The organism is Gordonia sihwensis, assembly GCF_029632925.1.
In the GTDB taxonomy this organism is placed as follows: Bacteria; Actinomycetota; Actinomycetes; order Mycobacteriales; family Mycobacteriaceae; genus Gordonia; species Gordonia sihwensis.
Genome location: NZ_CP121248.1, coordinates 1086757 through 1199835, shown reverse-complemented (window position 1 = coordinate 1199835; position 113079 = coordinate 1086757). Strand labels below are relative to the sequence as shown.

The window sequence follows — 113079 nt, the reverse complement described above, 5'->3', positions numbered from 1 at the left end:
GACGTGTGCCGTCCATGCCGAGAATGCTGCAGCCGGGTAACCGCGGGCCGGGTAAGAACCCCGAGGTCGCAACGCCCCCGGTCCCCGTGGCTCGCGCGATCGTCGACTGCGGCGTCTACGTCGACGGCATCCGGCAGCCCACCCCGCCCGACATCCGCTCGGCTCTCGCATTCGTGCGGACCACCGGAAGCGGCTTCGTGTGGCTCGGTCTGCACGCACCGGACGAGCGGCAGATGAACGACGTCGCCGAGACCTTCGGGCTGCACCCGCTGATGGTCGAGGACGCCGTCCACGCCCACCAGCGTCCCAAGCTCGAGACCTACGACGACACCCTGTTCCTCGTTCTGCGGACCGTCAAGTACATCGACCACGACGACGACGAGGTCGCCAACGACATCGTCGAGACCGGCGAGATCATGGTGCTCGCCGGACGGGACTTCGTCATCACCGTCCGCCACGGGGAACACACACATCTCGCGGGCGTACGCGCGCGCCTCGAGCAGACACCCGAGCATCTGCGGCTCGGCCCCGCGACTGTCGTCCACGCGATCGCCGACCGGGTGGTCGACTCCTATCTGAGGGTCGTGCGCGAGATGGAGGCGGACGTCGACGGGCTCGAAGAGCGCGTCTTCGCGGCGTCGTCACGGGATCTCGACATCGACGTGGTCTACCTGTTCAAACGCGAGGTGCTGGAGCTGCGCCGCGCGGTGCAGCCGCTGGCGGTGCCGCTCTCACTGCTGTCGGGCAGCTCCGGCACACTCGAATCGGCGGCGCTCACCCCGCACGACACCGAGATCCAACGGCACTTCCGCGACGTCGCAGACCATCTGACCACGGCGAACGACCTGGTCGTCGAGTACGACGAGCGTCTGACGGCACTGCTGAACGCCGCCGCGACCAAGGTCAGCACCCAGATGAACACCGACATGCGGAAGATCTCGGCGTGGGCCGCCATCGCCGCGGTCCCCACCGCGGCGGCGGGGATCTACGGGATGAACTTCGACTTCATGCCCGAACTCCACTACCGGTACAGCTACCCGCTGCTGCTGCTCACTCTGTTCGCGGTGTGCTTCACCCTGTGGCGGATCTTTCACCGCTCCCACTGGCTGTGAGCGCCGCTACGGCGACACCGCGGCCCGGCCGGGGTCGGTCACATCCGTGCCGGCCTCAGCCCACGCCGCGCGCAGCTCATCGGCGCCCTTGACCCGCACCCATGCCGCTTCGTTCGCGGTGATCGGCACCGCACGCAGGAAACGCACCGGATCGGCGGGGTCGTCGAGCGGCAGATCGGCGAACCGGTCGTCGCCGGTGAGGAGGAAGGCCGAGCAGATCGCCCCGGCCCACAGCGGCTCCTGCAGGTCGATCAGCGAGTCCTCCGCCAGGATCAGCCCTTCGACGGCGGGCGCCGCGGCGAGCATGGCCAGCGACTTGTGCAGTCCTTGCAGCGGCATGCTCGCGCGCAGGGTCACCGTCACCTCGGCTCGCGGTCCGCGGACCGGGTCGGGAGCGAAGTCGGCCGGATCGTGCATCGGGTGGCGTGCGCACCCCACCGTCACGTAGACCACTCGGTCGCCGTCGGCGAACCGCAGCACGTCGATCGGTTCGACGCCGAGAAAGGTGACCGACGCCCGCTGCGGCTCGCTGCCGACGGCGGCGGACACGTGGGCGATCACCCGATCGCTGACAGAACTCACCCCACCAGTTAAACACCGGTGGGGTGAGTCGGATCGGTGCGGGGCCGTGCCCGGCGCACGGCCTCAGCGCAGGCTGACGCCGCTCGCGGTGTCGAAGACGTGCATCCGTGCCGGGTTCAGCGCCAGGGTGAGCGTCTCGCCCCTGCGGGCCTGGGTGTAGGGCGACAGCCGGGCCACCTTCTGCCCGCCCGCGGTGGTGGAACCGAGGTCCTCGGCCAGCTTCGAGAGCACCTGCGTCGCCGAGTCGGGCGCCTGCCAGCCGAAGTACACGTACTTGTCCGACCCCATCGACTCCACGAGGTCGACCGTGATCGGAAAGCTGAGGAAGCCGGCCAACTCGGCCTCGTGCGTCAGCGCCGCGTCCACCAGGTGCTCCGGCCGGATGCCCAGCAGCACCTCGCCGTTGCTGTCGGCCTGGCGCGCACGGCCGGCGATCTCGTTGTAGTCGGGGAACTCGATGTGGCCGATGGCGGTGTCCGCGCCGGTCGCGGTCAGCCTGCCCGGGAGGAAGTTCATGGCCGGCGAGCCGATGAATCCGGCCACGAACAGGTTGGCCGGGCGGTCGTAGAGCTCCTGCGGCGCGCCGACCTGCTGGACGTAGCCCGCGCGCATCACCACGACGCGGTCGCCGAGCGTCATGGCCTCGGTCTGGTCGTGGGTCACGTACACGGTCGTCGTCCCCAACCGGGCCTGCAGCGAGGCGATCTCGGTACGCATCTGGACACGCAGCTTCGCGTCGAGGTTCGACAGCGGCTCGTCCATCAGGAACGCATTGGGCGTGCGGACGATGGCCCGACCCATCGCGACGCGCTGACGCTGACCGCCCGACAGGTTGGCGGGCTTGCGGTCGAGGTACTCGGTGAGGTCGAGCATCGCGGCGGCCTCGTCGACGCGGCGGGCGATCTCGGCCTTGTCCATCTTCGCGAGGCTGAGCGGGAAGGCGATGTTCTGACGCACCGACATATGCGGGTACAGCGCGTAGCTCTGGAAGACCATCGCGATGTCCCGGTCCTTCGGAGCCACCTCGTTCATCCGCTTGCCGCCGATGCGCAACTCACCGGACGTGATGTCCTCGAGACCGGCGATCATGTTCAGCGTCGTCGACTTGCCGCAGCCCGACGGTCCCACCAGGATGACGAACTCGCCTTCGGCGATGTTCAGGTTCACCCCGTGCACGGCGATCGAGCCGTCCGGGTACTGCTTGGAGACGTTCTCCAGAACGATGTCGGCCATGGGTTATCCCTTCACCGCGCCGGAGGTGAGGCCGGCGACGATACGACGTTGGAAGAAGAGCACGAAGATGATGATCGGAATGGTGATGACGACGGCCGCTGCGGCGATGGCCCCGGTGGGCTCCTCGAACTGACTGCTGCCCGTGAACTGCGAGATCGCGACGGGCGCCGTCTCCGCATTCTCGGTGGAGGTCAGCGACAACGCCAGAAGCAGGTCGTTCCACGCGAAGATGAAGACCAGGATCGCGGCGGTCACCACGCCCGGCGCCGCCAGCGGGACGATCACGCGGCGGAACGCCTGAGCCGGCGTGGCTCCGTCCATCTGCGCGGCCTTCTCCAGGTCCCATGGGATCTCCCGGAAGAACGCCGAGAGAGTGTAGATCGCCAGCGGCAGCGCGAAGGCCACGTAGGGCAGGATCAGACCGAGCCACGTGTCGAACAGGCCGAGCCGGCGTTCGATGTTGAACAGCGGCGTCACCAGTGAGATCTGCGGGAACATCGCGATCAGCAGGGCCGCTCCGATGAGCAGCTTCTTCCCGCGGAACTCGAGCCGCGCGACCGCGTAGGCGGCCATGGTTCCCAGCAGCACGGCGATCACCGTGGTGATCAGGCCGATGCCGATCGAGTTGATCAGCGCCGACGTGAACAGGCTGGTGTCGAAGATTCCCTTGTAGTTGTCGAAGGTCCACTGCTTCGGGATGAAGCTGCCGTCGGTCACACTGCCGGTCGGCTTGAACGACAGGCTGATGATCCACCACAGCGGGATGATCGCGTAGAGGACCACCAGAACATTGGCGACGGTCCAGCCGACTTTACGGCGAATGCTCGCATCCATCGGTGGTCACCTCCCCTCGTCGTCGGAGCCGGGGGCGGCGGTGCCGAACCCCTTGATGAACACGAAAGCGATGATGGCGACGCACAGGAAGATCAGGATGCTGATCGCCGAGCCGACACCGAGATTGAAGGCCTTGAAGAGGTTGTCGTAGCCGAGCATCGACACCGACCCTGTGCCGTTGGAGCCGGCCGTCAGGACGTAGATGTTGTCGAAGATGCGGAACGCGTCCAGCGTGCGGAAGAGCAGCGCGACGAGGATCGCCGGCTTCATCAGCGGCAGGATGATGCGGAAGAGCCGGGTCCACGCGCCCGCGCCGTCGAGTTGGGCGGCCTTGAGGAGGTCGTCCGGCACCAACGCCAGCCCGGCGAGCAGCAACAGCGCCATGAACGGCGTCGTCTTCCACACCTCGGCCAGGATGATGATGAACAGCGACGGCCACTGCTGGGTGAGCGGCGCGGAGCCGTCCGGGAGCAGGTTGGCCAGGTAGCCGGTGCCCGGCGTCCACGCGTAGTACCAGGAGAACGCCGCGGCGACCGTCACGATGCCGTACGGGATGAGGACCACGGTGCGGACCACGCCCCGGCCGAACAGGGTCCGGTGCATGACGAGGGCGATCGCCATGCCCAGCACCAGTTCGATCAGCACCGACACCAGGGTGATGAACACGGTCACGCCCAGCGCCGACCACCAGTAGCCGTCCGAGAGGACGGTGCCGTAGTTCGACAGGCCGATGAACTTCTGCTCGTCCGGCGCGGTCAGCGTCGCCTTGTTGAGCGAGAGCCAGAAGGCGTAGACGATCGGGTAACCGGTCACCAGCGCCATGACGATCGCGGCGGGTGCGATGAGCCAGTACGCCAGACGTCGCTCCGACGACTTGCGTCCAGTCGCCTTCGGCGCCAGGGGCGCCGGCTGCGCCGGAGTGGGACCGGTGTCGAGGATCTCAGACATCGAACCTCCGTTCATTCCAGGCCCGGCGGGAGTCGCTCCGGCGGCAGCCGCGGCCATCGCGGTCTCGGGCACGGCCTGCGGCATCGGTGGGGGCGGCGGTGGCGGGGCGGGTTCATCGGGTCGGGGTGCGGCGGCCTCCGGCGGCACCCATACGTCGGAGTGCACCGGCTCGGCGCCGTCGCGGGAGTGCTGACCGTGCCCGTCCCCCGAGACGCCGTCCCCGTCACGGGGTTCCGGCGACCGCTGGTCGTCGTGCTTGTCGTCGCTCACGGGATGATCCCCTCGCCGTCGATGGCCTTCTGGACCTGCTCGGTGAGCTTGTCGACCATCTGTGCGGGATCCCAGGCGCCCACCGGCGCGAGGGTGGCGGTCACGAGCGTCGAGATCGCCTGATACTGCGGCGACGCCGGCCGCGGCGCCGAGTGCTCGGATTCGAGCTGTGTGCGGATCACGTCGCCCATCGGATACGCGAGCTTGAAGTCCTTGTCGTCGTAGATCGACGCGATGGTCGGCGGCGTTCCACCCGATATCGCGTACACCTTCTGCGCCTTCTCGCTGGTCATGCACTTCGCCGCCTCGAAGGCGAGCTCCGGCTGCCGGGAAGTGGACGCAACGGCCAGGTTCAGCCCGCCGGGCGTCGACTTCGCGGTCTTGCCGGGGAAGACACCCGGGTAGAGCGCGAAGTCGAAGTGCTTACGCATCTTGGCGTTGATCGGAGCGAGCTGCGCGTCTGTCGGCGGATTGTCCTCGTCGGTGAGCAGAGTCTTGTACGGCGAGAGAACGTCCTGGAGGAAGGCGACGTCGCCGGTCGCACCGTTGGTGCGCGCCGAAGCCCACACGAACGGCCAGTTGATCTCGAACGCCGCCTTGCCCGTCTCCATCCCGAGCCGGGCGGTGCCCTCGTCGGACTGGGTGATCGACGGGTCGTGCCCCGGCGCCGTGGCCACCGCCTTCATCACCTCGAGCGCCTTCAGCGTCGCCGCCCGGTGCTCCGGGGTGTCGCTGAGGGTCACCTTGGACGCGTCGTTCGGATCGAGCACCGAACCACCGGCGCTGGCGAGCAGCGAGTTGAACCAGACCATCAGGCCCTCGTACTGCTTGGCCTGGACCATGATCCAGCTCGGTCCGCCGGCCTTCTTGATGGCCTGCGTATCGCTGAGCATCTCATCCCAGGTCGCCGGCGCCCGCCGGCTGCCGAGCGTGTCCTTCATCAGGTCGGGCCGGTACCAGAGCAACTGGGTGTTGGTCCAGATCGGCATCGCGTACATGCGTTTGGCCGCGTCGTCGGGCCGCTGCCACATCGCTGTGGCCACCGGGCCGCCGAGATTGGTCTTCTCGATCTCGGCCGCGGTGTCGTCCGGGACCGGCACGAGCCAGCCGGCGTTCGCGAACTCCGCGGTCCACACGACGTCCATGCCCATCAGATCCAGGGTGTGGTCGTTTCCGGCCAGCCGCCTGGCCAACTGCAGTCGCTGATCGTCGGCGCTCTTGGGCAGGACGTTGGCCTGCAGCTTGTACCGCCCGCCCGACTCCTCGGTACAGGTCTGCGCGAACTGCTTGATGTAATCGAAGCCGTCGGCCGGCGCATAGATGTTCAGAACACCCTGCTCGTAGCCCGTGGAGCAACCGGCCAGCATCGGCGCGGCGACCGCCGCCGCCACCGCCACTGCCGACAGCCGCCTGGCCAGAGATCGTCCCCTCGGCGCGGATCTACCCTTGCTCATCTCGCTGCCAGCCTCCTGCCTGTCGGCCTCGTCTAAGAATCAGCTGTGAAAGCTGATGCGGGCCTTAGGTTATCCCACGACAGGTGACATAGCGCACACGATGGCACATCGGCGCGCCCGAGACGGCGGAGGAGCGGTCAGAGAGCCAGTTTGGCGAGCATGTCGCGCGCTTGTTCCGCGGTGCGCGGATCGCACAGCACGTCGTACCGTCCGGCGACCAGCTGCATGGTGGAGGTGAAGTCACGCTGGCCGCGGGTGGCCGCGTACGGGATGGCGGCGCTGATCAGCCCGAATACCATGCCGGCGAGCACGCCGAAGAGGATCGGCGTCCACGACGTCCCGACCACCAGTGAGACGAGTGCGCCGAAGAACAGGCCCAGCCAGGCGCCGGACCCGATGCCTCCCGCGATCACCTTGCCCCAGGTGAGTCGTCCGAGGACCTTCTCGACCTGCATCAGGTCGACGCCGACGATCGTCAGATTATCGACCTGGAATTCGTTGTCGGACAAGTAGTCCACCGCACGCTGGGCCTGCGCGTAGGTGTCGTAGGACCCTACCGGCCAGCCCTTCGGCGGCGTCGGCAGTCCCGGCATCGGTCGCATTGGGTTCGTCACTTCGGCTCCTGAGCTCGGCTCACTTTAGGCTTGACGTATGACGCCCGCCCTCAAGGTCTTCGTCGCCAGACTAGTCGGCCTCGCCGTTCTCGGCCCTGATGGTGAATCAATCGGTCGGGTCCGGGACGTCGTGATCTCCATGCACATGCCGGGCAAACAGCCGCGCGCGCTCGGGCTCGCCGTCGAACTCACTACGCGCAGACGCATTTTCGTGCCGATGCTGCGTGTGACGAGCATCGAGCCCGACGCCGTCACCCTGACCACCGGACACGTGAATCTGCGACGCTTGCGGGTGCGCCCGAACGAGGCGTTGGCGGTGGGTCAGATCCTCGACACCCGGGTCCGCACCGACGATCCGGACTACCCCGAACTGCACGATGTGGACCTGACGGTGGTGGATCTGGCGATCGAGCAGAACCGCAGCCGCGACTGGATGGTCAGCCGCGTGGCGCTGCGCACCACCCGCAAGGGCCTGCGCAGGCGCGGCGAGACGATCGTCGTGCAGTGGCGCCACGTCCGCGGCATGAACCGTCTGGAACTCTCTCGCCCGGGACAGGGCGTGGAGATGGCCCTGGCGCAGTTCGAGGACATGCGTGCGCCCGACGTCGCCAACGCGCTTCGCGAACTGCCGGTGAAGCGGCGCGACGAGATCGCCGCGGCGCTCGACAACGAGCGTCTCGCGGACGTGCTGCAGGAGATGCCCACCGACGATCAGACCGCGATCCTCGGCAGCATGGAGCCCGACCGCGCCGCCGACGTCCTCGAAGCGATGGACCCCGACGACGTCGCCGACCTGATGGGTGAACTGCCCCAGGCCGAGGCCGAGGCGTTCCTGTCCCGGATGGACCCGGAGGACTCCGAATCCGTCCGGCGGCTGCTGCTACACTCCCCCGACACCGCCGGCGGCGTCATGACGCCGGAACCCCTGATCGTCACCGCGAACGCGACGGTGTCCGAGGCGCTGGCCCGGGTGCGCGACCCGGACGTGAACTCGGCGGCCGCGAGCATGGTCTTCGTCGTCCGCCCGCCGACCAACACCCCCACCGGGAAGTTCCTCGGCGCGGTGCACACGCAGGCACTGCTCCGAGAGCCGCCGGCCAATCTGGTGGGCGGCATCCTCGACAAGGAGATGCCGCGACTGCTCCCCGACGACTCGCTGGAGAAGATGACCCGGTTCTTCGCCACCTACAATCTGGTCTGCGCACCGGTGATCGACGAAGCCGATCACCTCCTCGGCGCCGTCGTCGTCGACGACCTCCTCGATGCCCTGCTCCCGCGCGACTGGCGCGAGACCGACCCCGAAGGGACCGCTCCATGAGTCCTTCCGGACGCCATCTCGACACTCCGAGCCCTCGTCGCAGCCGGTTCAACGTCAATCTCGACTCCGACGTGGTGGGCGTGTACTCCGAGCGGATCGCCCGCTTCCTCGGCACCGGCCGGTACCTGCTGATCCAGACCGTGATCGTGGTGATCTGGGTGCTTCTCAACGTGGGCCTGTTCGCCTTCGAATGGGATCCGTACCCGTTCATCCTCCTCAATCTGGCCTTCTCCACTCAGGCCGCGTACGCCGCGCCGCTGATCCTGCTGGCACAGAACCGCCAGGAGAACCGGGACCGTGTCTCGCTCGAAGAGGACCGCGCCCGCGCCGCCCAGACCAAGGACGACACCGAGTTCCTGGCCCGTGAACTCGCCGCCGTGCGGCTCGCGGTCGGCGATACCGTCACCCGCGACTATCTGCGCCGCGAACTCGACGATCTGGTCGACGAACTGGTGGAACGAATTTCGGCACGCGCGGGCAAGGGTGAAGAACCGGATCCGACATGACCGGAGGAAACGCTGCATGTATGCTGGCTCACAGTCGTCGGGGGGATGATCGCAGACTCCCCCTGATTCGACGTGAACGACACGCCGAATGCAGTGAGAGTCGATGAGGACCAATGGGATGACTTTCTGGCGCAGCCGCCCGAACCGGATTCACGTGCCGCGCCGCGGCCTGGCGGTCGGGACCACCGCCGCCGCACTCGGCGCGCTGGTGCTCGGCGGAACGGTGTCGAGTGTCGCGGCCGATCCGGTGTCCTCGGTCCAGCCGGGACCCTCGATCGATCTCGCGGGCGCCCAGAGCGCGGTGGCCGCCCGCGCGGTCGCGGAGACCGTGCCCTCCGGCAGCAGCCAACTCGTCGGATTCGCTCCCCCGGCCGACCCCACGGCCGCCGGCGGCGGCGACCCGCAGTTCCGGCTCGCCGCCGACCTTCCCGCAGGTCCCCTCGGCATTCCCGGGATGGTCCTCAAGGCGTACAAGCTCGCCGCCACCCGGGTGGCCGCCGAGTCGCCGCAGTGCAAGCTGCCCTGGTTCCTCCTCGCCGGCATCGGACGCATCGAGTCCGGCCACGCGGGCAACGGGAACGTCGACGCGTACGGCAACACCCTGACCAAGATCCGCGGCCCGGTACTCGACGGCTCGCTCGCCGGAAACGCCGTCATCCACGACTCCGACGGCGGCAGGCTCGACGGCGACGGCGGGCACGACCGCGCGATGGGTCCGATGCAGTTCATCCCGAGCACGTGGGCGGCCTGGGGCGCCGACGCCAACGGCGACGGCAAGGCCGACCCGGACAACATCTTCGACGCCACCTATTCGGCCGGACGCTACCTGTGCGCCGGTTTCACCGACATCATGGCCGGCCAGAACAAGGTGAACGCGGTCCTGCGCTACAACCACTCGATGGCCTATGTGAACAACGTGCTCGCATGGGCGGCCGCGTACTCGACCGGCGTGATGCCGACCACGCCCATCCCGGAGATGTCGGCGACTCCGGACGACAAGGACAAAGACAAGAAGGACAAGGACCGCGACAAGAAGAACGGGGACCGCGACAAGAAGCCCGGCGAGTCCACCCGGCCGTCCACCCCGAAATCGTCCACGCCGCCGACTAAGCCGTCACCGAGCAAGCCTCCGCAGGCCTGCCTCGGCATCATCTGCCTGCCGCCCGGCATCGGTCCGGCCCCGGCGCCCGCCCCCAAGCCCTCGCCCAAGAAGCCGGCGCCGGCTCCCGCCGGCCCGGCGAAGACCGCCGACCGCTGAGGCGAGAAGCCGAGTCCGTCTCGGCAGCGATATGGTTGAGGTGTGACCACCCCCGCCACACCCACTGAGTCCGCCGTCCGTTCCGCACTGAGCAAAGTGATGGACCCGGAGATCGGCAAGCCGATCACCGACCTCGGCATGGTCAAGTCCGTCGCGGTCGCCGCCGACGGCAGTGTCGACGTCGGGGTGTACCTGACCACGGCGGGCTGCCCGATGCGCACCAAGATCTCCGACAACGTCGAGACGGCCGTCGCCGATGTGCCCGGTGTGGGCGCCGTGCGCGTCGAACTGGACGTGATGGACGACGAACAGCGCACCGAACTCCGCAAGAAGCTGCGCGGCGACCGTGCCGAGCCGGAGATCCCGTTCGCCAAGCCGGGCAATCTCACCAGGGTGTACGCGATCGCCTCCGGCAAGGGCGGTGTAGGCAAGTCGAGTGTCACCGTGAACCTGGCGACCGCACTCGCCGACCGCGGTCTGTCCGTCGGCGTCCTGGACGCCGACATCTACGGTCACAGTGTTCCGCGCATGCTCGGCAGCGACGCGAAGCCCACCCAGGTGGAGTCGATGATCATGCCGCCGCAGAGCCACGGCGTGAAGTTCATCTCGATCGGCCAGTTCACCGACGGCAACACGCCGGTCACGTGGCGCGGCCCCATGCTCCACCGGGCGCTGCAGCAGTTCCTCGCCGACGTCTACTGGGGCGATCTGGACGTTCTGCTCCTGGATCTGCCGCCGGGCACGGGCGATGTCGCGATCTCGATCGCCCAGCTCATTCCGGGTGCGGAGATCCTGGTGGTGACCACCCCGCAGCAGGCCGCCGCAGAGGTCGCCGAACGCGCGGGCGCGATCGCCCTGCAGACTCGGCAGAAGATCCTCGGCGTGGTCGAGAACATGTCCTGGATGCAGCTCCCGGACGGCACGCGGATGGAGCCCTTCGGCTCGGGCGGCGGCGAGTTGGTGGCGCAGCGGCTCACCCGTGCCGTGGGATCTCCCGTCGAACTGCTCGGGCAGGTCCCGCTGGAACAGGAACTCCGCGAAGGCGGCGACGTGGGCACTCCCGTGGTGCTCTCGGCACCCGAATCCGCCTCCGGCTCGGCGCTGCGCGCCATCGCCGACAAGCTGGCCGTCCGCCGGCGCGGGCTCGCCGGCATGAGCCTCGGAATCGACACCACCCGGCACTGACCCGCCGGGCCCGACCGGTCCGGCTAGGTCGCGTCCCAGTCGGTCACGTCGTACTTGCGGGCCGGAGGTGCGGGCGGCTGCGGCGATTCGCGCGGCACCTGCCGCTCCCCATCCGGCTTCGCCGGCGGCCGACTCACGTCGAGGGTCTCACGCACCGACTTGCCCAGATCGTCGATCGTCGACGAGTCACCGTCGAAGATGTGCTTGGTGACGATGCTCTTCGGGCTCACCTGGCGGAGTTCGTTGAGCTGAGTGAGCGGCTCACGGAGTTGATCGAAATCGGGCCCGAGTTCGTCGCGCAGCTGCGAACTCGCCCCCGTCGCATAGTCGCGCACCTTGCGTACCGCGCCCATCGCCCAGCTGACCGCGCCCGGCAGACGTTCGGGGCCGAGGATGATGAGCGCTGCGGCCAACAGAATGAGGAGTTCACCCCAACCGACACTGCTGAACATGATTCCTCGCCGCTCTCTGGACTGGTCCGACGCTTCCGGCGCTAATCGCTGACCGGGGTGAGCTCGCCGTCGAAGTATCGACCGTCGCGCCAATACGTGAACTTCACCTGCTCACCGATTTTCGACGTCCGCACCGCGACGGTCAACTCGTCCGCGCTCTCGATCGGGCGCCCGTTGAACTTGGTGATCACGTCGCCCTCGCGCAGACCGGCCTGGGCCGCCGGACTGCCCCCGGCGACGTCCTTGATCTGCGCACCGAAGATGCGGTCGTTACGGACGGTGGCGGCGGTGATGCCGACCGACGGGTGCTTCACCTTTCCGTCCGCGATCAGGGTGTTCGCGATCGGGATGACCTCGTTGATCGGAATCGCGAAGCCGAGACCGATGGACCCGCCGCCGGTCATCGCGCCGGCCGTGTTGACGCCGATCACCTGGCCGTCGTCGTTGAGCAGCGGCCCGCCCGAGTTGCCCGGGTTGATGGCCGCATCGGTCTGGATGGCGTTGATCACAGCGTCGGTATCGGAGTCGGCGTCCGGCCTCAGCGGCACCGGCCGATCGAGTGCGCTGATGATGCCGCTGGTGACCGTCTTGTCCAGCCCGAGCGGCGAACCGAAGGCGATCACCTCCTGACCGATCTGAAGGTCGGCGGAGTCGCCGAGCTTGGAGACCGTCAGATTCGCGACGTCGTCCACTTTGATGACGGCCAGATCGGTCTTCACGTCACGTCCGACGAGCCGCGCGGGCACGCGCTGACGATCGGAGAAGACGACTTCGAGCTTGGCTTTGGAGTCATTGGCGGCCTTGGAGATCACGTGGTTGTTCGTGACGATGTACCCGGCCTTGTCGACGATGAATCCCGAACCCGAGCCGCCGTCGACCGCGGTGCGGACCTCGATGGTGACCACCGATCGCTGAACGGCCTTGGCGACCCGCTCCACATCGGTGCCGCCGGTCGCGGAGTCGGGGCTGTCGCCCTCGAGGTGAACGGTGTCGGCGTGCAGCGGCGTGACGACCTCTGCGGTCCATCGTCCGACGAGCCCGCCGAAGAGTCCGACGAGGAGTGCGAGCAGTCCGAGAGTCGCCAGAGCCCACCAGTGCACCCGGCCGCCGAACAGCAGGTCGCGTATCCCCAGTAGCGGCCCCTTCTCCCTCGGCGACGACTCCGGGTCGACGCCGACAGCCGGTGCGGACAGGTGCGCGGCGCTGTCGGGATCGCGCCACGGATCCGGTTCCGGCACGTCGTCCGTGGCGGGCTGGGCGTACGGGTCGCGCTGCAGTGTCTGGGTCTCGCCCTCGGGCCGGCCGAAGGCCTCCGCGAGGACCGGATCGGGCGGTGCGATCGTGGGCTGTGGGCGCTCCGCCGGTGATGCCTCGGGAGCGAACGAGCCGTCGACACCCTCCGGCCTGCCGAAGGTGGCGGCGAGGTCTGACGCCGGTTCGTTCGCGGGCAGCACCGGATCGGTCGGCCGGTCGTCGGACGAAGCAGAGCTGTCGGTCACGAGTCAGCGGCCCCAGCGGTTGGTGCGCCGATCCCTGCGGAAGTCGATCTCCTGAGTCGGGATCTGGCTGAGCTGCGCGCGGAGCGAGTCGGGCACGCTGAGGTCGGTCTGGCAGGTCTGCAGCATCGACCGCGCACGCGCCTGCGCGGCGACCTCGCGCGAGCAGTCGGGGCAGAGCGCCAGATGAGCGTCGGCACGCGCCGACGCCTGACGCGTGAGTTCGTCGTCGACGTAGGCGACGACCGCCTCGGGATTCAGATGCTCGGTGGACGCGAATCCGGTCGGGCGCCGGTATTCGGGGTTCGGTGCGATCGACGTCGGAAACGGCGACCACCGACTCCCGCGTGAACGTCCTGTCTGGCCCAGACCCACCGGCGTCACCCCTCTCCTCAGATGCACTCGAACTCGATTCAGAGCCACGGTCCAGCGTAGCCGACAGAACCGGAGAGGGTCGCGGAGGTCACTCTGCGGCCGCGACCGAGCGGCTGTCGGTGTGGCCGCGAGCCGCCAGGTACTGGCGGATGCCCTGGCGTCCGCGGTGGATCCGGCTGCGGACGGTGCCCATCTTGACCCCGAGCGTGGCGCCGACCTCCTCGTACGAGAGTCCCTCGATGTCGCAGAGGACCACGGCGGCGCGGAACTCCGGCGCCAGCGAGTCGAGGGCCGCCTGCAGATCGGGATCGAGGTTGGCGTCGGCGAAGGCCTGCTGCGGGTCCGGGGTGTCGGTGGGGATCCGGTCGTAGTCCTGCTCCAGCGCCTCCATACGGATCTTGGCGCGGCGTCGGACCATGTCGAGGAACAGATTCGTCGTGATGCGGTGCAGCCAGCCCTCGAAGGTGCCGGGCTTGTAGTTGGTCAGCGACCGGAACACCCGGATGAAGGTCTCCTGGGTGAGGTCCTCGGCGTCGTGCTGATTTCCGGAGAGGCGGTACGCCAGCCGGTACACCCGGTCCGCGTGCTCTGACACCAACTCGTCCCACGAGGGCATCAGATCTCGATCGCCGGTCGCGTCGAAGCCCGCGGTTCCGCGGAACGCTCCGGTGGTGGTGTCGGGGTCTGCCTTGCCGATCATCGGGACGGTCATCGTGTAGGTGCCAGTTCCTTTCCTCGCTCCGGGCCTGTCAGGGCTATTCTCCCCGATCAACGCGCCCGGCGCGATCGATATTCCGGACCATTGCGCTCTACCCTGTCGCACCTGAATGTGGTGCCCCTATAACTGTCCTGAGGGTTTGATAAGGAAGACCGGGCCCGCAGACGGCGTGCCCGCAACCGCAGGTCAACGACCGTATGGCACCCTCGATGTCATGAGTGACACAGCGGCCGCGGCCGCAAGCCTGAGCGAGTACGCCGAAGCCGCGATCATCGAGGACGAGGCCCTGATCGAAGCCCGCATGCGCGCCGAGGAGCTCGGCGCCACGGCGATCTCCCCCGCCACCGGAGCGCTGCTGTCGCTGCTGGCCCGGGTCGCCGGGTCGACGCACGTGGTCGAGATCGGCACCGGAGTCGGTGTCAGCGGGCTCTGGCTGCTGGCGGGCATGCCCGAGAACGGTGTCCTGACCACGATCGATCCCGAGCCCGAGCATCACCGGGCCGCCCGCGAGACCTTCGCCGACGCGCACATCGGTCCCGGCCGCACCCGGCTCATCAACGGCGCGCCGACCGACGTGCTCACCCGGCTCGCCGACGAGACATACGATCTCGTCTTCGTCGACGGAGCACCGCTGAGCTATCCCCTGTTCGTCACCGAGGCGATCCGCATTCTCCGGCCGGGCGGACTGGTCGTCGTGAACAACGCCTCGGCCGACGGCACGATCGCCGACCGTGAGGCCGACGATCCGCGGACCCTGGCCGCGCGCGAGGCGGCGTCGATCATCGCCGAGGACGACCGGCTGCTGCCCGCTGTGATTCCGGTGGGAACGGGTCTGCTCGCTGCCGCCAAGGCCTGAGCGGCCGGCCGATCGCGCTCGGGATCACACGTCGGTCGAGAACCGGATTCCGCTCTCGGGGATCTGCACTCCCGGCCATACGCGCGCGCCGCGCAGCAGCTCGCATCGGGCGCCGACCTGTGCACCGTCGCCGATGACGGTGTCGCGCACCAGCGCATGCGCGCCGACGGTGGCGCCGAACCCGACGATGCTGCGCTCGACCACCGCGCCCGCCTCCACCGACGCGCCGTCGAAGATCACCGCGCCGTCCAGCCGCGCCCCCGACCCGACCCGCGCACCGCGGCCGACGACGGTGCCGCCGATCAGCACGGCGTCGGACGCCACGTCGGCGCCGTCGAGCGAGAGCGACTCCCCGCAGGGCTTCGCCAGCGCGGGCGACGGCGCGATGCCGCGGACCAGGTCCGCCGAACCGCGGACGAAGTCCTCGGGAGTCCCCATGTCGCGCCAGTAGGCGTCGTCGACGTGCGCCTGAATGTGCCGTCCCTGCGCGAGCAGCGACGGGAACACCTCGCGCTCCACCGACACCGGCCGACCGGCCGGGATCTCGCCGATCACCTTGCGGTCGAAGACGTAGGTGCCCGCGTTGATCTGATTGGTCGGCGGATCCTGAGTCTTCTCCAGGAACGCCGTGACCCGCCCGTCGGCGTCGGTCGGCACGCAGCCGAAGGCGCGCGGATCACCGACCCGGACCAGGTGCAGGGTCACTTCGGCACCCGAGCGCTCGTGCGTCGACAGCACGTCGCGGATGTCGGTGCCGCCGAGGACGTCGCCGTTGAACACGAGCACCGTGTCGGCGGTCAGCTCGTCGTAGACGTTGCGGATGCCGCCGCCGGTGCCCAGCGGTTCGCGCTCCGTGACGTAGGTCAGATTCAGGCCCAGATCGGAACCGTCGCCGTAGTGGTCGGAGAAGACGTGCGCCTGGTAGGAGGTGCCGAGGACCACGTCGGTGATCCCCGCCTCCCGGATCCGCGACAGCAGGTGAGTCAGAAACGGGGTCCCCGCAGTCGGGAGCATCGGCTTGGGCGCCGACAGGGTCAGCGGCCGCAGCCGCGTGCCCTTTCCTCCGACGAGGATCAGTGCCTGAACTGATGAGGTCACAGAGTTTCCTTCCTTGTCCACACTCGTGTCGCGGCTGTTCACGCGGGCCCTCCCGTACGGCGCTGTTCACGCAGGGCCGCGGCGACCGCGATCTTCGACCGCACCGCCAGCCCGGCCCGCAACGCCAGGCGGATCGGCGCGCGCAACGGGCCGGGATTCCGGTCGGCGGTGAAACGATAGGCGCTCGCATGGTGAGCCGGAATCATCTTCTCCGGATGTCTGCTGACCGAATGGCTCTTCGCGTGCATCACCGACACCGACGGCACGAAGACGTTCAGCCACCCCGACCGGCCCAGCCGGTCGCCGAGGTCGACGTCCTCCATGAACATGAAGTAGCGCGAGTCGAAGCCGCCGATGGCGTCGAAGGCCGTGCGCCGCAGGAGCAGACACGAGCCCGAGAGCCAGCCGACCGGCCGTTCGGTGAGGTCGGCGTCGTCGTTGCGGTACGCAGCCGTCCAGGGGTTCGACTTCCAGACCGCGCCGAGCACCGCGTGGCCGGTGCCCGAGATCAGATCGGGTACGCGGCGCGCGGACGGGTACACGGTGCCGTCGGGCTCGGTGATCAGCGGCCCCAGACTCGCGGCCCGCGGCCAGCGGCGCGCCGCCTCGAGCAGTCCGTCGATCGCGCCCTCCGACCATTCGACATCGGGGTTGGCCACCACCACGAACTCGACGTCCTCGTCTATCTGCGCGACTCCCCGGTTCACGGCGCCGCCGTAGCCGATGTTTCCGCCGGTGTGCACCAGGGTGACGTTGTCGTGGTCGGCCGCCGCCTGTTCCGGTGCGCCGTCGGTGGACCCGTTGTCGGCGATGATCACTTCGGGCGTCTCACGCGATGCGCGCGTCAGCGTGCGAAGGAAGTTGTGGAGGTAGTCGCCCGAGGAATAGGTCACGGTCACGACGGCGAAGCTGGCAGTCACGCGCTCAGACTAACCGAGCGTCCGGGTGCGGACCGCGATCGCATCGTGCAGGGCGAGCGTCCACTTCCGCAGCGGTGTGAGACCCGCGGCAGCCCAACTCGCGCCGGAGAGCGCCGAGTACGCGGGCCGCGGCGCGGGGCGCGGGAACTCTGCGGTGGTGCACGCCTGGACCCGGGCCGGGTCGGCACCGAGCTCGACGAACACGGCGCGGGCCAGATCGCACCAACTGGCCGTTCCGGCGTTGGTGGCGTGCAGAGTCGCGCCGTCGCGCAGATTCGGCCCGTCGCACCGTTCGGCGAGTTCCCACAGGCCGGCCGCGAGATCGCGCGCGTAGGTGGGCGATCCCACTTGATCGTCTACCACCCGCAAAGTGTCGCGCTCGGCCTCCAGTCGGGCCATCGTCGCGACGAAGTCGCTGTCCGCGGACCCGCCGGTGAACACCCACGCGGTGCGCACGACGATCGTCCGCGGATCGGCCTCGCGCGCGGCGCGTTCGCCGGCGAGCTTGGTGGCGCCGTACACCGTCGGCGGCTCACCGGAGACGTCACCGGGTTCGAAGGGTCGCGGTGCGTCGCCGGAGCCCGCGTCGTCGCGGGCGAAGACGTAGTCGGTGGACAGATGGATGAGTCGCGCCCCCGACGCGCCGGTGACGGCCGCCAGATGGGCCGGACCGAGTGCATTCACCGCGTGCGCCGCCTCGCAGTCGGTCTCGGCGGCGTCCACGGCGGTGTACGCCGCGGTGTTGATCACCACATCGCCTCGCGCAAGGCCACCGAACGCGTCGCGAACCGATCGCTCGTCGCGCACATCGACATCGGACGAGGTCAGCATGACCGCTTCCCGGCCGCCGCGCGTCGACGCGAGCGCCGATCCCACCTGCCCGGAGGCGCCGACGATGTACACCCGATTCGAACCCATGAGTGACCATCCTGGTGCATCCGGACCTCCGCCGGGAGCTCACGGTCGCGGGCAGTGCTGCAGATCACCGGGCCCGGCACCGGCTGCGCCTCCCCGGCAACGGCTCTCCCGATCAGTATTCTTGCGGAAGACCAGCAGCCGAGACGACCGGAAGGGACATCGCGACAGGTGGAGTCACGACGCGACGGCTCGGCAGAGCCCGAGGACACCGACGCCGGCGCCGTTTCCGGCGGCCGTGCCGGGGAGCCCTCGACGCGGCGGTCCGTGCCGACGCGCACGGGTGCGGGCACCCGGTCCCGCCGGACCTCCGAGGAGATCCACACGCGGCCCCGCCGACGCCCCCGCAGCACCGACCCCCGCAGCAAGACGGACCGGGCCGCGCGCCACGGCGCCCGGACGCGCACGCGGCCCTCCGGTCCACCGCCGGGCAGCTTCCGCGCCGCCCTCAAACTCTGGACGACCCGCCCGATCGCCGGGATCGCACCGAAGAACATCGGCCGGGCACTGATCGCCCTCGTCACCGTGATGACACTGGTCGTCACGGGGCTGGGCTGGGCGAAAGTGCGCAGCCTCAACGGGGCCGTCACGCTGCTGGGAGACCTCGGCCTCGGCGGCGGTGACGACGGCGCCATCGACATCCTCCTCGTCGGCACCGACTCCCGAGTGGATGCGAAGGGCAACCCGCTCTCGGAGCAGGAGCTCAAATGGCTGCGGGTGGGCGGCGACGTCAGCACCAGCACCGACACCATCGTCCTGGTGCGCATCCCGACCGACGGGTCCAAGGCCACCGCCATCTCGATCCCCCGCGATGCGTACGTCGACGTCCCCGGGATCGGCATGAGCAAGATCAACGCCGCCTACGGCGCCACCAAGGAGGGCGTCCGCGAGCGCGAGGTGGAGCAGGGCACCAGCGAGGAGCAGGCAGAGAAGGACGGGACCAAGGCCGGGCGCAAGGCCCTGATCGATTCCGTCGCGAATCTGACCGGCATCACCGTCGACCACTACGCGGAGGTGGGACTGCTGGGATTCGCGCTGCTCACCGATGCCGTCGGCGGAGTGGACGTGTGTCTCAAGAATGCGGTCGACGAGCCCTTCTCGGGCGCCAAGTTCCGCGCCGGCCGGCAGACGCTGAACGGTCCGAAGGCGCTCAGCTTCGTCCGGCAGCGCCACGATCTCCCTCGCGGCGACTTGGACCGGATCACGCGACAGCAGGTGTACATGGCTTCGCTGGCGCAGAAGATCCTCTCGACGCAGACACTGACCAACGCGGGCAAACTCCAGGAGTTGCAGGATGCCGTGTCGCGCTCGGTGATGATCGACGACGGCTGGGACGTCCTCTCGTTCGCAGAGAATCTGAAGGACCTCACCGGCGGCAACGTGAAGTTCACGACGATCCCGATCGAAGACGATCAGGCCTGGAGCGATGACGGGACGCAGAGCGTGTTGAAGGTCGACCCGCAGGCGGTCCACGCCTTCGTCGACCGGCAGCTCGGCCGCACATCGAAGGCCGGATCGGAGAATCCCCGCTCGGACTACACCGTCGACGTGGTGAACGCGGGCACCGTGGACGGTCTGGCGTCCAACGTGATGCGGCTGCTGAGCGGCCTCGGCTACCAGCAGGGCGCCACGTCGAGCAAACCGATGAACGAATTCGATTCGCTGATCTTCGCCGATTCGAAGGACAACGAGGGCGCCAAGCAACTGGTGAAGGACCTCAAGGCGGGCCCCATCGAGATCCGCGAGGACTCGTCGCTCCCCGAGGACAAGCTCCGGCTGGTGCTGACGAACACCTACAACTACGGTCTCGGTGCGGTCTCCGACACCGGCGGCGACAGCGGTTCGGACTCGGGGTCGTCGTCGGCGCCGTCGTCCAAGCGCCCGTCCCCGGTCATCAAGGCCGACGGCGACGGACCGGTCTGCGTCAACTAGCTCCGGCGGTCGCCGGAGCCGGACACGATAAGCGAGGACACTCGATGAGCCACGACACCGTCACGGGCGCGATCTTCGCGGCCGTGCCCGACCATGCGCGGCCGATGCTGACCTACTACAACGAGTCGACCGGCGAGCGCACCGAGCTCTCCGGTGCGACGCTGGGCAACTGGGCCGCCAAGATCGCGAACTACCTGCGGGACGGGCTGGGCCTGGCGCCCGGCGACCGCGTGCGGGTGGATCTGCCGGAACACTGGCAGACCGCGGCCGTTCTGCTCGGTGCGTGGTGGGCGGGCGTCGCCGTCGACCTGAGCGACGACGCGGCCGACGACCGCGCGACCTTCACCTCGCGGGAGCGGGTCGACGAGCACGACACCGACGAGGTGATCGCGGTTCCCCTGGATCCGTTCGCCATGGGCGTGCGCGACCTCCCGGTCGGCGTCGAGGACTTCGGCGAGTCGGTGCGCGCGCACGGTGACCAGTTCGTCCCGGCGGGTTCCGGGCGGGACGCCGTCGACGAGGTGACGGTGGCGCAGGTGCTCTCGGCCGCCGACGGCGGGCTCGATCCGGCCGACCGACTGCTCAGCACCCGCGGATGGCGCACTGTGACCGACGTCGTCGCGAACCTCGCCGCTCCGCTGTTGTCCGGGGCGTCTCTCGTCGTCGTCGCGGGGGGCGTCGAGGACTCCCGTCTGCGGGCGATCGCCGAGACCGAGAAGGCGACCGTCGTCCGGACCTGACCGAGACGAATGCGCGGGCCGACCGCCACCCGCTGACCTCTCGGTCGGGACGGCGGCCGGCCCGCGCATTCGACGGTCCGGCCGGGTTCAGCCGCGCAGCAGCGCGCGGCTCATGACGACGCGCTGGATCTGGTTGGTGCCCTCGTAGATCTGGGTGATCTTGGCATCGCGCATCATGCGCTCGACCGGGAAGTCGGTGGTGTATCCCGCACCGCCGAAGAGCTGAACGGCGTCGGTCGTGACCTCCATCGCGACATCCGACGCCAGGCACTTGGACGCCGAGCTGATGAAGCCGAGGTTGCCCTCGCCGCGCTCGGCACGAGCGGCGGCGGTGTAGACCATCAGGCGCGCGGCCTCCACCTTCATCGCCATGTCGGCGAGCATGAACTCGACGCCCTGGAACTGGCTGATGGTCTTGCCGAACTGCTTGCGGTCCTTGACGTACGCGATGGCCGCGTCGAGGGCGCCCTGCGCCACGCCGACGGCCTGCGCGCCGATGGTGGGACGGGTGTGATCCAGGGTGGCCAGAGCGGTCTTGAAGCCGGTGCCCTCGTCGCCGATGATCCGGTCGGAGGGGATGGTGCAGTTCTCGAAGTACAGCTCCGCGGTGGGGCTGCCCTTGATTCCGAGCTTGTGCTCCAGCGGGCCCACCGTGAAGCCGGGGTCGTCCTTGTGGACCATGAACGCGGAGATGCCGTTGGCGCCCTTCTCCGGGTCGGTGACCGCCATGACGGTGTACCAGGTGGACTTGCCGCCGTTGGTGATCCAGCACTTGGAGCCGTTGAGCACCCAGCTGTCGCCGTCCTTGCGGGCGCGCGTCTTCATCGAGGCGGCGTCCGATCCGGCCTCGCGCTCCGACAGTGCGTACGACGCCATGGCCTCACCCGAGGCGATCGACGGCAGCACCTTGGCCTTGAGCTCGTCCGAGCCCGACAGGATCAGGCCCATGGTGCCGAGCTTGTTGACCGCGGGGATCAGCGACGCCGAGACGTCCACGCGCGCAACCTCTTCGATCACGATGCAGGCCGCGACCGAGTCCGCACCCTGCCCGTCGAACTGCTCGGGAACGTGCACCGCGTTGAAGCCGCTGGCCACGAGTGCGGCGCGCGCCTCCTCCGGGAAGCGAGCCTTCTCGTCGACGTCCTTGGCGTGCGGTGCGATCTCCTTCTCGGCGAGCGCGCGGATGGCCTCGCGCAGCGCCTGGTGCTCCTCCGGGAGCTGGAAGAGGTCGAAATCGGGGTTCCCGAACTTGCCCATCGTTTCTCCTTAAACCGGCGCTACGAGCCCTGTCACTCAGTGCCGTGATCGTCTTCTCGATAAGTGCATCACGGCACTGGGTGCCGCGTCAATCGCCTCCGCACCGCCTCCGCGACCTCATCGGGCGTGGTCCCGGCCGGAAAGCTGACCACCGCGACCTCGGGAGCGGAGGCCGACGACGGATCGGCGTACTCACCGACCACGCCGTAGATCGCGAGCAACTCCCGCCGCAGGGTCTCGGCGGTGGCGTTCTCGTCGCCGCGGACCATCGACCGCAACAGATAGTTGTGGGCGCCGGTCACGGCGGCGGCGAAGGCCACGATCCGCACCCGCGGCACATCCGGCAGAGCGCGGCGGAGGAACTCCTCGAACTTGCGCTGATAGCGGTAGGTGGTGACCAGCTCCCGGTCGCGCAAGGCAGGCACCCGCGCCACCACCTGATAGCGCCGGACCGCGAGATCGCGGAGCGTCGCGAAGTGCGCGAAGACGAGCTCGGCCGCGGCACACACCGCCCACCAGGGATCGGTGCCCGCCTCTTCCTCGCCTCGCAGCAAGTCGGTGACCTGTTCGAGCAGGGACTCGTGGTCGGCGAAGATGAGGTCCTCTTTGGACCGGAACTGCCGGAACAGGGTCCGGCGCGACACGCCGGCGGCGGCGGCGACCTCGTCGACCGGTGTGGCTTCGTAGCCGCGTTCGGAGAACAGGCGGATCGATTCCGCCACCACGTGCGCGGCGAACTCCGCGGGATCGGTGTGCACCTGGTCGGTCGTCGCCATGCCGACATTATCGCGCAGATCCCCTCGCCTCATGCCTCGGCCTCGCCGACCGCTCGTCGATACGGCAAGCTGGAGAACATGAAGGTTCCGCATGCCGTGGCGCTCGTCAACAAGTACGTGACCAATCCGATCCAAGGACTGTGGGCGGGACGGATCGCACCGTGGGCGATCGTCGAACACGTCGGGCGCAAGTCGAACCGCCGCTACCGCACGCCGGTCCTGGCCTTCGTCGACGCCGGCCGCATCAGCATCGCACTGAACTACGGCGCCGACTCCGACTGGGTCAAGAACGTGCTCGCCGCCGGCGAGTTCACGCTCGTCCGCAGCGGTAGGGAGCTGAAGGTGGCCGGCGTGCGGGTGATCCCGTCCGACTCCCCCGACGTCGTGAAGTCCGCTCGGATTCCGGCCAAGCTGTCCGAATCAGTGCTCTACGGCCGCCTCGTCGAAGCATGACCGACGCACTCGACGGCTTCGACCGCGCAGAGTTCACCGACGACGGCGTCACCCACCGGTACTACCGCCGCGGATCGGGCCCGGCGGTGATCGTGATCCCCGAGATCCCCGGCATCACACCGAAGGTCGCCGCCTTCGCCCGCCGGGTCAGCGACGCGGGCTGCACGGTGTACGTCCCCTCGCTGTTCGGCGTCGACGGTGCCGATCCGTTCCCCGGCGGTGTGACCGGACCGGCCCGGACCGGTGCGCTGATGGCCCGAGCGCTCGGCCGGGTATGCGTCAGCCGGGAGTTCACCGTCTTCGCCACGGGGCGGTCGTCGCCGGTGGTGTCCTGGCTGCGTGCCCTCGCGCGACGGGCCCACGCCGAGTGCGGCGGCCCCGGCGTGGGCGCCGTCGGCATGTGCGTCACCGGCGGCTTCGCACTCGCGATGGCGGTCGACGACACCATGCTGGCGCCCGTGCTGTCGCAGCCCTCGCTGCCGGTGGGCCTCACGCCCGCACGGCGCAGGACCATCGACATCTCGCCCGGCGATCTGGAGACCGTGAAGGTCCGCTGCGCGCGGGGACTGCAGGTGATGGGTGCCCGGTTCGAGGGCGACCGGCTGGTCCCGGGCAGCCGCTTCGATTTTCTGCGAGAACAGCTCGGCGACGCCTTCATCGGTGTCGACCTGCCCGACGACGCCGCTGCCCCGGACGCGTTGATTCCGCCGCACTCGGTGCTCACCGAGCACCTGATCGACCAACCCGGACAGCCGACGCACGACACGCTCGAGGCGGTCATCGCGTTCTTCCGCCGGAAGCTGGAGGTCGAATGACGGGCACCGTCGATCTGACGCCGCTCGACGATCCGTTCACCTGCGCACTGACCGGGCGGCAGGAGCGGTTCGCCCGGCGGCGCGGCCGCATCAATGCGTTCGAGCCGGAGGTCTCGGTGTTCTTCGGTCATCCGCGCGAGATGACCGACGCCGACTGGGTCGACATGGCGGCGCTGGCCGGACCCGGGAACACCGTCGGCCTACGCGACTGCCGGACCCCGGCGCCCCCGGGTTGGCGGCACGTCGAGACCTTCGATCTGGTGCAGTACTCCGGTGAGGACACCGAACGGCGCCCCGACCCGGAACTCGTCCGGCTCGGCCCGCCGGACGTGGCCGAGATGACCGAGCTGGTGACACTGACCAAGCCCGGGCCCTTTCTCCCGCGCACCGTCGAGATGGGCGTCTACCTCGGCTACCGGGACGGCGACGGCCGGCTGCTCGCCATGGCGGGTCAGCGGCTGCGGCTTCCCGGCTGGGTGGAGATCAGCGCGGTGTGCACCCATCCGGAGGCACGCGGACGCGGACTGGCACGCAGACTCGTCGCCGCGGTGGCTCAGGTCATCGTCGACGACGGCGACCTGCCCTTTCTGCACACGACGGCGGAGAATCCGGCGCGCAGCCTGTACGAGGCGATGGGATTCGTCCTGCGCAGCGAGGTGAGCCTGGAGATCGTCCGGGTTCCGGAAGGAGAGTGAATGATGTTCGATCTCGGTCTGCTCGGCGTTCCGATCGCGGGCGCTCCGATGGCCGGAGGCACGTCGACGCCCGAACTCACCGCAGCCGTCTCCGGCGCGGGTGGTCTCGGCTTCTACGGTGGCGCCTATCTCACGCCCGAACGACTCCGTGAGGACATCCGCGCGATCGCCGCGCTGACCGATGCGCCGTTCGGCGTCAATCTGTTCGTGCCCGAGGAGATCCCGTTCGACGAAGCGGCCTTCGCCGAGTACCGCGACCGGCTCGCCCCGCTCGCCGAGCGGCTGGGCGCACCGCTGCCCGAGCACGTTCCGTTCACCGACGACCACTTCGACGCCAAGGTCCAGGTGCTGATCGACGAGCGCGTGCCCGTCGCCTCGTTCACCTTCGGTTGTCCCGACGCCGCCACGGTGGCACGACTGCACGCCGCGGAGGTCTTCGTGGTCGGGACCGTCACCTGTGTCGACGAGGCGCTGATCGCGCGAGAGTCCGGAGTGGACTCGCTCTGCGCCCAGGGCGTGTCGGCGGGCGGACACCGCGGCACGTTCGGCATCCTCGACGCCGACCCGGGCATCGACACGCTGCCCCTCCTCACCGGTGTTGCGGACGCGGCGGGCCTGCCGGTGATCGCTGCGGGCGGCGTCGCCTCCCGCGACGACGTGATCGCACTGCTCGAGGCGGGCGCCGCCGCCGTGCAGGTGGGGACGCTACTGCTCCGCTGCCCCGAGGCCGGCACCAAACAGGCGCACCGGGACGCCCTCGCCGACCCGCGCTTCACCGAGACCGTCACCACCCGGGCGTACTCGGGCCGCTTGGCGCGTGGCCTGGTGAACGAGTTCATCGCCGCCTACAGTGATGCGGCACCGCCGGTGTATCCCCAGGTCAACACTCTCACCGGCGGTATACGCCGGGCCGGTTCCACCGACCCGGACGTCATCAATCTCTGGGCCGGGACCGGCTTCCGGGCTGCTCAGGCGGTCCCGGCGGCCGACGTGGTGGCCGCATTGAGCCCGTAGCGCTCGGTCAGCCGTCGAGCAGGGTCCTGCGCAGCTTCTCGTCCTTCTCGAGGACCATCTCCTCCAGTCCGGCTTGGAACTTCGCCATCGCACTCTGAACGGCCGGATCGGAGGCTCCGAGGATGCGTGCGGCCAGCAGACCCGCGTTCCGGGCGCCGCCGATCGACACCGTCGCGACCGGCACGCCGGCCGGCATCTGCACGATCGACAGCAGTGAGTCCATCCCGTCGAGGTACTTCAGGGGAACGGGCACCCCGATCACCGGCAGCGGTGTGGCCGCCGCGACCATGCCCGGCAGATGAGCGGCGCCACCGGCACCGGCGATGATCACCGAGATACCGCGTCCCGCGGCGTTCTTCGCGTAGTCGAGCATCCGCTGGGGGGTGCGGTGCGCCGAGACCACGCCGACCTCGAACGGTATGCCGAACTCGGCGAGCGCCTCCGCCGCGGCCTGCATCGTCGGCCAGTCGGAGTCACTGCCCATGATGAGGCCGACGCGGGGTGCGGGCACGGTGGCGGGTGCGGTCATCGACGTCTCCAAGGTTCTCGGGGCTGATTCTCAACAGCGTAGGCGAGGCAACCGTGCGCGGTGACGCCGGCTGTCGTCCCCGACGCGGTGTGAATGCGGCTCGAAGCGGGCGGCCGGCGTCTCCGCGGTCACCGGATCTTGCGGCGGTAGAGGCGAATCGCCGCCGCGTAGGCGATGGCGCCGATCCCGATGCACCACGCGAGCGCGGCCACGAGGTCGGCGGTGGCGACGGGCTGCTCGCCGAGCAGCGCGGAGACGGTGTCGACGATGGAGGTCACCGGCTGGTGCTCGGCGAAGACCCGCACCGGGGTGGGCATGGTGTCGGTCGGGACGAACGCGGAGCTGACGAAGGGCAGGAAGATGAGCGGGTACGAGAACCCGGTCGCACCGTCGACGGTCTTGGCGGCCAGTCCCGCGACGACCGCGATCCACGTCAACGACAGCGTGAAGAGGGCGAGGATGCCGGCGACTGCGAGCCAGGCGAGCGGTCCCGCGGACGATCGGAAACCCATCGCCAGTCCGACCGCGATGATGATGACCACCGTGACCGCGTTCGCCGCCATCGAGGTGAGGACGTGGGCCCAGAGGACGGCGGCGCGAGCGATCGGCATCGATCCGAAGCGCTCGAACAGCCCGCTCTGAAGGTCGTTGAACAGGCGCAGTGCCGTGTACGCGACGCCCGAGGCGATGGCCATCAGCAGGATTCCGGGAAGCAGGTAGTCGACGTAACTCGCAGTTCCGGTGCTCGCCTTGATGGCTCCGCCGAAGACGTAGACGAACAGGAGCATCATGGCGATCGGGGTGAGCGCGGTGGTGACGATGGTGTCGACACTGCGCGTGACGTGCTTGAGCGAGCGACCCAGGAGGGCGCCGGTGTCGCTGAGGACGTGTGTGGTCATGACCGGCCTTCGTTCTCGGTGCGGTGTCTGGTGAGCGCGAGGAAGATCTCCTCGAGGGTGGGCTGCTTCTCGACGTATTCGACCTTGGTCGGCGGAAGCAGTCGCTTCAGTTCGGCGAGTGTGCCGTTCGCGATGATCCGGCCGTCGTGCAGCACGGCGGTGCGGTCGGCGTGTTGTTCGGCCTCCTCGAGATACTGGGTGGTCAGGAGGATCGCGGTGCCGCGGCCGGCGAGTTCGCGGACGGTGTCCCACACGTCGATGCGGGCTTCGGGGTCCAGTCCGGTGGTCGGTTCGTCCAGGAAGATGACGGACGGATCACCGATCAGGCTCATGGCGATGTCGAGACGACGCCTCATGCCGCCCGAGTACGTGGCGACGGCGCGTCCGCCGGCGTCGGTGAGCCGGAAGCGCTCGAGCAGGCCGTCCGCGACGGCGCCGGGGCCGTGCTCGTGGCGCAGGCGGGCGATGAGCATCAGGTTCTCGCGGCCGGTCAGTACCTCGTCGACGGCGGCGAACTGACCCGTCAGGCTGATCGACCGGCGAACCTCGAGGGGCTCGGTCGCGAGGTCGTGGCCGCCGACGACGGCGGTGCCTGCGTCGGGCCGCGTCAACGTCGAGAGGATGCGGACGAGCGTCGTCTTGCCTGCACCGTTAGCGCCCAGGAGTGCGACGACGCTGCCCGCCTCGACGTCGAGGTCGACCCCGCGCAGCACAGAACGGCCGTCATAGGACTTCTCGATTCCGCGGATCCTGATCGCGGGCGGAGCGATGGTCGTGGTCATGACCGTGTTCCTTCGTCTTCGACTGAGCGAGCGCTGTCTGAAACCGAGTGGGCGCGCCGAATCTCGATGTCGCCGTACAACGTTCGCGCGCGAATGGACACATGCTCACCGGTCGACGGGACGGTGGAACCGTCGAGACGGTTGCGCAGCTGTCCTTGAGTGGACGAGAGGTCGAGCCAGGCGGGAACCCCGTCGGCGACGCCGACGACGATCGTCCCGAAGCTGCTCTCCAGGTCGAGAGCGCCGCCGCGCGCCTCACCGACGGTGACGCTTCCGTACGCGGTGCGCGCGGTGACCGACGACGCCGAACCGTCGATGTGCAGGTCGCCGTACGAGAGAGTGGCTTCGACGGCGGCGTGCGCCGTGCCGAGGTGGACGCTGCCGTACGACGACTTCAGTGCGGCGTCGCCGGCGACGGTGCCGATCCGGATCTGCCCGTGCCCCGCGACGACCTCGGCCGACCCGTCGACCGTGCCGACGGTGGCGTTGCCGTACGCGGCGTGCAGCCACAGGTCGCCGGTGGCGTCGAGGTCGACGGCACCGACGGACGCCTTCACCCGGGTCGCGGCCAGCCTGCCGGTGGCGCGGACACCTCCCGTGGAGCATTCGGCGGTGAATCGCGAGCCCTCCGGGAGTTCGACCGTGATGTCCACCGACTCGGAGGGGCCGAGGAAGCGGAACCTGGGACGCGGTCCGAGGACGGTGATTCGGCGGCCGTCGAACTCGACGGTGGTCGCTGCCGCACCGCGCTGATCGGCGGGTTTGTCCGGGTTACTGGGCGATACGGTCACGACGGCGTCGGTGCGGTCGCTCGCGATGACGTCGATGTGGCCGAGCGGCAGGTTCACGGCGAGATCGACGGGTTCTGGGGTGCGGTAGGTGGGCATGGGAGAGCCTTCCGGAGAGTGCAGTCGACCGACCCCGTGGTCGAGACGGGGTGATGGGATCGTTCGCGAAGGTGTGGAGAGTGGTCAGCGCGCCCAGCCGGCGAAGTCGCCGCCGGTGCGCAACGCGCGCTGCACGGATCGTCGCCGCCGCGGATTCAGGGCTGAGGCGACGGCGCGCACCAGCCAGGTGTTGACCGAGACGCCCTCGGCGGCCGCGGCTTCGTCCACCTGCGCCTTGAGGACATCCGGGAGTCGCAGTGTGGTGCGTGAGGTGGTGGTGTCGTCGAAGTCGACGCCGATCGCGGACTCCGAGTCGGCATCGTCGGTGGTGCGCGGCGTTGCGACTACGAAGTCCACCTCGCGCCCGCGCAGGCGGAGGTCGACCGACCCGGGAACCAGGTCACGAGTGATCTCGCCGGCCGCCGCGGACAGGACATCGAGCAGGGCGAGTCGGATGGTGGCGTCCATACTGTTCGCGAGACGCTCCGCGGCGGCGCGGACGTCGTCGACCCCGTTGTCAGCGGCGTCGGAGAGGTCACGTTCCGCCGCGGCTCCGAACCGGCGCTGAAGGTCGTCGACGTACTGATCGAGGTCCATGACATCAATCATGACACCACGATGGTGTCAATTCAACCCCGTGGCGGCTTCACGCCCTCGTTCACGCACCGAGACCGCAGCGTCACGATGGTGTCACCACGTCCGACTAGCCCGCGTGCGGATCCCAGCCGTCGGTCCACACGGCCGCGCTCATCCACTGGGCGGCGCGCTCGGCCCGTTCGCGGACGTCGTCGACGCCCTCACCCGGACGTCCTACGACATTGACGTGTCCGATCTTGCGATCGGGCCGCTCGCCCTTCCCGTACAGATGGACCTTGGCCTCGGGCATCCGGGCGAACAGATGATGCAGGCGCTCGTCCATCGACATCTGCGGAGCCTCCGGCGCCCCCAGGATGTTGGCCATCACGATCACGTCGGCGCGCGCCGCGGTATCGCCGAGCGGATAGTCGAGAACCGCGCGCAGATGCTGTTCGAACTGCGAGGTGACGGCGCCGTCCATGGTCCAGTGACCGCTGTTGTGCGGGCGCATCGCGAGCTCGTTGACCACCAGTTCGCCGTCCGTCGTCTCGAACAGCTCCATCGCCATGGCGCCCACCACGCCCAGTTCCTCGGCCAGCGTGAGCGACATCTGCTGCGCCTGCTGAGCGACATCGGCGTCCAGGCCCGGAGCCGGAGCCAGAACGACGGCGCACTGGCCGTTGCGCTGGACGGTTTCGACGACCGGCCACGCGGCGCCCTGTCCGTACGGCGACCGTGCCACCATCGCCGACAGCTCGCGCACCATCGCCACCTTCTGCTCCGCCATGAGCACGGTGTCGCCCGAGGAGGTGTCGTCGAAGACGCGCAACGCTTCGTCGCGGTTGTCGGTGAGCCACACTCCGCGACCGTCGTAACCGCCTCGGACCGCCTTCAGAACCACCTGCCAGTCGTGGGACTCGCCGAAGGCGATCAGCGCGGAGCGCGCCGCGCCGACCTCGCCCGACAGGTCGACGAAGTCGGGAACCGGGAGGCCCAGTTCCGACAGTTTGGTCCGCATGGCCAGCTTGTCCTGTGCGAAGTGCAGCGCCTTCGACGGCGGGCGCACCGCGACGCCCTCGGCCTCGAGCGCTTCGAGGTGAGCGAGCGGAACTCCCTCGTGATCGAAGGTGAGCGCGACCGCTCCTTCGGCGGCGGCGCGGAGGGCGTCGAGATCGTCGTGCGAGCCGAGCACCACGTTCGCGCTCACCTGCGCGGCCGGCTCGTCGGCGCTGCCCGCCAGAACCCGCAGGCACTGACCGAGGGCGATGGCCGACTGATGGGTCATTCGGGCCAACTGACCACCGCCGATCATGGTCACGGTGGGCATGCCGCTGGAACGTCGGTCTGGGCTGGAAGTCACCGTTCAATGTTGTCATGCCCGGCCGCGGGCACGCGCACCCCGGCCGGTCGGTGACAATTCGGCGGGCCAGATTACGTACACTCGAACCTTGTGCCGACAATTGACGGGGCAGTGAAGCGACTGCCGGAGCCCGTGCGACGGCTGGTGCTCAAGCACAGCGAACTGATCAAGTTCGCGATCGTCGGCGGCACCACATTCGTGGTCGACATGGCGGTCTACTACGCACTCGCCCTCAGTGTTCTCGAATCGAAGCCGACGGTGGCCAAGGTGATCTCCGGCGTGGTCGCCACGATCCTGAGCTATGTCCTCAACCGCGAGTGGGCGTTCAAGAACCGCGGCGGACGCGAGAAGCACCACGAGGCGCTCCTGTTCTTCGCCATCAGCGGCATCGCCGTCCTGATCTCCGCCGCGCCGATCTGGATCGCGAACAATGTCTTCAACATGCGCGAGAACCTGGTCGGCCTCGAACTCGCGATCTTCGACTTCCTGCTCGCCTTCGTGATCGGCAACCTGCTCCAGATGGTCTTCCGGTTCTGGGCGCTGCGGCGGTTCGCCTTCCCCGACGAGCAGCCGCGCGGCGGCGAAGGCGGATCCACCGACGTCAACCCCACGTCCGAGGAACTCAGCGATGAGGAACTCGGACATGCGTGAGCGTCGACCCGCCGCCGTCTGTCCCGTCGCCGTCTGCCCCACCGCCGTCCGCACCGGCACCGCCGCCGGCGTCTGACTCCTCGCCGTAGGACGCACCGCTCGCCGGATGCAGCGGCGCCACCACCGCGAACACCGCGGGCCGCCGCGACACCAGATCGAGCCGACCGCCGTCGGCCTCCACCAGGGCGCGGGCCAGTGACAGACCCAGCCCGTTCCGTCCCCCGCCCGACACACCCCGGCGGAACATCTCCGGTACCACCTCGTCGGGCACGCCGGCGCCGGCGTCCGACACCGTGACGCGGACCATCTCGCGCGATGTCAGCACCCCGACCCGGACGACGCACTCCCCGCCCCCGTGGACCAGTGCGTTGTCGACGAGCACGCTCAGCGCCTCGCGGAGGCGGCCCGGACGACCGTAGGTGTGCGGGACCGGTTCGTCGACCACCATCCGCACCGACCGCCCGGCCGCTCGATACGCGGGCTCGAAATCGCGCACCAGGGTTTGAACGACCGACGTGACGTCGATCGCGACCCGCGCCTTGGGATCCGCACGCGAGGCCGCGATCATCTCGTCCAGTTCGTCGGCGAGCCGTTCCACCTGCGCCAGTCCCGCCTCGGCCTCGGCGACCACTGCCGGATCGCGGTGCAGGGTCAACTCGTCGAGCCGCAGCCCGATCGCGGTGAGCCGGCTGCGCAGCTGGTGGGAGACGTCCCCGATGATCTCGCCCTCGCGCTCGAGCCGCAGGACGATCTCGTCATTGGCGTCAGCCAGCGCCGCCGAGACCCGATCGAGCTCATCGATGCCGTATGCAGGCCAGTCGGAGGAGAAGTCGCCCCGACCCATGGCGGCGGCGCGGCGCGCGACGTCCGACAGCGGCTCCGACAGCCGCCGCGCCGTGAGGACGGCCACCACCGCACCGCCGACGACGGCGACCAGGATCGCCAGCAGCAGGGTCAGCACCGCCAGCAACTGGGTCGGACGGACGTCCTCCTGCGGTATCGCGAGCGTCAGGTCCACGTCGCGGCCGAGATTGACCGACTCCGAAACCGCCGCGCCGTCGAAGACATGGCCGATCTGGCGGATCCCGCGCTGGTAGCCGCCGGGCGCGTCCCGATCGCGAACGCGATAGGTGAGCGTGAGGCGACCGTTCGGCGGCACCAGCAGACGGAACTGTTCGAGATCCAGATCGTGCGGGGATACGGCGCGGCCGGCGGCCTCCTCCGCGAGCACGTGCTCGCTCATGCGTTTGAGCCGCTCGGAGAGGTCCTGGTGAGCGGAGGTGGAGAACCAGTCCCAGGTGATGATGGTCATCGGCACGCCGAACATCACGCCCATCGCCACGAGGGACGCGATCATCATCTTCAGGATTCGACGACGCACACGGCTCCTACGGGTCGAACCGGAAGCCGACACCGCGCACGGTCACGATGTGTCTGCGATTCTTGGGACGGTCGTCGCCGATCTTCCGCCGGATCCAGGAGATGTGCATGTCGAGCGTCTTCGACGACCGCAGATCCGTCGACCCCCACACCGCGTCCATGATCTCGTCGCGCGACACCACTTCGCCCGACCGCTCCATCAGGAAGCGGAGCAGATCGAACTCCCGGTTCGCCAGCGTCAGATCCTCGCCGTCCACCACCACGCGCCGAGCGCGCGGGTCGAGCTGGATGTCGCCGCTGTCGAGGATCTCCTCCCCCTCCACGGCCGTGACGCTGCGCCGCATCAGCGCGCGCACGCGCGCGAGCAACTCGGCCAGGCGGAAGGGCTTGCCGACGTAGTCGTCGGCGCCCGCATCGAGACCGACGACGAAGTCCACCTCGTCCGTGCGAGCGGTCAGCATCAGCACGGGCAGTTGCGGCAGTTCGGAGCGGATCCGGCGGCACACCTCCAGACCGTCCATCCCGGGCAGGCCGAGATCGAGGATGAGCAGTCCGTAGTCGCCGCTGCGCACCTTCTCCAGCGCCTCGGGACCGGTGGCCGCGATCTCGCAGTCGTTGCCCTCCCGGCTCAGCGCTCGGGCCAGCGGCTCGGCGATGGCCGCGTCGTCCTCGGCCAGGAGCACCGCTCGCGACCTCATCATCGGCGCCACTCGTCGACGCGGCCCGTCAGCGCGTCGTCGTCCTCGTCGAGCAGCTCCTGGTAGAGCTGAGCGTGCACCGCCTCCACCTGCGGGATGTCATGGAAGGCGAGCGGCTCGTCGGATGCCGATTCGATCACCAGAGTGCCGGTGCGGAGGATCCGGTCGATCACCCCGTGCCGGAACTCGACGGTGTTGATCCTGCGGATCGGAATGTCGATGCCGGACCTGGTCAGGACGCCGCTGCGGTAGATGACCCGACGGTCGGTGACGACGAAATGAGTGGTCTTCCACGAGATCAGCGGCCGGATGAGGAACCACGCCACGGCCGCCGCCCAGATCGCGACGACGACGGCGGTGACCCACAACGCGGCGCGGTCGGCCATTGCGGACGTCTGGGCGTAACCGACCGCGACTCCCGCGGCAGCGGTCACCGCCCAGAAGATCAGCACCGGCACCAGCAGGCTCTTCCAGTGCGGATGCCGGTGTATGACCACCACCTCGCCGGGCGCAAGGTTCTCGCGCGGGTAACCCATGGCGTTTCACCTTAGTGCCGGATTCTTAGGAGGGCCTGATATCGGCGCTACACTGGGGCGGATCTGGCCTCACGACCGCAGCGATACCGAGCAGCAACAACAGGCAAGGACCATGACGTACAACGATCCGCGCGACCCGAACCACCGTCCGCCTCAGCCGCCGGCGACGCGTGCCTACAGCCGGCCGAACGATTACGGGCAGTACACCGAGGCCGGCGACTACGGCCAGACCGGGTACGACGCCCAGTACAGTCAGCCGCCCGCCACACCCCGCCGCCGCGGCCCGGACATCGACCCGCTGATGTTCTGCGGAGGCGTTCTGATGACCGGAGTGGTCACGGGGCTGGCCGCTTGGCTCGCCGCCTGGGTGATCCGCGCCGTCACCCAGAAGATCAACGAGTCGGGCCGGTTCGGCATCTGGAATCCGCTCGCACAGGACGAGGTGTGGTTCGCCGTCACCGGGTTCGTCGCCGCGATCGTCGCCGGCGCCCTGTGGTACCTGCTGCAGGTGGGTACGCCTGCGCCCAATCAGTTCTACCGATGGATCGTCGGGCTGCTGATCGCCGCCGCGGTGATCCTTCCGCTGCTGCTGTCGGAGCAGATCTCGTCCGGCATCGGCACCGCGGTGCTGCACCTGATCATCGGCTTGCCGGTGCTGACGCTGATCCCGACGATGGGCCGCGCCAGCAGCGACCGCAAACGCAGCTAGAGGTGTCCGGCGCTAGTCGGCGGGCCGCAGGTGCGTGACGTCGCCCGCCGACGCCGTGACCGGACCGTCCGGACCGTCGACGATCACCCGCCCCTCGTCGTCGATGTCGGTGGCGATACCGACCACCTCGACGTCGCCGGGCAGGATCAGCCGGACCCGTGACCCCAGGGTGGCGCTGACGCTGCGATAGTTCCCGGCGAGGACATCGATGCGGTCGGGCCAGTCCGCGAGCCGCTCGGACAACGCCCGCAGATACGCGGCCGCGACCCGGGTCTGGTCCACCGGCGCGTCGGCGAGGCCGCTGATCGAGGCCGCCGTGTCGGGCGCCGACCCGGCGGGCAGATCCAGGTTCAGTCCGGTGCCGATCACCGCCACGCCCCCGCCGTCGCCGGTGAGCCGGAACTCCGAAAGGATGCCCGACAGCTTGCCGCCACCGGGTGCGAGGACATCGTTGGGCCACTTGAGCTCGAGACCGGTTCCGGTGAGTGCGGAGACGGCGTCGTGGACGGCGAGGCCGGTGAGCAACGACAACCAGCCGAGGCTGCGAATCGCATCGGCGTCGACCGCGATGGCAGCCGAGACGGCGAGCTGTCCGGGCGGTGTCTCCCATACCCGCGCATGCCTGCCGCGGCCCGAGGTCTGCCGCGCGGCGATCAAAACAATGCCGTCGACGTCTTCCCCGGCATCGATTCGCGCAATCAGATCGGCATTGGTCGAGCCGGTCTCGGCGATCACCTCCACGGCGCGCCACCGCGTGTCCGACAGCTGTTCGGCGAGGATTTCCTGATCGGGCACGTCGTTGCTCATGTACGAGCACTTTACGGGCCCGCGAGTGAATACACTCACAGCACCGCTTCCGCAGTGATCTCGAATGTGAGGATATTCTCACATTATCGGCGCGGTTGACCTCGCATAGGTGTCGGTCGTTAGCATCGGATCCCATGACGACTGCTTCACGCGACGACGGCGCTGCGCCGGACATCCACACCACGGCGGGCAAGCTCGCCGATCTGCGCAACCGCCTCGCCGAGGCCGAGTTCCCGGTCGGCGAAGCCGCTGCGGAGAAGGTTCACGCCAAGGGCAAACTCACCGCACGCGAGCGCATCACCCACCTCCTCGACGAGGGTTCGTTCGTCGAACTCGACGCGCTGGCGCGTCACCGGTCCACCAACTTCGGGCTCGCCGAGCGGCGCCCGATGGGCGACGGTGTCGTCACCGGCTACGGCACCGTCGACGGCCGCGAGGTGTGCGTGTTCAGCCAGGACGCCGCGGTCTTCGGCGGCAGCCTGGGCGAGGTGTACGGCGAGAAGATCGTCAAGGTCATGGACCTGGCGATCAAGACCGGCCGCCCCCTGATCGGCATCAACGAGGGTGCGGGCGCCCGCATCCAGGAGGGCGTGGTCTCCCTCGCCCTGTACGGCGAGATCTTCGGTCGCAACGTCCGCGCCTCCGGCGTCATCCCCCAGATCTCGCTGATCATGGGCCCGAACGCCGGTGGCCACGTGTATTCCCCCGCTCTCACCGACTTCGTGGTCATGGTCGACCAGACCAGCCAGATGTTCGTGACCGGTCCCGACGTCATCAAGACCGTCACCGGTGAGGACGTCACTCAGGAGGACCTGGGCGGCGCACACACGCACATGACCAAGTCGGGCGTCGCCCATTACGTCGGCCAGGACGAGGAAGACGCCCTCGACTACGTCAAGGAACTGCTGGGTTACCTGCCGAGCAACTGCCGCGCCGAGGCCCCGCGCCTGCCCGCGCCGGAGCGCGTCGGCGCCATCGAGGACAATCTCACCGAGGACGATCTCGCGCTCGACACGATCATCCCCGACTCGCCCAACCAGCCGTACGACATGCACAACGTCATCCGGAACATCCTCGACGACGAGGAGTTCCTGGAGGTGCAGGCCGAGCGTGCGATGAACGTCATCGTCGGCTTCGGACGGGTGGACGGCCGCAGCGTCGGCATCGTCGCGAACCAGCCGACCCAGTTCGCCGGCTGTCTCGACATCGACGCCTCGGAGAAGGCGGCGCGCTTCGTGCGCACCTGCGACGCCTTCAACGTTCCGATCGTCACCCTGGTCGACGTCCCCGGCTTCCTGCCCGGCACCGAGCAGGAGTACAACGGCATCATCCGCCGCGGCGCCAAGTTGCTCTACGCCTACGGCGAGGCCACGGTCGGCAAGATCACCGTCATCACCCGCAAGGCCTACGGCGGCGCGTACGACGTCATGGGCTCCAAGCACATGGGCGCCGACGTGAACCTGGCCTGGCCGACCGCTCAGATCGCGGTCATGGGCGCCTCGGGCGCGGTGGGCTTCGTCTACCGCAGCCGTCTCAAGGAGGCGCAGGCGAACGGTGAGGACGTCGACGCACTGCGCCTGGAACTGCAGCAGGAGTACGAGGACACCCTGGTGAACCCGTACGTCGCGGCTGAGCGCGGCTATGTCGACGCGGTGATCCCGCCGAGCCACACCCGGGGCCAGATCGCGAATGCCCTGAAGCTGCTGGAGCGCAAGATGGTGCAGCTGCCGCCGAAGAAGCACGGCAACATCCCGCTGTAGTCCGTTCCCCGATCCAGAAAGGCGAGGACATGAGTGACGACGTCACCTCGGCGGGCAGCCAAGAGCAGCCCGCCCGCCCGTTCCTGACCATCGTCGACGGCAAGCCGACCGACGCGGAACTGGCCGCCCTGGTCGGTGTCTTCGCCGCGGCGAGCGGCGGCACCGCCGACACCGGACCGCAGATCCGGAACGACTGGGGCCGCCCGGTCGACATGTTCCGGGAGAACTGGGGCCAGCCCGGCAGCTTCACCAACCGCGGCGGCTGGTGAGCCCCGCACACCGTTCCACCGCGACGACCGTCGTCCTCGGTTCGGCCTCGCCCGCACGCCTGCGCGTGCTGCGAGACGCCGGACTGCGGCCGGCGGTCGTCGTGTCAGACGTGGACGAGGACGCCCTGCTCGACGAGCTGGCGGGCGCCCCGCCCGCGCAGATCGTCACCCGGCTGGCCGAGGCGAAGGCCGACGCGGTGGTCGCCGCCGTCCTCGGTGACGGCGCACCGCGGGCGGCGGGTGCGGCGACCGACGGCGTGGTCGTGACCTGCGATTCGATGCTTCTCACCGGCGGGTCGCTCGCGGGCAAACCGCACACCGCGGCGGCCGCCGCCGAGCGGTGGAGACGGATGCGCGGGACCACCGGTCATCTCATCACCGGACACTGCGTGCGGCGCGTGCGTGACGGCGAGGTCGTCGCGTCCGCCAGTCACAGTCAGTCGACGGCGATCTTCTTCTCCGACGTCTCCGACGAGGTCATCGAACGCTACGCGGCGACCGGCGAGCCGCTCGAGGTCGCGGGCGCGTTCACCCTCGACGGGATCGGCGGCTGGCTGATCGACGGCATCGACGGCGACCCGTCGTCGGTGATCGGCATCAGCCTGCCGCTGGTCCGGCGCCTGCTGACGCAGGTCGGCGTCGACGTCGCCGACCTGTGGTCCGCCGAGCGCTGAGACCTCACTGCCGGAGTACGGCGGGCCAGTACGCCTTGAGGCAGTCGCCGGGCTGTCCCTGCCGTCTGAGGTTGTCGGTGAATCCGCGCCAGAGGGCCCGCGCCCGCGCGACGGAGGTTCCGTGGCCCTGCCCGGGCGCGGCGTCGCCGACACTGACGATCAGCGCTGCGGCCTGCAGCATCGACGTGAACGACAGGTCTTTGCGCTCGAAGACGGTGGCCGCCCAGTTGCCTGCGAAACAGTCGGCGATCAACTCGCGGTCGTCTCCGGGCGGCCCGGCCGCGTCGCCCATGCCGTACGCCTTCGCGAGGCGGTACACGACGTTGTGGCCGTATTCGTGGGCCATGATGGTGGCCGCGGTGAAGTCACCGAGCATGATGCCGGACGAGCCCATGAGCTTGCCGTTCCAGATGTCGGCGAAGGTCTGCACGGGCAGGATCACCGACCCCTGCCTGTCGGTGCCGCCGCCGTCCGGCCGGCGGTCGAGCGGGCAGAAGAAGGCGTTCGGGAAATCGCTCGGGATTCCGTCGGGCAGTTCACCCGAGTCCAGGCACGCGCTGCGGAAGGCATCGCCCGGGGCGATCAGCACCCGGCCCGCCGTCGACCCCTCGATCGCCAACTGGGCGAACCAGTCCTGCCACACCGAGTCCAAGTCGTCGAGCACCGCCGACATGTACGCCGGGACCGCGGTCGACTGATTCGACTCGTCGACCCCGGAGGCCGCCAGCCGCTCAGCCGAGACGGCGGCCAGTTCCGGACACCGAGCGGCCGAACAGTGCGCGGGTGGCGTGGGCGCCGCGCGATGCGCCGTTCCGTCCACCCCGCATGCGCTCATCGTCAGCGCGGCCACGACCGCCAGGGCCGTACCCACCACTGTCCGGAGCCCGCGCCCCGATCCCCTTCTCGGCATGACGGGAACGCTAACACCGTCGCCCCCGGCGACGTGCCCGACGTCATTCGGACGATTGCGCAGGCCGGACCGCGGATCGGAACGAACTTGAGACCGGTCCGGCGAAACGCCTCGGCGCGGCCGTCCGTATGCTTGTATCCGCGGCCGGTTCCGGTCGCCTCCGACATCAGCAGAGGCGGGAGACCCTCAGTGACTGTGGAATTCGATCCGAATCCGGCTTTCTCCGCATACGCACATCCGGAGCGCTTGGTGACGACCGAGTGGTTGTCCGCGCACCTCGGCGCGCCCGGATTGAAGATCATCGAGTCGGACGAGGACGTGCTCCTCTACGACATCGGCCACATTCCCACCGCCCAGAAGGTGGACTGGCACCTTCACCTCAACGATCCGGTCACCCGCGACTACATCAACGGCGAGCAGTTCGCGAAGCTGATGAGCGAGAAGGGGATCTCCCGCGACGACACGGTCGTGATCTACGGAGACAAGAGCAACTGGTGGGCCGCGTACGCCCTCTGGGTCTTCACGCTCTTCGGCCATGAGGACGTCCGGCTCCTCGACGGCGGCCGCGACGCGTGGATGGACGAACAGCGCGAGACCTCCTTCGACGTCCCGGTCTACCGCCCGACCGACTATCCGGTCGTGGAGCGCGACGACTCCAAGATCCGCGCCTTCGCCGAGGACGTGCTGTCCGAGATCGGTTCGACTCCGCTGATCGACGTGCGCTCGCCGCAGGAATACACGGGCGAACGCACGCACATGCCCGATTACCCGCAGGAGGGTGCGCTGCGCGGCGGTCACATCCCCACCGCCGTCTCGATCCCGTGGGCCAAGGCCGCCGCCCCCGACAGCCGGTTCCGCAGCCGGGCCGAATTGGAAGACGTGTACGCCGGTCTCGACCCGGCCACCCCGACCATCGCGTACTGCCGGATCGGCGAGCGGTCGAGCCACACCTGGTTCGTGCTGACCCATCTTCTCGGCTTCGAGAACGTCCGCAACTACGACGGCTCCTGGACCGAATGGGGCAACCGCGTCCGGGTTCCGATCGCCGTCGGCGACGAGCCGGGCACGGGCGTCGCCGACTGACGCCGGAAACAGTTCCATGACGCTGCCCGCCCCTCTCGCCGAGATCGTCTCGGATTTCGCCGATCTGGCGGATTCGGACAAGGTCACTCTGCTGCTCGAGTTCTCCCGCGAGCTCCCCGAGCTGCCCGAGTCGCTGAAGCCCGAGTCGATGGAGCCGGTTCCCGAGTGCCAGTCGCCGATCTTCCTGTCCGTGGACGCCTCGGACGCCGAGGCCGTGCGCCTGTACTTCAGCGCTCCGCCCGAGGCACCCACCACCCGGGGTTTCGCCTCCATCCTGCACGAGGGGCTCGACGGCGCCAGTGCTTCGGAGATCACCGCGGTGCCCGACGACTTCTTCCACGAGCTGGGTCTGTCGTCGGTGATCAGTCCGCTGCGTCTCAACGGGATGGCGGGCATGCTGACGCGGATCAAGCGTCAGGTGCGCGAGCAGACCTCCCGCTGAACGCCGTCGCAGCGCAATGGACTTTCTGCAGATCCTCGACGCCCCGATTCAGCCCGGCGGCCTGGTCGAGTGGATTCCGGCTGTGCCGGGCGGTCTGGGCAGCTGGAGCCGAGACGTACGCGAGACCTCGCACAACCACGAGGAGCATCTGCGGTCGGCGTTCGAGTACCGGGCGCTGACGCATCGCGAGGGCGGCCGCGAATCGTGGCTCGGGCTCGCGATCGAGTTCGACGAACCGATGTCGGTGCCCTCGGTCCGCTCCGCGCTGGTGGCGTACATCAATCGCCACGAGGTGCTGCGGACGCACGTGGTGCTCAAGGCCGACCGCGACGCCCGCTACCGCACGGAGCGCTACACCACCGAGCCCGACACCGTCCGGGTCAAGATGGCACGCATCGGCTGGTACACCGAGACGCCGCTGCTCCTCGAGCAGATCGCGGGATCGTTCGACCGCGCGACCGCCCCTCTGCACTGGCCGGCGTACCGGTTCGCGACCGTGGCGCGACCGGACAGTTTCACCCTGTTCTTCGCCGCCGACCACTCGCTGGTGGACGGCTACTCCCTGGTCAATGCGCATCACGAGTTGTCGGAGCTGTACCGGGCGGCCCGCGAGGGTCGTCCACCGGCTCTCGAGCCCACGGGCAGCTACCTCGACTTCAGCGACGCCCAGCGCCGCGCCGCCGACGTCGCCGACCCCGAGCACCGCGCAGTGCGCACATGGGCCGAGTTCGTCGCCCGGTTCGGCGGCCGACTGCCACCGAACCCCCTGCTGACCCCCGGTCGGGCGGGGCCCGCCGAGGAGGGCACCGGGCCGGTCCAGCTCGCGCGCACCCGGTTGCTCCTCGACGACGCCGGCGCGACGCGCTTCGAGGCCTTCTGCGCCGCCTCGGGCGCGTCCCCGGTGGGCGGGATCCTGGGAGCGATGGCGGTGGCCTTCCGCGAGACCAGCGGCGCCGACGACTTCGCCGTGATCATGCCCCGGCATACGCGGACCGACCGCTCGTGGCTGCACTCGCTGGGCTGGTTCGTCGGTCTGGCGCCCCTGGTGATCGACGTCTCCGACGATCCCACGCCCGCCGAGGCGTCGCGGCGGAGCACCGCGGAACTGAGCGCTTCGCGGCACGGAAGCGAGCTTCCGTTCCTTCGTGTGGCGGATCTCATCGGCGTCACCGGCTCGCCGCATACGGTGGTCTCGTACATGGACACGCGCGGGGCACCGCGTGCCCAGGCCGCCGACGACGGTGCCGCACGGGTCCTGCGCAGCCATTCTTATGCCGACGACGAGGTCTACGTGTGGGTCAACCGGACGCCCGGCGGCCTGCGGATGCACGCTCGCTATCCCGCCGAAACCGCAGGTGATGTTCCCGTCTTCCTCGACCGTTTCGCGGACCTACTCGCGCGTACAGCCGAAGCCGGGTAGACAATTTTCTTGACCTGCGTGAGATGCGTCGTACCGAGCAATTGATCGGTGCGTTAATCTGAGTCGCGGAAATCACGTTGCCCGTCTGATGCGAGCCACGTGTAGGACGCCACGAGCGGGAGAATCCCGCGCGAGACGCAGCCCGTCGACCCCGGATGGTGAGAGCCGTCCCCGACAACGGCACCGCCTGACCGGTGGTGCCACAGGAGTGCCAGTGACCAGTTCCGCTGAGATCAGTCAGACGACCATCAAGAAGGTCCTCATCGCCAACCGCGGTGAGATCGCCGTTCGCGTGATTCGCGCCGCGAAGGACGCAGGCATCGCCAGTGTCGCCGTGTACGCCGAACCGGACGCCGACGCACTGTTCGTGCAGCTGGCGGACGAGGCGTTCGCACTCGGCGGCCAGACGTCGGCCGAGTCGTACCTGGTGTTCGACAAGGTCCTCGACGCCGCCGCCAAGTCCGGCGCTGACGCAGTCCACCCCGGATACGGCTTCCTCTCGGAGAATGCGGACTTCGCACAGGCCGTGATCGACGCCGGTCTCACCTGGATCGGCCCGCCCCCGTCGGCCATCCGTGACCTCGGCGACAAGGTGACCGCACGCCACATCGCCGAGCGCGCGAAGGCGCCGATGGCCGCCGGCACCAAGGATCCCGTCGCCGGCGCCGACGAGGTGGTCGAGTTCGCCAAGCAGTACGGCGTCCCGGTCGCGATCAAGGCCGCCTTCGGCGGCGGCGGCCGCGGCATGAAGGTCGCGCACACCGTCGAGGAGATCCCCGAGCTGTTCGAGTCGGCCACCCGCGAGGCCGTCGCGGCATTCGGTCGCGGCGAGTGCTTCGTGGAGCAGTACCTCGACAAGGCGCGACACGTCGAGGCCCAGGTCATCGCCGACCAGCACGGCAACGTCGTCGTCGCCGGAACCCGTGACTGCTCGCTGCAGCGCCGGTTCCAGAAGCTGGTGGAGGAGGCCCCCGCTCCCTTCCTGACCGACGAGCAGCGGGCGCGCATCCACTCCTCCGCGAAGGCCATCTGCCGCGAGGCCGGCTACTACGGCGCGGGCACCGTGGAGTACCTGGTCCAGGGTGACACCGTCTCGTTCCTCGAGGTCAACACCCGACTCCAGGTGGAGCACCCGGTCACCGAGGAGACCTCGGGCATCGATCTGGTGCGCCAGCAGTTCCGCATCGCCGAGGGCAAGCCCCTGGAGATCACCGAGGATCCGACCCCGCGTGGTCACTCCTTCGAGTTCCGGATCAACGGTGAGGACGCCGGGCGAGGCTTCCTGCCCGCGCCCGGCCCGATCACCGTCTACCGCGAGCCCTCCGGCCCCGGCGTCCGCGTCGACTCCGGCGTCCGCCAGGGCGACGTCATCGGCGGTCAGTTCGACTCGATGCTGGCCAAGCTGATCGTCACCGGCGAGAACCGGACCCAGGCACTCGAGCGCGCCCGCCGCGCACTGGCCGAGTTCGAGGTCGACGGCCTCGCCACCGTGATCCCGTTCCACCGCCACATCGTGTCCAACCCCGCCTTCATCGGCAGCACCGACGAGAACGGCGTCGAGGGCTTCGAGGTCTACACCAAGTGGATCGAGACCGATTGGGACAACCCGATCAAGCCCTTCACCGGCGGTGAGCCGCTCGACGACGAGGACGACACCCAGCGCCAGAAGGTCATCGTCGAGGTCGACGGCCGCCGCGTCGAGGTCTCGCTGCCCGGCGATCTCAACCTGGGCGGCGGTGGCGGCACCAACGGCGCCATCCGCCGCAAGCCGAAGTCGCGCACGCGCAAGAAGGGCGGCGGCGCCGCTGCCTCCGGCGACGCCGTGACCGCGCCGATGCAGGGCACCGTCGTCAAGGTGGCCGTCGGTGAGGGCGACGAGGTCGCCGAGGGCGACCTGGTCGTGGTCCTGGAGGCCATGAAGATGGAGAACCCGGTCACTGCGCACAAGGCCGGCACCATCACCAGCCTGTCCGCCGAGGCCGGTGCCGCGGTCACCCAGGGCACGGTGCTGCTCGAGATCAAGTAGAACCGGATACACCTCCGGCTGTGCCGTTCCGCCTGACCGATGTCGAGTCAGGAGGAACGGCACAGCCCGTTTTCGGAGCCGTGCACGCGCCCGGATCCGGCCGATTCGTGAGCGAACGAGAAGGACCCGTCATGGAAGCTGTCGAGATCAACGCCGGTGCGTGGTATCTTCGCGCCCTGCGGCACGACGAGCGGTTGTCCGATGTGCCCGCGCTCGAGCTCCTCGGCGTCGGCGATCCGGTCGAGTACATCCGAGCCGCCGACGCCGCGTGGGCCGACGAGTCGCGTCTCACGTGGGCGGTGTGCGTCCCCACCACCGGAGAACTCGCGGCGCTGATCGGCGTCGACGCCGCCGGGTCGGTGGCCGGCCTCGCCCGCGACGGCTACGACGCCGCGCTCACGGCCGCGGTCGATCCCGCCACCCGTTGCGCGAGCGCACTGCTCGACGTCGAAGCGGCGGCTCTGCGCTCCGGACTGCCGGGCCGCTGACCCGGACGCCGCGCATCCAGGTCGCCGCGCATCCAGGCAGGCGCTCAGAGGGGCGAGTCGGCGGGGTTCCCGAGATCGGTGCAGTCGACCAGCACCATGTCGTCGCGGTGCGCGACGAGATACCGCACGGCAGGCAGTCCCGCCCCCAGCTCCGCGATGGCCTCGCGAACGCGTTCGGCTCCCAGGTAGAAGGGTTGGGCGGGACGGCCGCCGAACGCCGCGCGGCACAGACTCGTCGGGCAGTCGGCGGCGGCCTCGATGACGCGTGCGACAGCGATCGAACCGGCATCCGGGCTGTCGAGGGTCTGGATCACCGCCCCCGTCAGACTCGGATGCTGATCGACGAACTTCAGCGCCGCACTCGAGCAGGCGTCGAGACTGTCGTACCACTCGGGGAGATAGAGCGTCGTCGACGAGGTGTCGGGCGCCGGAACCACGCGGGCGCCGAGCGCCACATAGATGTCCTTGCAGCCGCCGGCGCCCAGACTTGACACGCAGGCCATCAGTCGCTGTTCTGTCGGAACATCGCCGTCACCTGCGGGATTCCGCTCGTCTCCACGGGCTACGAGGATGATCCCAGCGACCGGATGAGCCGGTCCGCCGGAGTTAAAATCACCGCCGGATCCCATGCTGCCCAATGGTACCCGGTCCTTTACCATCGATAACTGCAACTGGTTCGCCCGGCCGGGATCACTATGGAGCCCCTGCTTCCCGCCGGGCGTCGACGCGAGTTCGCTGCCGACGGCAGCGACCGCCCGCGAAGAGGGAATCCGGTGAGACTCCGGAGCTGACCCGCAGCGGTATGTCGGAACGACCGCCGTCACACGCACTGGGACCGCCCCGCCCGAGCCACGGCTCACCGGCGGCGGCGCCTGGGAAGCGACGGCCAGTAGAAGCGGGCTCCATTCCTGGCCCGCGCGCCGACGAGCCCGAAGACCTGCCGGATGTATCGAGCGCATCCGCGCCCGATGGCTGTCCGCCTCGAGGAAACGGGCGACTGACGAACTGCGGTTCGCAGCGCCCGGTATGGCGACGGCTCGAACTACTCATGCAGGAGAAGAACACGTCATGTCCGATGACACGACTATCACCACCGACACCAGCACCACCCACTCTGCGGGCTTCACGGCCACCGTCCCCGGCGTCGCCCGGATCGGCGCCAACCGGGAGCTCAAGCGCGCGGTCGAAGCCTACTGGGCGGGCCGGATCGACGCCGCCGCGCTCACCCGGGTCGCAACGGGCATCCGCCGCGACAGCTGGAGCAGGCTGATCGACGCCGGTTTCGACTCGGTGCCCGTCAACACGTTCTCGTACTACGACCAGGTGCTCGACACCGCTGTTATGCTCGGCGCGCTGCCACCGCGAGTGGCGGCGATCGACGATCCGCTGGACCGCTACTTCGCCGCCGCCCGCGGCACCGCCGGCGGCCCGGGCCCCGACATCGCACCGCTGGAGATGACCAAGTGGTTCGACACCAACTACCACTACCTGGTTCCGGAGATCGGTCCGGACACCGAGTTCACCCTCGACCCGGGCGCAGTCCTCGATGAGATCGCTCAAGCGCAGGCTCAGGGCGTGCCCGCCCGTCCCGTGGTGATCGGACCGATCACCTTCCTCGCGCTCGCCAAGGCGGTCGACGGCGGCCCGGCACCGCTGACCCGCATCGACGATCTCCTGCCGCTCTACACCGAGCTCCTCGGCCGCCTGGCCCAGACCGGTGTCGACTGGGTCCAGATCGACGAACCCACGCTGGTGACCGATCAGGCCGACGGTCTCACCGACCTCGCCGAACGCGTCTACGGTGTGCTGTCGGCTGTCCGGACGCGCCCGCGGATCCTGGTGCAGACGTACTTCGGCGATGCGGGCGACCGTCTCGCGGCGCTGGCGCGGACCGCGGTGGAGGGCGTCGGAGTGGACCTGGTGACCGGCTCTCCGGACACCGTCCGCACGGCCGATCTGACCGGAAAACTGGTAGTCGCCGGCGTGGTGGACGGCCGCAACGTCTGGCGCACCGACCTCGACGCGGCGCTGGCCGCACTCGAGTCGCTGCGCGCGCACGCCGGTGCCCTCGCGGTCTCGACCTCGTGTTCCACACTGCACGTCCCGTACACCGTGCGCGGCGAGTTCGAACTCGACCCGGTGCTGCACGGATGGCTGGCCTTCGCCGAAGAGAAGTTCGGCGAGGTGGCCGCGCTCGCTCGGGCCCTGGCGCACGGCCGGGACGACCAGGCGTGCCGGTTCGAGGCGGCGCGCGCGGCACTGGCGTCCCGGGCAGCGGACCCGCGCGTACACGTCGCCGCGGTCCGCGAACGCCTCGCCGGGCTCACTCCGGCCGACTGGACCCGATCGCCCGCGCCCGACCGCCGTGAGGCGCAGGACGCCGCGCTCGGCCTGCCCGTCCTGCCGACCACGACCATCGGCTCGTACCCGCAGACGGTCGAGATCCGCAAGGCGCGCCTCGCGCTGCGCAACGGAACCATCGACTCGGCGGCCTACCGGTCCCGGATGGAGCAGGAGATCGCCGCGGTGATCGCCCTGCAGGAGCAGGTGGGTCTGGACGTCCTCGTCCACGGGGAACCCGAGCGGAACGACATGGTCCAGTACTTCGCCGAACAACTCGACGGCTTCTTCGCGACGACCGCCGGCTGGGTCCAATCGTACGGGTCACGCTGCGTCCGGCCGCCGATCCTCTTCGGCGACGTCCGGCGGTCGTCGCCGATGACGGTCGGCTGGATCACCTACGCGCAGTCCCTGACCGAGAAGCCGGTCAAGGGCATGCTCACCGGCCCGGTGACGATCCTCGCGTGGTCGTTCGTCCGCGACGACCAGCCGCTCGCCGAGACCGCGCGTCAGGTGGCTCTCGCGATCCGGGACGAGACCACCGATCTCGAGCGAGCGGGGGTACCGATCATCCAGGTCGACGAACCGGCACTGCGCGAACTGCTGCCGCTGCGGACCGCCGACCGCGCGGCGTACCTCGACTGGGCGGTGACCGCCTTCCGTATCGCCACCGGCGGGGTCGGCGACGCCACCGCGATCCACACGCATCTGTGCTACTCGGAGTTCGGCGAGGTGATCGGTGCGATCGCCGCGCTCGACGCGGACGTCACCTCCATCGAGGCGGCGCGCTCCCATATGGAGGTCCTCGACGACCTCGACGCGGCAGGCTTCGCCGCCCAGGTGGGTCCGGGCGTCTACGACATCCATTCGCCGCGCGTGCCGGCCGCCGATGAGATGGCCGCGTCGCTGCGTGAAGCGCTCGACGCGGTGCGCGCCGACCGGCTGTGGGTCAATCCCGACTGCGGGCTCAAGACCCGCCGCACCGACGAGGTCACCGCCGCGCTGCGGAACATGGTCGACGCCGCCCGCCGGGTCCGCGAGGAGATCGCCGCCGATCGGGCCACGGTGCCCGCCACCTGATCGCGACCGGATCCATCCGACACCGCTCACCGGTGACCGATGGATCCGGTGCGCCCGTCCTGCCTCCGGTACCGCCGCGTCCGAACTACAGTGGGAGCCGCCCGATTCCCCGACCGGCGGTGCCCGCGACAAGAGGTGGAGACGATGCTCAGATGGTTGGCTGTTGCCGCGACGTGGGTTCTCGCCGCGGTGTCCTCGACGCTCGTCCTGGTCTCCCCGTGGTGGCTATTCGTCACCGGCGTCCTCGCCTTCATCGCACTGGTCGGCACGTACGACCTGGTGCAGGCCCGCCACAGCATTCTGCGGAACTATCCGGTGCTCGGGCATTTCCGCTTCCTCATGGAGAGCATCCGGCCGGAGATCCAGCAGTACTTCATCGAACGCGACACCGACGGGACCCCGTTCGACCGGGAGACGCGCACCACGATCTACGAACGCGCCAAGGACGTCAAGGACGTCGACCCGTTCGGCACCCAGCGCGATCCGACGGTGATCGGATACGAGTACGTGCGGCACTCGATCGTCGCGCACTCCGCCACCGACGAGACCCCCACCGTGCGGATCGGCGGGCCGGCGTGCACTCAGCCGTACGACATGGCGATGTACAACGTGTCCGCGATGAGCTTCGGCGCGCTGTCGGCGAATGCGATCCTGGCACTCAACGGCGGTGCCGCCAAAGGCGGCTTCGCACACGACACCGGTGAGGGCGGGCTCAGCTCCTACCATCTGCGGCCCGGGGGCGATCTGATCTGGGAGATCGGCACGGGTTATTTCGGCTGCCGCACCCCCGACGGGCACTTCGATCCCCAGCAGTTCCGCGCCAAGGCATCGAACCCGCAGATCAAGTGCATTTCGATCAAGCTGTCCCAGGGGGCCAAACCCGGTCTCGGCGGAGTGATGCCCGGCCCCAAGGTGACGGCCGAGATCGCGCAGATGCGGGGTGTCCCCGCCGGGCGGTCCGTCGTCTCACCGCCCTCGCACAACGCTTTCCACACCCCCGTCGGACTGTGCGAGTTCATCGGCCGTCTGCGCGACCTGTCGGGCGGCAAGCCGGTCGGCTTCAAACTGTGCGTCGGTTCGCGCAGTGAGCTCCTCGGCATCTGCAAGGCCATCCGCCAGACCGGGATCGCACCCGATTTCATCATCGTCGACGGGGCCGAGGGCGGCACCGGGGCCGCGCCGGTGGAATTCGAGGACAACGTCGGGACCCCGCTGACCGAAGGCCTGATGACGGTGCACAACGCACTGGTCGGCACCGGTCTGCGCGACCAGATCCGGATCGGCGCGTCGGGCAAGATCACCAACGGCATCGACATCGTCAAGCGCGTGATCCAGGGCGCCGATTTCACCCTCGCGGCGAGGGCGATGATGATGGCCGTCGGATGCATTCAGGCGCAGCAGTGCCACACCAACAAGTGCCCGGTCGGCGTCGCCACCCAGGATCCGAAGCGAGCCCGCGCACTCGACGTGCCCGACAAGACCGAACGGGTCTACAATCTGCAGCGCCACGTCGTCGACAACGCCAAGCAGTTCGTCGCGTCGATGGGGCTGACGAGCTTCGACGATCTCCACCCGTCGATGCTGATGCGGACGGTGGGGCCGAACAGATCGAAGTCGTACGCGGAGATCTACGAGTGGCTCGCGCCGGGCGAACTGCTGACCCGCCCGCCGGAGTCGTGGCGCGAGGACTGGGAGTACGCGAGTGCGGAGTCCTTCGTCCTCACGAGTGCGCACGAACCCGATCCGTCACACCGGCCGCCGAGCCACGGCAGCACCCGGCATCCGCTCGCGGTGTAGGCCCGCTCGCGGCGCTCTCAGCGCCAGGCGAACACCGGCTGTTCGAGATCGTGAACGCGGGTGTCCCGGCCCGCCAGCACCACCTCGGCGAACTGATACACGACCGCGGCCGTCGGCGCGTGGATCCGGGCGCCCGCGATGTTCAGCGCGACCAGGGTGCGCGGCGACTCCGGTATCCGACTGAACACCGCCGGCCGGCGCAATTCGTCGAAGGACACGAAGAAGAGCTTGTCCACCTCGGCCGGACTCGGATGGACGGGCGGGTCGTCGTCCACCCAGCACACCACCGGTGTCATCAGATAGCCCGACCGCGTCTCGTAGTCGTCGAGAAGGCCGAGCACCGTCTCCTCACCGAGTTCGATCCCGATCTCCTCGTGCAGTTCGCGCAACGCGGCCCGGGTCGGCGTCTCGCCGGGATCGAGGCGTCCGCCCGGGAGCGCGAACTGATTGGAGTGGTTGCGCAGGGACGACGGCCGCCGGGCGATCCAGATCCCGTACTCCCCGCCGTGACGGACGACGGTGATGGCGACCGCCGAGTGCCGGAGCCTGCCCGCCGGGTCGTCGATGGTCCGGCGGGCCCAGCTCCCGATTCGCTCCCGTGCCAGTTGCCGCGTGATCTCCATGCCTTCATCTCTACCCGGTGCGGCGTCCCGAGGGCGGCTAACCGATCACCACGAGCAGGTCGCCGGGCGCCACCTCGGCGACCGCGTCGACGGCGACCCGCTCGACCACCCCGCCGACGGGCGCGGTGATGGAGGCCTCCATCTTCATCGCCTCGATCGTCGCCACGGTCGATCCCGCGGTCACGCTGTCGCCCTCGGCCACGGTGACGGTGACGACGCCGGCGAAAGGCGCACCGATCTGGCGCGGATCACTGCGGTCGGCGCGTTCGGCGACAGCTGCCGACGGCTCCACCGACCGGTCCTGGGCCGGCACCGGCCGCAGTGTCCCGTTCACCGTGAACAACACGGTGCGGCGGCCGAGGTCGTCGGGTTCGCCGACCGCTTCGAGACCGACGAGCATCTCGGTGCCGGGACCCAGCCGGACGCGATGCTCCTCGCCGGGCCGCAGACCGTAGAAGAACTCCGTCGCCGACAGCCGCGAGGTGTCGCCGAACGTCGCCCGATGGTCGCCGAACTCGGCCGCCGGGCCGGGGAACAGCAGCCGGTCCAGAACCCGCCGCCTGCGCGGCCCGGATCGGGTGAGCGCCTCGCGATCGTCGGCCGCGAGGGCGGCGGTCGGCGGCGTGTGGGTCCGGCCCGCGAGGACCTGCGTGCGCAACGGTTCCGGCCAACCGCCGGCGGGCTCTCCGAGATCGCCGGCGAGGAAGCCGATCACCGAGTCGGGGACATCGTGCGATGCGGGGTCGGCGGCGAACTCGGCAGCGGTGATCTGCTGCGCCACCAGCGACAGGGCGAGATCGCCGACCACCTTCGACGACGGCGTCACCTTGATCGGCCGCCGCAACAGTGCGTCGGCGTCGGCGTAGGCCCGTTCCACCTCCTCGAAGCGGTGGCCGACGCCGAGGGAGATGGCCTGCTGCCGCAGATTCGACAGCTGTCCCCCGGGGATCTCGTGTTCGTAGACGCGTCCGGTCGCGGCTCCCACCCCGGACTCGAACGGCGCGTACACGCGGCGCACGGCCTCCCAGTAGGGCTCGAGGGAACACACGCTGCGAAGATCCAGCCCGGTGTCGTGTTCGCCGTTCTCCAGCGCCGCCACCACCGCGGAGAGCGATGGCTGACTGGTGGTGCCCGACAGCGGAGCGCTGGCTGCGTCGACCGCGTCTGCTCCCGCGGCGATCGCCGCGAGATAGGTGGCGACCTGACCGCCCGCGGTGTCGTGGGTGTGGACGTGGATCGGGATGTCGAACTCCCGGCGCAACGCGCCGACCAGGGCGGTCGCGGCACGCGGACGAAGCAGACCGGCCATGTCCTTGATCGCGAGCACGTGGGCGCCGGCGTCGACCACCTGCTCGGCCAGACGCACGTAGTAGTCGAGGGTGTACAGGTCTTCACGCGGATCCGACAGGTCGCCGCTGTAGCTCAACGCCACCTCGGCCACCGCCGTCCCCGTCTCGCGTACCGCGTCGATGGCGGGCCGCATCGCCTCGACGCTGTTGAGCGCATCGAAGATCCGGAACACGTCGATTCCCGTGGCCGCCGCCTCCGCGACGAAGCCGCGGCACACGTCGTCCGGATGCCGGGTGTAGCCCACGGTGTTGGCACCGCGGAGCAGCATCTGCAAGCAGACGTTCGGCAACCCCTCCCGGAGTCGTTCGAGCCGCTCCCAGGGATCTTCCTTCAGGAAGCGGAGCGCTACGTCGTAGGTGGCACCGCCCCAGCACTCCACCGACCACAGCTGCGGGGTCAGTGCCGCCACGTACGGTGCGACGGCGTCGAGGGCGCTGGTGCGCAGCCGGGTGGCGAGCAGCGACTGATGGGCGTCGCGGAAGGTGGTGTCGGTGATCGCGACGGCGGACTGAGTCCGCAGCGACTCGGCGAACCGGTCCGGCCCCAGACTCAGCAGACGCTGCCGTGAGCCCGCGGGCGGCCGCGCCAGCAGGCTCGCCGGGACGGCGGGCAGTTTGGAGGTGGGACGGACGGTCGACGGCGCCTCACCGTGCGGCCGGTTCACCGTCACGTCGGCCAGATACGCCAGCAGCTTGCCGACGTCGTCGCCCGGTGCGTGCCCGGTGAGCAGTTCCGGGTGGTCGTCGATGAACGAGGTGGTGGTCCCGCCCGCGAGGAAGTCGTCGTTCTCCAGGACCGCGCGGAGGAACCCGATGTTGGTGGTGACGCCGCGGATCGAGAACTCGGCCAGCGCCCGCCGGGCCCGCGCGGCCGCGGTCGCGAAATCGCGGCCCCGGCAGGTGAGTTTGACGAGCATCGAGTCGAAGTGGCCGGTCACCTCGCTGCCCAGAGCGGCGGCGCCGTCGAGCCGGACCCCCGCCCCGCCGGGCGCGCGGTAGTCGCGGACGCGGCCGGTCTGCGGCCGGAAGCCGTCGGCGGGATCCTCGGTGGTGATGCGGCATTGCAGCGCCGCACCGCGGACGGTGATCGCGTCCTGGTGCAGCCCCATCCCGGCGAGCGAGGCACCGCCGGCGATCTGCAGCTGGGCCGACACCAGATCCACCTCGACCACCTCTTCGGTGATCGTGTGCTCCACCTGAATCCGCGGGTTCATCTCGATGAAGTAGTGCCGGCCGCGTACGTCGAGCAGGAACTCGACGGTGCCCGCACAGGTGTACCCGATATGCCGGGCGAAGGCGACGGCGTCGCGGCAGATGCGGTTGCGCACCTGGGGGTCCAGGCCCACGGCGGGCGCGATCTCGATGACCTTCTGATGCCGCCGCTGCAGGCTGCAGTCCCGCTCGTACAGGTGCACCACGTCACCGCCGGCGTCGGCCAGGATCTGCACCTCGATGTGTCGCGGTCGCACCACCGCCTGCTCCAGGAACACCGTGGGATCGCCGAATGCCGCATGGGCTTCCCGGCCCGCCGCCGTCACCGCATCGGCGAGATCCTCGATCCGTTCCACCCTTCGCATCCCGCGGCCCCCGCCGCCGGCCACCGCCTTGACGAATACCGGGAACGTCAGCTCGGCCGCCGCCGCTACCAGCTCGTCGGGGTCGGATGACGGCGCCGACCCGGCGAGCACGGCCAGGCCCGCCTCGCGGGCGGCCTGAACCGAGCGCTTCTTGTCGCCGGTGAGGTCGAGCACCGCGGCCGACGGTCCGACGAAGACGAGTCCGTTCTCGTCGCACGCGCGGGCCAGTCCGGCGTTCTCCGAGAGGAAGCCGTAGCCCGGGTACACCGCGTCGGCCCCCGATCTCAGCGCCGCACCGATCACCTCGTCGACTGACAGATAGGCCTTGACCGGGTGGCCGGGCGTGCCGATCTGATACGACTCGTCGGCCTTGAATCGGTGGATGCCGCCGCGGTCCTCGTGCGGGAACACGGCCACCGTTCCGAGGCCGAGGTCGCGGGCCGCACGGAAGGCCCGGACCGCGATCTCGCCTCGGTTGGCGACCAGGATCTTCGAGATGCTCACGCCGGAACGGACCTCTGCTGCGGGCCCGAGTACGCGGACAGCGGACGGATCAGGGCGTTCGACTCGGTCTGCTCGATGATGTGGGCCGTCCACCCGGTGATGCGGCTCATCACGAACAGCGGCGTGAACATCGGGATGTCGAAACCCATGAGGAAGTACGCCGGTCCGGTCGGAAAGTCGAGGTTCGGCCGGATCCCGGTCCGCGAGACCATCTCCTCTTCGAGCTCGGCGTAGATGGCGAGCCATCTGGATTGACCGAGGTGTTCGGAGACCTCCCGCAGCGCGCGGTACATGGTGGGCACCCGGGAGTCTCCCCGCTTGTAGACGCGATGGCCGAAACCCATCACCTTCTCTCCGGCGGACAGCTTCGCGTCGAGCCAGGCGCGCGCCCGCTCGGGGCGGTCGATCTCGATCATGTCGTGCATCACGGCCTCGTTGGCGCCGCCGTGCAGCGGTCCCTTCAACGCGCCGATCGCCGCGGTCACCGCGCTGTAGATGTCCGATCCGGTCGAGGTCACGACGCGGGCAGCGAAGGTGGAGGCGTTGAAGCTGTGTTCGGCGTAGAGCACCATCGACTTCTCGAAGGCCCGGACGACCACCGGATCGGGCACCTCTCCGAAGCACATGTTCAGGAAGTTCTCCGCGTAGCCGAGCCCGTGGTGCGGGGCGATCGGGTCCAGTCCCCTCCTGCGTCGCAGGTCGGCGGCGACGATGGTGGGCAGCACCGCGAACATCCGCTGAGCCTTGTCGAGCAGTGACGCGGGTGCGGCGACGTCCTCGTCGGGGTCCTCGGTGCCGAGATAGCTGATCATCGTCCGGACCACGTCCATCGGGTGGCAGGTCTCGGGAGTGCGGGCGAGCACCGCCTGTGCCGATCGGTCCAGACGCCGGGCGGCGCGCTCGCGCTGGGTGAACTGTTGCAGCTGATGATCCCCCGGCAGCTCGCCGTACCAGAGCAGGTACGCGACCTGCTCCATCGAGCACTTCTCCGCGAGTTCCTGCACCGGATAGCCGCGATAGGTGAGCGAGTTGGTCTCCGGGACCACTTTCGAGATCGCGGTGGTGTCCACGACGACACCGGCCAATCCCTTGTATATGGCGTCGGTGTATATGGCGTCGGTCCCGCTCGTCCGTGCGGCCGCGGACTGCGCGGTGGGCGTGTCGGTCATTTCTGAACCCCCGGTCGGGTGTAGGTGAACAGCTGGTTGTCGAAGGCGTTGTAGTCGGCGTATCGGAGGAACTCGTAGAGGCGGGCGCGGTGCTGCATGCCGTCGAGGAGCCCCCGCTGCGTGCCGGTCGAGGAGAGTTCGCCGAGACCGGCCTCGACGGCACCCATCGCGATCCGGAGAGTGGTGACCGGATAGATCACCGCGTTGTAGCCGAGATCCCGGAGTTGCTGTGCGGTGAGCAGTTCCGACTTGCCGAACTCGGTCATGTTCGCCAGCAGCGGCGCGTCGACCGCCGCGCGGAAACGCTCGAACTCGGCGGCGGTGGCCAGGGCCTCGGTGAAGATGAGGTCGGCTCCGGCGTCGACGTACGCCTTCGCTCGGTCGATCGCCGCATCGAGGCCCTCGACGCCGCGGGCGTCGGTGCGGGCGCACACGATGAAGTTCTCGTCGCGGCGGGCTCCGACCGCGGCTCCCAGCCTGCGCAGCATGTCGTCGACCGGGACCACCTCCTTGCCGTCGAGGTGTCCGCAGCGTTTGGGGTTCACCTGGTCCTCGAGGTGGCAGCCGGACAGCCCGGCGTCCTCGAGCGTCGCGACGGTCCGGGCCGCACTCATCGGCTCGCCGAACCCGGTGTCGGCGTCGATGAGCGTCGGCAGGTCGGTGGCTCGCGCGGTCGCTCCGCCGCGCGCGGCGACCTCGGTGAGGGTGGTGAGGCCGATGTCGGGCAGCCCCAGGTCGGCGGCCAGCGCGGCGCCCGAGACGTACACGCCCTCGAATCCGGCGTCGGCCACCATCTTGGCCACCAACGGTGAGAACGCGCCCGGCCAGCGCTGGAGTTCGCCGGAGTTCAGGGCGTCGCGCAGGCCGCGCCGCTTGTCGGCGTCGCTGCGGCCGGAGGAGAAGACGCTTCCGGAAGTGGCGGTCATCTCAGAGGATTCCCTTCCCGGTCTCCGGCGCGGACGCCAGCACGTCCGGCAGGACGCGGACGTTGAGGGCGTCGAGACCGCCGGCGGGCAGGTCCGCGAGGCCGGTCGCCGCCGCGACGAAGCGTTCCTGCTCGGCGGGGTCGATCACGCCCTCGGCCATGCGCGCGAACTTCGCCAGATACTGGTCGCGGGCGAATGGACGGGCGCCGAGCGGGTGGGCGTCGGCGACGGCCAGTTCGTCCTCGATCACCTCGCCGCTCGCGAGGGTGATGACGGCGCGGGCGCCGAAGGCCTTCTCGTTCGGGTCGGTGGAGTGGTAGCGGCGCGTCCACTCCGGGTCCTCGACGGTGGAGATCTTGCGCCACAGTTCCACCGTGTCCGGGCGGGCGGCGCGCTCGGGCGCGTACGAGCGTTCGTGGTCCCATTCACCGTCCTGGAGCGCGACGGCGAAGATGTACATGACCGAGTGATCGAGCGTCTCACGGCTCGCGGTCGGGTCGAACTTCTGCGGGTCGTTCGACCCGGTGCCGATCACGTAGTGGGTGTGGTGGCTGGTGTGCAGCACGATCGACGCGATCTGCGAGGGGTCGCCGACCCGGTCGCGCATCCGCCGGGCCAGGTCGATCGGCGCCTGGCTCTGGTACTCGGCCGAGTGCTCCTTGGTGTAGCTGTCGAGGATGGCCCGCTTGGCCTCACCCGGCGCAGGCAGGGGCACCGTGTAGCGCGCCTCGGGCCCACCGAGCATCCAGGCGATCACACCGTCTTCGCCCTCCCAGATCGGCGACGGCGCCCCCTCGCCGCGCATCGCCCGGTCGACTGCCTCGACCGCGATCTTGCCCGCATGGGCCGGGGCGTACGCCTTCCAACTGGAGATGAGTCCCTTGCGGGACTGCCGCGTGGCGGTGGTCAGGTGCAGGGCCTGGCCGACGGCCTGGTAGATCGTCGGCACATCGAGCCGCAGCATGGTGCCGAGACCGGCCGCGACCGACGGACCGAGGTGCGCGACGTGGTCGATCTTGTGCTCGTGCAGGCACATGCCCTTCACGAGATCGATCTGGATCTCGTACGCGGTGGCCAGTCCGCGGATCAGATCGGCGCCGTCGGCGCCCACTCGCTGCCCCACCGCCACCAGGGCGGGGATGTTGTCGCCGGGGTGCGAGTACTCGGCGGCCAGGAAGGTGTCGTGGAAGTCCAGCTCACGCACCGCGACGCCGTTGGCCCAGGCCGCCCACTCCGGTGCGTACGAGCCGTCGACGCCGAAGACCGTGGAGCCGCCGGCGACCGGCCTGGTCTGCGCCTGCCTGCGCGCGCTCACGACCGGTCGCCGCACCACCGACGCGGCGCTCACGGCCGCGTTGTCGATGATGCGGTTGACGATCATCTCGGCGGTCTCGTCGGGCACACCGACGGGGTCGGCGGCCACCTGAGCGATCTTGTACGCGAGATGCTCGCTCAACGGAAACTCTTCGGCGCTGCGGCGGGTGCGGACTTCGTGATTGATCATGTTCGCACCGTACGCAGGCGCTCTCGTCTCGCGAAAGGCCTGGCAAATGCGTATTTCTGCGGATCTTTCAGGACTATGTTGCGAATCTTGCGGATACCGTGCCGGATACAGTTGGCGCATGGCCAAGACCTATGTGGGCGGCCGGCTCCGCCGGCTGCGCGAGGAGCTCGGGCTGTCGCAGGCGGCGCTCGCCCGGCGGCTGGACCTGTCCACCACGTACGTCAATCAGCTCGAGAACGACCAACGCCCGATCACCGTCCCGGTGCTGCTCACCATCACCTCCGCGTTCGACCTCGCGCCGGACTTCTTCTCCGCGTCCGGCGACGCCCGCCTCGCCGCCGACCTGGCCGACGCGATCCTCGAGCAGGGAGAGAAGGTGAGCCGGACCGAGGTGGCTGAGATGGTGGCGCGCATGCCGCAGATCGGCCGCGCCCTGGTCGGCATGCACCGTCGGCTGGCGGCGGCGACCGCCGAGCTGGAGACGCTCCGAGCGCGGACCGGTGACGGCTCCACCGAACCCCACATCACCCCGTTCGAGCAGGTCCGCGACTATTTCTACGACCGCCGCAACTACATCGCCGAGCTCGACCTGGCCGCCGAGCGACTCTTCGCCGACGCCGGCCTGTCCGTCGGCGGGCTGGATCTGCAGCTGGCCGACCTGTTGGAACACCGGTTCGGCGTCCGCGTCACGATCGCGCCCGCCGAGCGCGGCACCGGACCCAAGCGCGTATTCGACGAGGAGTCGGCGACGGTGACGCTCGCGCGGCGACTGTCGGCGGGCCAGCGCGCCTTCCAACTCGCCACGCAGCTCGCACTGCTCTCGCAACGCCCGCAGATCGATCGGCTGGTGGCCTCCGCGGACAGCCTCGACGACGCCTCGATACCCGTGGCGCGCGTGGGCCTCGCGAACTACTTCGCAGGTGCGCTGGTTCTCCCCTACGGCGAATTCGCCGCTGCCGCACGTGAACTCCGCTACGACGTCGACCTCTTGAGTCGGCGGTTCGAGGTCGGCTTCGAGACCGTCTGCCACCGCCTGTCCACCCTGCAACGCCCCGGCGACCGCGGAGTTCCGTTCATCTTCGTCCGTGTCGACAAGGCCGGGAACATCTCCAAGCGTCAGTCGGCGACCGCGTTCCACTTCTCCCGGGTGGGCGGCAGCTGTCCGCTGTGGGTGGTCCACGACGCCTTCGCCACGCCCGGCCGGGTGCGGACCCAGGTGTCGCAGATGCCGGACGGCCGCAGCTACTTCTGGCTGGCGCGGACCATCGACTCGCATTCGGGCGGCCACCTCGCGACGCCGTCCGACTTCGCGATCGGCCTGGGCTGCGATCTCGCGCACGCCGACGAACTGATCTATTCGACCGGAGTCGACCTCACTGAGGACCGCACGATGGTACCGATCGGCGCCGGCTGCAAGGTGTGTCCGCGGCCGGACTGCTCGCAGCGCGCCTTCCCGATGCTGGGCCGCGGCATCCACATCGACGAACGGATCAGCGACTCGATCCCGTACCGCCGGTCGGAGTGAACCGGGGCGGTACGGGACCGCAGCCGTGCGGATCGACCGATGTCGGTGGAGTCGATCAGTCGTGAGCGAAACTCACGGTCGGGAGCACCTTCCGCAGCCAGGCCGGCGTCCACCAGGCCGCCCGTCCGGTCAGCCGCAGCAGCACCGGCAGCAGCACCAGCCGGATCAGGAAGGCGTCCAGCAGCACCGCGACGCCGAGGATCACTCCCATCTCCTTCGGAGGCAGCGGTCCGGACAGGGCGAAGGTGAAGAACACCGCCACCATGACTCCGCCCGCGGCGAAGATCACCCGCCCCGAGTGCGCCACCGCGCCCACCATCGCCGACCTCGCATCGCCGTCACGTTCCCAGTGCTCCTTGGCGGAGGCGAGCAGGAACACCGTGTAGTCCATCGCGATGGCGAAGATCATCGCGAAGAAGAACACCGGCGCCCAGGCGTCCAGGAAGCCCTGCGACTCGAAGCCGAACAGTCCGGCACCGAGTCCGTCCTGGAACACCAACCGCGCCACGCCGAACGCCGCCGCGGTCGAGAGGAGACTGACCAGCGTTCCGAGGAAGGAGATGAGCGGCGCCGCCAGCGCGAACAGCAGTAGCAGGAATCCGAGCGCCAAGACCACCGCGATCACCACCGGAGTGCTCCGGTCGAGTTGCGCCTTCAGGTCCAGATTCTCTACTGCGGCACCGCCCACGAGCACCCCGGCGGGCAGGCCGGCGCGCAACCGGTCGACGGTCTGCGCCAGTTCCGGGTCCGACGGATCGACGGTCGGCACGGCCTGGATCATCCGGTAGTCGACGCCGTCGGACGGTGCGGCCGGCGGGGTCGCGGCCGCGATTCCCGGATCGTCCGCCAGCACCGTGCGCGCCTCGTCGGCGACCGCCGCGGGTGCGATGACGGTCAGCATGCCCGGCGCTCCCGGACCGAAAGCCTCCTGCACGCGGTGGTAGCCGACGCGGGCACTGGCGTCTTCCGGGAGCACCTTGATCGACGGCATGGCGGTGGTCAGGCCCACCAGCGGGATCGCCAGGACCACCAGGATCGCCAGGGCCGCCGCTCCCCACCGCAGCGGGTGCCGCCACAGTCGTTGCGCCCACGCCTCGAACCGCGGCGAACGGTGTTCGCCCGCCTTGACCCACGGCAGCGGCAGTTTGTCGATGCGGTGATCGAGCTTCGAGAGCACCAGTGGCAACAGGGTGAGGGTGGCCGCGAGGATGAACACGACCGAGATCATGATCCCGCCCGCCATCGACCGGAACGACGGTGACGGCACCAGCATCACGGCGGACAGCGACACCAGCACGGTCGCGCCCGAGAGCAGGACCGCCTTGCCCGCCGTATCCATGGTCTGAGCGATCGCGGCCCGCATCGGCAGTCGCTGTCCCATCCGTGCCGCCCGGAACCGGACGACGAGGAACAGCGCGTAGTCGATGCCCAGGGCGAGGGAGAACATCATCGCGAAGTTCATCGCCCAGATCGACACCGGGACAACGGCGTTCACCAGCACCAGAATTCCCGCCGACGCGACGAGACCGGCGATCGTCAGCAGCAACGGCAGCCCGGCGGCGACGAGCGCACCGAACGCCACCACCAGGATGAAGAGCGTCACCGGGAATGAGATCATCTCGGAGGTCAGCATCGCCTCGAGGTTGGCCTTGTTGAAATCCGACCACATCACCGACGCACCCGTGGGCGCCACCTGAACGCCGTCGCGTGAGAGGGCCTCGAGTGGGGGCGACAGATCGGTCGCCGCGCGCACCATCTCGTTGGTGTCCGCGCCCGCACCGCCGATCACGATCGCCGTCCGGCCGTCGGCGGAGAGGGTGGCCCCCGGCGTCGGCTCGATCACCTGGCTGATCCGTCCGTCGGCGCGCAGGATGTCGCCGACAGCGGCGATCACCTCCGGCCCATCACCCTCGGTGAGGGACCGCTGGCCCGTCACGACCACCTGGATGGCCGACGACGCGTTCCCGCCGAAGTGCGCGACCGCCAGATCGCGGGCCGCGACCGAGTCGGACCCCTGTGCCTGCCAGCCGGCGCCGGAGAGACTCTTCTCCACCGACGGTGCGAAGACGCCGAGCCCGATGACGATCAGGATCCACGCCGCCGCGACCAAGCGGCCGTGGGCACTCACCCAGACGCCGAGCCGACCGAGCGGCCCGGGCCGCGGCTCCACCGCGCCCACGGACGCGGCGGACGCCCGCGTCGGTTCCAGTTCTTCACTTCTCATGTCATTCGTCCTCCTCCGTATCCCCCTGGGGGTTAGTGGGAGACCGTACATCCCCCCAGGGGGTTATGCAATAATCGATGCGACGAGAGGAGTCGACATGCAACTACCCGACGAGAAGCTCAAACCGGTGCTCACGCGGCTGCGACGCGCCCATGGCCATCTGGCGACCGTGATCCGCATGCTCGAAGAGGGTGCCGAATGCGAGGATGCCCTGACCCAGCTCGCCGCGGTCGACAAGGCGCTGGCGCGCAGCGGCTACGCCCTGGTCTCCACGGGCCTGATCCACTGCATCAGCACCGAGGGCCCGGACAGCGTCGATCAGGCCAAGATGGAGAAGCTGTTCCTGTCGTTCGCCTGAGAGCGGATCAGCGGCGGACGGCGGTGCGGAGCAGCGCGAGCTGGATGGTGGTGAGGAGCCGGTCGTCCCGGTCCTCCAGGCGCAGGCCCGAGAGCTGCTGGGCCCGCTCGATCCGATAGCGCAGGGTGTTCGCGTGCACGCCCACCGCGGCGGCCGCATCGCGCACGTTGCCGTGCGCGTCGAGATAGGCCTGAACGGTCGCCACCAGGTCGGCGGAGTGCTTGCGGTCGTAGTCCGCCAGCGCGGCCACCCGCGGGTCCAGGAGGTCCTCGCGCGCGGCGACCACGTCGAGGATCTCGCCGAGCAGCACCGCGGTCCGTGATTCGGCCAGACTCGTCACCCGCGCTGCACCCGGAGCCGATGCGGTGGCCGTGAGCACCCGGTCCACTTCGGCCCGCCCGGCAGGAACGTCGGCCAGCCCGGCGAGCGGGCTGACCACCGCGGCGTGCAGCACCGCGCCCGCCAGCGCCGCGTCCCCGTCGAACTTCGTGACGAGTCCGCCGACCCAACGCATGATCGCGGCCGTGTTGACCGCCGGCAGCAGCAGGTACGCGCGACCGTCGAGCACCGTGGTGACGGCCGCGGCGGCGAAGGCGCTGGCGTGCAGCCGGAGCGCACCGCCGACTGCGGCCATCGCGTCCTCGTAGACGGCCTGGTCGCCGCCGGTGGGCGCGATCCCGATCACCGCGACGGCCTCGTCCACCGGCCACCGCAGGTACGCGCCCGCCGACGAGACGTCGATGCCCCCGTGCGCACCGAACAGACGCTGCACCAACTGGCCCTCCGTGGACGGCGCACGCATCTCGCGGGTCAGGATGCGCGCGGCGATGGCGGCGGCCCCGCGCATCACGTCGGCGGAGTCGTCGGCCAGCGGTCGGGCGCCCTCCTGCACCCAGATGGAGCCGAGATGCCTGCCGGATCGGGCGTGGACGCCGACGACGAGGCGGCGGCGCATGGCCTGCTCCGGATGCTCGGGCACGTCGACCACCTCGCCGCCGCGGCGAATCGCGTCGAACACACCCCAGCGACGAAGCAGATCCAAGTACGCGGGCGGCCCGGCCCGGCCGAGGATCGTCTGCACCCGCAAGTCGTCGGCCTCGCCCTTTGACGGCGAGTACGCGAGGACCCGCGCACTGGTCGCGTCCTCGATGGACACCAGTCCCCCGGTACCGTTCGCGACCAGCGCCACCAGACCGAAGAGATCGACGTCGACGGGCGGCGTCAGGGCCGCGGGGTCATCGTCCCGGACCCGGTCCAGACATCCCTGCACCGTCGTGAGCACCCGGTCCCACCGCGCCCGGGCATCGACCACCACCACGGCCACCCCCGCCCGCGCGGCGACCTCTGCCAACCCGGACGGATTCGCCTTGGTGAAGACCACACGCGGCCCCTCGGCGGGCCTCCCCTCCGTGTGGCGCCCCCGCATCCACTCGAGGACCGCGCCGGTGCCGAGTCCCACCAGAAGCACCGCGTCCGTCGGCGCATCGAGACCGCCGGCCAGATCGTCGGCATCGATCATCGACACCGAGGTGATCCGCCGTTCCGGATCGGCGTCGGCGAGGACGTGTGCCACGGCGGTGTCGAGGGCCGAGACGACGTCTCGGAGGAGCACCGACGGATGCGTCGCCGACACCTCGTCGCTCGTCACTCCGGAATCCTCGTCACCAGTGGTCATGGCAGTAGAGTCTGTCAGGTCAGCTGGAGAATCGTACAAGAAACCACGTGATCGTTCGTAGTATTGTCCGACGACCGCCGCGGCGCGCCGACGTGTACTGGCATCATGACCACCGCACACGCCGCCGACCCGATTCCGGCGCCCACCGAAGTGTTCACCGAACTGAACGAGCTCGCCGACTCCTCCGAGAAACTCGTCACCGACTGGCTGCGCGCCGCCGCGGCGGCGCAGACCGAGCCGCATGCGTCCGCTCGCCGTCTCGCCTCGGTCCTGTCTGATCCGCGCGGGCTCGACTTCACCGTCGGTTTCGTCGACCGGGTGATCGGCACCGAGGACCAGAAGGCGGCCGCACAGGCGCTCGCCGAACTCGCGGCGAGCACCCCGGCCACGCTGGGCGCTTGGGACCGCTTGCAGATCAAGGCCGGCGGCGTCCTGGCCGAGAGGCTGCCCGGGGTGGTCATCCCCGCCGCGCGCGCACGGATGCGTTCGATGGTCGGGCACATGATCGTCGACGCCCGTGAGCGGCCCTTCCGCCGGGCGGTCGCCAAGCTCCGCGAGAGCGGCCATCGGCTCAACATCAACCCGCTGGGCGAGGCCGTGCTCGGTGACGCCGAGGCCGACAACCATCTCGCGGACGCGCGGGCATTGCTGCGGCGCGATGACGTCGACTACGTCTCGATCAAGGTCTCCTCCGTCGCCTCCCAGATCTCGATGTGGGCGTTCGAGGAGACGGCGCAGTACATCATCGACCGACTGACGCCGATGTATCTCCAGGCCGCCGCCGCGCCCGCGGGCACCAAGTTCATCAACCTCGACATGGAGGAATACCGCGATCTGGAACTCACCATCGAGGTGTTCACCCGGCTCCTGAGCCTCCCCGAACTCAAGCACTTCGAAGCGGGGATCGTGCTGCAGGCCTACCTGCCGGACGCACTCGGCGCGATGCAGCGTCTGTCGGACTTCGCCGCCGCCCGGGTGGCGGCCGGCGGCGCGGGGATCAAGGTCCGGCTGGTGAAGGGCGCCAACCTCGCCATGGAGTCGGTGCACGCCGAGGTGGCCGGATGGCCCCAGGTGACCTGCTCGTCGAAGACCGCGACCGATGCCAACTACAAACTCGTGCTGCACTGGCTGCTCAACAGGGATCACATGCGGGGCCTGCGCGTCGGTGTGGCCGGGCACAATCTGTTCGACATCGCCTTCGCCCATCTGCTGGCCGATCGCCGCGGCGTGTCCGACCGCGTCGAGTTCGAGATGCTGCAGGGCATGGCGACCGAGCAGGCCGACGTCCTCAGCGCCGACGTCGGCCGGCTGCTGCTGTACGTGCCGACGGTGAAACCGAAGGAATTCGACGTCGCGATCTCGTACCTGGTACGGCGTCTCGAGGAGAACGCCGCGCCCGAGAACTTCATGTCGGGCATCTTCGACCTCGCGCCCGGAAGTGCGATCTATCACCGGGAGTCGGGGCGGTTCCGCGATGCGCTCGCCGAACTCGGCCGCATCCTCACCACCGACGGCTACGCGCCTCCCCTGCCGAACGACCGGCAGGACCGGACACTCGACCAGTCCGCTGAGACGGCCCTCGATCCGGCACTGCCGCTTCCGGCCTTCGCGAACGAACCGGACACCAACGCCGCCCTGCCCGCCAATCAGCGATGGGCGCGCGACGCGCTCGCCACCGCGACACCGCAGTGGCTCGCCTCCCAGCCCGTTCCCGACGCGATCGCCGAGGACGAGGTGGACGCGCTGGTCGAGCGCGCCCGGTCGGCTGCCGCACAGTGGAGCGCACGCCCGGCCGCCGACCGCGCAGCGATCCTCTACCGCACCGCGGACATCCTCTCCCGCCGGCGCGGACACCTCGTCTCACTGGCCGCGGCCGAGGCGGGCAAGACCGTCGCCCAGTCCGATCCCGAGATCTCCGAAGCCATCGACTTCGCCCGCTACTACGCGCATCGAGCACTGGAACTGGACGAGGTCGCCGCGGCCGCCTTCACTCCGGACCGGGTGATCGTGGTGACACCGCCGTGGAACTTCCCGATCGCGATCCCCGCGGGCGGCACCTTCGCCGCCCTGGCCGCCGGCGCAGCGGTGATCCACAAGCCGTCGAAGCCGACACCGCACTGCTCGATGGCCATTCTCGAAGCCCTCTGGGAGGCAGGTGTTCCGCGCGAGGCGTGCCAGGGAGTGTTTCCCGACGAGGGCCCGGCCGGGCGACGACTGATCAGTCATCCCGACGTCGACCGCGTCGTGCTCACCGGTGCCTCCGAGACCGCGGCCCTGTTCGCGTCCTGGCGTCCGGACCTACGGATCAACGCCGAGACCTCCGGTAAGAACGCGCTGATCATCACCCCGTCCGCCGATCGCGACCTCGCCATCGCCGATCTGGTCCACAGCGCTTTCGGCCACGCGGGCCAGAAGTGCTCGGCGGCGTCGCTGGCGATCCTCGTCGGCAGCACGTACTCCTCGGAGCGGTTCCGCCGTCAGTTGGTGGACGCGGCCGCCTCACTCGTCGTCGACTGGCCCACCAACCTCTCGGCCACCGTCGGACCGCTCACCGAGGATCCGAGCGATAAGCTGCTGCGGGCCCTGACCACCCTCGAGCCGGGCGAACGCTGGCTCCTGAAGCCGCGGCGGATCGACGACCGACTGTGGTCACCGGGAATCAAGGACGGTGTGGCGCCCGGATCGTTCTTCCACCGCACCGAGTGCTTCGGACCGGTTCTCGGACTGATGCGCGCCGAGACGCTCGACGAGGCCATCGAGTTGCAGAATGCCACCGACTTCGGACTCACCGCGGGTCTGCACTCCCTCGAGCCGCGCGAGGTCCGCTCGTGGATCGACCGCGTCGAGGCGGGAAACGTCTACGTCAACCGCGGCATCACCGGCGCGATCGTCCGCAGGCAGCCCTTCGGCGGGTGGAAGCGGTCGTCGGTGGGTCTGGGTTCCAAGGCGGGCGGTCCCAATTACCTGATGCTCATGGGATCGTGGACCGACCGCGACTGCCTGCCCGACGCCGCACCGGCCGCGCTCGCCGAGGTCGGCGCCTTCGTCGACTCGGTCTCGCCGGTGCTCACCGCCGGCGAGACGGCATGGCTGCGAGCGGCGGTGAGCGACGACGACACCGCGTGGGCCGCCGAGTTCGGGACGCCGCGCGACGAGACGGGCCTGGCCGGCGAGGCGAACATCTTCCGCTATCGCCCCGCTGCGGTGGCGCTGCGGGTGACGGCGGAGTCGACGCCCGCCAAGGTGGCACGACTGCTGGCGGCCGCGCACCGGAGCGGTGCGCGCGTGGTGGCGGCACCGGCGCCGGACATCGGCGACGATCTGCGCGCGGTGCTCGACGCCGCGGCGGCGCTGGGCGTGCCGGTCGATCCCGCCCGCGACGACCGGGCCTTCGTCGACCGGATCGGACGGGCCGGCATCGCCCGTGTCCGCCTGGATTCTCCGGCGACACCGGCACTGCGCGATCTCACCCTCGGACGGCCCGAACTCGCGGTGCTCGACGACACCGTCACCGCGTCCGGACGCGTCGAACTGCGGTACTGGCTCGCCGAGCAGTCGGTCTCGATGACCCTGCATCGATTCGGGAACCTCGACCGCGCCTTCGTCGAATTGGCCGAAGACCTCAAGTCTTCATAGATCGCCACAATGTGGGGACGTACATCTTGTACGTCCCCACATGCTTTGCCGGGCCGGTCACCGGGAAGAATCGTCGTGAGCGGGAGACCTGTGTCACATTTGACGCGTGTGTTGCTTCCGGCTGAACCCACCTCTAGGAGATGACCTATGACCGTCGCGCCCGACGAGAAGACCATCCAGCTGGTCGCGGTCGCGCTGTACTTCGCAGCCATGCTCGGCATCGGCTGGTACGCGTACCGCCGCACGCGGAACAGTCTGGACGATTACATGCTCGCCGGCCGCGGCCTCAAGCCGTGGGTCGCCGCACTCAGCGCGGGTGCGTCGGACATGTCGGGTTGGCTGCTGATGGGCCTGCCGGGCGCGATGTATCTCTCCGGCCTCTCGGCGTCCTGGATCATGATCGGACTGCTGATCGGCGCGTGGACCAACTGGAAGCTGGTCGCGCCGCGACTGCGCGCATACACGCAGGTGGCAGGTGACTCGATCACGATTCCGAGCTTCTTCGAATCGCGATTGCACGACGACTCGCGCATCCTCCGGATCACCTGCGGCGTCATCATCCTGGTGTTCTTCACGTTCTACGTCTCCAGCGGCATGGTCGCCTCCGGCAAGTTCTTCGACAGTTCCTTCGGGGTCGACTACACCGCGGGCATGCTGATCGTCGCCGGCATCACCATGCTGTACACGCTGTTCGGCGGGTTCCTCGGCGCGTCGCTCACCGACGTGGCGCAGGGGCTGCTGGTGGTGGTCGCGCTTCTGGCGGTTCCGATCATCGGCATCATCGACCTGGGCGGCGTCGGCGCCACCATCGACGGAGTGAACGCCGCCATGGACAACGGTCTGAGCTTCTTCGCCGGGACCACCGTCATCGGCATCATCTCGGCGGCCGCGTGGGGCCTGGGCTACTTCGGGCAGCCGCACATCATCGTGCGTTTCATGGCGCTGCGGTCCCCGTCCGAGGCCGGTGTCGCCCGCCGAATCGGCATCGGCTGGATGCTGCTGTGCGCGCTCGGCGCCGTCGGCACCGCACTGGTCGGCATCGCCTACTTCGCCGAGCACACCGCGCAGGCCCCGAAAGACGCCGAGACCGTGTTCCTGTCGCTGTCGCAGCTGCTGTTCCACCCCTTCATCGCGGGCCTGGTGCTGGCCGCCGTGCTCGCGGCCATCATGTCCACCATCTCGTCCCAGCTCGTCGTCTGCTCGTCGGCTCTGGTGGAGGATCTGTACAAGCTGGTCGCCGAGAAGACCGGCAGGGGCCGTGAACTCACCGACAAGACCTACGTCATGCTCGGCCGTCTCGGCGTTCTGACGATCGCGGTGATCGCCGCGCTGCTGGCGATCTCGCCGTCGAACAGCATCCTGGATCTGGTCGCCTTCGCCTGGGCGGGCTTCGGGTCGGCCTTCGGCCCGGCGGTGATCCTCTGCCTGTACTGGCGTCGGGTCAGCACCGTCGGAGTCCTGTCGGGCATCGTCGCGGGCGCGGTCGTCGCCTACGTGTGGGGTCAGACCTCGCTGAGCGAGGACCTCTACGAGATCATCCCGGGCTTCGCCGCCAGCCTGATCGTCACCGTGGTCGTCAGCCTGCTGACCTTCCGCGCGGACCCGGAGATCGATGCCGAGTTCACCCGCGCGGTGGAGCTGAGCCGGTCCAAGGAGCCGTTCACTCATCAGACGGACGACGTCCTCGCCGACGTCTGACCCGCCGCGCCCCTACTCGCGCCACCGCAGCGCTTCGAGCGCCGCCGCCACGGCGACGGCGTTCGTCTCCAGCGGCCGCGGCAGCAACTCCTGGGCACGCGCCACATGCCGGACCACGGTATTGCGATGCGTGTACAGGCGTGCGGCGGCCGCGCTCGCGTTGCACTGACAGGCGAACCACATCCGAACCGATTCGTGGAGACCGCGGTCGGCGGACGCCAGATCGCCGAGGGTGTGCGCGACGAAGGCGTCCAGCCGTGTCAGATCGCGCGTCATCGCCGCCAGCAACGCGAGATCGTCGTATGCGGCGAACCGCGCCGTCGAGCCGAGCCTGGTCAGCAGTTGCTGTCCTTCGAGTGCTTCGAAGTGGCTGCGGCGGAACCCCTCTCGACCCGCGCCGGGCGAGCCGGCCGTCACCCGTACATGCGGGTGCGCCGCGAGGGCCGCGTCCATCACCAGCCGATCGGTCGGCAGCCACACCCACAGTTCCGAGGCCCCGGCCAGGACGGTGAGACGGCGACCGACGCCGGAGGCGACCATGATCGCCTCGCAGGCGGCCTCCAGATCGTCGGGTGCCAGCCCGGCGTCCCCGGAGATCACCATCGCCGACTGCGGTCCTTCGATCGAATATCGGAGAGCGAGGTCGGCGCGGGCCGGTGCGATCGGCGCACCCTCCAGGATCAGCGCGACCGCAGCACGCCGCTGGGCGTGGTTGTCGCCCGCGAGTTCGGCGCGGGCGACGTCGATCTGGTGCGTCAGTTCGGCCACCGTGTCGTCGATGAAGGTGGCGATCGAGACCGAGGTCACCTCGAGAAGCTCCCGCAGCAGTCTCGCGTCCGAGGTCAGACCGAAGCAGATCTGCATCCAGAGCCGCCAGGCGGTGTTCTGCGCGGTGCGGAACGAGTCGAGCGCACCGGCGTCGAATCCGCGCCTGACCAGATCGCGGACGAAGCCGATCGTCTCCTCGTTGAGGTTGACGCTCACCCGTGCGCCGGGATCGGCCAGGTTGCTTCGAGCCCAGTGGTTGAGATTGCCCTCGTTGATCCGCAGGGCGACCTCTCGCAGATCCGCATCCACGAGGACGCGCTCCATCCCGGCGGGGTGCATCGCGGCGTGGTTCATATCGGCGATCCATTCGGGCGGAGCGTTCAGAACCGTCTCCACCCCGGCCCGGATGAGGTCGGCCACCTCGCGACTGGGCTCGGCCAGTTCTGCCTCGTCAGACGCCATATGGTTGATTATGCACTCCGACTGCGGCCATGCTGGTGCGATTCATCCTTGCTTTTCATCGACGGTTACAACGATCATTGGTATCGAAGGTTCAGCCCTCCTGACGAGAAGGAACACCATGACCACCGAATCGACGGGCACATCGGCCACCGCCGACTCGATTTTGAGCGAGCAGCCGCTCGACGTCGTCGTCCTCGGCGCAGGCATCTCCGGAATCGGCGCCGCGCACTACCTCACCACCGAGCATCCCGGAAAGAGCTTCGTGATCCTCGAATCACGCGACTCCATCGGCGGTACCTGGGATCTGTTCCGGTACCCCGGTATCCGCTCCGACTCCGATCTCAACACATTCGGGTACGAGTTCAAGCCGTGGCGCGATCCCCAGGCCATCGCCGACGCACCCCGCATCCTCGACTACCTGCGTGAGGCCGTCGCCGAGGACCGCCTGGAGTCGAAGATCGCGTTCAACCGCCGCGCGGTGTCGGCCGACTGGTCCGAGGCCGAGCAGTTGTGGACCCTGACCGTCAAGCACAACGACACGGGCGAGACCTCCGAGGTCAAGACCCGCTGGGTGTTCGCGGGCACCGGCTACTACAACTACGACGAGGGCTTCACTCCGGAGTTCGCAGGCAGCGACGACTTCGCGGGGCAGATCGTCCATCCGCAGCACTGGCCCGAGGATCTCGACTACCGGGGCAAGAAGGTCGTCGTCATCGGGTCCGGCGCCACCGCCGTCACCCTGGTCCCCTCGATGGCGGGCGATGCCGCCCACGTCACGATGCTCCAGCGCACGCCGACCTACGTGATCCCGCTTCCCCGCGAGGACGCCATCTCCAACGCGCTCAAGAAGACGCTCGGCGCCGAGCGCGGCTACCGGCTGAGCCGTCAGAAGAACATCTTCCAGCAGAAGCTGGTGTACCAGTTCTGCCAGCGCTACCCGAGCGTCGCGCGCAGGGTCATCCGCGCCTCCAATGCGGCGCTCCTCCCCCGCGACTACGACCTGGACACCCACTTCAACCCGCCGTACAACCCGTGGGACCAGCGGCTGTGCGTGGTCCCGGACGGCGACCTGTTCAAGGCGATCAAGAAGGGCACCGCGTCCATCGAGACCGGCCGGATCAAGCGGTTCGTCGCCGACGGCATCGAACTCGAGTCCGGTCAGGTGCTCGAGGCCGACATCATCGTCACGGCCACCGGTCTCAACCTGCAGTTGTTCGGCGGGATGGAGCTCAGCCGCGACGGCGAGCCGATCGACCTGTCCGAGACCGTCGCCTACCGTGGCGTGATGCTGTCCGGCGTGCCCAACTGGGTGCTGGCGATCGGCTACACGAACTCGTCGTGGACGCTGAAGATCGGCCTGCTGTGCGAGTACTTCTGCCGCATGCTGACCCACATGGACCAGGGCGGCTACAGCTCGGTGCGGCCGGTGGCCGATCCCGGCATGGAGACCCGGCCGCTGCTCGATTTCGGCGCCGGATACGTCAAGCGGGCCCTCGACCGTCTGCCGAAGCAGGGCACACAGAGCCCGTGGACCATGACCATGGCGGTCTCCGCCGACGTCAAGCAGCTTCGCAAGGGCGAGGTCGACGACGCCTTCCTGGACTACCGGAAGGTCGCCGCCACCGTCGACGCCTGAGGCTTCCCCTTCGAGTACGGGTGCCCCGGACCTCATGGTCCGGGGCACTCGTGTCTATCGGTGGTCGGCGTCGCTCAGTTGCTGCTGCCGACCGCGTCGGTGATGCCGCCGAACAGCCCGCCGAGGCTCCCGCCGAACAGGCCACCGAGGCTGCCGCCGCCCAGGCTGCCCGTGCTGCCGCCGTCGCCGCCGGTGCCGGGATCGGGGTCGCCACCGTCACCGGGACCGCCCGGATCGCCTCCGCCGTCACCGGGGTCGCCGCCGCCGGCGGCCTCGACGACCAGGTTCCTTATCGACGACTTCGCGCCCACCACGGCCTTCAACTCCACGGCACCGGCGGTCGTGGGAGTCCACTGACAGGTGGCTTTGCCGTTCGCGAGGACGAGCCCGGAGCAGATCGCGGCACCGTTCGCGGTGAGTGTGACCGCACTGCCCTCGGATGCGTCGGACGTCACCACGACCGGGGTTGCGGTGCCGACCTTGGGCGATCCGTTGACCGCGATCACCGGCGCACCGGGTTCGGGTTCGGGGTCGGCTGCCGCGACGGTGCCCGTGATCGTCGCGTTGGACGCCTCGATGGTCGCGGTTCCCGAATAGACCGCCTTCAGCGAGTAGGCGCCACCCGCGGCGGGCTTCCAGTTCGTCGTCGCGACTCCCGCGGCGACGGTCCCGGTTCCGATCGAGGCGCCGTTGTTGAAGAATTCGACCGTGCCGCCGGTGGCGCCGCTGCCGCCGGCCGTGACCGTCGCCTTCACAGTCGAGGTCTCACCGGCCTTGGGCGCCGGCGTCACCGACACGGCCGTGGCCGACGCGGTCTTGGGGGCGGGTGTTTCCACGGTGATGGTCGGGCCCACGTTCGACTGGTTGTTGTTCTTCTCGAACACGTTGGTGGTGGACCACTGCAGGCCGCCGGTGTTCAGCGTGCCCGGCGCACACTCCACCGTGTAGTCCTGCGTCCAGATCAGCGGCTTGGCCTCCCACGAACCGCCACCGGTCGCATCGATCATCACCCAGCCGTCGCCGGAGGTCACCTCGTTCGGCTTCTTGGTCCCGGGACCGTCCGGATTGTTCGTGTAGGTCCCGCCCGAGACCGTCCACACGGAGGTGTTCGGCACCGCTTTCATGCACGACGGATGATTGTCGCGCACGCTGTACACCAGCCACCCCAACTTGCGGTCGATCCGATTCGTGATGGTGACCGTGTCACCGACCTTCACCTTGCCGTCGACCAAGGCCGCGCTCCCGACCGTCCGCGAGAAGCTGACGGTGTCGTTGCCGCCGGTCACCGGCGTCATCGTCTCCGCGCCCGCGGCCCCGGCCGCCGTGGTCCCTGCGATGATCGCCGCGGACGTCGACAGCAGGGCGACGAGCGCAGGTCTGTTGAGTCTGCTCATCTGATTGCTCCTGATCATCCGAAGAGGTTCGAGAGACTGCCGGACCCGAGGCTTCCGGACCCGGAGCTACCCGACCCCGAACTGCCGCCGGCACCGCCCGTGCCCTCGCCGCCCGAGCCGTCACCGCCGGAACCCGTGCCGCCGCTGCCGGTGTCTCCACCGGAACCGTCCCCGCCACCGGGCGACGACGCCGGGACCACCGTGATGGTCGGACCGACATCGGGCTTGTTGTTGTTCTTCTCGAACGCGTTGGTCGTCGACCATTGCAGACCACCCGTGTTCAGGGTGCCAGGAGCGCAGGTGACCACGTAGTCCTGCGTCCAGATCAGCGGCTTGGCCTCCCACGAACCGCCACCGGTCGCATCGATCATCACCCAGCCGTCGCCGGAGGTCACCTCGTTGGGCTTCTTGGTCCCGGGACCGTCCGGATTGTTCGTGTAGGTCCCGCCCGAGACCGTCCACACGGAGGTGTTCGGCACCGCCTGCAAGCACGACGGATGATTGTCGCGCACGCTGTACACCAGCCACAACATCTTCCGGTCGATCCGATTCGTGATGGTGACCGTGTCACCGACCTTCACCTTGCCGTCGACGAGGGTGGCGCCCTCGACCGATCGTTGGAAACTCACGGTGTCGTTCTCACCGCTGACGGGGCCGACGGTGTCGGCGGCCGCCGCACCGGTGCCGATTCCCGCCAGCGCGGCAGCCGCCGCGCAACTGCCCACGACCGCCACTGTCCGTCTGATTGTCGACATGTTCGTCTGCTTTCTCGAGGTGTTGGTATGCGCGCTCATCCGAGGCTGCCCGTGTAGATGCTTCCGGTGTCCATTCCGGCGCTTCCGCTGCCGAGGCTTCCACCGAGACTGCCGCTCGCCGGGCTGGCCGAGACGTAGACGCTCTCGGTCACGGTGACCGGCTCTGCGCTGGAGATGACGGCGCGCAGCGGGTAGGTCCCGGCCTTCTTCGGCACCCAGGTGCAGCTGACGCGGCGGTCACCGTCGAGCTCGAGGTTGCCGCAACCGTCGAGCGACTTGCCGTCGGCGGTGAGGACCACCTTGTCGCCGGGGCGGCCGTCGGGGTTCTTGACGGTGATCTCGACGTCGTTGTCGGCCATCGCATCCTTCGGGTTCACCGAGATCCCGGGAACGCCGCGCGTCACCTCGATGTTCGGGCCGACGTTCGGATGGTCGCCGTTGTCGCCCACCCAGGTGGTCGAGTACTGCAGTCCGCCGGTGTTCAGCACCCCGACGTCGCACTTGAGCAGGTAGTCCTGCGACCAGGCGATGCTCTCCCAGGAGTTGGCCGCGGGCGCGTCGATCTTCGCCCATCCCGGACCGGAGGAGAACTCGTCGGGCTTCATGGCGCCGGAGACGTTCGGATTGTTCGTGTAGGTCTTGCCGCTCACCTTCCACACCGAGGTGTTGGGCACGGCCTCCATGCACGTCGGGTGCGTGTCCTTGACCCAGTAGATGAGCCATGCGAGTTTGCGGTCGAGCCGGTTGGTGACGGTGATGACCTCTCCGTTGGGCACCTTGCCGTCGACCAGTTTGAGTCCGCTGATCTCGCGGGAGAAGTTCACGGCACTGCTGCTGCCCTTCGCCGGACCGACGGTGTCGGCGTCCGCCGCACCCGATCCGGACATCACGCCGACCGCGCCCAGCGCAGCGATCGCCCCTGCCGCTGCGAGTCGTCGCAGCACGATCTTGGTTTTCAACACAGCCTCCTCGATTCGCGGCGCGGGATCAGGTGGGAGGGCGCCGCGACAGCGTCCGATAAATGTATGGATCCGACGAGGGCGAACGCTTCATCGAGCTGTCGATACGTCCCGAATTGCGTGCTGCCAGCACAAAAACTGCGACATATCGGCCGTTCGTAGGACGGCCGGCACGAAGTGGAGGGCGGCGCACCGCCCGCCGGACACGACGATGCCCGCAGGTTCCCCTGCGGGCATCGGTCGGAGTCGATGTGGTTCGGTCGCGCGCCCTACTGCGCCAGCAGTCCCTTCGCCACGTGGGTCACCTGGATCTCGTTCGACCCGGCGTAGATCATCAGCGACTTCGCATCGCGCGCCAGCTGCTCCACGCGGTACTCGGCCATGTAGCCGTTGCCGCCGAAGAGCTGCACCGCCTCCATCGCGACCTCGGTCGCCGCCCGGGAGGAGTACAGCTTCATCGCGGACGCCTGGGCCAGTGTCGGCGGCTTGCCGGCCTTGGCCGCCTCCATCGCGACGAAGAGCATGTTCTGCACGTTGAGCCGCGCGATCTCCATCTCCGCGAGCTTGAGCTGAATTAGCTGGAACTTTCCGATCTCCTGTCCCCACAGGGTGCGCGTCTTGGCGTAGTCGATGGAGAGCCGCTGGCATTCGTTGATGATGCCCAGGGACAGCGCGGCGATGCCGATCCGCTCGGCGGTGAATCCGGCCTTCGCGCTGTCGCCGCCCCGCTTGTCCGATCCGGTCTCCTCGGTCTCTCCGAGCAAACGATCCCGGCCCACCCGGACGTTGTCGAAGAACAGCTCACCGGTCGGCGAACTCATCATGCCCATCTTCTTGAACGGCTTGCCCTGGGTGAGTCCTTCCATGCCCTTGTCGAGGACGAAGGTGAGCACCTTGCGATCGCGCATCGGCGTGCCGTCGCCCTCGTCGAGCTTGGCGAAGACCACCATGGTGTCGGCGTACGGGCCGTTGGTGATGAAGGTCTTGTTGCCGTTGAGGATGTAGTCGTCGCCGTCGCGGCGCACCGTCGTCTTCATCCCGCCGAGCGCGTCCGAGCCGCTGTCGGGCTCGGTGATGGCCCACGCCCCCACCTTCTCCATCGTCACCAGCTCCGGAAGCCAGCGACGCTTCTGCGCCAGGGTGCCGCGGCTGCGGATCGTCGAGACCGTCAGGCCCAGTGAGACGCCCATCGACGCGATGAGGCCCAGGCTGACCCCCGCCATCTCCATGTTGAGGATCAGGAACATCGAGTTGGCGAGACTGTTCGATCCGCCGCCCGAGGATCGCGGCTCGCCCGCCTCCTCGGCTGCGAGCTCCTTCTCCAGGCTCTCGGCGTTCATCGAGTCCATCCCGAAGGTCGCCAGCATCTTGCGGAGGATGTCGTACGGCGGGAGCGACCCCGACTCCAGACCCTCCAGATTGGGCCGGACCTCCTTGTCGATGAAGCCGCGCACAGCGTCGCGGACCATCACATCTTCCTCAGACCACTCGAACATCAAGCCTCCAAACTGGAACACGTTTCACTTAGGTCTGACGGTAGCGCATCGTGTCACCGACCCGGTAGGTCGACGCCCTCAGTCGACCGGCTCGTCACAGCGCCGATCCGTCCCGTACGGCGGCCTCGGCCAGGCGACTGTGCCACTGCCGATTGAGCCACATCTCGACCAGTTCCGGCGCCACGCCCGCCTGCGCGGCCCAGCGGTGAAGCAGGGAGTTGTACCGCACGTATCTGCGGACGGAGTAGTGCGACACCGACGACGCGACAAGCCAGCCGTTCCACGTGAGACTGCCGGCGCTGGCAGCATCCAGCAGTTGCGGACGGTCGGGTGCCCCGGAGTGGATCGCCCAGCAGTACAGGGACATCAGGACGTGGCCCACACCAGGAGCGACCGGCCATCCCGACCAGTCCCGATACGCCGCGGCGTCGATCAGTGCCGGAGCGCGCCGGCAGGCGACGAGCGCACGCTCGACCGCGGCGAACGGCGTGCCCGCATCCCGCCCGGACCGGACGTCGACGAATCGGCGGACACCGCCGCGCAGCGGGTGCTCGGCCAGCCAGGCGGCACACATGTACAGGCGATCGAGTTCCGGTTCGTCACCGAGGCCCATTCCGTGCACACCCGGCTCGAGATCGCCCCGACGCAGGTACGCGGTGCCCTTCCACACCTGCGTTCCGTCCGCATCGCGCCCGCTGACCTGCGCCGGGATCTCGCACTGAGCCAGGCGCTCGTTCCACCAGTCGAGATCCACTTCGACGACATCCTCGAGAACCGTCTCGGCGTAGGGCTGGTTCCGGCACCAGGCGATGCAGTCCGCCGGAATCACCAGGTGCGCGTCCGCGCCGTCGCCGCTCCAACTCTCGTCCATGCGGCCGATGGTCGCACGGCCCTCTGACATCGACGTCGCACCTGCTCCGCGACGTCAGAGCGTGACCGTGTACAGCCCGCCCGGGCACACGTCGGCCGCAAAGAAGCTCGCGGCGTCCTCGCAGAGCACGGCCTGTGCGACCGGGCCCGCGACCACGAGCGTCGCCGGCCCACCCGCGGCGAGCGCGGCGAGAACGCCGCGAATCCGACCCACGAACGCGCCGACCGACTCACCGCCGTGGCCCGACCACAGGGGATCGCCGAACCAGGCGCCCAACTGCGCCGGGTCGACCGACTCCGGCGCGGTCGACCGCCAGCGGCCGACGTCGAGCGACGCCAGTCGCGGGTCGACGCCGAACAGACCGCACGCCAGGCGTGCGGTCTGCGTCACCGATCTCTCGGGTCCGGCGATCACCCGTCCGGCCCGGGGCAGCCGCGATGCGAGCGCCGCCGCATCCCGGCGGCCACGCGAGTCGAGATCGTCGTGCTCGCCGCCGAACCGGACCGCTCTGTTGGGTGCGGTCCGCGCGGCGACCACCAGATGCACCGACGTCAGGCGCCGACCTCCGCGAGCGTGCGGTCGGAAGTCTTGGACCGGCGCATCATCACGCCGAGCAGCGCGACGAACGCCACGGTCAGGACCGTCCACAGAAGTACTTGGTTCGCGATCGCGTACACCCGGAAGTCGGCCACCACCTGTCCGGGGAATCCGGCGCCGACGATCCGGTCGCCGTCCATCACCGGACCGGGGATCTCCTTGAACTCGGGAAGAAGCGCGGCCGTGATGGTCACACCGACCAGGTACACCACCGCGGAGGTGACACCCGACCACAGTCCGCCGATCCGGTCCGCGAGCCGGCAGCCGAGGATCACCGCGACGACCATCAGCGCCACCGACACCAGCGTCAGCGTCAGGTAGGCGCCCGACCGCGCTCCGATGGTGTCCTCCTCGCCGACCGCGGGCGGGTTGGGCGGGTAGACGAAGTAGGGGACGCCGATCACGGCCACGAAGGCCACGGCACCCAGCCCCGCTGCGACCGCCCGAGGGTCCGCGGCCGGCCACCGACGTCCCACGTAGGCCCACAGAACTGTGAACGCGACGGCGAACAGGGCGCCCATCGCGACGGCGAAGACGACCGTGCCGACTCCCGCACCGATGTTCTCCTGGACGGTTCGGCTGTAGATCTCGTGCTCGTGTGCATGCTCGCCGGACAGCATCGACTCGGCGTGCGACCGCTCCTCCTCGTAGTCGATGGCCAGCCGCACCTGCGGTTCGATGAAGATCCGCGCATAGACGAACGACACCAGTCCGGCGATCAGGCCTGCGAGCACGCCTGCGCCGGTGAATCTGCGCTCCATTGTTCTGTTGTCTCCCCGGCTCAGTGGCAGGGGAAGCCGAGGAAGTGCCGTGCGTCGTGCACGAACTCGTGGACATGGGTGTCGCTGCCGAACACCGACACCGCGCCCTGGTCGTATCCCAGGAAGTAGTAGGCGAGCGCCGCGAGTGCCACGGTGGCGGTGAGCCAGAGGGCCGCGCTCGCGGCGGAGAGGTTCGGCACGGCGAGGGAACGTACGCCCTGCGTTGCGGTGGATGCGGTCATCGTCGACGTCCTGTTCTCCCGGATCACGCGCCCGGGGTCGGCATTGTTCACACCGATGCGACTGTCTGGCTCGCAGTCCGACGGCGTCGTCGGCGGACCGCTCACAGTGGCGCGACCGCCCCGGATTCGCACCGGGTTAACCGCATCGGCCCGCTGAGTGTACCGCCGGCCGCAATCCGCTGAGTGTCACAGGTGTGCGCTTGAATGGGAGTGTGGCATCGGGCAGTCAGATCCTTCGGAGCATGCATCCGGCCACGCAGCGGTGGTTCAGCGACGCGTTCGGCGCGCCGACCCGAGCCCAATCCGGTGCGTGGACGGCGATCGCCCGCGGCGAGAACACCCTCGTCGTGGCTCCGACCGGGTCGGGCAAGACCCTCGCAGCCTTCCTGTGGGCCATCGACTCGCTGTACCGCGAGCGGATCGACGCCGCGACCGGCGGCAGTGCGGGCACCGCTCCGGGTGTCCGGATCCTCTACATCTCACCGCTCAAGGCACTCGCCGTCGACGTGGAGCGGAACCTGTCGGCACCACTGGTGGGCATCGCGCACGCGGCGCAGATCATGGGACTCGACGCACCGTCGATCACGGTCGGAGTCCGGTCCGGGGACACCTCGGCGGCCGACCGCCGACGGCTGCAGACCCATCCGCCCGACATCCTGATCACCACGCCCGAATCGCTCTACCTGATGCTGACCTCCTCGGTGCGCGAGACCCTCGCCACGGTGACGACGGTGATCGTCGACGAGGTGCACGCCGTCGCAGCGACCAAGCGGGGCACGCACCTGGCGCTCTCGCTCGAACGGCTCGATGCGCTGCTCGAGCGGCCCGCGCAGCGCATCGGGCTGTCAGCGACCGTGCGGCCCGAGGAACTCGTCGGCGAGTTCCTGGCGGGCGAGGGCGACTGCACCGTCGTGAAGCCGCCTGCGGCGAAGACCTTCGACCTCTCCGTGGACGTGCCGGTGGAGGACATGACCGCCATCCCGCCGCCGGACACCGGGACGGACGATCTCGACGACGCCTTCTCCCCGACCGCCGGTTCCCTCTGGCCCCACGTGGAGTCGGCGATCGTCGACCGCATCGAGGAGAATCGCTCGACGATCGTCTTCGCGAACTCTCGTCGTCTCGCCGAACGTCTGACCGCCCGGCTGAACGAGATCGCCGCCGAACGCGCGGGCATCGAGTTCGACCCGGACCGACCGAACCCGACAGTGCCCGGCGGGATGCCCGCCTACGTCTCGGCCAGTGGAGACACGGCGGGCGCGCCCGCCGTCCTCGCCCGCGCCCACCACGGCTCGGTGAGCAAAGAGCAGCGTGCACAGATCGAGGACGATCTGAAATCCGGCAGGCTCCGGTGCGTGGTCGCAACGAGCTCACTGGAACTCGGCATCGACATGGGTGCCGTCGACCTCGTGATCCAGGTGGAGGCCCCGCCGTCCGTCGCGGCCGGGCTGCAGCGCATCGGCCGCGCCGGACACCGGGTCGGCGAGGTGAGTCGCGGCGTGCTGTTTCCGAAGCACCGCACCGACCTGATCCACTGCACGGTGGTGGCGCAGCGAATGCTCGCCGGCCGCATCGAGGCGCTCTCGGTACCGGCCAACCCGCTCGACATCCTCGCCCAGCAGACCATCGCGGCGACCGCCGTCGACGATCTCGACGTCGACGACTGGTACGCGACCGTCCGGCGCGCGATGCCGTATCGGACCCTCACCCGCGACGTGTACGACGCCGTCCTCGATCTGATATCCGGCCGGTATCCGTCCGACGAATTCGCCGAACTGCGCCCGAGGGTGGACTACGACCGCGCAGCCGGGCGGCTCACCGCCCGGCGCGGCACCCTGCGTCTGGCGGTCACCTCCGGCGGGACCATCCCCGACCGCGGGCTGTTCGGCGTCTTCCTCGTGGGCGGGACCGACCGCGCAGAAAGCGGCCAACCCCGCCGGGTCGGAGAGCTCGACGAGGAGATGGTCTACGAGTCACGGGTCGGCGACGTGTTCGCCCTCGGCGCGTCGAGCTGGCGAATCGAGGAGATCACACACGATCGGGTGCTGGTCTCGCCCGCGTTCGGCATGCCGGGGAGGCTGCCGTTCTGGATCGGCGACGCCGTCGGTCGTCCGGCCGAGCTCGGTGCGGCGATCGGTGAGTTCATCGGGATCGCGGGCCATGAGGAGAAGCTCGCCGCACTCGCCGCCGAACTCGGGCTCAGTGCCAATGCAGAGCGCAACCTGTCCGCGCTGATCGCCCAGCAGCGCGATGCCACCGGCGTGCTCCCGACCGACCGCACCCTCGTACTGGAACGCTTCCGCGACGAGCTCGGCGACTGGCGGCTGGTGCTGCACTCCCCCTACGGCCTGCGGGTCCACGCACCGTGGGCCGGTGCCGTGGCCGCGCAGCTCTCGGCACGTCTCGGCATCGACGGGGCCACCACTGCCACCGACGACGGCATCATCGTGCGCCTCCCCGACACCGATGACGATCCGCCGGGGGCCGACGTCTTCCTCCTCGACCCCGAGCACATCGAAGCGGACGTCACACGCGCGCTGGCCGATTCGTCACTGTTCGCGTCGCGGTTCCGCGAGTGCGCCGGGCGGGCGCTGCTGCTTCCGCGCCGTGATCCCGGAAAGCGTGCCCCGCTGTGGCAGCAGCGGCAGCGCAGCGCCCAGCTGCTGGCGGTGGCGTCGCGCTTCAGCGATTTCCCGATCATTCTCGAGACGGTCCGCGAATGCCTCTCCGACGTCTACGACCTGCCCTCGCTGGTGGACGTCCTCACCCGCATCATGCAGCGCAAGATCCGGATCACCGAGGTCGAGACGTCCACGCCGTCGCCCTTCGCGGCCTCGATGCTGCTCGGCTACGTCGGCTCGTTCATCTATGACGACGACGCCCCGCTCGCCGAACGCCGGGCGACCGCGCTGTCCCTCGACACCGCGTTGCTCGCCCAGCTCCTCGGCCGCGTCGACCTGCGTGAGTTGCTCGATCCCGCAGTGATCACGGAGGTCGTCGCACGGCTCCAGCGGACGGCTCCGGAACGGCGGGCGCGCGACGATCAAGATGTGGTGGACCTGCTGCGATGGCTGGGACCGTGCACACCCGGACAGATCGCCGAACGCTACCGGGGCGACGACCCACTCGCCGTTCCGCTCGACGAGGTGCTCGAGCGACTCGTCGCCGACGGCCGCCTGATCGAGGTGCCCTTCCGCGGCGCGACCGCTCTGGCCTCGGTCGACGACGCAGCGCGCCTCCGCGACGGCCTCGGCATACCGCTCCCGCTGGGCGTCCCCGCCGCCTACCTCCAGCCTGTCGCCGATCCCCTGGCCGACCTGGTGCACCGTTACGCCCGCACCCACGGACCGTTCACCACCGCCGATGTCGCGGAAGCTCTCGGCATGGCGCCCGCGGTGGTGACCCGGACCCTTGAAGAGCTCGCGGCGCGACGAACGGTGATCGAGGGCGAGTTCATTCCGCTCCCGCCCGAACCGCAGACCGGGCGCACCCCGAGCCAGTGGTGCCATTCCGACGTCCTCACCCAGCTCCGCCGCGGATCGCTGGCGGCCGGGCGCGCCGAAGTGGAGCCGGTCAGCGCCGAGGCGTACAACCGATTCCTGCTCGGCTGGCAGCACGTCACCGGGAAGTCACGGCTGCGCGGCGCCGCCGGCGTCGCGGCCGTCGTCGAGCAACTCGCCGGACAGCCGATACCGGCGTCGGCGTGGGAGACGCTGGTGCTGCCGGCCCGGGTGGAGGACTACCGGCCGTCGATGCTCGATGAGCTGACCGCCTCCGGCGAGGTGATCTGGTCCGGACACGGGGGCATCGGCGGGGCCGACGGCTGGGTGGCCCTGCATCTGGCCGACGCCGCCGCACTCACCCTCCGGCCCGCCGAGGACACCGAACTGACTCCCGCGCAGGACGCGGTCCGGACCGCTCTCGACCGGGGCGGGGCCCTGCGCTTCCGCGAGCTGTCCGACGCGCTGAACAACGCAGAGCACGCGATCCCCGACGGTGAACTGCCGGAGCTGCTGTGGGATCTCGTCTGGGCCGGGCTCATCACGAACGACTCGTTCTCGGTGGTCCGCGCCGCGCTGAACCCGCCGCGCAGCGCACGATCGTCGGCCACCTCCGCCCACCGGACTCGCGGTCGGCCGCCGCGTCTGCGCGCCGCGCGGCTGTCGTCGCAGTATCTGGCGGGTGCTGCGGGTGCGGCAGCCACGCCGCCCACGGTCGGGGGGCGGTGGTCGGTGATCCGTCGCATCGCCGTCGATCCGACCACCGCTGCCGCTGCCACCTGCGAGGTGCTTCTCGACCGCTACGGCGTGGTGACGAAGGGAGCCGTGACCGCCGAATCGACCGAGGGCGGGTTCGCGCGAATCTACAAGGCGCTCGGCGTCTTCGAGGACAACGGCCAGGTGCGGCGCGGGTACTACATCGACGGGCTGGGAGGCGCGCAGTTCGCCGCCGGTCACACCGTCGACATCCTGCGCGAGTCGGCTGTCGTCGCACGCCAGGAACGGTGCGCGGCGGTGGTGCTCGCGGCCACCGATCCGGCGAATCCGTACGGTGCGGCCCTCGACTGGCCCGAGCGAGCCGTCGAATCGGGGCATCGGCCCGGCCGGAAGCCGGGAGCGGTCGTGATCCTGGTGGGCGGACGCGCCGCGGTGTTCATCGAGCGCGGCGGAAAGACGGTGCTCACCTTCACCGCCGAGACCGAGATCCTCGAGGCGGCCGCGGCGGCGCTGTCGCACGCGGTCACCACCGGGGCGGTGCCGCGCATCCACATCGATCAGGTCGACGGCGAGCCGGTACGCCGCACACCGCTGGGTGACCGACTGGTCGCCTCCGGCTTCGCGACCACGCCCCGGGGGCTGCGGATGAACTACGACCCGAGGAGCCGGTAGCGGTGCCCGAAGGCGACACCGTGTTCCGTGCGGCGCACCGCCTCCGCACCGCGCTCGTCGGAAAAACCCTGAGCGACAGCGACTTCCGAGTACCTCGCTACGCCACCACCGACCTGTCCGGTGCGCGCGTCGAGTCCGTGCGGTCGGCGGGAAAGCACTTGTTCATCGATCTGCGGCGTCCCTCGGGCACCCCGGTCTCGATCCACTCGCATCTGATGATGGAGGGCCTGTGGGACGTGCACGCCATCGGTGCGAAGTGGCGCAGGCCGTGGCACACCGCACGAGTGGTGCTGCGTGCCGGAGACATCGAGGCCGTCGGCTTCGATCTCGGCGTCCTGGAACTGCTCGCCGATCCCGGCCCCGCGGTCGCCCATCTCGGCCCGGACCTGCTCGGCGACGATTGGGATGCGGCTCGCGCCGTCGAGAATCTGGCCGCCGCCCCCGATACCCCGATCGGCATCGCTCTCCTAGACCAGCGCAATCTGGCGGGTGTCGGCAACGTGTATCGCAGCGAACTCTGCTTCATGCGGCGCGTGCACCCGGCCACACCGACGGCCGCGGTCGACCTGCCGCCACTGGTGGACCTCGCGCACCGGTTGTTGACGGCCAACCGGCTGCGCGTCGCCCGCGTCACCACGGGCGCCACCGGCCGCGGCCGGGAACTGTGGGTGTACGGCCGCGACCGCCGCCCGTGCCGCAGATGCGGTACCGCCGTCGAACGCGGGATGCTGGGCGAGCCGCCGGCCGAGCGCAGCATCTATGTGTGTCCGCGATGTCAGACACGGTGACGCGGATGCGCCGAACCCCTAGGGTCGGGCGCAAGACCGGTCGGCCCCAGGCGTCGACCCGCACCGCGACGTCAGGAGGACGAATGGACATCGAACAGCGCGTGGCCGCACTCGAGAAGATCGAAGCGATCAAGGAACTCAAGTACCGCTATTGGCGCGCCTGCGACGCCAAGGATCCCCGCGGATTCCGTGACGCCTTCATCGCCTCCGGCGCCCGGATCGATTACGGCCGCCTCGGCGCGTTCGACGACGTCGAGCCGATGGCGCGGATCTTCACTCAGGTGGCACTGCACAAGGTGGACGGTCGCCACGCCATCCTCGACATGCACCACGGGATGCACCCGGAGATCCGGCTCACCGGTGAGTCGTCTGCGATCGGCCGGTGGACGCTGCGATTCCGACAGCTCAACCTGTCGGACCGTACCGAGACGATCGCCACCGGCGAATACGACGACGAGTACGTCGTCGAGAACGGCGAATGGAAGATGTCGAAGTGCGTCTTCACCGAGACCTGGTCGGTGACACGCCCACTCGACGCCGGGGCGATCATCACCGAGGGCGCCTTCGCCGCAGAGTCGGCCGGGTGAACCGGATCAGCGGATCTCGTGGTCGGGCTCGGGCCCGAAGACGAACCGCCTGCCGGTGATCTCCTCCACGGCGATCTCCACGTACGTCGTCCGCACCGTGGGAATCCAGGGGTTGAGCGGGGTCTGGTCGGCCGCTTCGATCTCCGCGGAGTCTCGGAGGATGCGGGCGCGCCCCTTGGCCACCACGCTCCAGCCGATCCGGCTGGTGAAGGCGTCCACCTCGATCACTGCTCGGTCGTTGACGGCGAGCTCGGCCAGCTTCGTGCCCTCCGCGGTCCGGAACAGGATCTTGCCGTTCGACACGTAGATGTTCACCGGGAAGACGTCCGGCTGCCCGTCGACGCAGACCGCCAGCCTGCCGAGGACGCTGCCCTCCAGCAGTTCCCACGACTGTTCGTTGCTCAGGTTCTCCACCGGCTGCGTACTCATGGCCCCAGTCTGGCCCAGACCGCCCGGGCTGTACAGGGCACTTGGTCTGTGAGCCGGGCGACGTGAGTCGGATTCGCCGCTAGTCCGGAACGGGAACCGGTTCGAGGATCTCGCGGCGCGCCTCCGGTGCCGCGGCGCGCAGCGCATCGGCGGAGGCGTCGTCGGGCTGGCGCTGCGAGGCGATCTCGGCGTCCACCCGCGCCTTGTACGTCGCGACCTCGGTGGCGACCCTCGTCTCGTCCCATCCCAGGACCGGGGCGATCAACTCGGCCACCTCCTGCGCGCAGTCGACCCCGCGGTGGCTGTACTCGATCGCGATCCGCGTGCGACGGGCGAGCACGTCCTCCAGGTGGAGTGCGCCCTCGGCCCACACCGCGTAGACGATCTCGACCCGCAGGTACTGCGGTGCCGCCTGCAGCGGCTGCAGCAGCGACTCGTCGGCGTCGGCGTAGTACAGCACGTCGTCGAGCAGTGAGCCGTAGCGGTTCAGCAGCCGCCGGATCCGGTAGGGATGCAGGCCGAACCGCTGCCCCAGGTGCTCGCACTGGTTGATCAGTGCGAAGTAGCCGTCGGCCCCCACCAGCGGCACCCGCTCGGTGATCGACGGTGCGACACGGGTGGGGATGTAATCGTTGCAGGCGTCCACGGCGTCGGCCCCCATCACCCGGTAGGTGGTGTACTTGCCGCCCGCGATCGACACCAGGCCGGGTGCGACGACGGCCACCGCATGCTCGCGGGAGAGTTTGGAGGTCTCGTCGTCCTCACCGGCGAGCAGCGGCCGCAGCCCGGCGTACACGCCTTCGATGTCGTCGTGCGTCAGCGGGGTCACCAGTTCCTGGTTCACCCGGTCGAGGAGGTAGTCGATGTCTTTGCGCGTGGCGGCGGGATGCGCGAGGTCGAGGTTCCAGTCGGTGTCGGTGGTGCCGATGATCCAGTGCGTCTCCCAGGGGATCACGAAGAGCACCGAACTGGCCGTCCGCAGGATGATCGCGGTCTCCGAGACGATCCGGTCGCGCGGGACCACGATGTGCACTCCCTTGGACGCACGCACCTTGAAGTGACCGCGCTGCTTCGAGAGTGCCTGCACCTCGTCGGTCCACACGCCGGCCGCGTTGATGACGCAGTGTCCGCGCACCTCGGTGGTCTCCCCCGTCTCCGAATCGCGGACCTTCACGCCCATCACCCGGTCGGACTCTGTGAGGAAGCCGACGGCCTGCGTCGAGGTCCGGATCACCGCACCGTACTGCGACGCGGTGCGGGCGAGGGTGAGACTGTGGCGGGCGTCGTCGACGACGGTGTCGTAGTACCGGATGCCGCCGATCAGCGAATCGCGCTTGAGGCTCGGCGCCACGCGCAGCGCACCCGACCGCGACACGTGCCGTTGTCCCGGAACCGATTTGGCGCCGCCCATCCGGTCGTAGAGGAACAGGCCGGCGGCCATGTACGGGCGCTCCCAGAAGCGGCGCGTGAGCGGAGCGAGGAAGGGCAGCGGCTTCACCAGGTGCGGAGCGAGCAGACGCAGCGACAGCTCGCGTTCACGCAGCGCCTCCCGGACCAGACCGAACTCGAACTGCTCCAGGTAGCGGAGCCCGCCGTGGAACATCTTCGACGAGCGGCTCGAGGTGCCGGACGCGATGTCGCGGGCCTCCACGAGCGCCACGCGAAGACCGCGAGTGGCCGCGTCGAGCGCCGCGCCGACGCCGACCACTCCGCCGCCGACGACCACGATGTCGAACTGTTCAGAGCCCAGTCTGCGCCAGGCCTCGTCGCGATAGGCGGGGCTGAGGTCGGCGGGCCGATCCGGATTGAACTCGCTCTCCATATTTCGCAAGACTACCCGAGGGTAACCGGCCGTCATGCCAGACTTGACGGCGTGAAATCGGATGCTCAGTACGTCGCCGCAATCGATCAGGGAACCACCTCCACCCGGGCGATGATCTTCGACCGCAAGGGGTCTGTGGTGATGAGCGAGCAGGTGGAGCACAGACAGATCTTTCCCCGCGCCGGCTGGGTGGAGCACGACCCGATGGAGATCTGGCGCAACACCCGTCGCGTGGCCGCCGCCGCGCTGGCGGCGGCGCAGCTGCATTCGGGGAACATCGCGGCATGCGGGATCACAAATCAGCGGGAGACCACCGTCGTCTGGGATCGGCACACCGGCACTCCGATCCACAACGCGATCGTCTGGCAGGACACCCGCACCGATGCGCTGTGCGAGGAACTCGCGGGCGAGCACGGCGTCGACCGCTATCGCGAACGGACCGGGCTGCCGCTGTCGACGTACTTCGCCGGGCCGAAGGTCGCGTGGATCCTCGACAACGTCGAGGGCGCCCGCGATCGCGCCGAGGCCGGCGACCTACTGTTCGGAACGATGGACAGCTGGCTGGCGTGGAACATGACCGGCGGCGTCGACGGCGGGCTGCACGTCACCGACGTGACGAATGCGTCCCGCACCATGCTGATGGATCTGCATACGCTGCAATGGGATCCGGAGATCTGCGCGGACCTGCGCATCCCGATGTCGATGCTTCCCGAGATCCGGTCGAGCTCCGGTGTGATCGGGAGCCTGCGGACCTCGGGCTCCCTCCCAGATGTGCCGCTGGGCGGCATCCTGGGCGACCAGCAGGCCGCGATGTTCGGCCAGGCCTGCCTTGAACCCGGCGAGGCGAAGAACACCTACGGCACCGGCAACTTCCTGCTGCTCAACACCGGCACCGAGGCAGTGCTCAGCAAACACGGCCTGCTGAGCACCGTCTGCTATCGACTGGGCGATGAGCCGGCACGCTATGCGCTGGAGGGATCGATCGCGGTCACCGGCTCCCTGGTCCAATGGCTGCGCGACAACCTCGGGATCATCGACACGGCCGCCCAGGTGGAGGAGTTGGCCCGCCGGGCCGACGACAACGGGGGCGTCTACTTCGTCCCGGCGTTCTCCGGACTGTTCGCGCCCCGCTGGCGACCGGATGCGCGCGGAGTGATCGTCGGGCTCACACGGTTCGCCGACCGCACGCACATCGCACGCGCCGTCCTGGAGGCCTCCGCGTACCAGACGCGCGAGGTGATCGAGGCGATGCAGGCCGACTCGGGCGTGCACCTGCAGACGCTGAAGGTGGACGGCGGCATGGTCGTCAACGAGCTGTTGATGCAGTTCCAGTCGGACATCCTGGATGTCCCCGTGGTGCGGCCGGTGGTGAACGAGACCACCGCGCTGGGCGCCGCATACGCGGCCGGCCTCGCCGTCGGCTATTGGTCGAGCACCGATGAGATCCGCGACAACTGGGCGCGCGGCGGGCGGTGGGAACCGCGGATGTCGGAGTCCGACCGCACACGGCTTTTCGAGGGATGGAACCGCGCGGTGACGCACAGTTTCGATCTGGCATGAGCCATTGACGCACAACCGATTAGTTGTATGTTTGAGAGGTGACCGAGGACGACGAGGACCGCGCTGACGCGCTGTTCCACGCCCTCTCCGACCGCACACGGCGGGACATCGTCCGGCGGGTGCTGGCCGGCGAGCACTCGGTCACCGCGTTGGCGGAGAAGTACGACATGAGCTTCGCCGCGGTACAGAAGCACGTCGCCGTCCTCGAACGGGCCGGTCTGCTGGTGAAACGCCGTGCGGGCCGCCAGCAGATGGCGTCCGGCGACGTGAACGCTGTGCGCTCGGTGTCGGCGATGCTCTCCGACATCGAACAGATCTGGCGGGGCCGCATCGCCCGCGTCGACGACTTGCTCGCCGCATCCCCGGCCCCGACGACCGACACCACCGATCCCTCTGACATCCCACGAGACCATCGACCCTGAGGACCAGCCATGCCTGTCATCGACGTCCAGACCGACACGGACGCTCTCACCCTGACCATCACCGCCGAATTCGCCGCACCTGTGGAGCGCGTCTGGGAGGTGTACGAGAACCCACGCCGACTCGAGAAGGTGTGGGGACCGCCCGAGTACCCGGCGACCTTCGTCGAGCACGACTTCACTCCCGGCGGACGCGCCACCTACTACATGACGAGTCCCGAAGGTGAGAAGTTCGGGGGCTGGTGGCGCTTCGAGACGATCGACCCGATGTCGTCGTTCACCTTCGAGGACGGTTTCGCCGATGCCGAACTCAAGCCGCTCGCCGGCATGCCGGTGTCGCAGAACCGCTACGTCTTCGAGGCCACCGACAGCGGCACGCGCGCCGTCTTCACCTCCACCTACGAGAGCGCCGAGAACCTCCAGAAGGTCTTGGAGATGGGCATCATCGAGGGAGCCTCGGCGGCGATCAACCAGATCGACGACCTCCTCGCCGCGTAGGCGAATCGGGCTCGCGCATGCGGCGGTCGACGGCGAACTCCCGCAGCGCGACCGCGATGCCGCAGAAGGCCAACGCGGCGAAACCGAAGCTGAGGACCCTTGCCGATCCCACGATGTCGGGGCCGCCCAGAGCCACCAGCAGACCCGCCAGCGCCGAGCCGCAGGCGTTCGCGATCAGCTGGCTGGTGTTCAGTCCCGCCGACGCCTGGGCGGCCTCCGCTTCGTCATCGGTGACCCGCAGACCCGCGGTGAACCAGTGCGCCATCGCCATGCCGATGCCGCAGCCGCCGACGAACAGCGCCGCGTACCATGCAACGATCACACCGGGCGCGGGGTCGCGCATCTGCAGCAGGCCGTACAGGATCAGCCCCGACCCCAGCAGGAGCGGACCGCAGATCCGGACCGCTCGCCGCCCGCGCTCGCTCTCGATTCCGCTCGCGGAGATCGAGGCGACCGTCCATCCCCAGGACAGTGCCGCTCCGAGGAAACCGGCGGCGAGCGGCCCGAGCCCGCCGATCCGCTGCCCGAACAGCGGCAGGAAGGTCTCCACCGTCGACACCGCGGCGAGAACCAGGATCGCCAGGTAGATCCATCGCAGCGGCGACCGGCCCCGATAGGTAGTCTCCGGCAGCACTCGGGAACTCGCCCGCCGCTCCCAGCCCACGAATCCCAGACCCGCCAGCACGGCGAATGCCAGCAGCGTCGACGTCGCGATCCCGTGCACCAGCGAGGCCACGCTGATCGCTCCGACCGCCGTCGTCAGCAATGCCAGCGACATCCACGGAACCGCGGCGGCCGGTTCACCGGATGTGCGCCGTACGGGAAGCGCCCGAAGCGTCATCGCGATCAGCGCCAGCGCCAGCGCCAGGAGGGTGAGCAGGCCGAATGCCCCACGCCAGAAGTGGATCTGGGCGAAGAACCCGCCGACCACGGGTCCGACGAAGTTGCCGACTCCCCACATCGCCGACATCAGGGCGATGGACCGCTGCCACAGATGAGGAGCCAGCACCAACCGCACCACCGCGAAGCCCAGGCCGCCGAGGAGACCGGCCCCGAATCCCTGCAGGGCCCGGCCCACCAGCATCACGGTCATGGTCGGCGACGCGCCGGCGACCACCGTGCCCGCAGCGAACAGCGCGAAGGCCCACACGTACGACCGCCTGGCCCCGAACCCGGCCAGCCAGCGGCTCACCAGCATCGACGAGATCACCGAGACCACCAGGAAGACGGTCATCGTCCAGGCGTACAGGTCCTGACCGCCGATGTCGGCGACCGCACTGGGCAGCAGCGAGGTGGTCAGGTAGACGTTGATCGCGAACAGCGCCACGCCGCCCGCCATCACCACCATCGGCGCGCGGTTGTCGCGCCCCAGCAGTTCCCGCCAGGTGCTCAATCCAGATCGTCGTGCCGGACGAGCTGGCGGGCGGCCTCGGTGATCGATCCCGACAGGGACGGGTACACCGAGAACGTCTGTGCGATCTCCGAGACCTGCAACTTGTTCTCCACGGCGATCGCGATCGGCAGAATCAGCTCCGAAGCGTTGGGCGCGACCACCACACCGCCGATCACCACGCCGGTCGCCGGGCGGCAGAAGATCTTCACGAAGCCGCGGCGCAGACCGCTCATCTTGGCGCGCGGATTGGTCGACAGCGGCAGCATCACGGTGCGCGCCGGGTACTCCCCCGCGTCGATGGCCTTCTGCGAGACACCGACGTTGGCGATCTCGGGCCGGGTGAAGATGGCCGACGCCACCGTCTTGAGCCGGATCGGGCTCACGCCCTCGCCGAGCGCGTGGTACATGGCGATGCGTCCCTGCATGGCGGCCACCGAGGCGAGCGGCAGCACCCCCGTGCAGTCGCCGGCGGCGTACACGCCGGGCGCCGATGTGCGGGAGACCCGGTCGACGGTGATGTACCCGCCCCGATCGGTCACCACGCCCGCCTCCTCCAGGTTCAGCGAACCGGTGTTGGGGACCGAACCGACCGTCATCAGCACGTGGGTGCCCGTCACCTCCTTGCCGTCCGCGAGGTGCACGGTGGCGGAGTCCTCATCGCGCGTCACCCGGTCGGCGCGCGCGTACTTGATGAGGGTCACTCCGCGCTCGGAGAAGGCCTCCTCCAGGACGCGCGCGGCATCCTCGTCCTCGTGCGGAAGCACGCGGTCCCGGCTCGACACCAGCGTCACCTTCACCCCCAGCTCGGTGTACGCGTGGGCGAACTCGGCGCCGGTGACACCCGATCCGACGATCACCAGATGCTCGGGCAGCTCGGCCAGGTCGTAGAGCTGGCGCCAGTTGAGAATCCGCTCCCCGTCCGGCTGCGCCGTCGGCAGGATCCGCGGCGACGCCCCGGTGGCGATGAGCACCACGTCGCTCTCGTAGGTCTCGGTGCTGCCGTCGGCGAGCGTCGCCACCACTTCGTGCGCTCCGATTCCGGTTCCCGTCCGACCGAGCCGTGCGGTTCCATTGACGATCGTCACGCCCTCGCTGATGAGACGCGAACGGATGTCGGCCGACTGCGCGAAGGCCAGATCCTTCACCCGCTGGTGGATCTGCGGCAGGGTCACCATCGCCTGGTCGGTGGCGATGTTGATGCCGAGGTCCACGGCACGGCGCACCTCGGTGCGGATTCCGGTGGACGCGATGAACGTCTTCGACGGAACGCAGTCCCACAGCACGCACGCGCCGCCGATCCCGTCCGAATCGATGACCGTGATCTCCGCGCCGTAGGCCGCACCGGTCAGGGCCGCCTCGTAGCCGGCCGGCCCACCACCGATGATCACGATCTTCGCCACTGTGCACACTCCTTAGACACGACTCTGGACTCCGTGAACAAACTTATCCCCTGGCTGCTGCGCGCGCCGCCCGGACCGGCCGGTGTTCCCTCATCGGCCACCGACCGAATAGGCTGGCGACGTGCCGATCTATGCCGCCTACGCGTCGAACATGGACCCTGCCCAGATGCTGGAGCGGGCTCCGCACTCGCCGATGGCCTCGACCGGATGGCTCAACGGCTGGCGGCTGACCTTCGCGGGCGACGACATCGGTTGGGAGGGTTCGCTCGCCACCGTGACCGAGGACCGCGACAATCCCGACGCGCGTGTATTCGTGGTGCTCTACGACGTCACCGCTGAGGACGAGAAGAACCTCGACCGCTGGGAGGGCACCGAGCTCGGCGTGCACCGCAAGATCCGCGCGCGAGTCGACACCGCCGACGGACCGGTACTGGCGTGGCTGTACGTCATCGACGGCTACGAGGGAGGCCTGCCGTCCGCGCGGTATCTCGGCGTGATGGCCGATGCGGCCGAGATCGCCGGCGCGCCCGCGGACTACGTCGAGCGGCTGCGCCTGCACGAGGCGCGCAACGTGGGTCCCGGGCCCGCGGAGCCGATGGACAACGAAGGCTGACCGCGGTCGGGAAAATTTTGGCTCCCGGAGCGGTCTGAGAGGCCGTTGCGGGAGCCAAAATATTTTGGCCGCTCAGTCCAGTTCTCCGGAGAGCACGACTCCCGCGAGCGTCGCGACGCCCACGCCGAGCGCGCGCTCATCGATGTCGAAGTTCGGCTGGTGCAGATCACACTGCTGGCCGACGCCGGTCCACACTCCGAGCCTGGCCATGGCGCCGGGCACCGACTCCAGGTACCACGCGAAGTCCTCGCCGCCGGGCGACTGCGGCGTGTCGACCGCTGCCGCCGGACCGATGGCCTCCACGCTGCGGCGCAGCATCGCGACACTGTGCGGGTCGTTGACCACCGGCGGCACACCGCGCACATAGGTCAAGTCGTAGGTGACTCCCAGCGGCGACACCAGTTCGCCGATGATGCTCCGCACCAGCGGCTCGAGGTCCTGCCACACGTCGCGGTCGCCGGTCCGGACCGTTCCGCGCAAACGCCCCTCCTGCGGGATCGCGTTGGGGGCGTCACCGGAATGCGCGGCACCCCATGCCATCACGGTGCCCGAGCGCGGGTCCACCCGGCGCGACAGCAGTCCGGGGAGCCCGGTGATGACGGTGCCCATCGCGTACACGAGGTCGGCGGTCAGATGCGGACGCGAGGTGTGCCCGCCGGGCCCGCGCAGATGCACTTCCACACGATCGGCCGCGGAGGTCAGCGCACCCGCGCGCAGACCGACCGTTCCGGCCGCCAGGTGCGGATCGCAGTGCAGCGCGAAGATCCTGGTGAGCCCGTCGGTGACTCCCGCGTCGATCGCGTCGAGCGCACCGCCGGGCATCACCTCCTCGGCCGCCTGGAACAGGAGCCGGACCCCGAACGGCAGTTCGCCGCCGGTCTCGGCGAACTCGGACAGCAGCAGCCCGGTGCCGAGCAGAATGGCCGCGTGCGCGTCGTGCCCGCAGGAATGGGAGACACCCTCCACCCGCGAGGTGAACGGAAGTCCGGTCTGCTCCGGGATCGGCAGCCCGTCCAGGTCGGCGCGGAGCCCGATGCGCGGCTTGTCGGCCGGACCCAGATCGCAGACCACCCCGGTGCCCTTCGGCAGGATCTTCGGGGACAGGCCCGCATCGCTCAGGATCTGCACGACCTTCGCCGTGGTCGCGAACTCGGCCATCGACAGCTCGGGTTCGGCGTGGATCTCCCGGCGCCACGCCACCACGCGGCCGAGATTCGATGCGAGCCAGGCGTCGATCACGGGAGAACTCACAGCAGTGTCGCCGGGGTCGGGGCGGTGAGGTCCTCCAACAGCGGCAGTCGCAGCGCGCGCTTGACGGCACCGAGGTTGTCGCCGGCGAAGGACGCGCGCTCGCGGGCGACCTCGCGGGCGCGGTCGAGCAGGCGGTCGGCCTCGACCGCCTCGTCGACGATCCCGCCGGCGACGGCGTCGGCGGCACCGTAGCGGCGTGAGGTCAGCATCGCCTCGGTGAGGGTCGCATCGGGAACACGCGTGCGCAGCAGACCCGCCATCCCGCGCGGGAAGGGCATGTTCAGCGCCGCCTCGGGCAGCGACCAGAACCCGCGGTCGGAGCGCATGATGCGGTAGTCGGCGCAGAGGGCGAGCATCGCTCCGGCGCCGAACGCGTGGCCGTTGATCGCCGCGATCGTCGGCGTCGCGGCCGTCACCACCTTCGCGTACAGGGCGTGGACGGCATCGAGATACGCCGGCAGCGGCTCCGCACCGGAGAAGATGTAATCGGTGTCGAGGCCGTTGGTGAAGAACTTGCCGGTGGCGCTGATGATGAGCGGCTTCTTCGCTGCGACGGCCTCATCGGTCAGCTCCGACACCCGGGCCATCCACTCACGGCCGAAGCGGTTCTCCGGATTCGCCTCGTCCAGTTCCATGCCCTCGGTACCCAGGTACAACTCGGCGGCGTCTTCGGTGAGAGTCAAGTACGGCATGGCAGAAACCTTATCGCCGCACACCTCGGCAGGAGCAGGCACGGGTGAGACACTACGGTTGCCTCATGGATCCAACCGTCGATCATGGCGCCGCGGCAGCCGCCGCGGCCGCCGTCATCGCCACCGCTACCGACTGTCCCCGCCACGACGTGGCCGTCGTCCTGGGATCCGGGTGGGCTCCGGCTGCGGCGGCGCTCGGCACGCCGGTCGCGCGACTGCCGATGGCTGACATCCCCGGCTTCGGGACCCCGTCCGCGCGGGGACACGCGGGCACCGTCGAGTCGATTCAGCTCGGCGACACCCGCGTGCTCGTCCTGCTCGGCCGGATCCACGCCTACGAGGGCCATGCCCTGGCGCGGGTGGTGCACCCGGTACGGACCGCGGCCGCCGCCGGCGCGCATACCGTCGTCCTGACGAACGCGGCGGGCGGCATCCGTCCCGGACTCGAGGTGGGCCGACCCGTGCTCATCGCCGACCAGATCAACCTCACCGGCCGGTCCCCGTTGGAGGGCGCGCACTTCGTGAACATGGTCGACGCCTACAGCCCGGCGCTGCGTGCGGCGGCCCGCCGCGTCGACCCCGAACTGGGCGAAGGCGTGTACGCGGGACTGCCCGGTCCCCAGTACGAGACGCCCGCCGAGATCCGCATGCTCGGCGTGATGGGGGCCGACCTGGTGGGGATGTCCACCGTGCACGAGACGATCGCGGCCCGGGCGGCCGGCCTCGACGTCCTCGGACTGTCGCTGGTCACCAATCTCGCGGCGGGAATCACCGGGGAGCCGCTCGACCACGCGGAGGTCCTCGCCGTGGGCCGCGAGTCGGCCGAGCGGATGGGCCGGCTGCTCGGCGCGGTCATCGGCGCGCTCGCCGAACGGTGAGCCGATGCTGACCTTCGGAACCGCCGGTCTGCGGGGCCCCGTGGCGCCGGGGCCCGACGGGATGAACGTCACCACGGTGACCCGCGCGACGGCGGGCCTGGCCGACTGGCTGATCGCGCGCGGACACGCCGGAGCGCCCGTCGTCGTGGGCCGCGACGCCCGCAACGGCTCGGAGGAGTTCGCCGCGGCGACGCGCGAGGTCCTGGCCGCGAGGGGATTCGACGTGATCGCGCTGCCCGACCCGGCGCCGACGCCGGTGACGGCCTTCGCGACCCGCGTGCACGGCGCCGCCGCCGGCGTGATGATCACCGCCTCGCACAATCCGCCGCGTGACAACGGCTACAAGGTGTACCTGGGCGATCCGCCGTGCCCGGGCGCCCAGTTGGTGGGCCCCGCCGATCGGGAGATCGAGGCCGCGATCGCCGCGAGCGAACCGGCGGAGATTCCCCGGAGACCGGTGGCTCCGGACCGACGAGCCCGCGCCGCGCGCGCCGACTACCTGGCGCGGATCTGCGCACGCTTCGAGGACGCGGTCGCGCGGCCCCTGCGGATCGCGTTGACACCGTTGCACGGCGTCGGCGGCGACCTCGCGGTGGAGGCGCTCGCCCGCTGCGGATTCTCCGACGTGCACGTGGTCGGCGAGCAGTTCGCTCCCGATCCGGACTTCCCCACGGTCGCTTTCCCGAACCCCGAGGAGCCCGGCGCCACCGATCTGCTGCTGGCACTGGCCGACGACGTGGACGCCGATCTCGCGGTCGCGCTCGACCCGGACGCCGATCGCTGCGCGGTCGGCATCCGCGACGGCGACCGCTGGCGCATGCTCACCGGCGACGAGACGGGGGCGCTGCTGGGCACCTGGGTCCTCGACGCCGTCGCCGAGTCGGCGGTGCCGCACGGCGACCGCCCGGTGGTCGCCAGCTCGATCGTCTCAGGCACGCTGCTGCACGCCGCGGCGCTGCGTCGCGGCGCCGACGCCCGCCGCACCCTCACCGGGTTCAAATGGCTCGTTCGGGCGGGCGAACCGCTCGTCTACGCCTACGAGGAGGCGCTCGGGCACTGCGTCGACCCGGCTGCCGTCCGCGATAAGGACGGAATCAGCGCGGCGGTGGCCGCCGCCTTCCTCGCGTCGTCCTGGATCGGGCGCGGCGGGCTGGCCGCGGCACTCGGCGCGCTGCACGCTGAGAACGGCGTGCACGTGACGGCACCGCGGTCGCTCCGGCTCGACGATCCGTCCGAGATCGCTGCGATCATGGCCGGTCTGCGCACCGCGCCGCCGGCGGCGCTCGCCGGCATCCCGGTGACGGCCGCCGACTACGCCGAACGCACCGACGGCCTGCGAACCGACGGTGTGGAGCTGACCGGTCGGCGGCCGGACGGCGTCGCTCTGCGCGTCTTCGCCCGTCCGAGCGGAACCGAACCGAAACTCAAGTACTACGGACAGCTGAGCGCGCCGGTCGCGGACGGTAGCGTCAGCACCGTGCACCACGAGCTGTCGCAGCTGTTGGACGACGTCCTGGCCGAGCTTCCGGCCGGTAGTCGCGGGGAGGAGATCCGACGATGAGCTATCCGCAGTATCCGGATCCGGGGTATTCGCAGGGCGGGCCCCCGACCGGTCCTCAGCCACCCCGCAACCAGTCGCCCTGGTCGTCGCCGGCGGTGCTGGTCGCGATCATCGCCGGCGTGGTGCTGCTGATCGGCGGGATCGCCGCCGCCGTCCTGTACTCACAGGGGAAGAAGTCGGACACCGCGGCCCCGGTCTCGTCGTCGAGTCCACCGACGACCGTCACTCATACCGCGACCGGCACTCCGACGCCGCCCACCGTCACCGCGCAGCCCACCACCACCGCGCCGACGATCCCGACCACCGCGCCGGGCTCCGGTCCGGTCACCGTCCCCGGCGCCGACCGCCAGGGCTTCCTGTCCGGGCCGCGCTGCAACGCCTCAGAGGACGACGCGGTGTTCGTCGGATACACCGAGCGCTCTCGCGTCGTCATCTGCCAGGTGGGCGCACAGACCGGCCGCTACTACTACAAGGGCGAGGCCGACGGTGACACGGTCGAGGTGGGGTATCCGACCCGCAGCGGCGACACCTTCGTCGCGACCAACGGCAGCGTCGACTACGTGGTCTCCCCCAGCTCGCTGACGATCCGGGAGAACGGCTCGACGCTCACCGTGGAGCCGATGGTCTCCAGCTGGGTGGACTAGCGGCCCGCTCCTCCGCTCGCGGTCGTGGTGCTCGGAGTCGGACCGGTCGCGAACTGCGTCCGGTAGAGCTCGGCGTAGCGGCCGCCGCGTTCCAGCAGCGATCGGTGGTCGCCGCGCTCGACCACCCGGCCTGATTCGAGCACGATGATCTCGTCGGCCGCCCGGACCGTGGAGAGCCGGTGAGCGATGACCAGCGACGTCCGCCCCGTCAGCGCCTCCGCGAGGGCCGCCGAGACGGCGGCCTCCGACGTCGAGTCCAGGTGCGCGGTGGCCTCGTCGAGGATCACCACCGACGGTCGGGCGAGCAGCAGCCGCGCGATGGTCAGCCGCTGGCGTTCGCCGCCCGAGAGACGGTAGCCGCGTTCGCCGACCACCGTGTCCAAACCGTTGGGCAGCGAGCGGACCAGATCGTCCAGACGCGCCCGCGCCAACGCCTCCCAGAGTTCGTCGTCGGAGGCGTCCGGCCGGGCCAGCCGCAGATTGGCGCCGACGGTGTCGTGGAAGAGGTGTCCGTCCTGCGTGACCAGGCCGACGGTGCGGTGGATCGCATCCGACCGCAGGTCGCGGAGGTCCACACCGTTGAGCGAGATGCCGCCCTCATCGACATCGTAGAGCCGGGTGGCCAGCGACGCGACCGTCGACTTGCCCGCGCCCGAACTCCCGACGAGAGCGACCATCGAGCCGGCGGGGACCTCGAAGTCGACCTCGTGCAGGACCGTGCCGCCGGTGCGGGAGTCCAGTTGCGCCACCTCCTCCAGCGAGGCCAGGGACACCTTGTCCGCGGACGGGTACCCGAATGAGACGTTCTCGAATCGGACCGTGACGCCGTCCGCGGCGTCGGGTACGGTCTCGGCCCCGGGGCGGTCCACGATCAGCGGCCGCAGATCGAGCACCTCGAAGACTCGCTCGAAACTGACGAGCGCGCTCATCACCTCCACGCGCGCATTGGCCAGCGCGGTCAGCGGCGCATACATGCGGGTGAGCAGCAGAGCCAGTGAGACCACCGCTCCGGCGGACAGATGCTGATGCACCGCCAGCCAACCGCCGAGACCGTAGACCAGAGCCAGAGCGAGTGCCGAGACGAGCATCAGCGCGGTGTAGAAGTAACTCTGCAGCATCGCCTGGCGGACTCCGATGTCGCGAACGGCGTCGGCGCGGTCGCCGAACTCCTTCGATTCGATCTCCGGGCGCCCGAAGAGCTTCACGAGCGTGGCGCCGGGAGCGGAGAAGCGCTCGGTCATCTGCGTCGACATCCGCGCGTTGTGATCCGCGCTCTCCCGCGCGAGCCCCGCCATCCGGCTGCCCATGCGTCGCGCCGGCACCACGAACACCGGGAGCAGGACGAGGGCGAGCACGGTGATCTGCCAGCTGATCGCGACCATCACGCCCAGGGTCAGCAGCAGGGTCACCACATTCGACACCACCCCCGAGAGGGTGTCACTGAAGGCGCGCTGCGCGCCGATCACGTCGTTGTTGAGCCGGCTCACGAGCGCACCCGTCCGGGTTCGGGTGAAGAACGCGACCGGCATCTGCTGGACGTGGTCGAACACGGCTCGGCGCAGGTCCAGGATCAGCCCCTCACCGATGTTCGACGACAGCCACCGCGTGCCGATCGAGGCCGCAGCCTCGGCGACGGCGATCGCCGCGATCAACAGCGCCAGCATCACGATCTCCCGGCCGGCGGCCGAGCCTCCGGATCCGATGAGGTTGACCACCCGGCCGGCCAGGAGCGGCGTGACGACGGTGAGTACCGCGGTCACCACCGACAGCAGGAGGAAGGTGATGATGCGCCGCCGGTGCGGGCGCGCGAAACCGCTGATCCGGCGCAGTGTCGCCCGCCGGTCAGCCCGCGCCGATTTCGCGTCGGCGGCGTGCATCGACTTGTACATGACGTCCCATGCGACCGATTCCATGCTCATCGCAGATCGCCCCGTTCGGTGCTCATGACTTACAGTGCACTTCATCAAGTGCACTTGATGTCAAGGAAAGGGCCGATGGCCGAGAGCTCGCCGCGCGGAGCGTGGCTCAAACCGGGACAGGTCGCAGACCGTGCGGGGGTCGCCGTCTCGACGCTGCACTACTACGAGCAGATCGGGCTCATCACCAGCCGCCGCACCGCCGGGAACAGGCGGGAGTACCGCAGGGACACGCTGCGGCTGGTCGCCTTCATCCGCGCCTCGCAGACACTCGGCATTCCGCTCGCCCGCATCAAGGCCGCACTGGACGCACTCCCGCATGACAAGCCGCCGACCAGGCAGGACTGGGCACGGCTGGCTCAGGACTGGCGGGCCGACCTCGACCGCCGCATCGCCGGTCTGGTGGCCCTGCGAGACGATCTGGCCGACTGCATCGGCTGCGGCTGCCTGTCGCTCACCGAGTGTCCGTACGTCAATCCGGGGGATGTCCTGGGCGAACAGGGGCCGGGGCCGCGGCGACTGCCCCCGGCGACCCGGGGATGATCCGGGGGCTCAGCGCGGACCGAACTGGCGGTCGCCCGCGTCGCCGAGCCCGGGAACGATGAACTTGGCCTCGTTGAGCCGTTCGTCGACCGCGCTTATCACCAGGCGCAGCGATCCGCCCCACGCGCGCAGCGCGTCGAGCCCCTCCGGTGCCCCGACCACGCAGATCGCCGTGAGATCGGTGGCGCCGCGGGCGACGAGCAGATCCAGCGTGTGCACCAGCGAGCCGCCGGTCGCCAGCATCGGGTCCAGCACGCACACCGGACGCCCGGTGAGGTCCTGCGGCAGCGATGCGAGGTACTCGGTGGGCATGGCCGTGGTCTCGTCGCGGGCCACGCCGACCAGACCGATCCCGGCCTCGGGCACCGCTGCGAGCGCGGCGTCGAGCATACCGAGACCGGCGCGCAGGACCGGAACGAACAGCGGCGTGGACGCGAGCCTGCTGCACGACGCCTCCCCGACGGGAGTCCGCACCTGCAACGGCCGTTCCGGAGCATCAGCGAAGGCCTCGTAGACCAGCATCTGGGCCAGTCGGGCGAGCGCGTTCCGGAAGGCCGCGTTGTCGGTGGCCTCGTCGCGCAGAACCGACAGCCACGCGCGGGTCAGCGGGTGATCGACGATGCGGACGTGCAGGCCTGACGAGGGGGAGTCGGTCATGCGCTCATCGTAATGTCGGGCAGTCGGTGACACGCCGTGGCCGACGGCGGCGGAACCGTTCGGCGGCCGGGTGCGTCCAATTAGGTATGAACGTCCAATCCGGCACACCGGTCATCGTCGATCCGGCCGCGGTCCACGCCGTCGCCGCCAACCAGTCGGGAGCGGCAGCGGCCGTCCGTGCGCGCACGGCGGCCGAGCGATCCGGCACGAGCACACTGGTACCGACTTTCGGGCTGATCGGCGTCGAGTTCCTGGCCGCGCTCGAACGGCTGGGCGCGGCGCGGGCCGACCGACTCGACGCTCTCGCCTCGCGCCACGCGTCGGCCGCCGACTGCGCGAGCACCGCCCGCACCGCCTACCAGTGTTGCGACGGCACCAACGCCGACGCCGTCGCCGGGGTGCCGGCATGAGTGCCGAACTCTTGATCGCGCCACTCAAAGCGCTGGTGGCGACACTCGGCACCGGAGTGCTCCCGCCCGGGGCGACGGCGGTGTACTCCGACACCGGGTCCGCACTGGCCGAGGCCTCGACACTGTCGGACCGGAGTGTCGCCGCCACCGCAGCGGGCTGGCGCGGCGCGGGCGGCGACCGCGCGGGGACCGCATCACGCCGTCTGGCGGCCGTCGACGACTCGATCGGCACCGCCGGCAGCGACATCACGTCCATCATCGAGCACGCGGCCGGGCGGGTGAAGGAGGCGAACACCGAACTGAATGCTCTCGTCGAATCGTTCGTCGCGACTGCCGCGACGGTCCCGGCGATCGCCTCGCCCGCAGGGCTGGCCGCGCTGGTCCCGCTCGCGCTGAGCCATCTGGCGCGCGGGGTCCACGTGGTGCAGCGAGCGCAGGTCGACCTCTCGCGCGACGCCTCCGCCCTGGAGGGGCAGGCGGCGGCCGATCCGAGCGCGGCGCGGGCCGTCTCCGGTGCCCCGTCGGCCGGTGCTCCGTCGTCGGGCGGCGGACGGATCCCGATCACCCTCCCCGACGGCTCCGTGTCGTACGCCGAGAACGAGCGCGCTGCGACCGCGGTCCGCGCTGCGCTCAGCGTCCAGGGCACCCCGTACGTCTGGGGCGGAACCACCACCGACGGCTTCGACTGCAGCGGCTTCACCCAGTGGGCCTACCGGCAGGCGGGAGTGGAGCTGCCTCGGCTCGCCCAGGACCAGGACACCGCGGGGTTCGCCGTGTCACAGGACGACCTGCAGCCGGGAGACCTCGCCGTCTGGTCCGGGCACGTCGCCATGTACATCGGCAACGGCCAGCTCGTGGAGACCGGCGGCGATCCGGTCGGAGTGACGCCGTTGCGCACCTCCAACGCCGACCAGACCTTCGAGGGCTTCTACCGGCCCCGATGACGGTCGAGGCGGGCGGCCGTCGGTCCGGATTCAGCCGAAGGTGAAGCTGTAGACCTCGAGTCCGTCGCTCAGATCGATCGTCGTGTCACGGTGGCGGTAACCGTCGTCAGCGAGGTTGTACAGCCGCGGCGGGCCCGAGACGTCGATCGTCCGGTCCGGGGCTCCGGGTGTGTGCACGACCGCGCGGCCGGTGCCGCCGAGAACCGCGTTGACCGATGAGGCGGTGCTGTCGAGGCGGATACGGGCGGCGTCGACCGCGCGCACCGATTCGTCGGTCACGTCGAACTCGCCCGCTAGCGCGTATGTGCTGGGCTTCGAGTCGGCGCCGAATGAGAAGGTGCGGCGTCCCACAGTCAGCGCGCCGCCCGCGTAGGAGCCCTCCGAGCGCGACGCCGACACGTACATCTCCGGCGAGATCGGTCCGGAGGCCGGTCCGCCGCCGAGGTCACCGGCACTCACGGTGGCGCCGCTGACCGGTGCCGGCAGCGCACGCTCGGGCGAGGCCTCGTGGAGCAGGGTGCGGATTCGCTGTTCCATCTCCTCGTAGCCGCCCTCACCGTAGGAGACGGCACGCACGGTGCCGTGCGCGTCGATCAGGTACTTCGCCGGCCAGTAGCGGTTGCCGTAGGCGTTCCAGATCGCGTAGTCGTTGTCCTGCACCACCGGATAGCCGATGTGTTCGTCGCCGATCGCGGCGGCCACATTGCCCGAGTCCTTCTCGAACGCGAACTCCGGCGTGTGGACTCCGACGATCTCCAGTCCCGACGTCCGGTACGCGTCCCACCACTGGCGCACGTGCGGGCCGTCGCGCAGGCAGTTGATGCACGAGTAGGTCCAGAAGTCGACGAGGACCACCTTGCCCCGGAGCCCGGCCACCGTCAGCGGGGCGCCCCCGGGCGTGTTGAACCAGCGACCGCCTCCGGTGAAGTCGGCCGCACTGCCGCAGTCGGCGAGCCCGTCGCCGCCCGTGCACGCCGCGGCACCGCCCGTCTGCCGTCCGAGTGCGCGGTTGACCGCGTCCGACTGCGACAGCGCACGGTCGACCGAGGCGGTGTACGAGGGAATCGCCGCCTGCAGCCGGGCCGGGGCGTCGAAGACGAGTGCCACCGCCAGCCCGATGAGGATCACCCCTCCCACCGCGCGGAAGGTGCGCTGCCGCCGCCGGTACGCGGCCAGCCGCTTCGCCAGCGACGCCCCCGCGACCGCGAACACGGCCAGCGGCAGTGCCGCGCCGACGGCGAACGAGACGGTCAGGACCACGGTGCGCCACCCGATGTCGCCGGTCGCGCCGGCCACCGAGATCGCGGCGAGCACCGGGCCGGCGCACGGCACGTACAGGGTGCCCAGTCCCAGGCCCAGAAGGAAGGGCGCGGCCCGCCCGCCTCGACCCTTCGGCGTCCACCCGGGCAGTCGCGCGAACGGACGCTCCAGCGCATGCGCCACCGACGGGATCAGCATGCCCAGTCCGATCAACACCAGCAGGACGATGCCGGTCCATCGCAGCAGTCCGCTCGGCAGTCCCAGCGCGGCGAGCACCAGAGTCCCGAGCAGCGTGATGAGACTGAAGCTGACCACGATTCCGCCGATGATCGCGATCGCCCGGCCCGGTGACGCCGACGTCTCGCGACTCCCGGTCTGAGCGCCGCCGGTCACGAAGATGATCGGAATCATCGGCAGCACGCACGGCGACACCCCGGTCACCAGACCTCCGGCCAAACCCACCAGAATCATCGTCAGCATCGCGGATCCATTCCTCTCGACCGGTCCGTTCACGATTGATTCGACGCCGAGCGCGGCGGGGATTGGATCGCGGGACAGATCTCAGGGAATCGGGAACTGGACCACCATCGGTGAGGTCGGCTGCGGCGAACCGGTCATCGGCTCCACCGACAGCGAGACGTCGGCCGGCCGGCTCATGTCGGTCATGATGACGCTCGACGTGTCGGCACCGTGCACCATGCCCGCCGACTTCTTCCGCCCGTCGACGGTGATCCACACCTGGTATCCGGTCCGGTGGTCGGTCGGCGGCAGGTTCTCAACACTCACCACGGTGGCGCGCTGCGACGGTGCGTACATCGCCTTGACCGTGCCGTCGCCGACGGCACCGGTGGCCTTCTCCATGTCGGGTGCGGCGAGCACATCGTCCATCGAGGTCCCCGAGGTCGACGTCGCCGACGGCCGGTGGTCGGCGACGACACGCCAGGTGACGACGCCGCCCGCGGCCGCGACCGCGATGCACGCCGCTGCCGCCGCGCGCACCCAGCGGCGCGAGCGGCCGGCGGACGGCGCGGGGGACGCCTCACCGTCCACGGCGCGCATGAGCGCGGCCCGCACCGGCGGCGGTACCGGGTCCGCGTCGGTGCTCAGATCTGCCGCGGTCTCCTGCCAGGCGGCCCATGCGGCCGCACATTCGGGGCACGTCTGCAGATGCGCCTCCACCCGACGCCTGTCTAGTTCGTCGAGCGCGTCGAGCGCGTGCAGGGGCAGCAGATCACGCGGGTGGTCGCGGGTGCTTCCCGATCGTGGATCGCTCATGGTCACCGTCCTCCCATGCAGGTACGGAGCCGTTGCAGCCCGTCACGGATACGTGTCTTGACCGTGGCCGGACTCAGCGCGAGGGCCGCCGCGACCTCCGAGTACGTCAGTCCGCCGAAGTAGGCGCGGTCGATCGCCTCGCGCTGTTTGACGGTCAGCGTGTCCAGGCATGCCCGCACCCGGATCCGTTCGTCACGCGCCACCACGTCGTCGCTGACCGAGTCGAAGTCCGGGACGCGTGCGGCCTCGAACCGCTCGTCACGCCGGTGTTCGGCCACGTCGTGCCGCACGGTGTCGACGGCGCGGCGGTGGACGAGCGTGGTGATCCAGGCCCGCGCGCTGCCGCGGCCGCGGTCGTAGGCGCCTGCGGTGCGCCATACCTGCAGCCACGCGTCCTGCAGCACCTCCTCGCCGCGGGCGCTGCTGCCGACCACGCGTCGAGCCAGCGCCAACGTGCGCGGGCCGAGTTCGTCGAAGAGTACGTCGAAGGCGTCGCGGTCGCCTTCGCCGACCGCTTCGAGGAGGTCGTCGAACGACACCGTGCCGGTCACGACCGACTGATTCGTGTAGTCCACACCAACCATTCGACACCCGATGCGTCACGGATTGGTGTCACTGCCGATTTCGATCGAGACCAATACTCGGCCGTCTCGGCGACGAATCATCAGCGAGGGCGGCCGAGCCGGCCACCCCGTCGACGAAAGGAACTCCGATGATCTCCACCTCCACCCGTCGCACCGCCGTGGTCACGCTCGCGGGCGCCGCCGCCCTGGTCGCAGTGCTCTCGGCGTGCGGCGACGACAACGACAAGACTCCGACCACCCCGTCGACCATGTCCTCGCAGATGTCCCCCGCACCCATGTCTCAGACCCCGATGTCCCAGACCCCCATGTCACCGCCGATGTCCTCGCAGATGGCACCCATGTCGCCGACGATGGCGCCGCCGGCCACCAGCGAGATGATGACTCCGCCGGGTGCGATGACGGACGAGAACGGTCCGGCCATGACCGGCCACTGACCCGAATTCACGACGTCGACCGGCCCCGTGCAGCACGCGAACGAGTTCTTGATTAGGCTCAGTGACCATGGCCGGTGACATCGTTCCCATCGAACTCGGACTGACCGAAGGCAACCTCTTCACACTGTGGGCTCCGCGGTGGCGCGAGGGCGATGACGAGTGGGAAGCGTTCCTGGGTCTGGAAGACGACCTGTACGCGTTGCCCGGCGTCGCCGAACTCGTCGCCTTCGTGCGCACAGACGACGACAACGACCTCGTCGATCACCCCGCGTGGGAGACGATCAAGAAGGTGCAGGCGGCCGAGCTGGTCCCCGACGACCGGCACAGCTACGACCTCATCGGCGTCCCCGAGCTGGCCGCCGAGGACCCGCGACCGGAGGTCCTCGGCGAGCTCGAGGACGCGCTGGAGATCGTCCGCATCATCGGCGAGGTCTGCGAACTGGCCCCGGTCACCAAGTTCTTCACGGGCAACCCGATCCTGGGCGCCGTCACGGTCGGCACCAACAACTTCGAGGGCCGCGACGGCGTCGACCTCTGGGTCCGCATCGGGCGTCTCATCGCCAAGCACTGGGACGATGTGATCGACGCTCTCGATGCGGTCATCACCGTGCCGAAGGTCGACGCCGACGCGGTGACGATCGCCGAGGACGAGTTAGCCGCGGCGGCCTCCGCCGAGGACGAGGACGAGCCCGACTTCGATGCCGAAGAGGCGATCCTCGACGACGCCGACGACGATGACGAGCAGGACGACGACGAGGAAGACGAGATCGACGAGGACGATTTCTGGGCCGGCGTCGGGATCGATCCCATCCGCATCTACACCGACGCCGGCGAGTTCCTGACCCTGCGCTGCTACCTCGGCGACGATCCAGTGTTCCTGGGCCGTAAGGGCACCATCTACGGTTTCGGATCGCAGCGGGCGCTCACTCGCTTCCTGGCCGACAACGACGACCACGATCTGGCGAAGCTGTCGACCTTCAATGAGGTGCAGGCCGCCGCCGACACCAACGAGATCGAGTACGACGTCCTCCCCGAGAACGTCTACGCGCTCCAGGGCATCGGCGAGGACATCCTGGACGGCCCGCGCCGGATCGACAGCCGCCAGCTCGATCTGGCCGTCGAACTGCTCACCGACGCCGCCGACTACGCGGGCATCGACACGGTCAACGAGGCGCTCGCCACCACCACGCCGCTCGGCTGGTTCGTCGACTACGCCATCAATCCCGACCCGAAGCGGCTCGCCCCGTCGGGCCCGTTCGACAACGAGGCCGAGGTGTGGCGCGCGCTGGTCCACGACTTCGAGGACCGCCTGGTACGGCGGGGTTAGCCGCCGCCCCGCCCCACGGCCAGTTACGCGAGCACGCCTCTGCGCCCGCCTAGGCCAGTTGAGCGAGCCTGCCTCCTAGCCTCCTAGGCCAGTTGAGCGAGCCTCCCCTCCTAATAGGCCAGTTGAGCGAGCGAAGCGAGTCGAAACCCACCCCACACCACCCCGCTCACCCCATCAGCACCTCGAACCCGGGCTTGATCACGTCGTCGATCAGGCGCAGACGCTGGTCGAACGGGAGGAACGCCGACTTCATCGCGTTGACGGTGAACCGCTCGAAATCGGCCCACCCGTAGCCGAACTGACGATGCAGGACCATGAACTCACGGCTCATGGACGTGTTGCTCATGAGGCGGTTGTCGGTGTTCACCGTCACCCGGAACCGCAGTTTCGCGAGGATGTTGAAAGGGTGATCGGCCAGCGACGCGACGGCACCGGTCTGCACATTGCTGCTCGGGCACAGTTCCAGCGGAATCCGCTTGTCGCGGACGTAGTCGGCGACTTGGCCCAGCTTCGCGCCGTCGAAGGATGAGTCGGTCGGCCGGGAGCCGGGCGGGAGCACCACGTCGTCCATCACCCGCACCCCGTGGCCGAGCCGGTCGGTGCCGCAGAACGCGACCGCCTCGTGGATCGACGGTAGCCCGAACGCCTCGCCGGCGTGGATGGTGAAGTGCGAGCACTCGCCGCGCAGGTACTCGAAGGCGTCGAGATGTCGGCTCGGCGGATTCCCGGCCTCGGCGCCCGCGATGTCGAACCCGACCACACCGCGGCCACGGAAGCGGACCGCGAGTTCGGCGATCTCGCGAGAACGCGCCGCGTGCCGCATCGCCGTCACGAGGCATCGGACGATGATCGGCCGGCCTCCTCCCGACGACGCCGCGGCCTCCCCCGCCGCGAAGCCGCGCAGCACCGCCTCCACCACTTCGTCGAGGGACAGTCCCTGCTCCAGATGGAGCTCGGGAGCGAACCGCACTTCGGCGTACACCACACCGTCGGCGTGCAGATCCTCCACGCATTCGCGGGCCACCCGCTCGAGGGCGTCGGCGGTCTGCATCACGGCGACGGTGTGCGCGAACGTCTCCAGGTAGCGCTCCAGCGATCCGCTGTCGGCGGCGGTGGCGAACCATTCCGCCAGCTCGTCGGCGTCATCGGCGGGCAAGCGGTCGTAGCCGCCCTTGCGAGCGAGGTCGACGACGGTGGCCGGGCGCAGGCCTCCGTCCAGGTGATCGTGCAGCAGCACCTTCGGCGCCAACCGGCATTCTTCGACGGTGATCGTGGCGGAAGTGACCATGGCCTCGACGGTAGCGCCGATCCGGCGGCCGCGCGCGATGAGCGCGACCGCTCAGTTCAGCAGCGCCGTCAGCATCGCCCCGGCCTCGGCCACCTTCCCGGGCAGATGCCCGTTCGGGACCATGTTGATCACCAGCCCGTCGATCCCCTGGTCGAGTACCCGCCGCTGCAACTGGTCGGCGACGTCGTCCGGAGTACCGATGAACATCCGGTCGGTGGCGCGCGCGTAGGTCTCGTCGTCGATCACTTCCGGGTCCACGCCGGTCTTGCGGAGGTAGTCGTGCGCCAGGCTCCGGGCACGGTCGCCGTCCGTGTCCATGATCACGAAGCTCAGGAAGCTGGTCTCCAGGGTGTCGCGATCGCGTCCGGCCTCCTCGCACCGTGCCGCGAGCGCGTCCATCTTGCGCGGCAGTTCGGAGGCGTTGCAGATGACGTTGAGGTGGTCGGCGTAGCGCGCGGCCAGACCGAAGGTCTTCTTCTCCCCGCCGCCGCCGAGCATGATCGGCAGGTCGTCGCGCAACCGAGGCTGGTTGAGCGTGTCGTGCGCCGAGTACCACTTGCCGGTCAGCTCCGGCCGCCCGCCGCGCAGCATCGGCGAGAGGATCTCGAGCGATTCCGACAGCCGCTCGAACCGATCGGTGAAGGTCCCGAATTCAAAACCCATCTGATCGTGCTCGAGCTGGAACCAACCCGCGCCGATCGCGCACACCGCCCGGCCGCCGCTGACCACGTCGAGGGTGGTGACGGTCTTGGCCAGCATCGCCGGATTGCGATACGTGTTGCCCGTGACGAGCGCCGACAGCTTGATCTCGGATGTCGCACCCGACAGCGCACCGAGCGTGGTGTACGCCTCCAGCATCGGCTCGCTCGGCGCGCCCAGTCCCGGCAGTTGGTAGAAGTGATCCATCACGAAGACGGTGTCGAAGCCGGAGCGCTCGGCCTCCCGCGCCTGCGCCGCAACGGTCGGGAAGATGTCCGCGACCGGTCCGGCGTTCTCCGGCTCGAGCGGGTCGGGGTAGGTGAAGTTGGGAATCTGGTATCCGATGCGAATCCGCTTGTCGACCATGCGATCCAACGTAGCGCCGAAAGCCAGTCGCCGCTCGTCGATTCACCCGGCGGCCGGGACCCGGTCGAGAATGCGTGAAGCGGGCCGGGACACGGGCTCGACGCGCACATCGACCCCGCCGTCGAGGGCGGCCAGCGCACCCTCGATGCGTGTCTCGTCGTCGGTGTGAAGGGTGAGCAGCGGCTGCCCGCGGCGCACCTGGTCGCCGATGGCGGCGTGCCACACGACGCCGGCGGTCGCCGACACGGCCTGACCGGGCCTGCTGCGCCCGGCACCGAGCAGCCAGGCCGCCTGCCCCACGGCCAGCGCGTCGAGCCTCGCCAATCGGCCGTCGCGGTCGGCGATCACCTCGTGGGTGCAGCGCGGCGCGGGCAACGGGGCATCCGGATCTCCGCCCTGCGCCTCGATCATCGAGCGCCAGGTGTCCATCGCCTTGCCGTTCGCCAGGTTGCGGAGCGGATCCACGTCGTGCATCCCGGAGGCGTCGAGCATCTCCGACGCCAGCGCCGCCGTCAGTTCCACCACGTCCGCGGGACCGCCGCCGGCCAGCACTTCCAGGGACTCGGCGACTTCGACGGCGTTGCCCGCGGTGCGGCCCAGCGGCGTCGCCATGTCGGTCAGGAGGGCGCTGGTACGCACGCCCGCGTCCGCACCGAGCGCCACCATCGTCTCGGCGAGCTCCCGCGCGTCGGCCATGTCCTTCATGAACGCGCCGGAGCCCACCTTGACGTCGAGCACCAGCGACTGCGTGCCCTCCGCGATCTTCTTGCTCATGATGCTGCTGGCGATCAGCGGGATCGACGCGACGGTCCCGGTCACGTCGCGCAGTGCGTACAGCTTGCGGTCGGCGGGCGCGAGGTCGGCGGTCGCCGCGCAGATCACCGCACCGACCCTGCCCAGTTGACTGCGCATCGCGTCCACGGACACCTCGGCCCGCCATCCCGGTATGCACTCGAGCTTGTCGAGGGTACCGCCGGTTTGACCGAGCCCGCGGCCGGACAACTGCGGCACCGCGACTCCGTACGACGCGACCAGCGGCGTGAGCGGCAGCGTGATCTTGTCGCCCACGCCGCCGGTGGAGTGCTTGTCGACGGTCGGCACCCGCCGGCCGCCGCGCCGCAGGTCCGAGAAGTCCATCGTGATGCCGGAGTCGATCATCGCGGCGGTCCAGTCTCCGATCTCGCGACGGGTCATCCCGCGCAGGACGATCGCCATCAGCAGCGCCGACATCTGCTCCGGAGCCACGTCGCCCGCGGTGAATCCGGCGATCATCCCGCGGATCTGCTCACCGGTCAGTTCGCGGCCGTCCTTCTTGGCCAGGATCGCGTCGACCGGCTCGAGCGATGCGGTCACCGGATCGCCTCCAGGTGGCCCGGGCCGAAGGCGTCCGGCAGCAGTTCCCGCAGCGGCCGAGGCCCCGCGGCCGAGTCGACGAGAAGCTCCTCGCCGCCGAACTCCAGGAGCACCTGTCGGCAGCGGCCGCACGGGGTCAGCACGCTGCCGCGCGCGTCACAGACGCTCACCGCTATCAGTCGTTCGCGCGAGGCGCGATCGGCGTCCATACGACCGAGAGAAATGCCCGCCGCGACCATCGACACCTCGGCGCAGAGCCCTAAGCCGTATGAGACATTCTCCACATTGCTTCCGGTGATGATCTGGCCGCTGAGTGTGATTCCCGCCGCACCGACCGCAAAGCCGGAGTAGGGGGCGTATGCCCTGGTCATCGCCGTCGACGCCGCGTTTCGCAATGAATCGAAGTCGATTCCCGCAGTCAATTGATCCCCTCTCCACACAAATCACCGTAGGTAAGGCACACCTAATTAAATCGGTGGACCTTGGTCACATTGCTCCGGCAATTTACGACAACACTCAGCTTAGGTTTAAAGTCAGGAGCATTGGGTCTTGCAGCGACCTACGCGTGCGCTTGCGGTCCCACCCCAAGTCCACGACAACGGAGGCGTAGTTTCGCGATGAGCACCCCCACAGAGGTTGCACCGGCACCGGTGCGCAAGCGCTCTCTCTACAGAGGTGACCCAGGCATGTGGTCGTGGGTGTTGCACCGCATCACCGGCGTGTCCATCTTCTTCTTCCTCTTCGTGCACGTGCTCGACACCGCCGTCATCCGGGTCAACGAGAACACGTACACCGAGATCATCGACACCTACAAGACACCGATCATCGGCCTCATGGAGATCGGTCTCGTCTTCTGCGTGCTCTACCACGCCCTCAACGGTCTGCGCGTCATCCTCGTCGACTTCTGGTCGAAGGGCGCCAAGTACCAGCGCCAGATGCTGTGGGCCATCCTCACCGTCTTCGCGATCGTGTTCATCGCGGCTGCCGTGCGCATGCTGCAGATCCTGATCACGCACGCGCTTTAAGGGAGCTGAGAAACAATGACTGAAGCAAAGACCCTCGGCACCGCCTACGACCGCCCCGCCAGCCTGGACGCGCCGGGTGCCCCGCGCATCCGCAGCCGCGGCAACTTCGAGAAGAACGCGTGGCTGTTCATGCGTTTCTCGGGCCTGGCCCTCATCGTCCTGACGTTCGGCCACATGTTCATCATGCTCATGTGGGACAGCGGCGTGCACCGCATCGACGCGTCGTTCGTCGCAGACCGCTGGAAGTCGCCGTTCTGGCAGGTCTGGGATCTTTTCATGCTCTGGCTCGCGCAGCTGCACGGCGGCAACGGCGTCCGCACGGTGATCGCCGACTACTCGCGCAAGGACTCCACCCGCTTCTGGCTGAACACCTTGCTCGCCCTGTCGATGATCCTGATCCTCGTGCTGGGCACCTACGCGATCCTCACCTTCGGCAGCGCCAGCTAAGGAGAACTAGAAACCCATGCAGGAACACCGCTATGACGTGGTCATCGTCGGCGCCGGCGGCGCCGGTATGCGCGCTGCCATCGAGGCCGCACCGCGGGCCCGCACCGCAGTCCTGACCAAGCTCTACCCCACCCGCTCGCACACCGGCGCGGCACAGGGCGGCATGTGCGCCGCTCTGGCCAACGTCGAAGAGGACAACTGGGAGTGGCACACCTTCGACACGGTCAAGGGCGGCGACTACATCGTCGACCAGGACGCCGCTGAGATCATGGCCAAGGAGGCCATCGACGCGGTGCTCGACCTGGAGAAGATGGGTCTGCCGTTCAACCGCACCCCCGAGGGCCGCATCGACCAGCGCCGCTTCGGCGGTCACACCCGCGACCACGGCAAGGCGCCGGTCCGCCGCGCCTGCTACGCCGCGGACCGCACCGGTCACATGATCCTTCAGACCCTGTACCAGAACTGCGTCAAGCACGACGTCGAGTTCTT

105 protein-coding genes and 2 riboswitches (1 of these 107 only partly in view) are annotated in these 113079 nt (G+C 69.3%); of the genes, 47 read left to right on the top strand and 58 right to left on the bottom strand.

The annotated features are described in order from the left end of the window. Nucleotides 1-14: 14 nt before the first annotated feature. Complete coding sequence (locus P5P27_RS05695) at nucleotides 15-1112, top strand: magnesium and cobalt transport protein CorA (protein ID WP_039867437.1); 1098 nt, start codon at nucleotides 15-17, stop codon at nucleotides 1110-1112. Between the two features lie 6 nt (nucleotides 1113-1118). Here P5P27_RS05695 and P5P27_RS05690 read toward each other — a convergent pair whose 3' ends face one another. From P5P27_RS05690 to P5P27_RS05665, 6 genes are all read right to left on the bottom strand, one after another. Next, nucleotides 1119-1694 (bottom strand): suppressor of fused domain protein, encoded by a 576-nt coding sequence (locus P5P27_RS05690; protein WP_278126822.1) that lies wholly within the window; start codon nucleotides 1692-1694, stop codon nucleotides 1119-1121. A 63-nt stretch (nucleotides 1695-1757) separates the two neighbouring features. Further along, nucleotides 1758-2927: an ABC transporter ATP-binding protein gene (locus P5P27_RS05685; protein WP_006896441.1), complete on the bottom strand. Its 1170-nt coding sequence runs from the start codon at nucleotides 2925-2927 to the stop codon at nucleotides 1758-1760. Between the two features lie 3 nt (nucleotides 2928-2930). Beyond that, nucleotides 2931-3761 carry a carbohydrate ABC transporter permease gene (locus P5P27_RS05680; protein WP_222111042.1) on the bottom strand — a complete coding sequence of 277 codons (831 nt, stop codon included), beginning with the start codon at nucleotides 3759-3761 and terminating at the stop codon, nucleotides 2931-2933. A 6-nt stretch (nucleotides 3762-3767) separates the two neighbouring features. Next, complete coding sequence (locus P5P27_RS05675; protein WP_082781302.1) at nucleotides 3768-4979, bottom strand: carbohydrate ABC transporter permease; 1212 nt, start codon at nucleotides 4977-4979, stop codon at nucleotides 3768-3770. Continuing rightward, nucleotides 4976-6433: an extracellular solute-binding protein gene (locus tag P5P27_RS05670; RefSeq protein WP_222111041.1), complete on the bottom strand. Its 1458-nt coding sequence runs from the start codon at nucleotides 6431-6433 to the stop codon at nucleotides 4976-4978. The genes P5P27_RS05675 and P5P27_RS05670 overlap by 4 nt, the downstream gene beginning before the upstream one ends. A 137-nt stretch (nucleotides 6434-6570) precedes the next feature. Next, entirely contained in the window at nucleotides 6571-7047 is a 477-nt protein-coding gene (locus P5P27_RS05665) for a YflT domain-containing protein (protein ID WP_039867440.1), read from the bottom strand. A 37-nt stretch (nucleotides 7048-7084) separates the two neighbouring features. Between P5P27_RS05665 and P5P27_RS05660 the strand changes: the two genes are divergently transcribed. The 4 genes from P5P27_RS05660 (at nucleotide 7085) to P5P27_RS05645 (ending at nucleotide 11314) form a co-directional block, all read left to right on the top strand. Beyond that, a complete protein-coding gene (locus tag P5P27_RS05660; RefSeq protein WP_006896446.1) occupies nucleotides 7085-8365 on the top strand; it encodes a magnesium transporter MgtE N-terminal domain-containing protein in 1281 nt (426 codons plus the stop codon). Further along, nucleotides 8362-8871, top strand: a complete 510-nt coding sequence (locus tag P5P27_RS05655) for a DUF1003 domain-containing protein (protein WP_006896447.1) — start codon at nucleotides 8362-8364, stop codon at nucleotides 8869-8871. The genes P5P27_RS05660 and P5P27_RS05655 overlap by 4 nt, the downstream gene beginning before the upstream one ends. A 118-nt stretch (nucleotides 8872-8989) precedes the next feature. Beyond that, entirely contained in the window at nucleotides 8990-10129 is a 1140-nt protein-coding gene (locus P5P27_RS05650) for a lytic transglycosylase domain-containing protein (RefSeq protein ID WP_278126817.1), read from the top strand. 42 nt (nucleotides 10130-10171) lie between these two features. Next, complete coding sequence (locus P5P27_RS05645; protein ID WP_222111039.1) at nucleotides 10172-11314, top strand: Mrp/NBP35 family ATP-binding protein; 1143 nt, start codon at nucleotides 10172-10174, stop codon at nucleotides 11312-11314. Between the two features lie 23 nt (nucleotides 11315-11337). Here P5P27_RS05645 and tatB read toward each other — a convergent pair whose 3' ends face one another. The 4 genes from tatB to sigE form a co-directional block, all read right to left on the bottom strand. Then, nucleotides 11338-11766 carry a Sec-independent protein translocase protein TatB gene (tatB, locus tag P5P27_RS05640; protein WP_278126815.1) on the bottom strand — a complete coding sequence of 143 codons (429 nt, stop codon included), beginning with the start codon at nucleotides 11764-11766 and terminating at the stop codon, nucleotides 11338-11340. A gap of 41 nt (nucleotides 11767-11807) precedes the next feature. Next, nucleotides 11808-13265, bottom strand: a complete 1458-nt coding sequence (locus tag P5P27_RS05635) for a S1C family serine protease (protein WP_411815798.1) — start codon at nucleotides 13263-13265, stop codon at nucleotides 11808-11810. Between the two features lie 3 nt (nucleotides 13266-13268). After that, nucleotides 13269-13646: a zf-HC2 domain-containing protein gene (locus P5P27_RS05630; RefSeq protein WP_006896452.1), complete on the bottom strand. Its 378-nt coding sequence runs from the start codon at nucleotides 13644-13646 to the stop codon at nucleotides 13269-13271. Between the two features lie 79 nt (nucleotides 13647-13725). Beyond that, nucleotides 13726-14349, bottom strand: coding sequence for an RNA polymerase sigma factor SigE (gene sigE / locus P5P27_RS05625; protein WP_006896453.1), 624 nt, complete (start codon nucleotides 14347-14349; stop codon nucleotides 13726-13728). Between the two features lie 220 nt (nucleotides 14350-14569). Here sigE and P5P27_RS05620 point away from each other — a divergent pair, with 220 nt between their 5' ends. Then, entirely contained in the window at nucleotides 14570-15211 is a 642-nt protein-coding gene (locus tag P5P27_RS05620) for an O-methyltransferase (RefSeq protein ID WP_006896454.1), read from the top strand. Nucleotides 15212-15235: 24 nt separating this feature from the next. Here P5P27_RS05620 and manB read toward each other — a convergent pair whose 3' ends face one another. Genes manB through rfbD form a run of 3 tightly spaced genes read right to left on the bottom strand, consistent with a single transcriptional unit; the run spans nucleotide 15236 to nucleotide 18147 of the window. Next, nucleotides 15236-16309, bottom strand: coding sequence for a mannose-1-phosphate guanylyltransferase (manB, locus tag P5P27_RS05615; protein ID WP_222111037.1), 1074 nt, complete (start codon nucleotides 16307-16309; stop codon nucleotides 15236-15238). A gap of 38 nt (nucleotides 16310-16347) precedes the next feature. Then, the gene (locus P5P27_RS05610) at nucleotides 16348-17229 is read right to left on the bottom strand and encodes a glycosyltransferase family 2 protein (protein ID WP_222111036.1); all 882 of its coding nucleotides are present in this window, start codon (nucleotides 17227-17229) and stop codon (nucleotides 16348-16350) included. Between the two features lie 9 nt (nucleotides 17230-17238). Beyond that, nucleotides 17239-18147: a dTDP-4-dehydrorhamnose reductase gene (gene rfbD, locus P5P27_RS05605; RefSeq protein ID WP_222111035.1), complete on the bottom strand. Its 909-nt coding sequence runs from the start codon at nucleotides 18145-18147 to the stop codon at nucleotides 17239-17241. A 168-nt stretch (nucleotides 18148-18315) separates the two neighbouring features. Here rfbD and P5P27_RS05600 point away from each other — a divergent pair, with 168 nt between their 5' ends. Together P5P27_RS05600 and P5P27_RS05595 are read left to right on the top strand one after the other, a co-directional pair. Then, the gene (locus P5P27_RS05600) at nucleotides 18316-20076 is read left to right on the top strand and encodes an LCP family protein (RefSeq protein ID WP_222111034.1); all 1761 of its coding nucleotides are present in this window, start codon (nucleotides 18316-18318) and stop codon (nucleotides 20074-20076) included. Nucleotides 20077-20120: 44 nt separating this feature from the next. Continuing rightward, nucleotides 20121-20816 carry a TIGR03089 family protein gene (locus P5P27_RS05595; RefSeq protein WP_006896459.1) on the top strand — a complete coding sequence of 232 codons (696 nt, stop codon included), beginning with the start codon at nucleotides 20121-20123 and terminating at the stop codon, nucleotides 20814-20816. Between the two features lie 87 nt (nucleotides 20817-20903). On the opposite strand, the gene P5P27_RS05590 is transcribed toward P5P27_RS05595, so the two are convergent. Next, on the bottom strand, nucleotides 20904-22073 hold the full coding sequence (locus P5P27_RS05590) for an acyl-CoA dehydrogenase (RefSeq protein ID WP_006896460.1): 1170 nt from the start codon (nucleotides 22071-22073) through the stop codon (nucleotides 20904-20906). A gap of 68 nt (nucleotides 22074-22141) precedes the next feature. Beyond that, nucleotides 22142-22849: a TetR/AcrR family transcriptional regulator gene (locus P5P27_RS05585; RefSeq protein WP_006896461.1), complete on the bottom strand. Its 708-nt coding sequence runs from the start codon at nucleotides 22847-22849 to the stop codon at nucleotides 22142-22144. A 78-nt stretch (nucleotides 22850-22927) separates the two neighbouring features. On the opposite strand from P5P27_RS05585, the gene P5P27_RS05580 reads away from it, so the two are divergent. From P5P27_RS05580 to P5P27_RS05565, 4 genes are read left to right on the top strand one after another with little or no spacing between them, the layout of a single operon-like run. After that, entirely contained in the window at nucleotides 22928-23302 is a 375-nt protein-coding gene (locus tag P5P27_RS05580; protein WP_222111031.1) for a nitroreductase family deazaflavin-dependent oxidoreductase, read from the top strand. Next, a complete protein-coding gene (locus tag P5P27_RS05575; RefSeq protein WP_006896463.1) occupies nucleotides 23299-24117 on the top strand; it encodes a dienelactone hydrolase family protein in 819 nt (272 codons plus the stop codon). The genes P5P27_RS05580 and P5P27_RS05575 overlap by 4 nt, the downstream gene beginning before the upstream one ends. After that, on the top strand, nucleotides 24114-24812 hold the full coding sequence (locus P5P27_RS05570) for a GNAT family N-acetyltransferase (RefSeq protein WP_222111030.1): 699 nt from the start codon (nucleotides 24114-24116) through the stop codon (nucleotides 24810-24812). Before P5P27_RS05575 ends, P5P27_RS05570 begins: the two co-directional genes overlap by 4 nt. A gap of 3 nt (nucleotides 24813-24815) precedes the next feature. Next, a complete protein-coding gene (locus P5P27_RS05565; RefSeq protein WP_278127411.1) occupies nucleotides 24816-25826 on the top strand; it encodes an NAD(P)H-dependent flavin oxidoreductase in 1011 nt (336 codons plus the stop codon). A 7-nt stretch (nucleotides 25827-25833) separates the two neighbouring features. Here P5P27_RS05565 and purE read toward each other — a convergent pair whose 3' ends face one another. From purE to P5P27_RS05535, 6 genes are all read right to left on the bottom strand, one after another. Continuing rightward, the gene (gene purE, locus P5P27_RS05560) at nucleotides 25834-26355 is read right to left on the bottom strand and encodes a 5-(carboxyamino)imidazole ribonucleotide mutase (RefSeq protein ID WP_062367546.1); all 522 of its coding nucleotides are present in this window, start codon (nucleotides 26353-26355) and stop codon (nucleotides 25834-25836) included. 128 nt (nucleotides 26356-26483) lie between these two features. Further along, nucleotides 26484-27254: an ABC transporter permease gene (locus tag P5P27_RS05555; RefSeq protein ID WP_006896467.1), complete on the bottom strand. Its 771-nt coding sequence runs from the start codon at nucleotides 27252-27254 to the stop codon at nucleotides 26484-26486. After that, nucleotides 27251-28036, bottom strand: coding sequence for an ABC transporter ATP-binding protein (locus tag P5P27_RS05550; RefSeq protein WP_278126806.1), 786 nt, complete (start codon nucleotides 28034-28036; stop codon nucleotides 27251-27253). The genes P5P27_RS05555 and P5P27_RS05550 overlap by 4 nt, the downstream gene beginning before the upstream one ends. Then, nucleotides 28033-28923 (bottom strand): DUF4097 family beta strand repeat-containing protein, encoded by an 891-nt coding sequence (locus P5P27_RS05545; RefSeq protein WP_222111029.1) that lies wholly within the window; start codon nucleotides 28921-28923, stop codon nucleotides 28033-28035. Before P5P27_RS05545 ends, P5P27_RS05550 begins: the two co-directional genes overlap by 4 nt. 84 nt (nucleotides 28924-29007) lie before the next feature. Further along, the gene (locus P5P27_RS05540; protein WP_341338674.1) at nucleotides 29008-29520 is read right to left on the bottom strand and encodes a histidine kinase; all 513 of its coding nucleotides are present in this window, start codon (nucleotides 29518-29520) and stop codon (nucleotides 29008-29010) included. A 106-nt stretch (nucleotides 29521-29626) separates the two neighbouring features. Next, nucleotides 29627-30826, bottom strand: a complete 1200-nt coding sequence (locus P5P27_RS05535) for a 5-(carboxyamino)imidazole ribonucleotide synthase (protein WP_423201245.1) — start codon at nucleotides 30824-30826, stop codon at nucleotides 29627-29629. A 123-nt stretch (nucleotides 30827-30949) separates the two neighbouring features. Here P5P27_RS05535 and P5P27_RS05530 point away from each other — a divergent pair, with 123 nt between their 5' ends. Then, nucleotides 30950-31510: a GtrA family protein gene (locus tag P5P27_RS05530; protein ID WP_278126799.1), complete on the top strand. Its 561-nt coding sequence runs from the start codon at nucleotides 30950-30952 to the stop codon at nucleotides 31508-31510. Here P5P27_RS05530 and P5P27_RS05525 read toward each other — a convergent pair. The 3 genes from P5P27_RS05525 to P5P27_RS05515 are packed head-to-tail and all read right to left on the bottom strand — an operon-like array spanning nucleotide 31482 to nucleotide 34124. Beyond that, the gene (locus tag P5P27_RS05525; protein ID WP_278126798.1) at nucleotides 31482-32891 is read right to left on the bottom strand and encodes a HAMP domain-containing sensor histidine kinase; all 1410 of its coding nucleotides are present in this window, start codon (nucleotides 32889-32891) and stop codon (nucleotides 31482-31484) included. The genes P5P27_RS05530 and P5P27_RS05525 overlap by 29 nt on opposite strands. Nucleotides 32892-32898: 7 nt before the next feature. Further along, nucleotides 32899-33591 carry a response regulator transcription factor gene (locus P5P27_RS05520; RefSeq protein ID WP_197078082.1) on the bottom strand — a complete coding sequence of 231 codons (693 nt, stop codon included), beginning with the start codon at nucleotides 33589-33591 and terminating at the stop codon, nucleotides 32899-32901. Continuing rightward, nucleotides 33588-34124 (bottom strand): PH domain-containing protein, encoded by a 537-nt coding sequence (locus P5P27_RS05515; protein WP_006896475.1) that lies wholly within the window; start codon nucleotides 34122-34124, stop codon nucleotides 33588-33590. Before P5P27_RS05515 ends, P5P27_RS05520 begins: the two co-directional genes overlap by 4 nt. A gap of 112 nt (nucleotides 34125-34236) precedes the next feature. Between P5P27_RS05515 and P5P27_RS05510 the strand changes: the two genes are divergently transcribed. Further along, complete coding sequence (locus P5P27_RS05510) at nucleotides 34237-34833, top strand: hypothetical protein (RefSeq protein WP_006896476.1); 597 nt, start codon at nucleotides 34237-34239, stop codon at nucleotides 34831-34833. A 12-nt stretch (nucleotides 34834-34845) separates the two neighbouring features. Here P5P27_RS05510 and P5P27_RS05505 read toward each other — a convergent pair whose 3' ends face one another. Then, nucleotides 34846-35640, bottom strand: a complete 795-nt coding sequence (locus P5P27_RS05505) for a biotin--[acetyl-CoA-carboxylase] ligase (protein WP_278126793.1) — start codon at nucleotides 35638-35640, stop codon at nucleotides 34846-34848. A 134-nt stretch (nucleotides 35641-35774) separates the two neighbouring features. On the opposite strand from P5P27_RS05505, the gene P5P27_RS05500 reads away from it, so the two are divergent. The 3 genes from P5P27_RS05500 to P5P27_RS05490 are packed head-to-tail and all read left to right on the top strand — an operon-like array spanning nucleotide 35775 to nucleotide 38343. Continuing rightward, complete coding sequence (locus tag P5P27_RS05500; protein ID WP_006896478.1) at nucleotides 35775-37400, top strand: acyl-CoA carboxylase subunit beta; 1626 nt, start codon at nucleotides 35775-35777, stop codon at nucleotides 37398-37400. Between the two features lie 29 nt (nucleotides 37401-37429). Continuing rightward, nucleotides 37430-37669, top strand: a complete 240-nt coding sequence (locus P5P27_RS05495) for an acyl-CoA carboxylase subunit epsilon (protein WP_278126791.1) — start codon at nucleotides 37430-37432, stop codon at nucleotides 37667-37669. Further along, a complete protein-coding gene (locus P5P27_RS05490; protein ID WP_278126789.1) occupies nucleotides 37666-38343 on the top strand; it encodes a Maf family protein in 678 nt (225 codons plus the stop codon). Before P5P27_RS05495 ends, P5P27_RS05490 begins: the two co-directional genes overlap by 4 nt. Nucleotides 38344-38347: 4 nt before the next feature. On the opposite strand, the gene P5P27_RS05485 is transcribed toward P5P27_RS05490, so the two are convergent. Beyond that, a complete protein-coding gene (locus P5P27_RS05485) occupies nucleotides 38348-39253 on the bottom strand; it encodes a neutral zinc metallopeptidase (RefSeq protein WP_278126787.1) in 906 nt (301 codons plus the stop codon). Between the two features lie 189 nt (nucleotides 39254-39442). Between P5P27_RS05485 and P5P27_RS05480 the strand changes: the two genes are divergently transcribed. The 5 genes from P5P27_RS05480 to P5P27_RS05460 all read left to right on the top strand — a co-directional run bounded on the left by P5P27_RS05480 (nucleotide 39443) and on the right by P5P27_RS05460 (nucleotide 44712). After that, nucleotides 39443-40336, top strand: coding sequence for a sulfurtransferase (locus P5P27_RS05480; RefSeq protein ID WP_006896482.1), 894 nt, complete (start codon nucleotides 39443-39445; stop codon nucleotides 40334-40336). 16 nt (nucleotides 40337-40352) lie between these two features. Beyond that, the gene (locus P5P27_RS05475; RefSeq protein WP_006896483.1) at nucleotides 40353-40778 is read left to right on the top strand and encodes a SufE family protein; all 426 of its coding nucleotides are present in this window, start codon (nucleotides 40353-40355) and stop codon (nucleotides 40776-40778) included. Nucleotides 40779-40794: 16 nt separating this feature from the next. Further along, nucleotides 40795-42198 (top strand): condensation domain-containing protein, encoded by a 1404-nt coding sequence (locus tag P5P27_RS05470; RefSeq protein WP_006896484.1) that lies wholly within the window; start codon nucleotides 40795-40797, stop codon nucleotides 42196-42198. A gap of 214 nt (nucleotides 42199-42412) precedes the next feature. Further along, on the top strand, nucleotides 42413-44224 hold the full coding sequence (locus P5P27_RS05465; protein WP_222111024.1) for an acetyl/propionyl/methylcrotonyl-CoA carboxylase subunit alpha: 1812 nt from the start codon (nucleotides 42413-42415) through the stop codon (nucleotides 44222-44224). A 131-nt stretch (nucleotides 44225-44355) separates the two neighbouring features. Continuing rightward, nucleotides 44356-44712, top strand: a complete 357-nt coding sequence (locus P5P27_RS05460) for a hypothetical protein (RefSeq protein ID WP_278126782.1) — start codon at nucleotides 44356-44358, stop codon at nucleotides 44710-44712. 44 nt (nucleotides 44713-44756) lie between these two features. Here the strand turns inward: P5P27_RS05460 and P5P27_RS05455 are convergent, their stop codons facing one another. Continuing rightward, a complete protein-coding gene (locus P5P27_RS05455; protein ID WP_278126780.1) occupies nucleotides 44757-45215 on the bottom strand; it encodes a hypothetical protein in 459 nt (152 codons plus the stop codon). Nucleotides 45216-45437: 222 nt separating this feature from the next. Further along, a riboswitch (cobalamin riboswitch) is annotated at nucleotides 45438-45671 on the top strand. A 109-nt stretch (nucleotides 45672-45780) separates the two neighbouring features. Here P5P27_RS05455 and metE point away from each other — a divergent pair. After that, the gene (metE, locus tag P5P27_RS05450; protein ID WP_278126778.1) at nucleotides 45781-48132 is read left to right on the top strand and encodes a 5-methyltetrahydropteroyltriglutamate--homocysteine S-methyltransferase; all 2352 of its coding nucleotides are present in this window, start codon (nucleotides 45781-45783) and stop codon (nucleotides 48130-48132) included. A gap of 144 nt (nucleotides 48133-48276) precedes the next feature. After that, nucleotides 48277-49929 carry an FMN-binding glutamate synthase family protein gene (locus P5P27_RS05445; RefSeq protein WP_278126776.1) on the top strand — a complete coding sequence of 551 codons (1653 nt, stop codon included), beginning with the start codon at nucleotides 48277-48279 and terminating at the stop codon, nucleotides 49927-49929. A gap of 17 nt (nucleotides 49930-49946) precedes the next feature. Here the strand turns inward: P5P27_RS05445 and P5P27_RS05440 are convergent, their stop codons facing one another. From P5P27_RS05440 to prpD, 5 genes are read right to left on the bottom strand one after another with little or no spacing between them, the layout of a single operon-like run. Further along, nucleotides 49947-50552 carry an NUDIX hydrolase gene (locus tag P5P27_RS05440; RefSeq protein WP_278126774.1) on the bottom strand — a complete coding sequence of 202 codons (606 nt, stop codon included), beginning with the start codon at nucleotides 50550-50552 and terminating at the stop codon, nucleotides 49947-49949. 37 nt (nucleotides 50553-50589) lie between these two features. Further along, nucleotides 50590-53982 carry a pyruvate carboxylase gene (locus tag P5P27_RS05435; protein WP_278126772.1) on the bottom strand — a complete coding sequence of 1131 codons (3393 nt, stop codon included), beginning with the start codon at nucleotides 53980-53982 and terminating at the stop codon, nucleotides 50590-50592. Then, nucleotides 53979-55151, bottom strand: a complete 1173-nt coding sequence (locus P5P27_RS05430) for a bifunctional 2-methylcitrate synthase/citrate synthase (RefSeq protein WP_006896492.1) — start codon at nucleotides 55149-55151, stop codon at nucleotides 53979-53981. The genes P5P27_RS05435 and P5P27_RS05430 overlap by 4 nt, the downstream gene beginning before the upstream one ends. Next, nucleotides 55148-56077, bottom strand: a complete 930-nt coding sequence (gene prpB, locus P5P27_RS05425) for a methylisocitrate lyase (protein WP_006896493.1) — start codon at nucleotides 56075-56077, stop codon at nucleotides 55148-55150. The genes P5P27_RS05430 and prpB overlap by 4 nt, the downstream gene beginning before the upstream one ends. A 1-nt stretch (nucleotide 56078) precedes the next feature. Further along, nucleotides 56079-57581 carry a 2-methylcitrate dehydratase PrpD gene (gene prpD / locus P5P27_RS05420; RefSeq protein WP_006896494.1) on the bottom strand — a complete coding sequence of 501 codons (1503 nt, stop codon included), beginning with the start codon at nucleotides 57579-57581 and terminating at the stop codon, nucleotides 56079-56081. A 118-nt stretch (nucleotides 57582-57699) separates the two neighbouring features. On the opposite strand from prpD, the gene P5P27_RS05415 reads away from it, so the two are divergent. Then, entirely contained in the window at nucleotides 57700-59106 is a 1407-nt protein-coding gene (locus P5P27_RS05415; RefSeq protein WP_278126767.1) for a short-chain fatty acyl-CoA regulator family protein, read from the top strand. Nucleotides 59107-59161: 55 nt separating this feature from the next. Here P5P27_RS05415 and P5P27_RS05410 read toward each other — a convergent pair whose 3' ends face one another. Further along, complete coding sequence (locus P5P27_RS05410) at nucleotides 59162-61330, bottom strand: MMPL family transporter (protein WP_278126765.1); 2169 nt, start codon at nucleotides 61328-61330, stop codon at nucleotides 59162-59164. Between the two features lie 97 nt (nucleotides 61331-61427). Here P5P27_RS05410 and P5P27_RS05405 point away from each other — a divergent pair, with 97 nt between their 5' ends. After that, on the top strand, nucleotides 61428-61688 hold the full coding sequence (locus tag P5P27_RS05405; RefSeq protein ID WP_006896497.1) for a metal-sensitive transcriptional regulator: 261 nt from the start codon (nucleotides 61428-61430) through the stop codon (nucleotides 61686-61688). A 7-nt stretch (nucleotides 61689-61695) separates the two neighbouring features. Here P5P27_RS05405 and P5P27_RS05400 read toward each other — a convergent pair whose 3' ends face one another. Beyond that, entirely contained in the window at nucleotides 61696-63363 is a 1668-nt protein-coding gene (locus P5P27_RS05400; protein ID WP_278126762.1) for a PucR family transcriptional regulator, read from the bottom strand. A gap of 105 nt (nucleotides 63364-63468) precedes the next feature. On the opposite strand from P5P27_RS05400, the gene P5P27_RS05395 reads away from it, so the two are divergent. Both P5P27_RS05395 and putP read left to right on the top strand, forming a co-directional pair. Beyond that, nucleotides 63469-66999, top strand: a complete 3531-nt coding sequence (locus tag P5P27_RS05395; RefSeq protein ID WP_278126760.1) for a bifunctional proline dehydrogenase/L-glutamate gamma-semialdehyde dehydrogenase — start codon at nucleotides 63469-63471, stop codon at nucleotides 66997-66999. A gap of 147 nt (nucleotides 67000-67146) precedes the next feature. Then, on the top strand, nucleotides 67147-68697 hold the full coding sequence (gene putP, locus P5P27_RS05390; RefSeq protein WP_006896500.1) for a sodium/proline symporter PutP: 1551 nt from the start codon (nucleotides 67147-67149) through the stop codon (nucleotides 68695-68697). A gap of 12 nt (nucleotides 68698-68709) precedes the next feature. Here putP and P5P27_RS05385 read toward each other — a convergent pair whose 3' ends face one another. Then, nucleotides 68710-69927, bottom strand: a complete 1218-nt coding sequence (locus P5P27_RS05385) for a PucR family transcriptional regulator (protein WP_278126757.1) — start codon at nucleotides 69925-69927, stop codon at nucleotides 68710-68712. A gap of 118 nt (nucleotides 69928-70045) precedes the next feature. On the opposite strand from P5P27_RS05385, the gene P5P27_RS05380 reads away from it, so the two are divergent. After that, on the top strand, nucleotides 70046-71563 hold the full coding sequence (locus P5P27_RS05380; RefSeq protein WP_006896502.1) for a flavin-containing monooxygenase: 1518 nt from the start codon (nucleotides 70046-70048) through the stop codon (nucleotides 71561-71563). A gap of 74 nt (nucleotides 71564-71637) precedes the next feature. Here the strand turns inward: P5P27_RS05380 and P5P27_RS05375 are convergent, their stop codons facing one another. From P5P27_RS05375 to P5P27_RS05340, 8 genes are all read right to left on the bottom strand, one after another. Next, the gene (locus P5P27_RS05375; protein WP_006896503.1) at nucleotides 71638-72957 is read right to left on the bottom strand and encodes an Ig-like domain-containing protein; all 1320 of its coding nucleotides are present in this window, start codon (nucleotides 72955-72957) and stop codon (nucleotides 71638-71640) included. Between the two features lie 14 nt (nucleotides 72958-72971). After that, the gene (locus tag P5P27_RS05370) at nucleotides 72972-73712 is read right to left on the bottom strand and encodes a hypothetical protein (RefSeq protein ID WP_039867447.1); all 741 of its coding nucleotides are present in this window, start codon (nucleotides 73710-73712) and stop codon (nucleotides 72972-72974) included. A gap of 35 nt (nucleotides 73713-73747) precedes the next feature. Continuing rightward, on the bottom strand, nucleotides 73748-74674 hold the full coding sequence (locus P5P27_RS05365) for a hypothetical protein (protein WP_006896505.1): 927 nt from the start codon (nucleotides 74672-74674) through the stop codon (nucleotides 73748-73750). 266 nt (nucleotides 74675-74940) lie between these two features. Continuing rightward, complete coding sequence (locus P5P27_RS05360; RefSeq protein WP_006896506.1) at nucleotides 74941-76167, bottom strand: acyl-CoA dehydrogenase family protein; 1227 nt, start codon at nucleotides 76165-76167, stop codon at nucleotides 74941-74943. Between the two features lie 94 nt (nucleotides 76168-76261). Next, complete coding sequence (locus P5P27_RS05355) at nucleotides 76262-77068, bottom strand: 8-oxoguanine DNA glycosylase OGG fold protein (protein ID WP_006896507.1); 807 nt, start codon at nucleotides 77066-77068, stop codon at nucleotides 76262-76264. A gap of 24 nt (nucleotides 77069-77092) precedes the next feature. Next, complete coding sequence (locus P5P27_RS05350) at nucleotides 77093-77584, bottom strand: histidine phosphatase family protein (protein WP_006896508.1); 492 nt, start codon at nucleotides 77582-77584, stop codon at nucleotides 77093-77095. A 5-nt stretch (nucleotides 77585-77589) separates the two neighbouring features. Next, the gene (locus tag P5P27_RS05345; protein WP_006896509.1) at nucleotides 77590-78396 is read right to left on the bottom strand and encodes a CbtA family protein; all 807 of its coding nucleotides are present in this window, start codon (nucleotides 78394-78396) and stop codon (nucleotides 77590-77592) included. 20 nt (nucleotides 78397-78416) lie between these two features. After that, the gene (locus P5P27_RS05340; protein WP_006896510.1) at nucleotides 78417-78638 is read right to left on the bottom strand and encodes a CbtB domain-containing protein; all 222 of its coding nucleotides are present in this window, start codon (nucleotides 78636-78638) and stop codon (nucleotides 78417-78419) included. Between the two features lie 62 nt (nucleotides 78639-78700). Continuing rightward, nucleotides 78701-78776, bottom strand: a riboswitch (cobalamin riboswitch). Between the two features lie 104 nt (nucleotides 78777-78880). On the opposite strand from P5P27_RS05340, the gene P5P27_RS05335 reads away from it, so the two are divergent. The 3 genes from P5P27_RS05335 (at nucleotide 78881) to P5P27_RS05325 (ending at nucleotide 84902) form a co-directional block, all read left to right on the top strand. Continuing rightward, nucleotides 78881-83527 (top strand): ATP-dependent helicase, encoded by a 4647-nt coding sequence (locus tag P5P27_RS05335; protein WP_278127410.1) that lies wholly within the window; start codon nucleotides 78881-78883, stop codon nucleotides 83525-83527. A 2-nt stretch (nucleotides 83528-83529) separates the two neighbouring features. Further along, on the top strand, nucleotides 83530-84315 hold the full coding sequence (locus P5P27_RS05330; protein ID WP_045539391.1) for a DNA-formamidopyrimidine glycosylase family protein: 786 nt from the start codon (nucleotides 83530-83532) through the stop codon (nucleotides 84313-84315). A gap of 83 nt (nucleotides 84316-84398) precedes the next feature. Next, nucleotides 84399-84902, top strand: a complete 504-nt coding sequence (locus P5P27_RS05325) for a nuclear transport factor 2 family protein (RefSeq protein ID WP_045539390.1) — start codon at nucleotides 84399-84401, stop codon at nucleotides 84900-84902. 6 nt (nucleotides 84903-84908) lie between these two features. On the opposite strand, the gene P5P27_RS05320 is transcribed toward P5P27_RS05325, so the two are convergent. Both P5P27_RS05320 and P5P27_RS05315 read right to left on the bottom strand, forming a co-directional pair. Then, the gene (locus P5P27_RS05320; RefSeq protein ID WP_045539388.1) at nucleotides 84909-85331 is read right to left on the bottom strand and encodes a pyridoxamine 5'-phosphate oxidase family protein; all 423 of its coding nucleotides are present in this window, start codon (nucleotides 85329-85331) and stop codon (nucleotides 84909-84911) included. 79 nt (nucleotides 85332-85410) lie between these two features. Continuing rightward, on the bottom strand, nucleotides 85411-87153 hold the full coding sequence (locus P5P27_RS05315; RefSeq protein ID WP_062367050.1) for a glycerol-3-phosphate dehydrogenase/oxidase: 1743 nt from the start codon (nucleotides 87151-87153) through the stop codon (nucleotides 85411-85413). Nucleotides 87154-87264: 111 nt separating this feature from the next. Between P5P27_RS05315 and glpK the strand changes: the two genes are divergently transcribed. From glpK to P5P27_RS05300, 3 genes are read left to right on the top strand one after another with little or no spacing between them, the layout of a single operon-like run. Then, nucleotides 87265-88713 carry a glycerol kinase GlpK gene (gene glpK / locus P5P27_RS05310; RefSeq protein ID WP_045539395.1) on the top strand — a complete coding sequence of 483 codons (1449 nt, stop codon included), beginning with the start codon at nucleotides 87265-87267 and terminating at the stop codon, nucleotides 88711-88713. Between the two features lie 38 nt (nucleotides 88714-88751). Beyond that, nucleotides 88752-89135, top strand: coding sequence for an ArsR/SmtB family transcription factor (locus P5P27_RS05305; RefSeq protein WP_222111013.1), 384 nt, complete (start codon nucleotides 88752-88754; stop codon nucleotides 89133-89135). A gap of 9 nt (nucleotides 89136-89144) precedes the next feature. Beyond that, nucleotides 89145-89630, top strand: a complete 486-nt coding sequence (locus P5P27_RS05300) for an SRPBCC family protein (RefSeq protein WP_278126745.1) — start codon at nucleotides 89145-89147, stop codon at nucleotides 89628-89630. Here the strand turns inward: P5P27_RS05300 and P5P27_RS05295 are convergent. Together P5P27_RS05295 and P5P27_RS05290 are read right to left on the bottom strand one after the other, a co-directional pair. Beyond that, nucleotides 89599-91023, bottom strand: a complete 1425-nt coding sequence (locus P5P27_RS05295) for an MFS transporter (RefSeq protein WP_278126743.1) — start codon at nucleotides 91021-91023, stop codon at nucleotides 89599-89601. The genes P5P27_RS05300 and P5P27_RS05295 overlap by 32 nt on opposite strands. Next, entirely contained in the window at nucleotides 91020-92423 is a 1404-nt protein-coding gene (locus P5P27_RS05290; protein ID WP_278126741.1) for an NAD(P)H-quinone dehydrogenase, read from the bottom strand. The genes P5P27_RS05295 and P5P27_RS05290 overlap by 4 nt, the downstream gene beginning before the upstream one ends. Before the next feature lie 121 nt (nucleotides 92424-92544). Here P5P27_RS05290 and P5P27_RS05285 point away from each other — a divergent pair, with 121 nt between their 5' ends. Next, nucleotides 92545-93036, top strand: coding sequence for a gamma-glutamylcyclotransferase family protein (locus P5P27_RS05285; protein ID WP_006896521.1), 492 nt, complete (start codon nucleotides 92545-92547; stop codon nucleotides 93034-93036). A gap of 72 nt (nucleotides 93037-93108) precedes the next feature. Here P5P27_RS05285 and P5P27_RS05280 read toward each other — a convergent pair whose 3' ends face one another. Next, nucleotides 93109-94287 carry an amidohydrolase gene (locus P5P27_RS05280; protein ID WP_039867450.1) on the bottom strand — a complete coding sequence of 393 codons (1179 nt, stop codon included), beginning with the start codon at nucleotides 94285-94287 and terminating at the stop codon, nucleotides 93109-93111. Beyond that, nucleotides 94284-94979 carry an enoyl-CoA hydratase/isomerase family protein gene (locus tag P5P27_RS05275; protein WP_278126739.1) on the bottom strand — a complete coding sequence of 232 codons (696 nt, stop codon included), beginning with the start codon at nucleotides 94977-94979 and terminating at the stop codon, nucleotides 94284-94286. Before P5P27_RS05275 ends, P5P27_RS05280 begins: the two co-directional genes overlap by 4 nt. A gap of 65 nt (nucleotides 94980-95044) precedes the next feature. Here P5P27_RS05275 and P5P27_RS05270 point away from each other — a divergent pair, with 65 nt between their 5' ends. From P5P27_RS05270 to P5P27_RS05260, 3 genes are read left to right on the top strand one after another with little or no spacing between them, the layout of a single operon-like run. Further along, on the top strand, nucleotides 95045-95857 hold the full coding sequence (locus P5P27_RS05270) for a purine-nucleoside phosphorylase (RefSeq protein WP_278126737.1): 813 nt from the start codon (nucleotides 95045-95047) through the stop codon (nucleotides 95855-95857). 4 nt (nucleotides 95858-95861) lie between these two features. After that, a complete protein-coding gene (locus P5P27_RS05265) occupies nucleotides 95862-97418 on the top strand; it encodes a phospho-sugar mutase (protein WP_278126735.1) in 1557 nt (518 codons plus the stop codon). Continuing rightward, nucleotides 97415-98062, top strand: coding sequence for a hypothetical protein (locus P5P27_RS05260; RefSeq protein ID WP_006896526.1), 648 nt, complete (start codon nucleotides 97415-97417; stop codon nucleotides 98060-98062). Before P5P27_RS05265 ends, P5P27_RS05260 begins: the two co-directional genes overlap by 4 nt. Here P5P27_RS05260 and P5P27_RS05255 read toward each other — a convergent pair. After that, nucleotides 98059-99981: an ABC transporter ATP-binding protein gene (locus P5P27_RS05255; RefSeq protein ID WP_278126732.1), complete on the bottom strand. Its 1923-nt coding sequence runs from the start codon at nucleotides 99979-99981 to the stop codon at nucleotides 98059-98061. The genes P5P27_RS05260 and P5P27_RS05255 overlap by 4 nt on opposite strands. Before the next feature lie 75 nt (nucleotides 99982-100056). Here P5P27_RS05255 and soxR point away from each other — a divergent pair, with 75 nt between their 5' ends. After that, nucleotides 100057-100521, top strand: a complete 465-nt coding sequence (soxR, locus tag P5P27_RS05250) for a redox-sensitive transcriptional activator SoxR (RefSeq protein ID WP_278126731.1) — start codon at nucleotides 100057-100059, stop codon at nucleotides 100519-100521. A 9-nt stretch (nucleotides 100522-100530) separates the two neighbouring features. On the opposite strand, the gene upp is transcribed toward soxR, so the two are convergent. Further along, nucleotides 100531-101178: a uracil phosphoribosyltransferase gene (upp, locus tag P5P27_RS05245; protein ID WP_278126730.1), complete on the bottom strand. Its 648-nt coding sequence runs from the start codon at nucleotides 101176-101178 to the stop codon at nucleotides 100531-100533. A gap of 86 nt (nucleotides 101179-101264) precedes the next feature. On the opposite strand from upp, the gene P5P27_RS05240 reads away from it, so the two are divergent. After that, on the top strand, nucleotides 101265-101588 hold the full coding sequence (locus P5P27_RS05240) for a type VII secretion target (protein ID WP_278126729.1): 324 nt from the start codon (nucleotides 101265-101267) through the stop codon (nucleotides 101586-101588). Beyond that, nucleotides 101585-102532 carry a C40 family peptidase gene (locus P5P27_RS05235; RefSeq protein WP_062367065.1) on the top strand — a complete coding sequence of 316 codons (948 nt, stop codon included), beginning with the start codon at nucleotides 101585-101587 and terminating at the stop codon, nucleotides 102530-102532. Before P5P27_RS05240 ends, P5P27_RS05235 begins: the two co-directional genes overlap by 4 nt. A gap of 30 nt (nucleotides 102533-102562) precedes the next feature. On the opposite strand, the gene P5P27_RS05230 is transcribed toward P5P27_RS05235, so the two are convergent. From P5P27_RS05230 to P5P27_RS05220, 3 genes are all read right to left on the bottom strand, one after another. After that, on the bottom strand, nucleotides 102563-104272 hold the full coding sequence (locus tag P5P27_RS05230) for a cytochrome c biogenesis protein DipZ (protein WP_278126727.1): 1710 nt from the start codon (nucleotides 104270-104272) through the stop codon (nucleotides 102563-102565). Between the two features lie 81 nt (nucleotides 104273-104353). Continuing rightward, nucleotides 104354-105067 (bottom strand): anti-sigma factor, encoded by a 714-nt coding sequence (locus P5P27_RS05225; RefSeq protein WP_278126726.1) that lies wholly within the window; start codon nucleotides 105065-105067, stop codon nucleotides 104354-104356. 2 nt (nucleotides 105068-105069) lie between these two features. Further along, nucleotides 105070-105651, bottom strand: coding sequence for a sigma-70 family RNA polymerase sigma factor (locus tag P5P27_RS05220; RefSeq protein ID WP_045540451.1), 582 nt, complete (start codon nucleotides 105649-105651; stop codon nucleotides 105070-105072). A 128-nt stretch (nucleotides 105652-105779) separates the two neighbouring features. On the opposite strand from P5P27_RS05220, the gene P5P27_RS05215 reads away from it, so the two are divergent. Both P5P27_RS05215 and P5P27_RS05210 read left to right on the top strand, forming a co-directional pair. Continuing rightward, nucleotides 105780-106085 carry a hypothetical protein gene (locus P5P27_RS05215; RefSeq protein ID WP_278126725.1) on the top strand — a complete coding sequence of 102 codons (306 nt, stop codon included), beginning with the start codon at nucleotides 105780-105782 and terminating at the stop codon, nucleotides 106083-106085. A gap of 67 nt (nucleotides 106086-106152) precedes the next feature. Then, nucleotides 106153-107412, top strand: coding sequence for a hypothetical protein (locus P5P27_RS05210; RefSeq protein WP_045540455.1), 1260 nt, complete (start codon nucleotides 106153-106155; stop codon nucleotides 107410-107412). A gap of 166 nt (nucleotides 107413-107578) precedes the next feature. On the opposite strand, the gene P5P27_RS05205 is transcribed toward P5P27_RS05210, so the two are convergent. Genes P5P27_RS05205 through P5P27_RS05190 form a run of 4 tightly spaced genes read right to left on the bottom strand, consistent with a single transcriptional unit; the run spans nucleotide 107579 to nucleotide 111540 of the window. After that, nucleotides 107579-108700, bottom strand: coding sequence for an adenosine deaminase (locus P5P27_RS05205; RefSeq protein WP_278126724.1), 1122 nt, complete (start codon nucleotides 108698-108700; stop codon nucleotides 107579-107581). A 51-nt stretch (nucleotides 108701-108751) separates the two neighbouring features. After that, entirely contained in the window at nucleotides 108752-109765 is a 1014-nt protein-coding gene (locus P5P27_RS05200) for an LLM class F420-dependent oxidoreductase (RefSeq protein WP_278126722.1), read from the bottom strand. 42 nt (nucleotides 109766-109807) lie between these two features. Beyond that, the gene (locus P5P27_RS05195; protein ID WP_278126720.1) at nucleotides 109808-111118 is read right to left on the bottom strand and encodes a thymidine phosphorylase; all 1311 of its coding nucleotides are present in this window, start codon (nucleotides 111116-111118) and stop codon (nucleotides 109808-109810) included. Further along, entirely contained in the window at nucleotides 111115-111540 is a 426-nt protein-coding gene (locus P5P27_RS05190) for a cytidine deaminase (RefSeq protein ID WP_006897244.1), read from the bottom strand. The genes P5P27_RS05195 and P5P27_RS05190 overlap by 4 nt, the downstream gene beginning before the upstream one ends. A 195-nt stretch (nucleotides 111541-111735) precedes the next feature. Between P5P27_RS05190 and sdhC the strand changes: the two genes are divergently transcribed. The 3 genes in view from sdhC to sdhA are tightly spaced (at most 16 nt apart) and all read left to right on the top strand, a layout consistent with a single transcriptional unit that may run on beyond the window. Beyond that, nucleotides 111736-112143 (top strand): succinate dehydrogenase, cytochrome b556 subunit, encoded by a 408-nt coding sequence (sdhC, locus tag P5P27_RS05185; protein ID WP_006897243.1) that lies wholly within the window; start codon nucleotides 111736-111738, stop codon nucleotides 112141-112143. Between the two features lie 15 nt (nucleotides 112144-112158). Then, on the top strand, nucleotides 112159-112590 hold the full coding sequence (locus tag P5P27_RS05180) for a succinate dehydrogenase hydrophobic membrane anchor subunit (RefSeq protein ID WP_006897242.1): 432 nt from the start codon (nucleotides 112159-112161) through the stop codon (nucleotides 112588-112590). A 16-nt stretch (nucleotides 112591-112606) separates the two neighbouring features. Further along, nucleotides 112607-113079: the 5' end (the start) of a succinate dehydrogenase flavoprotein subunit gene (gene sdhA, locus P5P27_RS05175; protein ID WP_006897241.1), read on the top strand. Its footprint extends 1282 nt past the window's final position; the window shows 473 of its 1755 coding nt (coding positions 1-473); it begins with the start codon at nucleotides 112607-112609; its stop codon lies beyond the right edge, outside the window.

Bases quoted from the DNA above. Each gene is read 5' to 3' on its own strand.
- sdhC (WP_006897243.1), top strand. From the start codon at position 111,736: ATGAGCACCCCCACAGAGGTTGCACCGGCACCGGTGCGCAAGCGCTCT.
- P5P27_RS05670 (WP_222111041.1), bottom strand. From the start codon at position 6,433: ATGAGCAAGGGTAGATCCGCGCCGAGGGGACGATCTCTGGCCAGGCGG.
- P5P27_RS05325 (WP_045539390.1), top strand. From the start codon at position 84,399: ATGGACATCGAACAGCGCGTGGCCGCACTCGAGAAGATCGAAGCGATC.
- P5P27_RS05595 (WP_006896459.1), top strand. From the start codon at position 20,121: ATGAGCCACGACACCGTCACGGGCGCGATCTTCGCGGCCGTGCCCGAC.
- P5P27_RS05695 (WP_039867437.1), top strand. From the start codon at position 15: ATGCCGAGAATGCTGCAGCCGGGTAACCGCGGGCCGGGTAAGAACCCC.
- P5P27_RS05225 (WP_278126726.1), bottom strand. From the start codon at position 105,067: ATGAGCGATCCACGATCGGGAAGCACCCGCGACCACCCGCGTGATCTG.
- P5P27_RS05315 (WP_062367050.1), bottom strand. From the start codon at position 87,153: ATGGAGAGCGAGTTCAATCCGGATCGGCCCGCCGACCTCAGCCCCGCC.
- P5P27_RS05620 (WP_006896454.1), top strand. From the start codon at position 14,570: ATGAGTGACACAGCGGCCGCGGCCGCAAGCCTGAGCGAGTACGCCGAA.
- P5P27_RS05570 (WP_222111030.1), top strand. From the start codon at position 24,114: ATGACGGGCACCGTCGATCTGACGCCGCTCGACGATCCGTTCACCTGC.
- P5P27_RS05460 (WP_278126782.1), top strand. From the start codon at position 44,356: ATGGAAGCTGTCGAGATCAACGCCGGTGCGTGGTATCTTCGCGCCCTG.
- P5P27_RS05215 (WP_278126725.1), top strand. From the start codon at position 105,780: ATGATCTCCACCTCCACCCGTCGCACCGCCGTGGTCACGCTCGCGGGC.
- P5P27_RS05180 (WP_006897242.1), top strand. From the start codon at position 112,159: ATGACTGAAGCAAAGACCCTCGGCACCGCCTACGACCGCCCCGCCAGC.
- P5P27_RS05270 (WP_278126737.1), top strand. From the start codon at position 95,045: ATGGATCCAACCGTCGATCATGGCGCCGCGGCAGCCGCCGCGGCCGCC.
- P5P27_RS05240 (WP_278126729.1), top strand. From the start codon at position 101,265: ATGAACGTCCAATCCGGCACACCGGTCATCGTCGATCCGGCCGCGGTC.
- P5P27_RS05265 (WP_278126735.1), top strand. From the start codon at position 95,862: ATGCTGACCTTCGGAACCGCCGGTCTGCGGGGCCCCGTGGCGCCGGGG.
- P5P27_RS05580 (WP_222111031.1), top strand. From the start codon at position 22,928: ATGAAGGTTCCGCATGCCGTGGCGCTCGTCAACAAGTACGTGACCAAT.
- P5P27_RS05535 (WP_423201245.1), bottom strand. From the start codon at position 30,826: ATGCCCACCGTGACCATGATCGGCGGTGGTCAGTTGGCCCGAATGACC.
- P5P27_RS05370 (WP_039867447.1), bottom strand. From the start codon at position 73,712: ATGTCGACAATCAGACGGACAGTGGCGGTCGTGGGCAGTTGCGCGGCG.
- P5P27_RS05380 (WP_006896502.1), top strand. From the start codon at position 70,046: ATGACCACCGAATCGACGGGCACATCGGCCACCGCCGACTCGATTTTG.
- prpD (WP_006896494.1), bottom strand. From the start codon at position 57,581: ATGATCAATCACGAAGTCCGCACCCGCCGCAGCGCCGAAGAGTTTCCG.
- P5P27_RS05660 (WP_006896446.1), top strand. From the start codon at position 7,085: ATGACGCCCGCCCTCAAGGTCTTCGTCGCCAGACTAGTCGGCCTCGCC.
- upp (WP_278126730.1), bottom strand. From the start codon at position 101,178: ATGACCGACTCCCCCTCGTCAGGCCTGCACGTCCGCATCGTCGATCAC.
- P5P27_RS05230 (WP_278126727.1), bottom strand. From the start codon at position 104,272: ATGCTGACGATGATTCTGGTGGGTTTGGCCGGAGGTCTGGTGACCGGG.
- P5P27_RS05440 (WP_278126774.1), bottom strand. From the start codon at position 50,552: ATGGAGATCACGCGGCAACTGGCACGGGAGCGAATCGGGAGCTGGGCC.
- metE (WP_278126778.1), top strand. From the start codon at position 45,781: ATGTCCGATGACACGACTATCACCACCGACACCAGCACCACCCACTCT.
- P5P27_RS05545 (WP_222111029.1), bottom strand. From the start codon at position 28,923: ATGCCCACCTACCGCACCCCAGAACCCGTCGATCTCGCCGTGAACCTG.
- P5P27_RS05410 (WP_278126765.1), bottom strand. From the start codon at position 61,330: ATGAGAAGTGAAGAACTGGAACCGACGCGGGCGTCCGCCGCGTCCGTG.
- P5P27_RS05320 (WP_045539388.1), bottom strand. From the start codon at position 85,331: ATGAGTACGCAGCCGGTGGAGAACCTGAGCAACGAACAGTCGTGGGAA.
- P5P27_RS05650 (WP_278126817.1), top strand. From the start codon at position 8,990: ATGACTTTCTGGCGCAGCCGCCCGAACCGGATTCACGTGCCGCGCCGC.
- P5P27_RS05540 (WP_341338674.1), bottom strand. From the start codon at position 29,520: ATGGACCTCGATCAGTACGTCGACGACCTTCAGCGCCGGTTCGGAGCC.
- P5P27_RS05590 (WP_006896460.1), bottom strand. From the start codon at position 22,073: ATGGGCAAGTTCGGGAACCCCGATTTCGACCTCTTCCAGCTCCCGGAG.
- P5P27_RS05275 (WP_278126739.1), bottom strand. From the start codon at position 94,979: ATGCCGTACTTGACTCTCACCGAAGACGCCGCCGAGTTGTACCTGGGT.
- P5P27_RS05680 (WP_222111042.1), bottom strand. From the start codon at position 3,761: ATGGATGCGAGCATTCGCCGTAAAGTCGGCTGGACCGTCGCCAATGTT.
- P5P27_RS05200 (WP_278126722.1), bottom strand. From the start codon at position 109,765: ATGGTCGACAAGCGGATTCGCATCGGATACCAGATTCCCAACTTCACC.
- P5P27_RS05405 (WP_006896497.1), top strand. From the start codon at position 61,428: ATGCAACTACCCGACGAGAAGCTCAAACCGGTGCTCACGCGGCTGCGA.
- P5P27_RS05455 (WP_278126780.1), bottom strand. From the start codon at position 45,215: ATGGCCTGCGTGTCAAGTCTGGGCGCCGGCGGCTGCAAGGACATCTAT.
- P5P27_RS05430 (WP_006896492.1), bottom strand. From the start codon at position 55,151: ATGACCGACACGCCCACCGCGCAGTCCGCGGCCGCACGGACGAGCGGG.
- P5P27_RS05585 (WP_006896461.1), bottom strand. From the start codon at position 22,849: ATGGCGACGACCGACCAGGTGCACACCGATCCCGCGGAGTTCGCCGCG.
- P5P27_RS05555 (WP_006896467.1), bottom strand. From the start codon at position 27,254: ATGACCACACACGTCCTCAGCGACACCGGCGCCCTCCTGGGTCGCTCG.
- P5P27_RS05515 (WP_006896475.1), bottom strand. From the start codon at position 34,124: ATGGGTTACCCGCGCGAGAACCTTGCGCCCGGCGAGGTGGTGGTCATA.
- P5P27_RS05685 (WP_006896441.1), bottom strand. From the start codon at position 2,927: ATGGCCGACATCGTTCTGGAGAACGTCTCCAAGCAGTACCCGGACGGC.
- P5P27_RS05475 (WP_006896483.1), top strand. From the start codon at position 40,353: ATGACGCTGCCCGCCCCTCTCGCCGAGATCGTCTCGGATTTCGCCGAT.
- P5P27_RS05655 (WP_006896447.1), top strand. From the start codon at position 8,362: ATGAGTCCTTCCGGACGCCATCTCGACACTCCGAGCCCTCGTCGCAGC.
- P5P27_RS05495 (WP_278126791.1), top strand. From the start codon at position 37,430: ATGAGTGACGACGTCACCTCGGCGGGCAGCCAAGAGCAGCCCGCCCGC.
- P5P27_RS05505 (WP_278126793.1), bottom strand. From the start codon at position 35,640: ATGAGCAACGACGTGCCCGATCAGGAAATCCTCGCCGAACAGCTGTCG.
- rfbD (WP_222111035.1), bottom strand. From the start codon at position 18,147: ATGGGTTCGAATCGGGTGTACATCGTCGGCGCCTCCGGGCAGGTGGGA.
- P5P27_RS05335 (WP_278127410.1), top strand. From the start codon at position 78,881: ATGCATCCGGCCACGCAGCGGTGGTTCAGCGACGCGTTCGGCGCGCCG.
- purE (WP_062367546.1), bottom strand. From the start codon at position 26,355: ATGACCGCACCCGCCACCGTGCCCGCACCCCGCGTCGGCCTCATCATG.
- P5P27_RS05415 (WP_278126767.1), top strand. From the start codon at position 57,700: ATGGCCAAGACCTATGTGGGCGGCCGGCTCCGCCGGCTGCGCGAGGAG.
- tatB (WP_278126815.1), bottom strand. From the start codon at position 11,766: ATGTTCAGCAGTGTCGGTTGGGGTGAACTCCTCATTCTGTTGGCCGCA.
- P5P27_RS05375 (WP_006896503.1), bottom strand. From the start codon at position 72,957: ATGAGCAGACTCAACAGACCTGCGCTCGTCGCCCTGCTGTCGACGTCC.
- P5P27_RS05255 (WP_278126732.1), bottom strand. From the start codon at position 99,981: ATGAGCATGGAATCGGTCGCATGGGACGTCATGTACAAGTCGATGCAC.
- P5P27_RS05510 (WP_006896476.1), top strand. From the start codon at position 34,237: ATGACGTACAACGATCCGCGCGACCCGAACCACCGTCCGCCTCAGCCG.
- P5P27_RS05235 (WP_062367065.1), top strand. From the start codon at position 101,585: ATGAGTGCCGAACTCTTGATCGCGCCACTCAAAGCGCTGGTGGCGACA.
- P5P27_RS05260 (WP_006896526.1), top strand. From the start codon at position 97,415: ATGAGCTATCCGCAGTATCCGGATCCGGGGTATTCGCAGGGCGGGCCC.
- prpB (WP_006896493.1), bottom strand. From the start codon at position 56,077: ATGACCGCCACTTCCGGAAGCGTCTTCTCCTCCGGCCGCAGCGACGCC.
- P5P27_RS05550 (WP_278126806.1), bottom strand. From the start codon at position 28,036: ATGACCACGACCATCGCTCCGCCCGCGATCAGGATCCGCGGAATCGAG.
- P5P27_RS05520 (WP_197078082.1), bottom strand. From the start codon at position 33,591: ATGATGAGGTCGCGAGCGGTGCTCCTGGCCGAGGACGACGCGGCCATC.
- P5P27_RS05400 (WP_278126762.1), bottom strand. From the start codon at position 63,363: ATGACCACTGGTGACGAGGATTCCGGAGTGACGAGCGACGAGGTGTCG.
- P5P27_RS05360 (WP_006896506.1), bottom strand. From the start codon at position 76,167: ATGTTCGAGTGGTCTGAGGAAGATGTGATGGTCCGCGACGCTGTGCGC.
- P5P27_RS05395 (WP_278126760.1), top strand. From the start codon at position 63,469: ATGACCACCGCACACGCCGCCGACCCGATTCCGGCGCCCACCGAAGTG.
- P5P27_RS05565 (WP_278127411.1), top strand. From the start codon at position 24,816: ATGTTCGATCTCGGTCTGCTCGGCGTTCCGATCGCGGGCGCTCCGATG.
- P5P27_RS05210 (WP_045540455.1), top strand. From the start codon at position 106,153: ATGGCCGGTGACATCGTTCCCATCGAACTCGGACTGACCGAAGGCAAC.
- glpK (WP_045539395.1), top strand. From the start codon at position 87,265: ATGATCTTCGACCGCAAGGGGTCTGTGGTGATGAGCGAGCAGGTGGAG.
- sigE (WP_006896453.1), bottom strand. From the start codon at position 14,349: ATGACCGTCCCGATGATCGGCAAGGCAGACCCCGACACCACCACCGGA.
- P5P27_RS05385 (WP_278126757.1), bottom strand. From the start codon at position 69,927: ATGGCGTCTGACGAGGCAGAACTGGCCGAGCCCAGTCGCGAGGTGGCC.
- P5P27_RS05300 (WP_278126745.1), top strand. From the start codon at position 89,145: ATGCCTGTCATCGACGTCCAGACCGACACGGACGCTCTCACCCTGACC.
- soxR (WP_278126731.1), top strand. From the start codon at position 100,057: ATGGCCGAGAGCTCGCCGCGCGGAGCGTGGCTCAAACCGGGACAGGTC.
- P5P27_RS05345 (WP_006896509.1), bottom strand. From the start codon at position 78,396: ATGGAGCGCAGATTCACCGGCGCAGGCGTGCTCGCAGGCCTGATCGCC.
- putP (WP_006896500.1), top strand. From the start codon at position 67,147: ATGACCGTCGCGCCCGACGAGAAGACCATCCAGCTGGTCGCGGTCGCG.
- P5P27_RS05500 (WP_006896478.1), top strand. From the start codon at position 35,775: ATGACGACTGCTTCACGCGACGACGGCGCTGCGCCGGACATCCACACC.
- P5P27_RS05470 (WP_006896484.1), top strand. From the start codon at position 40,795: ATGGACTTTCTGCAGATCCTCGACGCCCCGATTCAGCCCGGCGGCCTG.
- P5P27_RS05355 (WP_006896507.1), bottom strand. From the start codon at position 77,068: ATGTCAGAGGGCCGTGCGACCATCGGCCGCATGGACGAGAGTTGGAGC.
- P5P27_RS05205 (WP_278126724.1), bottom strand. From the start codon at position 108,700: ATGGTCACTTCCGCCACGATCACCGTCGAAGAATGCCGGTTGGCGCCG.
- P5P27_RS05485 (WP_278126787.1), bottom strand. From the start codon at position 39,253: ATGCCGAGAAGGGGATCGGGGCGCGGGCTCCGGACAGTGGTGGGTACG.
- P5P27_RS05445 (WP_278126776.1), top strand. From the start codon at position 48,277: ATGCTCAGATGGTTGGCTGTTGCCGCGACGTGGGTTCTCGCCGCGGTG.
- P5P27_RS05220 (WP_045540451.1), bottom strand. From the start codon at position 105,651: ATGGTTGGTGTGGACTACACGAATCAGTCGGTCGTGACCGGCACGGTG.
- P5P27_RS05340 (WP_006896510.1), bottom strand. From the start codon at position 78,638: ATGACCGCATCCACCGCAACGCAGGGCGTACGTTCCCTCGCCGTGCCG.
- P5P27_RS05575 (WP_006896463.1), top strand. From the start codon at position 23,299: ATGACCGACGCACTCGACGGCTTCGACCGCGCAGAGTTCACCGACGAC.